Consider the following 112,564-nt stretch of genomic DNA (forward strand, 5'->3'; position numbering starts at 1 on the left):
GTATGTATTGCCACGCTCCACCGATCTTCCCAACTTCCGCATCGGGCATCGTTGTACGCCGAGTCCATTCAATCCCCTCGGTGTCAAGGGCGCCGGCGAATCCGGCTTTGGCGGCGCGATGGCGGCGATCGCGAATGCCATCGCCGACGCGCTGGGCGAACAGGGCCGCAAGCTCGCTCGCATCCCATGCAAACCGGAGGTGATCCTGGATCTGCTCGAAGGGGGACAGCCGTGATCCGGCACAATTTCGAGTACCGCGCGCCGCGCGAGATCGAAGAAGCGCTGCAGATCCTCGCAGGCGCCGGGGACGACTGCGCCGTCCTCGGTGGAGGAACCTGGCTTATTCCCAACATGACCTTCGCCGCTCATCAGCCCGGGATCGTGCTCGACCCGAAACACCTCGGCTTTGCGTCGATCTCGGAATGCGGCGGCGAGGTGGTGGTGGGAGCCCGCGCGACGTACGTGGACGCGATGCGCTCTCCGATCGCCGTCGCTCACCTTCCTCTGCTCGTATCGATGGCCCGAGGCATTACGGGCGGCATCTCGATCACCGGGCAGGGCACGATCGGCGGCTCCGCTTGCTATGGCAACCCTTCGTCGGACGTGCCTGCTTGCCTTGTCGCAATGCGCGCGCGACTTCGGCTGCGATCCATCGGCGGAACGAGAGATCTCGGGGCTTCGGACTACTTTCTCGGTAAGTTCGCCACGGCTCGCCGGTCGGACGAAATGCTGGTCGGCATCGTCTTCCCAAAGATGACCAGCGATGTGCGCTGGGGCTACTACAAACTCAAGTTCAGCACGGGGTCCTGGCCGATCGTAACCGCCGCGGCCATGGTCGTGAACGACTGCGTCCGCGTCGCGCTGGGCGCTGCGACGGCGGTCCCAATCCTGACGGAAATGGTGCTGCCGGCAGACGGTGGCGGCGAGCCCTTGGCGGAATTGGCCAAGTCGTGCGCCTCGATATCTGCCGACGAGGAGTTGGTCGACGAACTCGCGGGGCCCGGCTATCGGCGGCGGGTTGCGCATTCCATCGTGCTGCGTGCGCTCGAGCAATGCAGGGGCAGGGAATGACAGAGCATTTCCAAATCACTCTGAACGGGAAGCTTGTCGAGACGGACATCGATTCCCGCGCGCTGCTGATCGAGGTGGTGCGAGACTGCGGAGCAAAGGGTGCGCATATCGGCTGTCTCACGGGAGATTGCGGGGCCTGCAGCCTCGAAGTCGACGGTCGTCTTGCGAAGTCCTGTCTCGTGTTGGCGGTCTCTGCCGCAGGCAGAGAGGTCGTAACGATCGAGGGCAGTAGGGATGCAATTGCCCGCGAGCTTCAGTCGGCTTTCGTCGCATGCAACGGCTTCCAATGTGGCTACTGCACCTCCGGCATGATCATGGTCGCGATCGCTCTCCTCCGAGCGAATCCGTCCCCGACCGAAGCCGAGATCCGGAATGCCATCAGCGGCAATCTCTGCCGCTGCACGGGCTACGAAGACATCGTCAGAGCCATCGCCTCGGCCGCCGATGCGTTACGAGGCCGGACCTTCGAGAGAAACACATAAGAGGAGTAACGGGATGGAAACGAGTAGAGCTCAACATACGCCGGCGACGGCCGCGTTCTCCAGCCTGCTTGGCAGCTGCATCGAGTGGTATGATTTCTACATCTACGGCACGGCGACGGCGCTGGTCTTCAATACGATATTCTTCCCGAGCTTTGATCCGCTGGTTGGTACCTTGCTCGCATTCGGCACCTTCAGCGCGGGCGCCATCATGCGCCCGCTCGGCGGTATCATCTGCGGTCACTTCGGTGACAGGATCGGACGAAAGTCGATGCTGGTCTGGACCCTCATCCTCATGGGGGGTGCGACCGTTCTCATCGGCTTGGTTCCGAGCTACGCGCAGATCGGCATTCTCGCTCCAATCTGTCTCATGGTGCTGCGCTGCGTCCAGGGCCTCGCGTTCGGAGGCGAGTGGGCGGGCGCTGCGCTGATCGCCGTCGAGCACGCGCCGGAAAAGCGCGAGGGGATCTTCGGGTGCTTTCCGCAGATGGGCTCGCCGATCGCGTTGTTTCTGTCCACCGGGACATTCTCGCTATTGGCATTGATGCCGAAGGACGGGTTCATGTCCTGGGGCTGGCGCATTCCGTTCGTCGGCAGCGCCGTGCTGATCGTGATCGGGCTGATCTTCCGCCTCAAGCTCCTGGAGAGCCCCTCGTTCGTCGAGGCAGCCGCACGCGGACAGATCGTCACCGCACCGATCAAGGCCGTTCTCAGGAACGATTTGAAGCGTGTCCTGATCGGCGGCGGCGTCGTGCTGTGCACGACGGTCGCATTCTATGTGCAGGCGATCTTCGTCGTTTCCTACGCGACCCAGACCGTTGGCGCTCCACGGCAGGTCGTACTCAACGCTGTCTTGATAGGCTCGTTCTTCGAACTCCTGATGCTGCCGGCATTCGCCGTTCTTGCCGACCGCATAGGCCTCAAGCCGGTCGCCTTCTTCGGGGCGGCCTGGACAGCCCTGTTCAGCTTTCCGTTCTTCAAGTTCATCGACGCTGGCACGCCATTCAGCATCGGGCTCGGCATCACGCTTGCAATGGTCGGCATCAGTGCACTATTCGCGGTGCTCCCGGCCTATACGTCGCGACTGTTCGACACCCAGGTTCGCTTCACTGGAATCTCGCTGTCCTACGGCGTCGCTTCCGGACTGATCGGCGGCTTGACGCCATTATTGGCGTCCAGTTTGTTCATCTGGTCTCAATCATCGTGGCCGATCGCTCTCTATCTGGTTGGAATTGGCATCATCAGCATGGTCGCGATTCTCGCCAGTCCTGCACTCGGCAAGGAGGCGCCGGCCGTGGCGACCGTGGAGGCCGGGAGCTTGTCGAGCCAGGCTTCTCGAATCTAGCGGGAGGGTCGTCATGACGATCGAGCTTGATATCACTCACGATCCGGCGCGCAAGAGCTGGGTCGCGAGTGCGAATGACGGGAACACCGACTTCCCTCTGCAAAATCTTCCGTTCTGCGTGTTCGCGCGGGCAGGCGAGCCGCGACGGCCGGGGGTGGCGATTGGCGACCAATTGCTGGACCTCGACGTTTTGCTGAAATTCAAGGTCCTCGACGAGGCGCAAGCGGCGGCTATTGGCGCCTGCAAAGGAGCTCATCTTGGTCCGATCATGGCTTTGGCGGGTGCTTCGGCGACCGCGTTACGTCATCGCCTGTCCGAGATACTCGCTTCGGACCATGCGGCGGCGGTCCATGCCTCCGAGCTTCTCATCCCGCAGGTTGATGCGCGATACTATCTGCCGGCCGAGATCGGTGGCTTCACCGATTTTTTCACATCTCTCTTTCACACCGAGCGGGGAGGACGAGCGTCGCGTCCCGACAATCCGGTGCCGCTGAACTTCCGCTATATGCCGATTGCGTATAACAGCCGCGCCAGTTCGGTCCGGATCAGCGGCGAGAGTATCAGGCGCCCCCTGGGCCAGCGCAGGGGCCCCACCGGCGAGGTGCACTTCGGCCCCTGCGAGAACCTGGACTTCGAGCTCGAACTCGGCGCCTTTGTCGGAAAGGCAAATCAGCTCGGCGAGCCCGTGTCTATCGATGAGGCTGGCGGGCGAGTGTTCGGATATTGCCTGCTCAACGACTGGTCGGCTCGCGATATTCAACGCTGGGAGAGTGTTCCTCTTGGGCCCTTTCTTGCTAAGACGCTTTCGACATCGATCTCTCCGTTCGTCGTGACGTCAGATGCGCTGCGTCCATTTCGCGCCCCGGCCGCCAAGCGTCCGGACGGCGACCCCGCTCCACTGGACTATCTCTATTCCGAGTTCGACCAGCGCCATGGCGGCATCGATCTGAAGATGGAGGCCCTCATTCAGACCGAGGCCATGCGTGATGGGGGTTTCGAACCGCACCGCATATCGAGCGCCAACTTCAAGGATATGTACTGGACCGTCGCGCAGATGGTTGCCCACCATACCATCAACGGATGCAATCTACGGATCGGCGATTTGATCGGAAGCGGTACGGTTTCGGGGCCGACCGACGACAGCCGCGCCTGCCTTGCTGAAATCGTTGCGTCCGGAGATCGTGTCTCGCTGCCCAACGGCGAACACCGAACCTGGCTCGAGGACGGTGACACGATCGCATTTCGAGCGAAGGCCGAGAGAAAGGGATTCGTCTCGATCGGCTTTGGCGAATGTACCGGCCGGATCGTTCCGGCGATAAGGAAGTGAAATGGCACGTAAGTTGATCGATATCTCCGTCTCTCTGCAAGCCGGCATCGCAAGCGATCCACCGCGCGCCTTGCCGAAGATCACCTATCTCGACCATCACGCCACGGCGCCCGGTATCGCCGAATATTTTGGCATCGGCGTCGATCAGCTTCCGCAGGGCGAATACGCCGCGGTCGAACGTTGTGACATCAGCACGCATAATGGTACGCACCTCGATGCTCCCTATCATTATTTTTCGTCGATGAATCATGCTCTGAAGGAAGGCGGCGAGCCCAGCATGCGAATCGACGACGTGCCGCTGGATTGGTGCTTCCAGCCGGCCGTGAAGCTCGACTTCCGGAGATTCGAGGACGGTTACGTCGTGACGCCTGGTGACGTCGAGACAGAGCTGAAGCGGATCGGCCATCAGGTGCGCCCGCTGGAGATCGTGGTCATCAATACCCGGGCCGGCACCCGATACGGCGAAGACGACTATGTCGATGCCGGTTGCGGAATGGGAAAGGCGGCCACGATGTGGCTTTTGGAGCGCGGCGTACGTCTGGTCGGTACGGACGGTTGGAGCTGGGACGCACCCTTCTCGCACACCAAGCGCAAACTCGAACAAGGCGGCGGTGCCGAACTTATTTGGGAAGGGCACCGCGCCGGCCGCGAGATCGGATATTCGCACCTCGAGAAATTGCACAACCTTGAACTTCTGCCGTCGCACGGATTTCAAATCGTGTGCTTCCCAGTCAAGATCCATCGGGCTTCGGCCGGATGGACACGAGCAGTCGCTATCGTCGAGGACTGACAGAAGACTTGGCGCGGGAGCGCGCGACCTCGTGCGCGACCAGGTCAGCGAAAATCGGACGATCTCGAAAAAATCGCGGACGCTTTGTTGTAGAGCGCCTCGAAGCATATGGCTAATCTCCACTCAAATAAAAAGGTGAGGGAGGAGTGGGTCATGAGTGGCGGTGACCACGTCACGGGATTGTTTCGCCGCGAGTTTTTGTTCTCCGGCCTTGCTGCACTAACGATGGCGCCCGCCGGTCATGTATCGGCAGAGGTAGCGTGGCCGAAACGCGTGCTGCGATTCTTCGTCCCCTTTGCGGCGGGCGGCGGGATCGACACGGTCACAAGGGTCCTCGCTGACACGATCAGCAAGAGCATGGGCGCAAGAACTGTCGTCGAAAACAAGCCCGGCGCGATGGGCGGGCTTGCGGCGAGGGAGGTCATACGCTCGGCGGACGACCATACATTTCTGGTCGGCACAAGTGCGATCGCCGGCGCGGCTGCTCTCGAGGGGCAGACCGGGTACGATCCCGTCAATGATCTGATGCCGGTCACATTGATTGGCTCGACACCGCTGGTCATGGCGTTCGCGCCGGACATGGCTCCCACCAATGTCGCTGAGCTTGTGGAGCAGTCGCAACGCGAGCCGATACCCTATGCGTCGCCAGGGATCGGGACCGTATCTCATCTAAGCGCTGAACTTTTCCGACAGACAACAGGCGCAAAGCTTTCGCACGTTCCCTATCGGGGTTCGTCGCTTGCATTGCAGGATTTGCTGACGGGGCGCGTGCCTATGACGGTGGATCTGCCGAGCTTATTGCTGGAGCCGATCCGCAGCGGACAGCTGCGCGGCTTTGCGACGACCGGAAAAAATCGGCATCCGGCTCTGCCGGAGGTCCCGACGATGATCGAGCGAGGAATTACAAACGTCGTGTCCGAAAGCTGGATCGGCATCCTTGCGCCAAAGAACACACCCTCACAGTTCGTCGAGCAACTCAATGGACTGCTGTCGATATCCGTTCAGGACTCGCTGGTTTCATCACGAATGAAGGATCTTGGCTACGTGCCGAATGGAAGCGACGGCCGTGTTCTTGGTGAAACGCTTGCACAAGATATCCAGAAGTGGACGCAAGTGGTTCGAATTGGCGGCATTAAGCTGGACCTCTGATTGGGAGTGCGTGTTGATGGCAGCCGACAGCCAAGGAAAACAGACCGTGAGTCGCCACATTGGGTCCAGCAGCGACGGAGCGCTTATCGGGATAGACCGCCTCAACGACGAGCTGGATGTTATCGTGATCGGTTCGGGGGCTGCCGGGCTGACAGCGGCTGTTCGGGCAGCCTTCCTCGGATTAAAGGTCATCGTTCTGGAGAAAGCCGATGTCCTGGGAGGAACGACTGCCTGGTCTGCCGGCGCAGCTTGGCTTCCGGGAAGCCGTCATCTTGCGGACGAAGCCAACCCGGACGCCGCTTCGACATATCTCCGCAATCTATTAGGCAACGGATTTGACCCTCCGTTGATCGAGGCCATGCTTTCGACGGGACCGGAGGTGGTTGAATTTTTGGAGGCTCACACCGATGTTCGCTTCCGAGCATTTGGAGGGACTGACTATCGAACAGACGTCGATGGGGCATCCCTGACTGGACGGACTCTCGAGCCGGCTCCTTTCGACGACCGCGCCATGGGTGGGGCGCATCGCCTCGTTAGGGGGCCATTCCAGGGCTTTACGCTGTTCAACGGGATGCAGGTCGATCGTGCCGACATCAGCAACTTATCCCGTGCCATGACTTCATCTTGGGCTCTGCTCTTTTCGGCCTTGCGGCTGGCTCGTCATGCCTCTGACCTCGTTCGCTTTGGCCGATCTTCGCGTCGGGTGCGAGGAAATGCGCTAGTTGCGATGCTGATCAAGAGCGCTCTTGCCCTAGGGGTCGGACTGCACACAGGGGCCGCTTGCGCTGGTCTCATTCGTGAAAATGGAAAGGTCAGCGGCGTCAAAGTTCTCCAAGAAGGTGAGCAGATCCAACTTCGAGCCCGGCAAGCGGTCGTGCTTGCGACAGGAGGATTTTCGGCCAATTCGGATTGGAAGACACGGCATGCGCCTTACGCCGAACACCATCGAGGCATGCCTCCGACAACCAATTCCGCCGACGGCCTCCGAATGGCTTTGGAGATCGGTGCAAGAATGGCAAGCGGCAACAGCTCCGACTACTGCTTTGCCCCGGTATCCTCGACGAAGCTTTCTTCGGGCGGGGACGCCCTCTTTCCGCATTTCGCGCGAGATCGATGCCTGCCGGGCTGTATTGCAGTCGGGAAGTCGGGACGGCGGTTCGTCAATGAGGGATGCTCGTACCACGATTTCGTCTTGGCAATGCACAGTAGCGGTGCCGTTCCTGCCTACCTCATTTGCGATCACCAATTTCTTCGACGGTACGGTTTGGGAATGGTGCGACCGTTTCCTTTTCCGTACGGCCGTTACGTCAGAAATGGCTATCTCAAGCGTGCTAAAGGTATCCGGCAACTGGCATCGGCGCTGGAGATTGATCCCGAAGAGACGGAAAGGACGGTTCACCGAATGAACGAATATGCAGTCAGCGGGATCGACGTCGATTTCCGAAAGGGTGACGACGCGCACAGTCGCTCTCAAGGAGATGCCTTGCATCGGCCAAATCCAACGCTCGGGCCGATAGAGAAACCGCCATATTATGCCATCGAGATTGTCCCCGGCGACACCGGCACAACATGCGGTCTCGTCACGAATGCCGATGCCCAGGTTCTCGACAGCGATAACTTGCCCATCGACGGCCTGTATGCGTGCGGCATGGACATGAACAATCCGACGCTGGGTGTGCACCCGAGTAGCGGGTGCAATATCGGACCAGCACTCGTATTCGGATTCCGTGCCGCGAACAACATCAAAAAGAAGGCGCTGACTGCAGTCCGATGAGCTGCAGCTCAATTTTGGGTTGGACGCAGATGCGAAGGCGGGCAACCGACATGACGTGTGAAAGCGACGCTAAAACCGCTTGCCGACTGATAGCCGCAGGCGAACGCTGCCTCCGAAATCGATACCCCCTGGCTGATCATTTCTTTGGCCAGCGCCATCCGCCATTTGAGAAGGTATTGCATTGGCGGTAGGCCGACGACCTCGCAGAAGCGCTGCGCGAACACCGATCGGGATGCGCCGGCGGCCTTCGCCAACGTAGCGACCGACCAGTCCCGAGACGGATCCTGGTGTAGGGCTTCCAGGCATGCAGCGATCTGGGGATCGGCAAGCCCGGCCAGCAGACCGGGGTTCACGTTCGCCTGCTCCTCGCCCTGATAGCGCATGACCTCGATCAAAAGGATTTCCAGCAGACGTTCGATCACCAGGGCGGAGCCCGGTCGCCCCTCCCACGCCTCCGTGCCGATCATCTTCAGGAGCGACGCCACGCGTGTTGCGCCCGATGTGGCAAATCCGATCTCGACCACGGAGGGGAGTATGTCCTTCAACAGTCCCAAATGCGTGCGGTCGAACGAGAAGCGGCCGCCCAGCAGCTTGAATGTAGGAGCCGTGCTCGAAGGATCGGTGACGATCGACCGCGCCGACGGATAGGTCTGAGGGGGCTGAAACCTGATCGGTTTGGTCTCCTCGCTGTCCCCCATCATCCATTCTTCGGGTGCCGTCATCATCAGGAAGTCGCCGGTGACCATGGTGCGCGTCGGTCGGCCAGGAAGTTGAAGCCTGGCGCGTCCCTCGGTGACCAGAACGAAAATCGTGTCCTGGAGCGAGGGATAGTGAATGGCCCATGGGCCTCGCGTGTCGAGCTGCTTCCAGAGCAGCGCGCGGGGTTTGAGGAGCCGGACGACCTGGGTCAGGGGATCGGAAATAGGACGATCTCGAAAGAATTGCGGACGCCTCAATATAGAGCATCCTGAACGCCGTCGCTAGGGTCTCGCACCAGGATGACCCTAGAAGAGCAGGTCGATGAAAAGCGTTGCTGGCGACTTCGAGGCGCAATGGATCGACGTCCATGCGCATTTCATGATCCCGCAGACAGAAGAGGAGCTTAAGCGAAGTGCCATCGCGCGCTGCGAGCGATGCTTCCTGGCCCCCGAGCTTTACCAGTGGACGCCGGAGGCCGCGATCGCACACATGGACAGCAACGGCATCGCGATGCAGATGCTGAGCAACATCCCGAAGTCTCTCAAGGCCCTTCAACGGTCGAACGAGCACGGCGCGTCGATCGTGGCTCGCTATCCGTCCCGCTTCGGCCTTCTGCTTGCTCTTCCGACCGACAATCCGGATGCGTGCCTTGCGGAGATCGATCGCATGGAGAAGCTGAAGGCGGACGGTTTCGCCGTAACTTGCCGTTACAATGACGTGTACCTGAGCGACATCAGGCTCGAACCGCTTTGGGAGGAACTGGAGCGGCGGCAGGCGACGGTCTTCGTGCACCCCGACGCCTACGGCGAGCCGTCAATGGGGCGTCCGACGGCTCTGCTGGAAGTGGCGTTCGAAACCACGCGAACGGTGATCGACATGCTGTATGCCGGCATCTTCCGTCGTTATCCGAAAATCAAGTTCGTCATCGCGCATTGCGGCGCCGCCCTGCCGGCGCTGGCGGGACGTCTCTTGCTGCTTGGGACGGAAAGCTGGGTACCCAACCCGCAAGGCATCACCAAGGCCGAGATGAAGGCGCAATTGGCGTCGCTCTATCTCGACACCGCAGCGACGGGATCGGCTAACAGCCTGGCGCCCGCCCTTGCGATGACGACGGCCGACCACCTCGCCTACGGCTCTGACTGCGGCGTGCTGTGTTCGAGCGAGGCCACCATGCAGGAAAATATCCGGTCTCTGAGAGCCTTCCCGGGCTTGACGAAGCTGGAGATCGAAGAGATCGGCCGCGCCGGGCTGAAACTGTTTCCGTCGATTGCAGCGCGGCTTCAGCCGATCTGTGAGGCGGTGGAATAAGCCGAGCCTGCCGAAATTGATCCAATCCCCTTCTGATCCGGAACATGACCGACATGAGCCTGAAAGCTCCCAGCCACGAGGAATTCGAGCGCCTGGCAACCGAACTCGGCTTCTCGCTGCCCGCGGCGGAGCGCGACACGTTTCACAGCATGCTCTCCGGCAATCTCGAACTCATGAAGTTGTTCGATGACGAAGCCACGGACATCGTGCAGCCCTCGCGATACCCCCGATCGGCAGGCTACAGACCAGATCACGGCGAAGACCCGCACCATGCCTGGTACGTCAAATCGGAGATAAGGGGCGCAGCCGAAGGGCCGCTCTCTGGCCGTACCGTTGCGTTGAAGGACAATATCTGCCTGGCCGGCGTTCCCATGATGAATGGCTCGTCGACCCTCGAAGGCTATGTGCCCGATTGCGACGCCACGGTGGTGACCCGTGTCCTCGACGCTGGCGGCACCATTCTCGGAAAGGCCAATTGTGAATTCTTCTGTTTTTCGGCAGGCAGTCACACCAATGCGACCGGTCCGACCCATAACCCGCACCGGCGCGGCTATAGCGCCGGAGGCTCGTCATCGGGATGCGCTGCCGCGGTAGCTGCAGGCGAAGCCGACCTCGCAATCGGCTGCGACCAGGGTGGCTCGATCCGCGCACCCGCATCGTTCTGCGGCATCGTCGGCATGAAGCCGACGCACGGATTGGTGCCCTATACGGGCATCATGCCGATCGAGCCGACGCTCGATCACGCCGGCCCGATGACGCGGACCGTTGCCGACAATGCGCTGCTGCTGCAGACGCTTGCAGGTCCGGACGGTCTCGATCCGAGACAAGGTGCGGGCGAGCCGGGCGACTACCTTGGCGCCCTGTCTGCCGGCGTTGCCGGAATGAAGATTGCTCTCGTTCGGGAGGGGTTCGGCCTGCCTGTCTCGGAAGGCGACGTCGATGGCACCGTCCTTGTCGCGAGCGACACTTTCCGGCGGCTCGGCGCGATCGTCGAGGAGATCTCGATCCCGATGCATGGGGCCGGTCGGACGATCTGGCGGGCGATCGCCGGCGAGGGCGGCACGAATACCCTGATGAAGGGAAACGCGTTCGGCACCGGCTGGCGCGGGCTGTACGTGACGAGCCTGCTCCAGGCCCACTCGCATTGGCGCGAACGCGCCGACGAGCTGCCGCCGTCGCTGAAGTTGTCGATGCTGACGGGGCATTATCTTTCGAAACGCTACGGCGGACTCTACTACGCGCGAGCGCAAAATCTGAATCGTAGCTTGCGTGCAGCCTATGACGAGGTGCTCTCGATCTACGACATCCTGTTGATGCCGACGACACCGATGAAGGCTGGCCCGATGCCTGCGGCTGATGCGCCTCTTTCGGAATTGATCCGCCTGTCGGGGGTGCCGCTCGCCAACACCATGCAATTCAATTGCTCCGGCCATCCCGCCATGTCGATTCCGTGCGGCGAAAGCGATGGCTTGCCGATCGGCATGATGCTGGTCGGAAAGCACTTTGCAGAAGCATCGATTTATCGCGCAGCCGCGGCCTTCGAGGCCCGTCGCTAAGCGCTCCGGGCAAACAGTTCGAGGCATTTTGGAAGAGGGGGTTTTCACCATGGCGTCAACCAACATCGCGCGGCGGTCCGCCTTTGCCAGCCTGATCGGGACATGCATCGAGCTCTACGATTTTTACATCTATGCGACTGCGGCGGCGATCGCATTCAACACGCTGTTCTTTCCGACTTACGATCCGGTGGTGGGTACGCTGCTGTCGTTCGCGACCTTCGCCATCGGCGCCATCATGCGCCCCTTGGGCGGAATGGTCTGCGGCCATTTCGGCGATCGCATCGGGCGGAAGTCGATGCTCGTCTTCACGCTGATGACGATGGGCGTCTCGACCTTCTTGATCGGATTGCTGCCGACCTACGGCCAGGTCGGAATTATGGCCCCCATCATGCTGGTGATCCTTCGTACCGTTCAGGGATTTGCCTTTGGCGGGGAGTGGGGTGGCGCGGTGCTGATGTCCGTGGAGCATGCACCTGCTGCCCGAAAAGGTTTCTACGGCTCGTTCACGCAGATGGGCTCGCCCATCGCCTTGTTCCTGTCCACCGGGACCTTTTCGCTCCTGTCGACACTTCCTCAGGAAAGCTTCCTGAGCTGGGGTTGGCGGATCCCGTTTCTCGCCAGCGCGCTTCTCGTGATCGTCGGCATGATCATGCGAATCGGATTGGTCGAGTCGCCCGAATTCGCCGCTCTTGCCAAAAACAACGAGCTCGCGAAACAGCCGGTCACCGAGGTTTTCCGCCAAAATTGGCGGGCCATCCTGATCGGTACCGGGGTTGTCCTGAGCACTGTCGTGGCATTCTACGTGCAGACGCTGTTCGTCGTATCCTATGCGGTGCAATCGGTCGGAATTCCCAGGCAGACGGTGCTCAATGCAGTGCTGGTCGGATCGGCCTTTACGCTGGTCATCATTCCGATTTTTGCCCTGCTGTCGGATCGCTTCGGACGCAAGCCGATCGCTCTTTTCGGCGCCCTGATGACTGTCGGCGGCGCTTTTCCGTTCTTTGCCTTGGTCCGGCTCGGCACTTTCGAGGGCGTTACGGCGGCAGTTTGCATTGCCTTATTCGGGACGAGTGCGCTTTATGCCGTGCTGCCGGCCTACGTCTCGGAATTGTTCAAGCCGCGGGTGAGATATAGTGGAATATCGATCAGCTATAATTTCGCTTCCGGATTGATCGGAGGGTTCAGCCCGGCAATCAGCGCTGCCCTGTTCGCATGGGCCGGCGCAACGTGGCCGATCGCACTGTATTTAATGGGAATCGGCTGCATCAGCGCATTGTCGCTCTGGGGCGGTCGACGTTTCGTCGCACAAGCCACCGAAGACGAGCCCGATTTGGCGCTGGCGAGTCAGGTGCACCCATGAACCGGCGTGAGTTGTTGGCTGCGGCTGCTGGAAGTTGCCTTCTTCCTTTGTCCACCCGAGCTGACGCGACGGTGATGCGTCACGTGCCCGCTAGCCCGCCGAACTGGAGAACGATCGCGATGGAAGCCGATGCCCCTCAGCCTGAAGTGAACCTGTCGAACTGGAGGCAATCGCCTCAAAATCATCGCGCGTTCCATCATCTCCCGTCCGAAATCGCAACAGCACGCGTCCGGTCCGGGAGCAAAGGAGCCTCGTTTCCCAGCTCCTCCGAGTCCATCGCGGCGTTCTCGCTGCGGTTACCCAATGGCTCGTCCATGGGCCTGGAGCCGTTTCTGGCGGCGACGTCGACCGACGCCATGATCGTGCTGCACGACGGGCGGCTTGTTTACGAGGCCTATCGCAACGGCATGGAGCCCAACTCGCGCCACATCGCGATGTCCGCGACTAAGGCCGTCATCGGGCTGTTGACGGAGATCCTGGCCGCGGACGGAGCGATCAAGCTCGATAGGCCCATCACTGCCTATGTGCCTGAGGTCGCCAACTCGCCCTACGCAGCCGCGTGCGCGAGGGACTTGCTCGACATGCGCGTCGCCGTCCTTTTCGACGCGGCGCAGGAGAGGATATATGCCCAATCGGTCGGATGGGAGCCGCCCAGCGATCCCAAGACAGACATCAAGACAGATATTCGGAGCTTTCTCTCCCGGCTCAGTGGCCCGGCTTGGGCATGCGGGGGCGGCTTTACCTATCATTCCGCAAACACCGATCTGCTCGGATGGGTCATCGAGAGAGCAACCTCCGCGAAGGTGCAAGACCTGCTGTCCGAGAAATTATGGACTCTGATAGCCAGCGATGATGCCGAGTTCACCCTGGATTGGGACGGCTTTGTCCGCAGCGCAGGTGGCGTCTGTGCAACGGCCCGCGACCTGGCGCGCCTAGGGCAGGTGGTTTGCCTCGACGGTTCCTCCGGCAGCACGCAGATCTTCCCGAACCACATTGTGCAAGGTCTTGCGGCCGGCGGTGATCGCAAGGCGTGGAGCTCCGGTCAGTGGGGTGAATCGTTCGCTCCCATCAGCCGAAGCATGAGCTATCGCAGCGGATGGTATACGGTCGACACCGATCCGGAGATATTGTTCGCGATGGGCATCCACGGCCAAAATCTATTTGTTGATCGCAAGAACAAGATCGTCATGGCCAAATTCTCATCCTGGCCGCAGCCCGTCGACGGTCGAACGATGTGGCTGACGCATGCCGGGTTTGATGAGGTGCGCAGGTGCCTGCAAACGAGCTGATTGCGCTTAGGGAATAGCAGTTCCTGACGTTTCACAGTCCATATTAATCCAGTTTTGTCGCAGATGGAGTCATTCGGTCAACTGGTAAGCCTTCCAACTTATCAGTCTCATGATGAGCTTACCGCTTAACGGGTGGCTGTGCGATCCATGTAATATTGAGGTCCGCTCCTCGTTGAAAAGCAGACGAAAGAATGGGAATGCCGCTGGTCGCCTTTTGGCCCTTCAGCGACTTCGGGAGACGTCCGCTTTCCCGCCGCTCTTAGGGATTGAGCAGACATCAGGCGGCCAGCCACCTAATGAGTACACAGCCGTGCAGCGACTACTTGCTCTTTGGGCTGGGACGAATCCGTTTGCGGCCCTTGGCTAATGGCTTTGGCGTGGCGGCTCCCTTGGGCGGTTCAAGAAAGAATTCTGAGAGCCGAACACCTAGCGTTTCGGCCAGTCGCTCGAGCAGATCAATGGTTGGATTCTCGGTTTGTCGCTCCAAGCCGCTCATATATGAACGATCAATCCCAGCATCATATGCCAATTGCTCTTGCGGAATACCGCGAGCGACGCGGATTCGGCGGACGTTCCAAGCCACAAGCGCACGAGCTTTCATGCGCAAAAGCAGCCATCGTGTAGACCATCAAACCACTGGCTATAACCGATCTATTCAGATACTTTGATCCTGGGTTTCCATCGAATAACACGCATAGATATGAATGGGCCGCCATTAGATCCTGACGTCGCGGATGTCGCGCCGAACGAGCCGGCGCTGACGGCCTACGACGAAGAGCATGTCGTCACGTACATGCGCCTTCTGCAGGCCGAAGGTGAGGGGGCGGACTGGCACGAAGTGGCTCGCGTAGTCTTGCATTTGGACCCCGAGCGAGAGCCGGACCGTGCGCGGAGCGCATATCAGAGTCACTTTGCGCGGGCTAAATGGTTGACCGAGCAGGGCCGTCTATTACGTGGCACTGGCTCTAAATAGAAGAAACTCGTCGAGAGGCGGCTCGCAGACAGAACTATCTTCTTCTGCTGATCGGCGGTCATTCCGGTGCACCACGTGGTGCCAAACTAGGGTCTTCCTACAACCGCTTCGTTCATACCTATTGCGGCGCAATCGTTGTTAGCTGTATGCAATGGGGCGGAAGCAATGCCTGAATTCGACTGGCGGTCGCCGGATTCCTATAAGAGCCTACAAGACGCGGAAGTCACCGACATCGCCTGGGAATGTCTCCGCCGCAACGCCGACTATCGGCGCGAGTATGAGGCGATGATTGCCAACAGTCCGAACGGCGAAGTGACTGACGAATTCAGGAGGAAATGGGGTATCTGCTTTCGCCCATGACCCGCAGAGGTCATTCGACGAGCAGACGATCTTTTGGGCGCCGGAGGTTCTAGCGACGGTCATTCCGGTGACGGTTGCCTCGACGACCGACCTCGTATCGGCGTCTCAGCCACTGCTTGACCTTACAGTTGGCCAGATGCGCCGCGCTGTCGACGGCTGGCATGCCGTTCTGCGCATCGGTGCGATAGATCATCGTGTCTGGTCCAACGAGCCGCCGGTGCTCGGCGCATCATATGCGGCCGAACTGCCGTTCGATGGCGATTTCGAGGAGCGTGCGTATGCAGCCCGGCGGCTGTGGCGCTCGATCAATGGACGCGCGCCAGGTCCTGCCTTTCATCAACTGTCGAAACAGCGGCGCGACCGCTTGAGGGCTGCGATCCGTGCGCTCGACGCGCACGGCGCGGGCGCAAGCTATCGCGTTATCGCCGAAGCGCTGTTCGGCAAAAAGCGCATCCCCGATCGCGCCTGGAAAACCCATGATCTGCGTAATCGAACGATCCGCCTGGTGCAAGGCGGCCTCGCGTTGATGCGCGGTGGTTACCGCAAACTTCTGCGGCCCGGGCGCAAGGACGAGTAGCGCCGCCCCGGAGGGGTGCCGAAAATCGTACCCCCAACATTCGGCATCCCCCTCCGAGATCCTGCTCCTCCATGATGACCGCACACACGCCGGCCTAGCCATGCGTGGTGCGATGTTCTCCTGGAGTCCTCAAATGCCCGATCCGATGGCCGGTCTACCCCCGCGCTTCCTGCGTACACCTGAGGCCGCGCGCTATCTCGGCCTGTCCGGCCGCACGCTCGAGAAGCACCGCACGTACGGCACCGGACCGACGTATCGGAAGATCGGCGGACGAGTCGTCTACGCGGTCGATGACCTGAAAGCGTGGGCCGACCGCGGCGCCAAGACGTCGACATCCGATCCCGGCAAGGGGACCGTGCTGCCGGCCAAGAAGCATCCGACCCTGCGTCCCTATGCAGGCCAGGAACGTCGCTGATGTCAGCGCGAGAGCAGTGACTATGCGGCGCAAACACCATTCCGAGCGCGACCAGCTTGAGCTCTTTCGAGCGCTACCCGGCGATCTCGCGCCGCGCGATGCGCAGGACCTGATGGCTTATCCGTTCTTCTCGCTCGCAAAAAGAAAGCGAACTGTGCCGATCGATTTTCGTGCCGGCGCGGTTGCAATTCGGGTCGAAGCTGTACCGGAACACGGCATGGCGACCATTTGGGATGCAGACGTTCTGATCTGGGCCGCGTCCCAGATCGTCGAAGCCCGCGATGCCGGCTTGAAGACCTCGCGCCTGATGGCTGCAACCCCTTACGAAATTCTGACGTTCGTCGGCCGCGGCACCAGCGCGCGTGACTACGACCGGCTGAAGGCGGGTCTCGACAGACTTCAGTCAACAACGGTGCTGACATCGATCCGCCAGCCGGCAGAACGGCGACGGCACCGCTTCTCCTGGATCAACGAGTGGAAGGAGACATCCGATGCAAACGGACGTCCGTTCGGACTAGAGCTGATCCTGCCGGATTGGTTCTACGCGGGCGTCATCGACGACGCGCTCGTGCTGACGATCGACCGCGCCTATTTCGAGCTCACAGGCGGACTTGAGCGCTGGCTTTACCGCCTCGTGCGCAAGCACGGCGGTCGGCAGGATGGCGGCTGGAGCTTTGACCTTGTGCACCTCCATGCCAAGTCAGGCATCCTCTCGCCGCTCAAGCACTTTGCTTACGACGTACGTCAGATCGTCCAGCGCCAGACATTGCCCGGCTATCAACTCGTGCTCACGCGCGATCCGAACGGCATCGACCGGCTGAACTTCACGCCAACGCCTGTTGCTCCCTTAACGGCACGCTTGCGCCGGCGCGGTCTCATCCAAATTCGAAAGGACAACCTGTGAATCAGCTCGTGCTATCGGGGGCCGCAACCCTCGTGCTATCGGGGACCCGATCCTCGTGCTATCGGGGACCGGAATCGAGCTTAAGAGCTTGTTTCTTCGCGCTTTCCGGCCGCTCTAACTTTACTAACCAGAAATCCTTCGGATTTCTTCTAACGGAGCAGGCCGAAAGCCGCGTTTATGACGCTCGGCAACGGCAGTTCGACAGTCCAGCCTGCCTTTGCAGGCCGTACACACTCTCCACTGAGCCCCAAGCTCCCGGCTGCCAGCTCCAGCGTCAGGGAGTCGCCGCATGAGCGATCTCACCGAAGTGGAAGTGTTGTGGCTCGAGAAGCGCATCGAAAACCGCGTTCGTTTCGGTCGCGTTGTCGAGGAACGGAAGATCGATCGCCATCGGCGTGTCCTGTCTTTTGCTCCCGGCAGCATCTTTGCCTTCGTCCGTTGGACCTCCAACGACTTTGGGACAATCATTTCGCGGATCGACATCTTGCGCGCAGTCGCACCGGGACAGCGCTGCTCGACCGTTCCTTATGTGACACCCGGCGGTGAGATTCTGTTGCGGCTGTCCGGGTGGCCGAAGGTCGAACGGGTGTTGCAGATGATCGATGCCATTGAGGCGCTCGGCATCGATCCAGCTGATGTCGCGCCTGATCATTGGCATCACGTTCATAACCGCCTGTCCGTCAACGAGAAGCCACGCCCGTATACGAAAGCGCGCCATCAGGCCTGGCTTCATCGCCAAAAGGTGATGCGATGACGCGCCGCCTCATGATGCTGGCCGTGACGATTGGGGTCGCTGCTGCGCTCATCGCGACGACCGTCCTGGAGCCGCTTCCGCTTTACATCTGGAATGCATCCGCGAGCGTGCCGATCGGTCTCTACCGCCTCCGACCGGCGGACCAATTCCAAGTCACTGAGTTGGTCGCTGTGCAACCGCCGGAACCGCTCGCGACCTTCCTCGACCTTAACGGCTATCTGCCCATTGGCGTCCCCATGCTGAAGCGCGTGCTTGCTCTTCCCGGGCAGACCGTTTGCAGAACGGACCTCACGATTTCGGTCGACGACGTCGCGGTGGGCGAAGCGAGGGATCGCGACGGACGCGGACGGCCATTGCCGAAATGGCAGGGCTGCCGCGTCGTCGGCGACGGCGAGCTGTTTCTAATGAACTGGCAGTCCGACGACTCCCTGGATGGCCGATATTTTGGATTCTTGCCGGCATCGGCGGTGATCGGCCGAGCTCTGCCCGTGTGGACGTGGGAGGAATGATCGTGCGTATTCCACGCTCTTACCCCGCCATTCCTCTGTTCGATCGATCGCGGGACTATTCCTCCGTCCCGACCAATGCTTGCAGGCCCGACGCGCGCCGCGGCAGTCCAGGGCGGCCGCATGGCCGGCGCGAAGCGGCTTTACCCTGGACGGGCGCGAGCACGACGGCATGCTCGGCTCGGTCGGGCGGGCGTGTTTGGGCTGTCGTGTCGCTGCTGCTTATTTTCGCTACTTCGGACGGTGCTGCTCTAGCCGAAAATAGACCGGCATTAGCTCAAGCGGCCGCTCAGGCAGGCAACCCGTTTGCAGCTTTCGTCGACGAAGCCTCCCAGCGTTTTGCAATTCCGATGGACTGGATCGGTTCGGTCATCAACATCGAAAGTGCCGGCGACGTCCACGCCAAGTCGCCTAGAGGCGCAATGGGCTTGATGCAAATCATGCCGGCGACCTGGGCGGAACTTCGCGAGCGCTACAAACTCGGGAACGACCCCTACGACCCGCATGACAACATTCTGGCCGGCACGGCGTACTTGCGCGAATTGCTCGATCGGTATGGTTCGCCTGGCGTGTTTGCCGCGTACAACGCGGGACCAGCTCGGTATGAAGAGCATCTCGCTGGTAGCTCCTTGCCAGAAGAGACGCGAGCATACGTAGCAAAGTTTGCAAACCTGCTTGCCACCGAACTGCCGCCGAGATGGACGTCCAGCGGACAGTCATCAGCAGCTGCGACGCTATTCGTCACACGATCCGATCTCATGAAGTCGCGCTATCGGTTGCCGGCGCTCATGCCGTCCAGCGGTGTCACGACCGCAATTTCGGCGCCCGATGTTTCGCCCATGGTCCCTCGGCCTGTTGGCGTGTTCGTGCCTCGATCGGATTCGGGAGCATCGCAATGACCAGGTGTGCGGGTTCGCAATCTGGTGGCGTATGGGCGATGCCTTCGGCCCGCGCTCTACTCGTCGCTTCGCTCCTCACCGAGCCACCCTTCGGGTGTCTCGGCCCTTCGGGTAACGATCGCTATCGCAAGCGCTCGGAAGCAGCGGAGGCTTCGCAAGTCGGCTGCCAGGTCGCGGCGGCTCTTTCGGGATCCGGCGACTGGGAGACCACGACGGCAGGACGGCTCTTCAAATCGGGCTTCGAGAAACCGGTGCACGAAGATAGTCGCCCTGTGGTCGAATCCGGAGTCTGGTGCAACGACTTAGGCGGTCGTTGCCACACAGGAGAGCTCCGATGAAACTTTACGTTGGGTTGGACGTCGGTCTTGAAGAAACCAGTCTCTGCATCGTCGATGGCGAGGGTCTCACGGTCCGTGAGCTCAAGGTCAGCACCGAGCCAGCGGCGATCCGCTCCGCAGTAGAGGGCTACGCGGATCGCCTCGAGAGAGTGGGAGTCGAGGCGTCATCGCTTGGCATCTGGCTGTATCGCGAACTGCAACCAGCGGGGCTCCCGATCATTGTCGTCGAAGCGCGCCACATGCGCGTTTTGCTGTCGACAATGCGGAATAAGACCGACCGGAATGACGCGCGCGGCATCGCGCGGATGATGCGACTGGGTTGGTACCGCGCCGTCCATGTCAAGAACATCGACATGCAGAAGATGCGTACGTTGCTGACCAGTCGGAAGCTGCTCAAGCGCAAGCTGATCAACCTCGAAAACCACATTCGTGGTGCGCTGCGGGCCTATGGTTTGCTCGTCGGAGCGGTCGCCCGCGGCGCCTACGAGGCCCGCGTCCGCGTGCTGATTGAGCGCAGCGATCCGATCTTCGTAATGACCATCGAGGCCATACTCGACGTGCGCCGTGCCATCCTCAAAGGCTACGATCGGCTCCATCGTGTGCTCCTACAGGTGGTCCAGCATGATGCTGTCTGCCGGCGCCTGATGACGGTTCCGGGCGTCGGTCCCGTTGCGGCCCTGTCGTTCAAAGTCGGCGTCGACGACCCTCATCGCTTTGCCCGATCGCGAACGGTGGGTGCGCATTTTGGCTTGGCGCCGAGGCGGCACCAGTCCGGCACGTCGATCGATTACGAGGGGCGCATCAGCAAACAGGGCGACATAGCCGTACGCGAGGCGCTTTGCGAGGCGGCCGCAAGCCTGATGCTACGAGTCAGGAAATGGTCGGCACTGCGGGCGTGGGGCCTGCGGATCGCCAAACGGTCGAGCATGCTGTGCGCGATCACCGCGGTCGCGCGCAAGCTCGCAAGCATTCTGCACCGGATGTGGGTCAGCGAGACCGATTTCCACGTCGGTTTTGGCGCCAAAATCACGCAGCGCATGCGGTTGAAACCTGCACGGTAGCTGCGGTGCAAATGACGATGGATTAGCGCTGGGTTTAACGCCCGGCTTGTTGAGAAGGAGCAAAATAAGAGATCCGCGCGCGCGGTGAGCGTCCCCTGGCGGGGCCGCGAAACGGGGAATGTCCGCTATCTCTTGCCTGCTGCCGCCCTTCGGGGACGAGAGCGCCGGACTGCTTGGACAGCCCTGTTTACCAACCTGATGAAGAGCATGCGACGGCCGATGTGCTGAACGCGAAGGAACGCATGGACCCCGCCTGGTGAATGCCGATCGCAAACGCGGTTGTGGTGACGTTTGTGCGTTGTTGATGCAGGGAGTCGGTAATGGCTGAAGTGCGAAGAGTCGAAGAAAAGCGTAGAAATGAGTTGACTTTACCCGCCCGATTAGGAAGGCGAGATAAAAGGGGCTCGCCGGTCGAACCGCAAGCCATTGGCATGGCTTGGGTTCTGGCGTGCCGGTCGGTCGGGGCGCGTGCCGCGCAGCGCATTTTGGCGAATGCAATCAAAGGTCTTTTCGGCACCGTGTGCGCTTTTGATCGTTGGGAGGCCCTGCAGTGAGCGTGGGCGACAGTGATCTGCGTGTTCGGCCTGGGCGTATCCGCAGTACCCGCGCGCCGAAGCCGAAGAGCTTTATCAACCAGGTGCTGCGCGCCGCGAAGAAGGCAGGACATACCTCGGGGCAGGCCGCTGCTGGCAGGCGTGCTGCGGCCTATGGGCGCTCGACGTTTGGCCGCGGGCGCCTTGCTTTTAGCCGTGCCAGATTGTTCAGCCCGACGCGGCGCGTTGTGGTGAAGGCGCGTGTTGTCCGACACAAAGGACGAGCCTTCCGTTCAGCGCCACTGAGCGCCCACCTCTCATATCTGAAGCGCGACGGCGTGACCCGGAGTGGTGAACGGGCCGAGATGTTCGACGCCGGCAGCGACCGTGCCGATAGCGCGGCTTTTGCATTACGCTGCAAGGACGACCGGCATCATTTCAGATTCATTGTCTCGCCGGAGGATGCCGGGGAGATGACCGACCTGAAGGCCTTTACTCGCGACCTCGCTAGGCAGATGGAGACCGATCTCGGCACGCGGCTCGATTGGGTGGCCGTCGATCACTGGAACACGGACAATCCCCACGTCCATCTTCTCGTTCGGGGATTGGATGAAGAGGGGGCGGATCTCGTGATCTCCCGCGACTACATCAGCCGGGGCCTGCGCTCACGCGCCGAGGAACTGGTCGTCATCGAACTGGGTCCAAAGCCGGAGCACGAGATCCGCAATTCGCTGGAGAGGGAAGTCACGGCGGAACGATGGACGCGGCTCGATCGGGAGATCCGGCTGGCAGCCGATGAGACCGGCACTATCGATCTTCGCCCAGAGAATTCCGGCAAGTCCGATCCCGAGATCCGGCGCCTGATGGTCGGTCGCCTTCAACACCTCGAGAAGATGGGTCTTGCTGCAACCGCCTCGCCGGGGGAGTGGATGGTCGGGCTCGAGGCCGAACGTAGCTTGCGCGATCTCAGTATGCGCGGCGACATCATCAAGACCATGCACCGCGCTTTTACCGAGCGTGGGGAAGCGCGCGGCGTTGCCGACTTCGTCATCGAAGGTGGGCAACCGACATCCCAGATTATCGGACGACTGATCGACCGAGGATTGCATGACGAACTGACCGGCGAGGCCTATGCCCTGATCGACGGAACAGACGGACGGGCGCACCACGTCCGTTTCCGCGGGATCGAGGCCTTCGACGAGGCACCGGCGATCGGCGGAATCGTCGAAGTCCGACGCTTCGGTCAAGCCGGCGATCCGCGGCCGACCTTGGTTCTCGCGACACGCTCCGATCTCGATCTTGGCAGCCAGATCACGGCACGAGGGGCAACCTGGCTCGACCACAGACTGGTTGAACGCGACCCCATGCCGCTCGCCATGGGCGGATTCGGCCGCGAGACCCGCGAAGCCATGGAAGCCCGTACCGAGCATCTGATCCAGGAGGGCCTGGCGCGGCGGCAGGGCCAGCGCATCATCCTGCAGCGCGACCTCCTGAACACGTTGCGCCGACGTGAGTTGGACGAGGTGGCCGCAAAAGTCTCGGCCGATACCGGCCTGCCTCACGTGAAGCCTGACTCCGGGGAGCATGTGGCGGGCACATATCGTCAGCGGCTGACGCTTACCTCGGGACGCTTTGCCTTGATCGACAATGGGCTCGGCTTCCAGCTCGTGCCCTGGTCCCGCGAACTCGAAAAGAAACTCGGCCAACACGTCACGGGCGTCGTGAAGGACGGCGGTGGCATCGAATGGGGCTTTGGTCGCAAGCGCGGCCTCGGCCTCTAGCTATCTCGCCAATTCAGTTGCGGAAAGGCGTTTGAGATGTCCGGAACCAAAATCCTCTGGGGACAGGTGATCTCCGTCGGCCTGATCGTTTTGCTCGCTATCTGGGGAGCAACCGAGTGGACGGCTTGGCGGCTCGCGTACCAGCCGGAGCTTGGCCGCCCCTGGTTCGAGCTTTGGGGTTGGAAAGTCTATTACCCGCCAGTCTTCTTCTGGTGGTGGTTCGTCTACGACGCGTATGCGCCTCAAATCTTTGTCGAGGGGGCCTTCATTGCGGCGTCGGGGACCTTCGTTTCGATCGGGGTGGCGATCGGCATGTCGGTGTGGCGGGCGCGTGAAGCCAAGAATGTCGAGACCTATGGTTCGGCGCGCTGGGCCGGTCTGGAGGAGGTGAGAGCGGCCGGGCTTCTCGGTCCAGACGGTGTGGTGCTGGGCAAGCTCGATCGCGACTACCTTCGTCATGACGGACCGGAACATGTTTTGTGTTTTGCACCCACGCGATCGGGCAAAGGTGTGGGCCTCGTTGTTCCATCGTTGCTCGCTTGGCCCGGCTCGGCCATCGTCCACGACATCAAGGGTGAGAACTGGCAGCTGACCGCCGGCTTCCGCTCGCGGCATGGTCGCGTCCTGTTGTTCGACCCGACCAACCCAAAATCCTCAGCTTACAATCCGCTGCTCGAAGTCCGGCGCGGGGAATGGGAGGTTCGCGACGTCCAGAACGTCGCCGACGTTCTGGTCGACCCCGAAGGCTCGCTCGACAAGCGAAACCATTGGGAGAAGACCAGTCATTCGCTCCTGGTCGGCGCCATTCTCCACGTCCTCTATGCCGAGTCTGATAAGACCCTGGCCGGTGTCGCCGCCTTCCTGTCCGACCCAAAGCGGCCGATCGAGGCGACGTTGAAGGCGATGATGACCACGCCGCACCTCGGCGAGAACGGCTCTCATCCCGTTGTCGCCTCGACGGCGCGCGAACTCCTCAACAAATCCGAGAATGAACGGTCCGGCGTCCTGTCCACTGCAATGTCGTTCCTCGGGCTCTACCGCGATCCCGTTGTCGCCCAGGTGACCCGCCGCTGCGACTGGCGGATCGCCGACCTGATCGCAGATAGCCGCCCGACGACGCTTTACCTCGTGGTGCCGCCGTCGGATATTTCTCGGACCAAGCCGCTGATCCGTCTGGTGCTGAATCAGATTGGTCGGCGCCTCACCGAGGATTTGCACGCTCGTGACCGCAGGCATCGAGTCCTGATGATGCTCGACGAGTTCCCGGCGTTGGGGCGGCTTGATTTCTTCGAGTCCGCGCTCGCCTTCATGGCGGGGTACGGCATCAAGAGCTTCTTGATCGCGCAGTCGCTCAATCAGATCGAGAAGGCCTACGGGCCCAACAACGCCATCCTCGATAACTGCCACGTCCGCGTCAGCTTCGCGACCAACGACGAGCGGACCGCCAAGCGGGTCTCTGACGCGCTGGGCACGGCGACCGAGATGCGCGCGATGAAGAACTATGCCGGTCACAGGTTGAACCCCTGGCTCGGGCACCTGATGGTGTCCCGCCAGGAGACGGCAAGGCCGCTGCTGACGCCCGGCGAAGTCATGCAGCTTCCGCCGATGGACGAGATCGTCATGGTGGCGGGGACGGCGCCGATCCGGGCGAAGAAGGCCCGCTACTATGACGATCGGCGATTCACCGAGCGGGTCTTGTCACCGCCCGATCCGGCGAGCGCCGGCCGATCGCCGCGAACGGACGGATGGTCAGCGCTCGGACCGTTGAAGCCGACGGCAGGTCCAACTGACGGAGCCACGGAGGCCGAGGAAGACACGGCGAATAGCGGGCTCCGTCGTGAGCCCGAACTTGCCGACCACGTCGCGATCGCCAAGGAGACGACCGAACCGACCCCGGCAGAGGAATTCGCTGGCGTTCTTGACGATGACGAGGACGCGGTCCGCCAGTCCCGGCTCATACGCCAACAGATGCGCGGTGTTGCCCGTCAAGTCGCCTTGGACCCGAATGACGGTATGGAGCTCTGAGGCAATATGCGCGACCGGATGAACGTCTATTTTCCGCCGGAGTTGCTGAAACAGATCTCGGATCTCGCCGATCGCAAGAAGCTTTCCCGGTCCGCAATCGTGGAGGCAGCTGTCGCTTCGTTTCTGTCACCGGATGGCGCGGACAGACGGGAGGCAGCGTTTACCCGTCGGCTGGATCGGTTGTCGCGTCAGATGCAGAGACTGGAGCGCGACGTTGGTTTGACAGCCGAGACTTTGGCCCTCTTCATTCGTTTCTGGCTGACGATCACGCCGCCGCTACCCAACGACGCACAGGCGGCCGCGCAGGCAAAGGGTCGCGAGCGCTTTGAAGGATTTGTCGAGGCGCTCGGGCGCCGTTTGCAGAAGGGGCAAAGCTTTCTCCGCGAGATTCCAGAAGATATCCGCCGTCAGGAACCGGTCGAAGAAACCTGATTGAACCATGTAGGCAGACCATTTCGCCGGTCCTTCTTTTTCTACGCCAGCCTACGATCGCAGCAATTTGGCCAAGCCCACAAAAAGCTGGACGCGCTATCGGCTCCAATGAGTTGAGGAGCAAGAAGGGCCAGCATGCAAGTTTCAGGGGCATGGCGTCTCACCGCGCGCGTATTTCTCCCGTTTGCTGCTGCTTACTATCTTTCGTATCTGTTTCGAACGATCAACGCCTTGATCGCCAGTCATCTCAGCTCGGATGCTGGGCTTGGGGCCGCCGACCTCGGGTTGCTTACCTCGGTCTATTTCCTCGTTTTTGCGGCGGCGCAGATCCCAGTCGGTATATTGTTGGACCGCTTTGGTCCGCGCCGCATCCAGAGTGTTCTGTTCCTGCTCGCAGCAGTAGGCGCCGGTCTGTTCGCAGTATCGAGCGGCTTCCTGTCACTTTTGATCGCGCGTGCAATGATCGGGCTTGGTGTTGCTGCAGCGCTGACTGCTGGACTGAAGTCCATCATCATCTGGTTCCCCAGGGAGCGAGTTGCCTTGCTGAACGGCTGCATGGTCATGCTGGGATCGCTGGGAGCGGTGACAGCTACGGCTCCCGTCGAACACCTGCTCGCCTGGATGGGGTGGCGGACGCTCTTTGAGATCCTGGCCGCCGCCACCGGTGCGACGGCCATTCTCATCTACATCGTAGTGCCTGAACGAAGCATCGCGCTGTCAACAGCGTCCACCAGCCTGAGCTCTGTTTTCAGCGATCGAAGGTTCTGGCGAATGGCTCCGTTATCGGCGACTTGCATTGGATCAGCCTGGTCTCTGCAAGGACTCTGGGCATCACCGTGGCTGACCGACGTGGAGGGGCTTGATCGCGCAAGTCTCGTAAGACAGCTGTTCAAAATGTCGATCATCTTGAGCTGCGGCGCCTTGTTGTTCGGGATGACCGTCCACTACGTCAAACGAAGAGGAATCAGGACGGAGACGGTGTTAGCGACGGTTGCGGTGCTGTTTGTCGCAGCCGAGCTTGCTTTGATCCTGCGAGTGCCTCTGCCGTCCATCTTGCCCTGGTCCTTTGTCGCAATTGCCGGAACGGCAACCGTGGTCAGCTTCGCAGTAATAGCAGATTACTTTCCTCCGGAACTCGCTGGTCGTGCCAATGGTGCCTTGAACGTCTTCCACTTTGGTTGGGCGTTTCTGGCGCAATACGCGACGGGCCTGATCCTGGAGCAATGGTCTGCCAATAATGGCCATCGGCCGCTCCAGGCCTATCAAGTCGCTTTCGGTCTCAACGTAGCACTGCAGATCGCGGCGTTGGCCTGGTTCGTGCTGCCTCGGCGCCGATCCGTCGACTCATGGATGAGTTCAATTTCTTTCTTCATGCCTGCTAATATCTCCGACGCTGTTGAGTCAGTTGGCCTGTATGAGAATTCGGTCGTCCTCCTGCCTGCTGATGACGATGCGGAGTGGTGAACAGCAGCTCGTGCTGAGCCAATGCGAATGAGTAGCCGTCAAATACCAGTTTTCTTTCTTTCTTTTTCTACGCCAGTCTACGATCACCGAACCCGCTTGTTGCGCCAAGTCCGTCGATGCCTTTTCTAATCAGCCCATCTGAGGACGCACTTTGGGCGTCCTCATTCGTGGGGCGAGCGGTGGCAATCCATTCCATTCAATCGGAAGCGAATTCGCGCGGGGCGCGAATGCTGCGTAGCGCGCTTGGCTCTGCGATTGCCGGCTACCTCGAAGACGAAGCGATCATTGAGGTGATGCTCAATCCGGATGGACGGCTGTGGATCGACCGTTTGTCGAACGGCCTGATCGACACAGGCAAAACTCTCTCCGCAGCCGATGGCGAGCGCATTGTTCGCCTGGTTGCGCATCACGTGGGTGCGGAGGTGCATGCCGGCTCGCCGCGTGTCTCGGCCGAACTGCCCGGGACCGGCGAGCGCTTCGAAGGTCTCTTGCCTCCGGTCGTTGCAGCACCGGCCTTTGCAATCCGCAAGCCCGCCGTCGCCGTGTTTACGCTCGACGACTACGTCGCCAGGCGCATCATGACCTCGGAGCAGGCCAGGACCCTGCAGGACGCGGTCGCCGCACGGAAGAACATCCTTGTCGCTGGCGGGACATCGACGGGCAAGACCACGTTGACGAATGCGCTTCTGGCCGAGGTGGCGAAGACCTCCGATCGCGTCGTGCTGATCGAGGACACCCGCGAGTTGCAGTGCAGGGCGCCAAATCTCGTTGCGCTTCGGACCAAGGACGGTGTGGCCACGCTGTCGGATCTTGTCCGCTCGTCACTTCGACTGCGTCCTGACCGCATCCCGATAGGCGAAGTGCGAGGTGCCGAAGCACTCGATCTCCTCAAGGCCTGGGGCACCGGCCATCCCGGCGGCATCGGTACCATCCATGCTGGCACTGCGCTCGGCGCGCTGCGCCGGCTCGAGCAGCTCATCCAGGAAGCCGTCATCACGGTTCCGCGCGCCCTGATCGCCGAGACCATCAACCTCGTCGCCGTGCTGGTGGGACGCGGCGCTGACCGCCGCCTCGCTGAACTCGCGACCGTCTCAGGGCTGGGTGCCACCGGTGACTACAGCCTTTCAACAGCAGGAGACTGACATGCGTCAGCAATTTCGCTTTCTTCGCGGTGCATCGTTGGCCGCCTTCGGCATGATGTTCTTGGCAGTTCAGCCCGCATGGGCGGCTGGTTCGAACATGCCGTGGGAGCAGCCGCTCAATCAGATCCTGCAGTCAGTGGAGGGGCCGGTCGCAAAGATCATCGCGGTCATCATCATCGTGGTGACCGGCCTCACGCTCGCATTCGGGGATTCCTCGGGCGGCTTCCGCAGACTGATCCAGATCGTGTTCGGTCTGTCGATCGCGTTTGCCGCCTCGAGCTTCTTCCTGTCGTTCTTCTCTTTCGGCGGCGGCGTGGTGATCTGATGGATGATCAGGTGGCAGGTTTTGTCGTGCCCGTTCACCGCGCACTCACTGAGCCGATTCTGATGGGCGGCGCGCCGCGGTCGGTCGCGATCGTCAACGGCACGCTCGCGGCAGCCCTAGGGCTGGGACTTCGGCTCTGGATTGCGGGGCTTGTCCTCTGGTTCATCGGCCACATGGCCGCTGTCTGGGCCGCCAAGCGCGATCCCGCCTTTGTCGATGTGGTGCGCCGACATCTGCGAATTCCCGCACATCTCAACACCTGAGTCCTCTGTCATGATGAATCTTGCCGAATATCGCCATTCCAACGCGCGCCTTGCCGACTTCCTGCCCTGGGCGGCCCTCGTCGACGAGGGAATTATCCTCAACAAGGACGGCTCGTTCCAACGGACGGCGAAGTTCCGGGGGCCTGACCTCGACAGCGCGGTATCGGCAGAGCTTGTCGGCGCCGCCGGTCGCCTGAACAACGCCCTGCGCCGTCTGGGATCTGGTTGGGCCGTATTTGTTGAGGCGCAGCGTCATTTTGCTGGGGGCTATCCTCCGAACACCTTTCCGGATGTCGCGTCCGCACTGGTCGACGCCGAGCGCAGAGCTCAATTCGAAGAGGCTGGCGCCCATTATGAGTCCAGCTACTTCTTGACCTTCCTCTATCTGCCTCCCGAGGAGGGAGCGGCTAAGGCGGAGCGATTGCTTTATGAAGGTCGCGACCGAACCGTTGGAGCAGATGCCCGGGAGGTACTGCGCGGGTTTATCGATCAAACCAACCGCATGCTGCAACTCGTCGAAGGGTTCATGCCAGAATGCGCCTGGCTCGATGATCAGGCCACGCTGACCTATCTGCACTCGACGATCTCGACCAAGCGTCACCGCGTTCGCGTGCCGGAAATTCCCATGTACATCGATGCGCTGTTGGCGGATCAGCCGCTGACCGGCGGGCTTGAGCCGATGCTGGGGGCAGCCAATCTGCGGGTTCTGACGATCGTCGGCTTTCCGGGCGCGACGACCCCGGGAATTCTGGATGATCTGAATCGCCTGCCATTCTCTTATCGTTGGTCGACCCGGGCGATCATGCTCGACAAGACCGATGCCACCAAGCTGCTGACCAAGATTCGGCGGCAGTGGTTCGCCAAGCGAAAGTCCATCGGCGCCATTCTCAAGGAGGTTATGACCAACGAGGCATCGACACTGCTCGATACCGACGCTCACAACAAGGCGATAGATGCCGACGCGGCTTTGCAGGAACTTGGGTCGGATCAGATCGGACAAGCCTTTGTCACGGCAACCATCACGGTATGGGACGGCGTTTCCGGTGCCGCCGATGAAAAGCTGAGGCTGGTCGAGAAGGTCATTCAGGGCCGCGATTTCACCTGCATGATCGAGACGGTGAACGCCGTTGAAGCCTGGCTCGGCAGTCTGCCGGGGCACGTCTACGCCAACGTGCGGCAGCCTCCGATTTCGACCCTCAACCTCGCCCATATGATTCCGATGTCGGCCGTTTGGGCTGGCGAGGCGAGGGATCTGCACTTCAAGGGTCCCCCGCTGCTGTTCGGCAAGACGGAGGGATCGACGCCCTTCCGATTCTCGCTCCACGTCGGTGACGTCGGCCATACGCTAGTTGTGGGACCGACAGGAGCAGGCAAGTCAGTCCTGCTTGCCCTAATAGCGCTGCAGTTCAGGCGCTATCCGAACTCACAAGTCTTTGCGTTTGACTTCGGTGGTTCGATCCGGGCGGCCGCGCTCGCCATGGGTGGCGACTGGCATGATCTCGGCGGTGCGTTGTCTGACGGGGACCAAAACACCGTCGCCTTGCAACCGTTGGCCTGGATCGACGATCCTTCCGAGCGTGGATGGGCGACGGAATGGATCGGTGCGATCCTGGCACGGGAAAGGGTCGAGATCACTCCGGAGGTCAAGGATCATCTGTGGTCGGCGCTGACGTCTCTCGCCTCGGCGCCGAGGGAGGAACGTACCCTCACGGGCCTGTCGGTCCTGCTGCAATCGAATGCCCTAAAGCGCGCACTGCAACCCTATTGCCTCGGCGGTCCATCCGGGCGCCTGCTCGATGCCGAATTCGAGCGCCTGGGCGAAGCGTCGGTTCAGGCGTTTGAGACCGAAGGCTTGATCGGCACAAGTGCTGCGCCAGCCGTGCTGGCGTACCTGTTCCATCGTATTGAGGATCGCCTCGATGGCCGGCCGACCCTCCTCATTGTCGACGAGGGTTGGCTTGCCCTCGATGATGACGATTTTGCGGGTCAACTCCGGGAATGGCTGAAGACGCTTCGCAAGAAGAATGCGTCCGTCATCTTCGCCACCCAGTCGCTTTCGGACATCGACGGCTCTGCGATTGCGCCGGCGATCATCGAAAGCTGTCCAACCCGCTTGTTGCTGCCGAACGAACGAGCGATCGAACCGCAGATCACCGCCATCTACCGCCGCTTCGGACTGAACGACCGCCAAATCGAGCTTCTGAGCCGGGCAACGCCAAAGCGCGACTACTATTGCCAGTCGCGTCGGGGCAACCGGATGTTCGAGCTAGGTCTGGGAGAAGTTGCGCTCGCCTTCACCGCGGCCTCTTCCAAGACAGACCAGGCTGTCATCGCGCAACTGCTCGCCGAGCATGGACCCGACGGCTTTGTGCCGGCCTGGCTCCAGCATCGTGACGTCGCCTGGGCCGTCGACCTGATCCCCAATCTCGTCAATCTGGAGAAATCGTTATGAAGCGTCTTGGCCTGTTGGCGGCCGCTGGCACGGTCGGGCTGGTGCTCGGCATCACTGTCCCCGCGCGGGCGCAGTGGATCGTTTTTGATCCCAACAATTATGTTCAGAACGTTCTGACGGCTGCGCGGGAGCTCCAGCAAATCAACAACCAGATCACCTCGTTGCAGAACGAGGCACAAATGCTGATCAATCAGGCCAGGAATCTGGCAAACCTGCCGTATTCATCGCTGCAGCAACTGCAGTCATCGATTCAGCGGACCCAGCAATTGCTGGCCCAGGCCCAGCGCATCGCTTACGATGTCCAGCAGATCGACCGCGCCTTCTCAACCAGCTACGCGCCCGCGACCGGTAGCCAATCGAGCCAATTGCTGATCTCTAATGCTCAGTCGCGGTGGCAGAACTCCTATGCGGCAACGCAAGATGCGCTGCGCGTTCAGGCGGGCATCGTTGGCAACCTCGACACAAATCGCATCCAGACGTCCGCGCTTGTAACATCAAGTCAAGGCGCCAGCGGCGCTCTGCAAGCAACCCAAGCAGGCAATCAGATTCTCGCACTGAACGCGCAGCAGCTTGCCGACCTGACGGCTGTCGTCACGGCGCAAGGTCGGGCGCAGAGTCTTGAAGCAGCTCAGCGTGCCTCGGCCCAGGATCAGGGACGAGAACAGCTTCGGCGCTTCCTGACACCGGGGCAGGGTTATCAATCATCCAGCGTGCAGATGTTCCACTGATGACCGACGTCAAGGCATTCAGGGCGTTGTCGGTGCTTACGACAATCAGCGTGTTGGTCGTCACTGCCTGCACGATTCAGCTTCGTGGCAGAGATGGTCCTTCTCCGCCGCCGAAGGTGGAGCAGAAGACAGATGTGTCCAAGTCCGGCCTCGTACGCTGCCGCAGCGTCACTGCGGTGGAAAAGGCAGATTATCAGCATTGCCAGCAGGTCTGGGCCGAGAACCCGAGTCGCTTCTTCGGCAAGAGCACCCATGCCGCGGATCCTGGCCAAGAAAATCCCGCCACAGGGTTGGCGCCCGCTCCTAAGGACCAGAGCCGGATCCCTCAAGGATATCCGCAACCTGCAACTCCCGAGGCGAGCAAGCCATGACGGGTACGGGGATCATCGACCAGTTTCTGGAAACGTTCACGCGATATATCGACAACGGTTTTGGGCTTCTCGGCAGCGATGTCGGATATCTCGCAACGACCCTTGCCGCGATCGACGTCACGCTCGCCGCGCTGTTCTGGAGTTGGGGGCCGGACGAGGACATCATCGCGCGCCTCGTCAAGAAGACGCTTTTCGTGGGGGTCTTCGCCTGGCTCATCGGTAATTGGAACAGTCTGGTACGCATTGTTTTCGAGAGCTTTGCGGGTCTTGGGTTGAAAGCAACGGGCGCAAGCCTGTCCGCATCCGACTTCCTCAGACCGGGTAAGATCGCCCAAGTCGGACTCGATGCCGGCCGACCGCTACTCGATTCGATCTCGAACCTGATGGGCTACATCAGCTTCTTCGAGAATTTCGTCCAGATCGTCGTTCTGCTGTTCGCCTGGGTCGTTGTGCTGCTTGCCTTCTTCATTCTGGCGATCCAGCTCTTTGTCACCCTGATCGAATTCAAGCTCACGACGCTCGCCGGCTTCGTGCTCGTTCCCTTCGGCTTGTTCGGCAAGACTGCTTTCGCCGCCGAGCGGGTCCTGGGCAACGTCATATCATCCGGCATCAAGGTCTTGGTCCTGGCCGTCATCGTTGGAATTGGCTCGACCCTGTTCTCGCAGTTCACGACTGGCTTCGGCGGCGCACAGCCGACCATTGAAGACGCAATGACTCTGGTGCTTGCGGCACTCTCCTTGCTGGGCCTCGGTATCTTCGGTCCGGGTATCGCAAACGGCCTGGTTTCGGGCGGACCCCAGCTTGGCGCGGGTGCCGCGATTGGAACAGGCCTTGCTGCCGGCGGGATTGTTGCGGCAGGCGCAGGCCTCGCCGCCGGCGGCGCCGGTCTCGCTGGTGGTGCGATTGCAGGTGCCGCGCGCGGTGGGGGAGCCGTCTTGAGCGGTGCGTCCGCCGCCTATCGAAGCGGAGGCATGGCTGGCGTTGCGGAGGCTGGCGCCTCCGCTGCCATGAGCCCGTTGCGTCGTGCAGCGGCTGCGCTCGGCGGAGGTGGAGAAGCCGGTGCGCAGACCGCGAGCACTTCGGCCGAAGGGCAGCCCGATTGGGCGCGACGGATGAAGCGCGCCGAAACCATTCGGCATGGTGCCTCGGCCGCTAGCCAGGCCGTCCGCTCGGGCGATCATGGTGGCAGCGGCTCCTCCGTCGATTTGTCCGAGGGAGAGCGCTGAGACGCAGCCACTGCACCACCGCACCGCCGCAGAGCAGTGCCTCGATCCCTTCACACCGCACTGCTTGCAACGATCACTCGATACCAGGGGCAATCCTCAATGTTTAAAAGACCTTCCGTTCATTACGGGCGCATGCCCGAGCCGGTTACGCCGTATCAGAAAGCAGCGCAGGTGTGGGACGAACGCATTGGATCGGCGCGCGTCCAAGCCAAAAATTGGCGCCTGATGGCCTTTGGCTGCCTCATGCTATCGGCCGGTCTCGCTGGAGGCCTTACCTGGCAATCGAGCCAGGGATCGATCACGCCGTGGGTGGTCGAGGTTGATCAACTCGGAAAGGCCCAAAGGGTCGCGCCTGCCAACATCGACTATCAACCCACTGATGCGCAGATCGCCTACCATCTGGCCCGCTTTATCGAGGATGTCAGAGGTCTACCGGCCGACGGCATCGTTCTGCGCCAAAACTGGCTCAGGGCCTATGATTTTACGACTGATCGCGGTGCCGCGGCGCTCAACGACTATGCGCGCAACAATGACCCCTTTGGCAGGCTGGGCAAGGCGCAGATCTCCGTCGACGTCTCGAGCGTCATTCGCGCGTCGTCGGAAAGCTTTCGGGTCGCGTGGACCGAGCGTGTCTACGACAACGGTTCATTGAGTTCGACCGAGCGCTGGACGGCCATTCTAACCATCGTGATCGAAACGCCGCGCGATGCCGAACGCCTGCGCAAGAATCCTCTTGGCGTCTACGTTCGCGCCATCAACTGGTCGAAGGAGTTGAGTCAGTGACTAAGACGCCGTTTTACGTTCATTCGAAGCACGCCGTCTCTTACAGCAGGATCAGTCCGACTCCGCCCGAATTCTTGACCACGAAGCGAGCAGCTATGTTTGCTCTCCTGCTTGCTTCCTCGGCGATCGGTGGGTGCGCGACTTACATTCCGCCGGAGATCAGCTATGACGCTGAGGTGCCTCCGTTACCGGCGACGCCGGCGGCTCTCGACGAGAAATCGCGACCGCTTCACGTTCCACCTCTCTGGAAGCCGGCTCTCGGCGGCAAGTCGGGAGGGAAGGAAGACGTTGAACCCGTGAGCCGGGTTGAGACCGCAAACAGCGCAGCCCGGGTCGAACCGCGCCGGCGGGGGTATTTCAACGCGGCGCAGATCTACGCCTACAGTCCCGGGGCGCTCTATCAGATTTACGCCGCGCCGGGGCAGATCACGGATATCGCGCTCGAGGACGGAGAACAGTTGACGGGATCGGGGCCGATCGCGGCCGGCGATACCGTGCGCTGGGTCGTGGGCGATACCGAGAGCGGGAGCGGCGACACACGACGCGTCCATATCCTGGTCAAGCCGACCCGCGCATCGATTGAGACCAACCTCGTCGTCAACACAGACCGGCGCACTTACCTGATAGAGCTCCGCTCCCGCGAGCGGCCATACATGCCATCCGTTGCCTGGTACTATCCTGAAACTGTACAGGAACGATCGCGCGCGGTCGCTCTGAAGCCCGTTATTCCGGAGCCGGCGCAGCGCATCTCCCGCTATGCTATCGAAGGGGACAGTCCTCCCTGGCGGCCGCTCGCCGCATATGACGATAGCCGAAAGGTCTACATCGAATTCCCGGCGGGGATCGTGCAAGGCGAGATGCCTCCGCTCTTCGTCATTGGTCCAGACGGCAGGACCGAACTCGTCAACTATCGCGCCTACGGCAACGTGTTGATCGTCGATCGGCTGTTTGCGGCCGCCGAACTGCGGCTTGGCGGTGAACACCAGCAGAAGGTCAGGATTGTCAGGACCGACGGGAGGCCGTCGTCATGAATACCCGGAATGAAGCCGATCACCAGCAAGGTGCTCCGCCGGCTACACCGGAGGAACAGTCCAGGAGCTTCCGCTTGAGAGCAGAGCATCCGCGCGTGACACGGCTGTCGCGGAAGGTCTTGGCCGGGGGGAGCGCGGTTGCCCTGCTTGTCATCGGCGGAGCGGTCCTGTGGTCGCTACAGAGCACTCGCTCCCGTAATCAAGCGGCCGATGAGCTTTACAGCACTGACCACCATAATGTTGCCGACGGCATTACGATGCTGCCGAAGGACTATGCTGGCGTTCCGCGCCAGCCAATCCCGCAGCTTGGTCCGCCACTCCCCGGGGACCTCGGTCGACCGATACTTGCCGCTCAAGGCCAGTCGCCGATGATCGGTACTGATCCGGACCAGCAGCGGCGGGATCAGGAGACCGAAGCAGCTCGCATCAGTCACCTGTTCGCTTCGACCAATGGTCGAGAAGTGCGTCCGTCCGCTGCTGCGACTCCTGGAAGCGAGCGCGTGACGTCGCCGAACGCGTCGAGCACTGGCGATGATGGATATGCGCAGAACGGCCAGGACCGGAAGCTAGCCTTCGTCAACGCCTCAGTGGACCGTCGCACGATCAGCCCTGACCGCGTCACCAGGCCTGCTTCACCATATATCGTGCAGGCAGGGACCGTCATACCGGGAGCCTTGATCACTGGAATCCGATCGGACCTGCCAGGTCAAATTACGGCGCAGGTCACCGAGAATGTCTATGACACGCCGACTGGCCGCTTTCTGCTTGTGCCTCAGGGAGCGCGTCTGATCGGGATCTACGATAGCCAGGTCACTTTCGGCCAGTCCCGCGTCCTGCTCGTCTGGACCCGGTTGATCATGCCAAATGGACGTTCCATCGTTCTCGAGCGGCAGCCTGGCGCCGACGCCGCAGGATATGCAGGCCTTGACGACCAGGTCGACAATCACTGGGGTGAGCTCTTCAAGGCTGCAGCGTTATCGACGTTCTTGGCTGTCGGGACCGAACTGGGCGCCGGTTCAGATACGAATAGCAACGACAGCGCCATCATCCAGGCATTGCGACACGGCGCCTCGGACTCACTGAACCAGACCGGACAGCAGATCGTTCGGCGCAGCCTCAACATCCAGCCCACTCTGACCGTGCGACCGGGTTTTCCGGTTCGTGTTCTCGTCAATCGTGACCTCGTACTTGCGCCATACGGAGGGTAAGCGCATGCCTAAGCTTAGAATAGGAGCACTGCCCGACGATAAGCCGGTCAAAATCACCGCTGAGCTTCCAGCATCAGTGCATCGGGATCTAATTGCCTATGCAGAGGCCCTGGCACGTGAAAACGGGCAGCGTATCGATCCGGCAAAGCTGATCGCGCCCATGTTGGCGCGCTTTATGGCCACCGACCGCGGCTTTGCAAAGGCGAGACGAGCCAATCATCCCCCGAGAGCCGGCGGAGGCGAAGGATAGCGCTCTGCGAGTAGATCGAGGAAACGCTTCAGAGCTGGGTTTTTATTGTCGCCGCGCCAATGCGCGTAGAATTCCACGCGGCTTGGCCCCATTCTATCGTGCAAGTCCCGGTAAACCAGGCCAGCGAAACTTGCGCCGATATCAGATTCCATCATCAGACTGAGCCCCATACCCATACTCGTCAGATTTTTGATAATGCCCCGACTTACGTCATGGCGTTCTACGGTGGGCCGGTCGTCAGGTAACACGAACTTCGAAATCAGGAGATCGTCGATCTCTCGTCCAGGATCTATCCTACTTAGAAGTATCTTTTCGTTACGCAAATCGGCCCAATAGATCATCTCGCGTGCCGCGAGACAGTGATCCTGCGGCAACGAGATCAAGATGCGTTCGCTCCACAGCAGTAGCGATTTGACGTCCTTTGAAACCAGAGGCCCAGGGCTGACGACGACGTCGACGGTCCCGTTACGGAGCGCGGTCAACAGATGAAAGCGAGAGTGTTCCATCGTTACTAATTCGATCTGCGGGTGCAGCTTCTTAAATTCACCTATGCTCGCTCGCAAATTTCCGGCGGATACGGACGTGTAGAAGCCAATAACGAGATGGCCAGTATCGCCGCGACCACCGGACTTTCCAGTGTCAACGAGTATGTCGACCTGTTCCAGGATCAGCCGCGCAATTCGCAAAACCGCTTGGCCAGTGACAGTGGGCTTGATCCCCCCGCTGGAGCGCTCGAACAGTGAAGTGCCAACCAGATATTCAAGCTGACCGATAGAACGGCTCAGGACGGTGTGCTTGACCGAAAGCACTTCAGCGGCTCGTCGAAAGCTCCCGTAGTCGCAGGCAACTACAGCGAATCGGAGCTGTTGCAGCTCAATGGCGCTCGCTGCGTTACGTCGATTCTTTCTAGTCTCAATTTCCATCATGGTCATAGCCGGTCGGCAAACCGCTAAGCACGGCGTCCCCGCTTAAGGCGGGGACTGCATATTGCTTGTTGGCATAGATCGAGCTAGGCGGCCGCGGAGATTACTGGCGTCCAAAGGACCGGTCCCGAGAGACAGCCGGCCTTGCGAAGGCTGGCCAGACTATCGCGAGAAATCTCGAGGTAACCCGCCACGGCTAGAGTGTTGCCAATTGTGGAAGGATTGCCGATGCGTCGCAGGGGCCAGCCAGCTCGTCGGAGGATTCTCTCCATTCGCACGTCGGTGACGGTAACGATATCAGTGAGCTGCCGTGAAAGCCCGAACTCGATCATTCCCGAAAATAGCTCGTAGGCAGCACGAGTGATGCCGTGCCCCCCTCTTTTGGGGGCGTCCCCAGCAACATCGATTGCGAATCTGCTACTTTCCCAAACGAATGGCGTTGACGGCGCGGATCGGCCTTCAAGGAGCGCTGGAAAGGTGTCGCGAAGCATGGTCGGGCCTAGAGTTGGGAGCAGGCGAACGGAACCTTGCACTTGGCCGTTTTCATCCACCTGGATTAGATAGTCAGGATGCAGCGCATCGAATTCGTCGATCTCCATGTCGCCGCTGGTCTGGACTTCCCACGCCATGCGCAGCTTGAAGACGCGATGCCGCAGCCGATGCATCTCAACGAGGGTGTCGGAAAGCTCTCCATACGAAGGTGGTGTGATCAACTGAATCATAATCCCTCCAAAAGTGTTCACTCCCTCTTTTGAAGCGCGATTATCGACTCAAATCATCACCTGTAGTTGTAGGGGAAGGTCACCCTAATTTTGCTTTTTTCTATTTGCAGCCGCCAAGTGCGTCACCGCCTGCGCGATCGTGCGAACGCCGAGCTTTTCCTTCGCATTCTCCAGGTAATAGGCAACAGTGTTGCGCGAGATACCGAGAATGCGGCCGATTTCCCAAGAGCTCTTACCTTGAGCCGCCCACTCTAAACATTCCACTTCGCGGCGCGACAGTCGAATTCCGTCGATAGCATGTTCGTTCCCGAGTTTGCGCCGGACGTGAGCATGAAAATACATTGCCATGAGTTGAAGAACGCGGGCGTAGGAATCAATGCACTTCTCGAACTGTGGCCGGCGCTCGTCCGTGGCAAAGGTCAATGCAGAGATTGGGCCATGCCCATCGTGAATGGGCACCGTGAAGCCAAACCGGATTCCGAATTGCGCGGCTTCGTCGAATAGTTGCCGCTGCGCCTTCGAACTGGTTTGGCATCGAAAATCGATTCCCCATCGAAAGGGCTCCGGGTTCTGAAGCGCTTCTCCAATGACGGGATCGATGACTTGATATTTCTTATTTAGATAATGGGCCGTCCACCGCGATGGATAGGTGGAAATGAGTAGCGGCTTCCTGTTTTCTTCTCTCTTGAGAGCGAGATAAGCGAAACATGATAGGTCCAAAGCGGATGCTGTTTTCGCCAGCGCGTTGGAGAGGCCTTCGGCATCTTCAGCGCCGAATATTGCATCAATGAATTCTTGGAAAACCCGGTGCATATGCTTTCCCCCAGACCAGTATGCGCGGTAGCCTTGTGGGCGGCCTACCGCGGCGCCGTCGCGTGCTGAGCTTGAAGATCCCCCTTGCCCGTCGGAAAGCTTTGCTAAGGTCAAGCACCATCCGCCTCCGCAGCTAGGACCGAAGGACTTAATCAAAACCTGGCTCGCACGGCGCCAAGCACATCTCGATCTCTCATGTACGCCCATGCCGTTCGCGAGATTTTACGGCCGCGAGGACCGTCTGGTTGATAGGGTTTGCGCCGGCAGGGCAGGTGTCGGTCAGGGGTCGCCGCGGCCGAGCAGCGCGTGCAGCGCGGCCTGCCGCATGATGGAGGAGATCGACTCCTCGTCCAGGCCCTTCTTGAGCGTCGCAGCCGTGTTGAGCATGGAGAACACGGCCTGAGTCAGCAGTCGTGCCTCGGGTTCGGACAGGTCGGGCCGCAGCGGGATCAGGACGGAGACCCACTCCTCTGCGTACAGCGCCATTTCGCGCCGAATCCGTCTGCGGTCGTGTTCGGGAAGGGCGTGCTCGTTCTTTGTAAAGATCAGCGTGCTCGGCGGTCCTTTCAAAATCAAGCGGATGTGAGACTCGACCATCGCCATGATGGCTGCCTTGGGTTCGGTCGTCGTCTCCGCAATTCGTTTTGCGAACTCGTGCACGATCTGCGTCGGTTCCTCCAAAACCGCAATCAGGAGTGCCTGCTTGTTCTGGAAGTGGCGATAAAGTCCGGGGCCCGTGATGCCGGCGCGCGCAGCGATCATCTCAATGGTGACCGCGTCGTACGAGTGCTGCAGGAAGAGCTCAGCGGCGACCGCGATCAATTCCCTGCGCCGGCCGCTGCTGTATGGCCGTTTAATCGGTAGTGGCTGGATGTTCATCGGGACGAACCGTACCCCGCGGCGTGCGCAAGGCAACCCGCTATCCCTCGCCTAAGGGTGAGCCGTCCGGGCCTCAGCGAACGATTCATGTAACGGTTTCTTTCCACCATGATGTAAATCATAATTAACATTTCGCGCCCTCGTCGGATCGCGAGCCCGACGTCCTAGCATCTTTTAAGACGCAAGTGTTCTCCCCACCAGCAGTATTTTCGACCGGCATACCCCGCAACGATCGCCTCCTGGGGTCGGCTGGCTAATGGCCGTTGACAAAGCCAGGAAGGAGGTTCAATGTAAATCCAGATTAACATTGGAAGTTGCGGGAGGCGGTGTGCATGCGGTTTATTTTTTTCAGCGAGGGAGAGACCCAGCCGGGACATACTCACGCGCATCGCTACCGCGAGCTCATCGACGAGGTGATTCTTGCAGAAAAAGTCGGCTTCGATGCGTTCGGGTGCTCCGAGCAACATTTCGCGATCGGCACGGCCTCGACCTCTGCTCCCGAGGTGATCTACCCGTACATGATGGCGCTAACCAGCAGGATCCAGTTCATCCACCTGATCACGCCGTTGCCCAAGAAGATCAACCACGCGCTGCGCGTCGCGGAACGGCTGGCGACCGAGGACATCCTGTCGAACGGCCGCGTCGGGCTCGCAGTCGGCCGCGGCAACACCACCCTCGCGCTGCGCGCCTTCGAGGTCGACCCCGAGGAAACCAAGGCGCAGCAGATGGAGGGCATCGAGGTCATCCGTCGGGCCCTATCAAATGACATCTTCTCTTTCGTCGGCGAGCATTACAAGATTCCACCGCGCAGCCTGACGCCCAAGCACGTGACGCTGCCCTATCCGCCAATCATGATGGCGACCTCGAGCCCGCAATCGATCACCGCCGCCGCGCACATGGGCATCGGCGCCATGATGGGCGGCGGCTATGGCGGGTTCGCCTCCGTGCAGAGGTCGGCCGAGCTCTATGACAAGGAGCTGGCGAGCGCCGAGCACGTATACCCCGTGCAGGCGCAGAAGGTGGCGGTGATATCCGGCGGAATGCATTGCGCCGATACAAACGAGGAGGCGGAGAGGTGGGCGGCCACGCTGGCCCATAGCGTCGCCTTGTCCATCGACGCCTATGAGCGGCTGTCGAAGCTGTCCGCTGACTACGGATCGCTCGGCAAGATCAAGAACGTCGACTTCAAGAACGAGCGCTATTTGTTCGACGAGTCTGGCAGTTTCATCGTCGGCGACGTTGAGACCTGCGCCAAGCAGGTCCAGCGGTTCGTCGACATGGGCATCGACGCGCTCGCGCTGCGCATCGACGGCATGCCGCACAAAGAATTGATGAAGTCGATCGAGCTGTTCGGGAAGTACGTCATCCCGAGGTTCAAAAACCCCCGGTCGGTTGTACGCACGTCTGACGCGATCCTTGCCGACATCCGCGCCGCCCGCCTCGCCCACTATGCCGAGCGAGAGGCCTTCGAGAACGCCAAGGCGGCCGCCGCTACGGCCACCAACACGGTCGATGGCGTCGTTCGTAATCCTGCGGCTTCGACCTGACGCGATGGCGGCTCCGCCACCCGCCTGACGATCACCTGCGAGGGACATCTGATGACGGCTTCATCCACGCGGCACGACAGCGGGGCCGCTTCCGGTCTGAGGACCGTCGACCACGACGGTGTCATGGTCGCAACGCTCGACAGGCCGCCGGCCAACGCCTTGAATCGTCCGCTGCTACTCGCGATGACGGCGCTGTTCCGAGATCGTGGCGAGAGCGAACCGCCACCGGTGGTGATCACTGGCGCCGGGGAACGGTTCTTCTGCGTCGGCGGCGACATCAAGGAGGCGGACGGGCCCGCCGCCGACCCGATTGCAGACCGGATGCGAGGGTTCCACAACCTGCTCGTTGCAATGGAGCGATACCCTGCTCCGGTGATCGCCGCCGTCAACGGCGACTGCGTCGGTGGCGGCGTAGAGTACGCGCTCTTCGCAGATGCGGTGCTCGCGGCGCCTCATGCCCGGTTCGGATTTCCGGAGATCAGGCATGGCCTTTTGCCTGCGGATAAGGGCATCCAGCGTCTCGTCCGGCTGATCGGGACGCGGGCCGCGCGTGACCTGCTGCTGAGCGGTGAGCTCATCGGTGCTGATCAGGCGGCGCGATTGGGTCTCGTCGACGCCATCGTCCAGCCGGACCGATTGGAGGCGGAGGCGCTCGACCGGGCCCGCGAGGCCGGTCGACGACCGCCTGTCCTCTATGCGGCGCTCAAGCATGCCGTCAACGACTACGACGACATCGAGGACCAACAGCGGGCCGAAATGACGCTCGCCAAGGCTGCTTCCTGGTTCACTGATCCCGTGGCCCGGAGCCTCCGTGAAGGATGGAGGCAGGGCCGGACGTTGTCGCGGCCCTCCGACGGAAGGCGTCAGCACTGAACACCACACGCAGGCCCAATAGGCCTGCTTCACGAACCGGAGCGATGACCATGGTTACAAATCCCGCCCCCGCAGCCACTGCCCGCACACAACGGGTGCCAGTGCTGAGCGACGTCATCGACAGCGGCGTCGCCAACTTCGAGGCCGTCGAGCGAACCTTCGCCCAGATGGTGCAGGACCGAGCCGAGGTCGAACCCGAGGAGGTCGCGTTCTGTCAATGGGACGGTACGCACGCGATCCCGACCACGTGGGCGCAGTACGCCTCCGCCGTGCGCGAGGTCGCGCTCGGCCTGGTGGCCCTCGGCGTCGGGCGCGGAGACAGGGTCGCTATTATGGCGCCGGGCCGGGGTGAGTGGGTCATAACCGCGCTTGGCATCCTCTCGGCTGGGGCGATCCCGGTTGGCGTCTACCCCACGAGCGCTGCCGCGGAGGTAAGGCAGCTCGTCGGGCACAGCGAAGCCGTCGCCATGGTCGTCGGGGACGACGCGGACGTCGCAAAGGTCGCTGCGGTCGCTCCAGAGCTTCCCGCGCTGCGGGCCGTGATCAGCTTCGACAGCACTCCGTCGGGGCTGCCCGAGACGGTCGTCAGCAAGACTTGGGCCGACCTGCGCGAGGCTGGCCGAGCCCTCGACGACACCAATCCGGCTCTGTTCAACTTCCTCCTCGATGGAGGGAGCATCGATCAAACGGCCGCCCTGTTCTACACCTCCGGCTCCACCGGAGCTCCCAAAGGGGTCATCCACACCCACCGCACCCTACAATACTCGATACTCGGCTCCGCCGTTCTCAATCCCGAGCTGACCAGGACCCGCCGAGACTCGGTCAGCTTTCTGGGCCTATCACACGTCTCTCCGGCCTTGTCCGGCGTCTTCGCGCCGATCATGACCCGGGCGGTGGTGACATTCTGCCGCCTGGACCAGAGCTCCGAGGCGCTCCGCGGCGTACGTCCTACCGGGATCGTTTGGCCGCCACGGCTCCATGAGAAGCTGCTCAGCGGGGCATTGGCCGCGATTAAGGAGTCGCCGGCATCGTTCCAGAAGTCCTACGAGGACGCGATGGAGGTGGCCCGAGAGGTCGCGGCCGCGCGCCGGCGCGGCGACACCGTGTCTGCCGAGCTGCAAGCACAGTACGACCAAGCCCTCGAGCAGGTGTTTCTGCCCCTGCGCGCGAAGTTGGGCATGGATCGGGTCAACGTTGCTTGGACAGCGTCGGGAGCGATGACCCCCGAGGTGCATGCCCTTTGGCAGATGTGGGGCCTGGATTTGCGCGAGCTCTACGGCACTACCGAGACCTGCGGCTGGGTCCTCGCCCAGTGGGACCGCTCCTTCCCGCCCCCTGGGACCGTGGGCAAGGCGATGCCCCACCCGCGATTCGCGATCAAGACCAATAGCAAGGGCGAGCTGCTGGTGAAGGGGCCCCTGCTATTTCGCGGCTACTGGAACAACCCGGAGGCGACCGCGGAAGTGATGGACGGCGAGTGGTACCGCACCGGCGACCTCGTCGAGATCGACGCCTCCGGCGAGGTCAAGCTCATCGGTCGGGCCAAGGACATCATCGTCACCAGCGGCGGCAAGACCATCAGCCCGCAGCCCATTGAGGTGCGCCTCAAGGCCAGTCCCCTCATCGAGGAGGCCATGGTCGTCGGCGACGGCCGCAAGTACCTCACCGTCCTCGTCTGGCCCACTGAAAAGGGCGGCAGGCTCGACAGGCATGCGCTGCAGGAGGGTCTGCGAGCCTGGATCGAGGACCTCAACACCGGGCTCGCGCGCCCCCTTCAGCTCAAGGACTTCCGTATCGCGCCACGTGCGCTCGCCGCGAGTGAGCTCACTTCCAAGGGCACGATCCGTCGGGCTGCGGTGCTCACCTCGTTCAGCGCACTCGTGGATGAGATGTACAGCGCCGCGGAGCACAACGAGTTCGCTGGCCAGGCACGGCTCCGGGGGTGAGGAGAAACGTGAGATGAAGCATTCCGAGAGGCCGCGGGAAGTGCGGATCGATCACTTGACCAGCGCTGAGATTGCAGAGGCGATCGCTGGCGGCGCCCGCACGGCGATCCTTCCGCTGGGCGCGATAGAGCAGCACGGACCTCATCTCCCGCTGTCAGTGGACAGCGATCACGCCGACGCGCTTGCGCTACGCATCGCCGAGCGGCTTGGCGCTGCACTGGTCCTACCCACGGTTAGGGTCGGGTACTCGCCCCACCATCTTGGCTTCTCCGGCACCCTCTCGGTGCGTGCCTCCACCTTGGAGGCGATCTGTATGGATTACTGCAGCAGCGTGGCTGCGCACGGGTTCACCCGCGTCGTTCTTTTCTCCGGCCATATCGGCAATTATCCGATCATGCGCGACTTCGAGCCGCGGCTGGCTGCAGCGCTCGCCCCGGCACTTCAGGTCATCGTCTACAGAGACAGTGCCGCGGTTCTGGACGCGTGGCGGAAGTCCGCGCAGTCGGTCGCTGGTCTGGGAAGCCACGTCGGTGGTCACGCAGACGTGGCGGAGACCTCGGTGATGCTGGTCCTGCACCCAGAGCGCGTTCGGTCAGACCAGGCGGCGGTGGGATACCTGGGCACGGTCGACGAGGAATTCCTGCATCGCGCGTTCGTGGACGGCATCGACGCGGTCTCGCCCAACGGTGTCCTCGGCGATCCCACCGGCAGTTCGAAGGCGATCGGCAACGCCGCGTTGGACGCCGTGACCGACCTCATCGTCGAGTACGCTACCGCCCAGGGAGCGTGAGCCTCATGCCCTCCACGAGCGATCAGATGGATAGAAGGGTGCTGCGTGATGCTTTCGGCGCGTTCCCGACGGGCGTGGTGGCTGTGGCGGCGCAAGTCGACGGAAGGCTGATCGGTCTCGCAGCCTCCTCGTTCACCTCGGTTTCTCTCCAACCCCCCTTGGTATCCTTCTGTGTTGCAAAAGGCTCGACCACCTGGCCCGAGCTGCGCAGAGCCGAGCACCTCGGTGTCACCGTGCTCGCGGAAGATCATGGTGCATTGTGCCGTCAGCTCGCCGGCCCGGCTCAGGAGCGGTTCAGCGGCGCTGCCATCGAGATCACCGACACCGGTGCCGTGATGCTCACAGAAGGCATCGCCCAGTATGACTGCACGATTCGCGAGGAGTTGGAGGCTGGCGATCACCTGATCGTGCTGCTCCAGCTCCATGCCGTCGTCGTCCACAACGGCGGGCAGCCGCTCATCTTCCACCGCAGCGACTTCGGAAGGCTCGCGTAGCTTACGGAGTCAGAGCACATATGGCGGCTTCGATGCCGCCGATCTCTAGCGCCACCCAAATTCGAGTTACGCGGCCGCAGAAGTAAATCGACCAGGAAACAAAAGGAAAAGATCAATGACACAGCGTAGCTACAAATATCTGATCATCGAGAAGCGGGCCAGCGGCGTCGCCGTTGTGACGATGAACCGGCCGGAAATTCTGAACGCGATAAACTGGGAAATGCACGAGGAGCTGGAACAGGTCTTTGTGGATCTCGACAACGATGAGTCCGTCCGTGCGATCGTTCTGACCGGTGCGGGACGCGGTTTCTGCTCGGGCGGAGATCAGAAGTCGCTCGACAAGGGCAAGGGCCCGTCGCCAACGAGGGGCGGGCGCCACCTCATCCGCAATATGCTTGAGGTCGAGGTGCCGATTATCGGCGCCGTCAACGGCGTTGCTGTCGGTCTCGGTGCAACGCTTGCATTGTTCTGCGACGTCATCTTCGCAAGCCCCACCGCGCGATTTGCCGATACTCATGTTACGGCCGGCGTGGTGGCCGGAGATGGCGGCGCGGTGATCTGGCCGCTGCTGATCGGACCGGTGCGAGCGAAACACTATCTCATGACGGGCGAGTTCCTTTCGGCGGAAAAGGCGGCGTCTATGGGGATGATCAACGAAGTCATTTCTGACCGGGACGTCAAGGATGCGGCGATCGAGTACGCCGAGATGCTTGCCGGCGGTCCGCAGAAGTCAATCGTTTGGACGAAATACAGCGTCAACAAGATTATCAAGCAGTATGCGCACCTGCTGCTCGATACTTCGCTTGCACTGGAGGCACTAACGTTCACGTCGCCAGAGCGACGGGAAGCCGCAGCCGCATTTGCAGAGAAGCGGAAACGCTTCGCAGAGCGATAAGTGAGTGTCGAATGCTTTGATGCAGTAGAGGAGACATCACGTGAAGAATTGGGTCGGAAAGGAACTCGGAATGAGCGACGGTCTTATTCATCTCGCCATCGCAGCCGTCCTGACGATTGCGCTATCGGTCTTGCCGGCCAAAGCCCAGAAAAAATATGACCCCGGCGCCAGCGAAACGGAGATCAAGGTCGGTCAGACCATGCCATTCTCCGGACCGGCATCGGCTTATGCCTCGATCGGCAAGACAGAGGCCGCCTATTTCAGGATGATCAACGATCGGGGCGGCATCAACGGCCGCAAGATCAACTTGATCCAGTATGACGACGCCTATTCGCCGCCGAAGGCGGTGGAGCAGGTGCGCAAGCTCGTCGAGAGCGACGAGGTGCTCCTGACTTTCCAGATTGTCGGTACGCCTTCAAACGCAGCAGTGCAGAAATACCTCAATTCCAAAAAAGTGCCACAGCTGTTCGCGGCCGCCAGCGGCTCGAGGTTCTCCGATTCGAAGAACTTTCCGTGGACGATGGGCTATGATCCAAACAACTTTGTCGAGGGGCGCATCTACGGCCAGTATATCCTGAAGGAGCATCCGAACGCCAAGATCGGTGTACTTTATCAGAATGACGATTTCGGCAAGGACTGTCTGAACGGCATCAAGGCGGGGCTCGGAGACAAGGCCACCAAGATGGTGGTCGCGGAAGCTGCCTACGAAGTGACCGATCCGATCGTCGATTCGCAGGTCCTCAGGATCAAGGATGCCGGCGCCGACCTGTTCTTCATCGCCGCCACCCCGAAGCAGGCAGCGCAGGCGATCAAGAAGACGGCCGAGATCGGGTGGCGTCCGGTGCAGATCGTCGACATGAAGGCTAGCTCGGTCGGTAGCGTCTTGAAACCGGCCGGGCTTGAAAACGCCAACGGTCTCATCAGTACCAGTTACGGCAAGGAGCCGCTCGATCCGCAATGGAAGGACGATTCGGGCGTAAAGCGCTATCTTGCCTTCATGGAGAAGTACTATCCGGAGGGGGACAAAGGCTCGAACTTCAACACTTATGCCTACGGCGCGGCACAGCTTCTGGTCCACGTGCTGGAGCAATGCGGCGATGACCTGACGCGCGAGAACGTCATGAATCAGGCGGCCTCGCTTAAGAATGTCACGAGCGACCTCTCGCTGCCCGGGATCATAATTAATACCTCGCCGACCGACTACCTCCTTCACAAACGGTTGCAGATGATGCGGTTCAACGGCGAACGCTGGGAGCCGTTCGGCCCAATCCTGGAGGTTGCGGGGTCTGCGGGCTAGTTGCTAAGTTATGGTGTTAAATCGGCGGTCTGTGGGCCGCCGATTTTTTCGGGGACGTCTACGTTGGGATCTTCCCGGAATTCTCGCCGATCGACAGCACCGCGTGCCGGATCAGGCGCGAATCCTCGACCTCGGCTTTGACGATGCTTCGTTTCCCGATACACAGGATCGCGGATCATCTCGACGAAGACGGAGACGATTGGAAATTCGGCGATGAAGCAGCGCCGAGAGCTCCGAAGTGATCGGGCTCACTTTCCGCCGCTGGCGACGGCACGCCCAGCAGATTATCTAATCGACGCCGACGCCATCGCGACATCAGGGAAATCTCACGGGAAACGTTCCCGCGCTTTAAGATTTCCTCGAACAGAAACAGCAGCCCAACTCCTTGACGTCAGGCAGATCGAGATGTCTCTGGATAAACTCGAGGCGCGACTTTCTCGCATTCACATGGCTGCCTCTCTTAGTTGTGTACGCGGCTCCATGGCGCGTGGAATTCATTTCGAATCCGGGACATCGCATCGCTCGCGACGCTGTTGGTTAACAGGGGGTACGGCCTGGCGACTTTGCTGGGGCGGCCAGCTCAGACGGTCGACATGCGCGTGGATTTCTGCGGCGAGCGTTTGAAGCCGCACTGATTATCGAAGCCAAAGTTCGTCACCACAGAGGTAACTTGGCGACCGTCGATGCGTCCGTGCGTGCACAGCGCGCACCGCAGCCGGATGGTTTTTCTCACTGCGGATCACCGCTCAACTCAGACATAGTACTTGCGGAAACCTAGAAGCGCGGTTTCAACGGGGCGTTGATGATCCACGGGAAGCCAGGCTCTGTCGGGGGTCATTTGATATGATTGACTACGAATTCGGGACATCGACAATCATAAATGTGAACCGGAGCCGGCTCAGCGGCGTATGATTTTCTTGAGGATTTCGGTAAGTGTCCGAAATTCATCTCGGGTCAAGGGGGCGAAGGTCTCGCCAGAAATCTCGCCAACAGTTTGAATCGCGGCGTCCGCTACCCGTCGGCCCTTTTCAGTTAGATCGATCTGGCGTCGACGGGGATCCAAAGGATCCTTGGAGCTCTTGATCAGGCCACGTGACTTTAGGCGATTGATAACGCCGGTGATAGTAGCTGAATCGTAGTGAATGAGCCGCCCTAAGTGGTTTTGAGAGCAAGGTCCGACCTCCTTCAACTTCGCTAGAGTTGAAAATTGGGGCGCCGTCAATTCTTCAATCATCCGGGCCGCGAAGATTGACGTGTGAGTACGAAGCGCAACGCGCAATAAAAAACCCGGTGCGTCATCCAGCCTGTATGAATCTATAGCGTCTTTCACTTTCTCCGCCGACGGCGACTTCGTTTTTGTTTGCACCACTTTTGCGTCCTTGCGGTAGGTTGCCTTCTCTCATTTCGAGAAGGGATCGACATTCAGCTCCGAACGCCTCCGGCGCCGGTCGCTTGTCTACATTCCTTGAGCACTGGAATCCATCTTTGTTCGACTTCGGCTGGCCTTATCGCTTTGCTGTGCCTCGATGCCGGCCGGTGGACGCCCTTTTGGCGCGTCGGTCCCTCCTGCCCTGGAAACTGCCGTTTACTCGACCAGGGGCTGAAGCCGCTCAGCCGAGTCTGGCTTGCCTTTGATCACGGTCGCGTTTACTCGTATACGAGCGTAGCACTTGCATACGAGTGATAGGTGCATTAATGTCCCGGGATTGCTCTCGGGATGAGCTCCCCACCTTTGCGGGCAAGCGGCGAGTACCCGAACAAGACTGGATGTGCGGATGTCGGCGACTGACAACATGAGTTCCGTTCGGCCTGACCTGATTGAAAAGGTCACGGGACGCGCCGAGTACGTCACTGACCTGACGATTCCAGGAATGCTGCACGGATTCGTGGTTCGCTCGCCTGCCATCCACGCCCGTATCGTCACGATCGACACGAGCGCCGCCCGATCGATGGATGGCGTTTTGGACGTACTTATAGGCGAGGATGTCGCGTCCTTCGGCTGCTGGGGGGTTGTACTCAAAGACCGACCGATCCTCGCCACCGACCGGGTGCGGTATGTGGGCGAACCGGTCGCGGTAGTGATCGCCGAAACGATAGAAATCGCCCAAAACGCCGCTGAATTGGTTGATGTCGAATACGACGAGCTTCCTCGCGCCACGACCATTCACGAGGCCATTGCGGAAGATGCGCCGCTGATCCATGAGCGTCACGAAAACCTCGAAGACTTCTATTTCAAGGGTGGAGCCCGGCCGACTCAGAACAGCAACATATTCCACACCTACCGGAACAACGTCGGAGACGTTGACGCTGCGGAGGCGGCCGCGGCCTACATCCACGAAGACCGTTTCACCTTCCCGGCCATTTCTCACTTTGCAATGGAGCCGCATGCGGTCATTGCGGATTTCCAGGGTGACTCCCTGACGGTCTGGGCAGGTGCACAGACGCCGACCGCCGTTCAGAAGGTGCTGTCGCGGCTCTACGGACTGCAGTTGGCCAAGATCCGCGTGATCGTTCCGTTTGTCGGCGGCGGGTTTGGCGGCAAGGCCTCGGTGAAGATCGAGCCTTTGGTGGCCGCTGCATCGTGGAAGGTGCAGCGCCCGGTTCGCATTGCGCAATCCATGGCTGAATCAATGCTCACCTGCCGAAGGCTGGGCGCCGACATCACGATCCGAACGGCGGTGGACGCCAAGGGACGGATCCTCGCCAAGAGCGCCAAACTGCTCCTCGATGGCGGGGCATATTCCGACACAGGCTCAGCCGTCGCCACGAAATCGGCAAATCGCATCATGGGCCCTTACGTGGTGCCCAATCTGCGTCTCGAGGCGTGCGCGGTCTACACGAACACCGTGCCAGGTGCAGCATTCCGCTCGATCGGGGGACCGCAAGCTGTTTGGGCCAAAGAATCGCACATGGATAATGTCGCGGCGGCAATCGGCATGGATCCGGCCGAGTTTCGGTTGCTGAACCTGGTGTCCCGCGGTGAACGCATCCGACCCGATTTGCGGCCGCTAGACATGGATATGAGCGATCTGATGGGCCGGGTGACCCGGTCGTTTGCATCGGAGGTGCAGGCGTCCAACCGGCAGGCGCGCGGACTGGCGGTCGCCGCAACCGATCCGGCCAATACGCCGATCAGTAACGCGATCATACGTCTCAAGATCGACGGGTCGATCCTCGTTTCGGTCTCCAGCATCGAAGTCGGTCAGGGGGCGCACGCGACCATGGGGCGGATCGCGGCGCAGACCTTGAAGCAGCCGACCTCGGCGGTAACCGTCTTGCGCACCGATACCGCCGTCGCCCCTTACGATTGGGGCACAGGCGCAAGCCGATCGACCGTTGTCGTCGGCCTTTCCGTCGAGAGTGCCGCGCTCGACGCAGCCGATCAGATCCTCGAAATGGTCGCTGACGTCTGGGAGCTTCCCCGGGAGAACCTGTCGCTCGTTGAGGGGGGCGTCTCTACCGGATCAGAGGTTCTCACTTTCCATCAGATTTTTCACCGCGCGTTGGGTGTCGATTCGGGAGAGGTCATCGGTCGCGGCGCGATTACGCCGCGCTCGAAGAAGGGCGCCCTGGTCGAGTCCCCTCTGTTTTGGGAGACTTCCGCGGGCCTCGCTGAAATCGTTGTCGATGAAGACACCGGCGAGATCCATGTCCCCCGATATGCCAGCGCCGCTGACGTCGGCCGCGTCATCAATCGCATCGCGGCGGAAGGGCAGGACGAGGGGGCTGCCATCATGGGCCTCGGACACGCGCTCTATGAAGTGCTGGAATTCGAGGATGGCCAGCCGATCAATGCGACGCCGATCGATTATTCGATACCGCGCATCTCCGACGTTCCCCCCGTGCTTGACACCATCCTTGTCGAAAACGGCGACGGTCCTGGTCCAGGCGGCGCCAAGGGAATGGGCGAGGGTGCGATCCTTCCGGTCGCGCCAGCTATCGCCAACGCGCTGTTCTCGACCTACGGCATTCGGATCACCGACCTACCAATGACGCCCGAAAAGGTATGGCGCGCCCTGCAGAAGAGGAACTGAATTCATGGAATTCAATATGTCGATGGTGGTGCCAGCGACACCGGCGGAGCTTTGGAGCACGCTGCTCGACGTCCCTCGCATATCGGGTTGCATCCCCGGCTGCGAAAGCGTCGAAGAAATCGAGCGGCTCGCAACTTACAAAGCGACCGTCAAGCAGAAGATCGGCCCCTTCAAGGTCGAGGTCCCGGCCGACATCATCGTTGAATCGATAACGGAGCCGTCTCACGTCCGCACGCGCGCCACGGGTCGCGACAAGATCACCGGGACGAGGCTGGCGGTTGTTCTCGACGTGACCGTGACGCCGGAAGGGGCGGGGTCCACATTCGCAGTGGACGCGAAGGTCGACGTGCAAGGTCGCCTCGCGACTATGGGGTTCGGAGTCATCAAGCGTCGCGTCGATCAGAACTTCGAGGAGTTCGAGAAGCGGCTCAAAGAAATGTTGGGCGCAGCCTGATCATGCTGCCTTCACCCTTCGCATTCGAGAGGCCTTCGACGATCGCCGACGCCGTGAGTGCGGTCGGAGAGTCCGGCGACGGCATGTTCTACTCCGGCGGAACCGAACTGCTGCTGGCGATGAAGCTGCGCGTCATCCATACGGACCGGCTTATCGACATCAAGGGAATCCCTGGACTTGATCGCATTGTTCTCAACGATGCGAATGACATCGAAATCGGTGCGCGCTGTACGCACAACAAGATCGCCAGTGATCCTGTTATTCGCGAGCATGTGTTGGCGCTGTCCTCGCTCTGTGCCAACGTCGCGAACGTCAGGGTCCGCAGCGTCGGAACGATCGGAGGCAATCTGTGCTTCGGAGAGCCCCACGCCGATCCGCCGACGATGCTCGCGGCTCTGGACGCACGGCTGGTGCTTAATGGCCCCGGCGGCACGCGTGTCGTTCACGCTGACGATTTCATTCGGAGTGAGCTGGAAACGGTGCGGGAGCCGGATGAATTACTGACGGTCATTGTGTTTCCGCGCCCGACTGGACCTGTGACATATCGGCGCTTCAAGCATGGTGAGAGGCCTTCGGTAAATGTCGCGATGGCCTGGTCGTTGGCCGCCGGCGGAAGGACGATCAGAAGCGCCCGCGTGCGGGTCGGAGCGCTCGGTTCTCGCCCTCAGCCTTTGAAGGCCATCGAAGATGTCATCCAGGGCATATCCGTCTCCGAAGTCCGTCCGGCTATCGAAGCGGTGCTCCCGACGGCGCTGGGTGAGCTGGAAGTCAACGAGGATCGGCATGGTGGCGCCGACTATAAGCGGCATCTTGCGGGTGTCTTGCTTCTGCGAAACGCGGAAGAAGCGATCGCCGCAGCCGGGAACGCGTGAAATGACAGATGTGTTGCCAATCTCATTCTCGTTGAACGGTCAGGCGATCGCGATCGACGTTCAAAGCCATATGCTATTGATCGACCTAATCCGGGATCGCCTTGGCTTGAAGGGAACCAAGCGTTCCTGTGACATGGAGGTGTGCGGCGCGTGCACCGTTCTGCTCGACGGTGAGCCGATTTCGAGTTGCACCACACTCGCCGTCGATGTCGATCAGCGCGAGGTCACGACCATCGAAGGCGTGACGCCCCCCAATGGCCTGTCACGGATTCAGAAGGCGTTCGTGCTTCACGGGAGCCTTCAGTGCGGCTTCTGCACACCAGGCTTCATCATGGCGGTCACAGCGTTGCTAAAGGCGACGCCGCACCCGACCGACGAACAAATCCGTCACTACCTGCACGGCAACCTCTGCCGTTGCACCGGCTACACCAAGATTTTCGAGGCCGTAAGGAGCCTTGCCGCCGAGCAAGTCTCCGAAGATGCCGCCTAACCCGTTGCGAGACAGCGCAATTATCGTTTGGAGATGTCATGAGCATTGAACAGGTCAATAAATCAAGCGTGCTCATTGCCGGCGCCGGCATTGGCGGCTTGGCGATGGCGCTATCGCTGCTTCGTCGCGGCATCGATTGTGATGTATTTGAGCAAGCGTCCGAGTTGCGCGAGGTGGGAGCGGGTCTTTGGATCTCCATGAACGGCGTGCGCGTTCTTCGGGATCTCGGCCTCACCGAACAGGTCGAGCAGAACTGCATCGCGGCCGAGCGACGCTCGATCCGGCTCTGGAACACCGGTGATAGGTGGCCCCTCTACAACCGCAGCTCCGACGCGGCGCGCAACCAGCCCTATTTGCTGCTGCGTGCTCACCTGCTCAAGATCCTCGTTGACGGCGTGCGCCAGTTGAAGCCGGGCGCCATTCATCTGAACGCCCACGTTGTCGGGTTCAGTCAAAACGACGAAGGGGTTCGGGCCAAGCTTGCTGACGGCTCCGAAGTCGAAGGGCGCGCGCTGATCGGCGCTGACGGTGCTCATTCGAAGGTCCGTCTTGGCCTGATCGGCAACATCGAGAGCCAGTACACGAAGGCCATCGCTTGGCGTGGCCTCGTGCCGGTCGACCGGCTTGCGCCGCATCAGCGCGAACCCGAGGTGGCAACCTGGATCGGGCCCACCGCTCACGTCACCGCCTACCCGGTGCGCTGGCAGAACACGGTCATGATGACCTTTTCGGGCCAGGTCGACCATAACGACTGGCTGCTCGAATCCTGGTCGGAGAAGGGCTCGGTCGAGGAATGCCTAAAGGACTTCGAGGGCTGGCATCCGGACATCGTCGAGCTAGTCAAGAACGTCGATACCCTGAACAAGTGGGGCCTGTTCGTGCGGCCGTCGCTGGGTACGTGGTCGAAGGGACGCATCACCCTGCTCGGCGACGCCTGCCATTCGATGCTGCCGTACCTCGGGCAGGGTGTGAACATGGCCCTGGAGGATGCATCCGTCCTCGCCCGCTGCTTCGAGGAGAATCCCGATGACATCGCGGTGGCATTCAAGACGTATCAAGGCCTGCGGCTCGATCGCACCACCAAGGTCGTGAAGTCCGCGGCCGGCATGCTGCCGATCTTCCACAATCAGGCGCTGTGCAAGCCGGAAACGGCAGGTGCCTACATCAAGACCCAGTGGGCGCCGGAAGCGACGGCTGCGCGGTACGATTGGATCTACCAGTATGATGCGACCACCGTACCGCTTCACTGACATGCTCACGATTGTGACCGCTGGAGCGCAACGGTGACTGGCACCAAGCAACCCTGGGACGATGTGATACCGCTGGACGAGCGCGAGACCTATGCCCTCGCCGGGCTGGGTGGCGCGGCGGGATTCGGCAAACGACCGGCATTGCTGGTCATCGACGTTCAGTATCGCTCGGTCGGCAATCGGCCGATGCCAATCCGCGAAGCGATCAAGCAATACCCGACTAGCTGCGGCGAAGCCGGTTGGCACGCCATCGCACACATCGCCGAATTAGTGCGGTTGTTTCGCGAGAAGAAGTGGCCGGTGATTTTCGCGCATGTCGCACGGAAGGTGGGCCAGGACCAAGGCGCGTTCTCCTCGAAGATTCCGGGTATCATGCGGATCCCGCCTGAGGGCTATGACTTTGTCCGCGAGGTGGCTCCGGAGCCCGGCGAGTTGCTCCTGCCGAAGACTCAGGCAAGCGCGTTCTTTGGCACTCCGCTTGCGACGTATCTGATCGGTGCCGGCGTCGACTCGCTGGTGGTGACCGGCTGCACGACCAGCGGCTGCGTGCGGGCCTCGGTCGTGGATGCGTGCGCGCTGAACTTCAAATCAATTGTGCCGAGCGACGCCGTCTACGACCGCTCGCCCACGTCCCACGCCGTCAACCTGTTCGATATCGCCAGCAAATACGCGGACGTCATGCCGACGCAGGCCGCTATCGAGCGGCTTCACGCGCTGTCGGATAACCACACAGAGGATCAGAGAACGTGAGCGGCGCCGCGACATTCGGATTGCTTTACGGCGCGCATGTGCGTGCCAACGGCATTCGGCAGCATTATCTGCGGTTCGGCGGGTCCGGGCCGGCGGTCATCATTGTCCCCGGCATCTCGACGACTGCGGCGCAATGGGCGTTCATCGCAGAACGCTTGTGCTCCGGACACGACGTTTTCGTGCTCGATGTCCGCGGTCGCGGCCTTTCCGAAAGCGGCCCGCATCTCGACTATTCGCTCGACGCATGCGCATCCGACCTCATCGGGTTCGCTGAAGCGCTCGGAATAGGCCCTTACACGCTGCTGGGCCACTCGATGGGTGGCCGCATCGGAATCCGCGCCGGGCGTTGGCGGCCATCGTCCATGGAGCAACTAATACTTGTCGACCCGCCGGTCTCCGGTCCTGGACGTCGCACCTATCCGATTCCGATCGAACCACTTCTCAAATTGCTTGAAAGCGCGAAGCGCGGAGAAGCCGACGCGGCGCTGCGAAGCCTCTCTGCTCCGCGGTGGCCCGAGCAACTCGTCCGCACCCGGGCCGAGTGGATGCATACCTGCGACGAGCGTGCGCTCATCGAGAGCCACAAGGGCTTTCATCACGATGACATTCATCGCGACCTCGCCCATCTCAGCGTTCCGACCGCATTGATCGTCGCTGGGCGGGGAGGGGTCATTCTGCCCGAAGATGAAGAAGAAATTCGCGGATTGCTGCCGTCAATCGCGATCAGGACGCTGCAAAGCGCCGGTCACCAAATGCAGATCGACGATACCGAGGGCTTCCTTTCGATCGTTGAAGAGCTTCTAGCGCGACCGCGCGATCGGTTCGACGGCCGCGTGTCTAGGTTCGGAAAAGAGGAGATCAGTGAAGATGTCCCGACAAATCGTTGATGTTGAAATGCTCGAGCTCTTCAAGGCTGAGCTGGCACTCTGCAAGGTGAAGAAGGGCGAAGTCGTTGCGGTCCTGAGCGGCGGCGAGGATCAGCGGGAATACGCCCAGGCCTTCATGCTGGCCGCGCAGAGCCTGGGCGCAACGACGTTTCATCTCAACGTGCCCAAATACGGCCAGGGCAAGGTCGCGGGCTTGCAGGGCCGGCATGCGCTCACGGGCAACCAGCCGGCGGTCGATACGCTCAAGCGCGTGGATATGGTGATCGATCTCCTGGGGTTGCTGTTCTCTCGTGAGCAGCTCGAAATTCAGGACGCGGGCACGCGCATCTTGCGCGTGATGGAGCCATTCCACATCCTCAAGAAGATGTTCCCGACTGAAGATCTGCGTCGGCGAACGGAGCTCTCTCGAACCCTCCTGCAGTCGGCCCGCAAAATGCGGATCACGTCGCCGGGCGGAACGGACGTAACTTATGGCCTGAAGCAATACCCTGTCATTTCCGAATACGGATACACGGATGAGCCCGGTCGCTGGGACCACTTCCCGTCAGGTTTCGCTTTTACTCAGGCGACCGACGGCGAGGTCAACGGCACGGTGGTGCTGATGCCCGGTGACATCCTCTGCGCGTTCAAGCGTTACATCCAGTCGCCGGTCACGCTGACCATCAAGGACGGCTATATCGTCGACCTCAAGGGCGAAGGCACCGACGCGCTGCTCATCAAGAATTATATCGACAGCTTCGGCGATCCGCGCGGCTGGGCGATCTCGCATATCGGCTGGGGGTCGAACGAGCGTGCCGCCTGGCACCACATCGCGGCTTCCCAGGAGCTGTCGTCGGAGCACATCATGAATGCGCTCTCCTTCTACGGAAACGTCCTGTTCTCGACGGGGCCGAACACGGAGCTCGGCGGCTCGAATGACACGCCGTGTCATTTGGATATCCCGCTTCGCGGCTGCAGCCTGTGGCTCGACGATATCCACATACTCGACAAGGGCGAGTTTGCTTATCCGGAACTGAGGGCGTCAGGCCGCTAGGCTCTACGCATCAAGCACGCAACCCGGAGTCGCGATGCGACTCCGATTGATACCGGGGCCGCATTCACGACTCCCAACGACCGAAGTCGCATTCGGCTCTCAAAGGCGCGGCAAGCGTCGCGGCACTCTATCGATCTCAATCCTCCAACAGGAAACGCGTCACATGTCGGCAGCCATATCGAGTTCGGAAGACTACACGGCGGGGCAACGCTATTCGATTATGATCTCGGCGATGCTGGGCTACATACTCGATTTCTACGACGTTCTGATATTCCCGTTCCTCTTGCCTGCGATCCAGCGATCGATGTCGCTATCGCTGACCGAGGTCGGCTCCCTGCAAGCTCTCACTTTGTTCGGATCGGCCATTGGCGGAGCGCTGTTCGGCGTCATCGGTGATCGACTTGGCCGAAAGACCTCGCTTCAACTCACAATCGCATTGTTTTCCATCGCCGCGATCATTTCGGCGTTCGCATGGAATTACTGGTCGCTTGCCGTGCTGCGGTTGATCACGGGCATCGGTCTTGGCGGCGAATATGGCGTTGGCATGGTGCTCTTCAACGAGGCCTGGAAAAAGGGCAGCCGAGGTTTGGGCGCGGCCGCGCTTCAAGGCTGTGCCGTGATCGCGTCGTCCACGGCTTCAATCGTTGGAATCTGGCTGATTGCGACGTTCAGCGACGAGTGGAGCTGGCGCATCGGCCTGCTGAGTGGCGGCGTGCCCATTCTGCTGATTATCTTCATTCGTTTCTTCATGCCTGAATCCAAGATCTGGCTGGAGTATGAGGCGCAACGCAGGGCCGGTAAGGTCACGGCAGAAGCCCGCACACTTCCCCTGGCGGAAATTTTCCGCAACGGGCTGGCACGGCAGACCGTCACCGCCTTCGTATGGCTGATGAGCTACATGCTCTGCTACTACAGCGTCGTCTCCTTTATTCCGACGCTGCTGCTGCGGGACATGCATACGCCGGGCGATGTTGTTCGCACGACGGCCGTTCTGCTCTCCGTGGTCAGCGGCGTTTGCTACCTCGCGAACGGCTTTTTCAACGACAGGGCTGGCCGCCGCTTCGGAGCTCTCGTGCCCGCGCTGTTTTGGGTTGGGTCTCTGGTCGGTATGGCCGTCTGGGGCAGCCAGCTCTACGCCGGATCGAAGGCTGAATGGCCGATGTTCTGGCTCTACATCGGTTTCGGTATTGGCAACGTGGCCCTGGGTGTGACCGGCGTCTGGATCTCAGAGCTCTATCCGGTCAACCTGCGTGCGACGGCGGTGTCGACGTTCTATATGGGAGGTCGCGGGCTCGGCAGCATAGCTCCTGTGATTGTTCCGCTTGCGGCTGCCCATTTCGGCGGAAGCTTGCTGAACGGAATGGTTGCGGTGGCCCTTCCGGCTGCAGCTATCTTCATTGTCGCGTCTCTTCTGCTTCCTGAGACACTCGGTCGAGACTTGTCCGCGAAGGGGTTTAAAGTTGGCACGGAAGCGGAGGCAACGGTGAAGGCTGCTTCAGTGTCGAGCGTCGGGACGCTTAACCGGTGAGATGAGGGCTGTCGACGAGCTCGTCTCGTCGATGCTTGCGCAGGAAATGGCCGGCAGCGGTCCCCTATCTTGGTTAAACGTGCCTACCAGACTCCCTGAAATCGACGTGAATGCAGTGTTGACCTAGTTGGCATCGTGGTAAGCCGGCACAAACAGGGTGGTCGGATCAACTGTTAGACGAATGGCCGCACCCTTGCCGGGCCGAAATGACAGGTAGCTGCGTACGTTAACGTGTTTGCGTTCAACCATGGCACCGTCTTGATCATTCGCAACTGCTTCATCGGTGATTTGGAAGGTCGAAATCTTCATCGACACGCTGCGCTTTTTCGCGTCCATTCACCGTAATCAGTTGCATAACTCGCGATTTTTGGTCCCGTAACGTGCGGGCGAATCTCATGCGCTCAAGAATGCCGCAAGTTCGTTTGGTGTTCCTTTCGGGAAAGACTGCTTCAGATAATCGAGAAATGCGGATACGCGTGCGCTAAGCAGCCGTCGTGATGGGTAGAGCGTCCACAGGTTGATGTCAGGTGCATCTACGTCACCCCAATGCTTTAGCTTTCCCGTCGAGAGATCATGGCTGACGAGGGAAATGGGAAGACGTGCGGCGCCTACTCCAGCGCGCACCGCGTCACGGACCATGATCAACGACGATAAACTGAGCACTGGCTCGATGGCGATCGACGATGAACCTTTTGATGTCTTGATCTTCCAAGTGGACCGATCACTCGTGGACCGAACGATAGCCCGAACCGTCGCGCCGTCTCGAGGTCTTGCCATCTTAGGACTGGCCACGACCACCAGCCGGTCCTGCAAGAAAGCGCGACCGACAAGGCTTTCGTCCGGGTCAGGGTTCACGCGGATCACGAGGTCGTAGCCTTCCTCGATCATGTCGACGGAGCGGTCCTCCGTCGTCACCTCCAGTCGAACGTCGGGATATTTTAGAGCAAAGCCGGCGGCGAGCTTGCCCATGGCCGTCTGCGAGAACAGCAGCGGAGCGCTGATCCTTAACCTGCCCCGCGGACGCTCTCCACCCGAAGCTATGGCCGCTGCCGTCTCTTCCAACTCGGCCAACAAGACACCGGCGCGCTCATACAACGCCTTGCCTTCTTCGGTGAGCTTGAGCGTTCGCGCTCCTCTTTCGAAAAGACGCAGCTCGAGGCTCGCTTCGAGTTCGGCCACTCGCCGCGACAGCGTGGCCTTCGGGCGACCTGCGGCGCGGGAGGCCCGGCCGAAGCCGCCATGCCGCGCGACCAGGTTGAAGTCGGCCAAAGCCAGCAAATCCATGCGTTCCACCTTTGAGACACTCTGTCCAATTATAGCACCTATCAGTCGGAATGTGGATCACTAATATTGAACGCGAACGGAGCCAACACCGGCTCGATCCCGGCGTCACGGAGCAAATCGTATCGCCGGCCCGAACGATTTTTGCTTTTCAGGGAGATACAAATGACCGAAGTCTGGACCCCAGTGACGGTAGGCAACATGCACCTGCCGCACCGCCTAGCAATGGCGCCGATGACCCGCAGCCGGGCGAAGCCCGACGGAACGCCGGGAGAATTGGCGCCCGAATACTACGCCCAGCGTGCGACAATGGGCCTTCTGATCTCGGAAGGCACCCAGCCCTCCGAGGACGGGCAGGGCTATTTGGCCACTCCGGGCTCCTACACCGACGCCCACGTCGCTGGATGGCGCAAGGTTGCGGATGCAGTTCACGCAGCGGGAGGACGCTTGTTCGTCCAACTGATGCACGTCGGCCGCATGTCGCATCCTGAGAACACGCCACATCACCGCCAGCCCGTCGCTCCTTCGGCGATCGCGCCCGGAGTCGACATGTTCACGTTGAAGGGCATGCAGCCGATCCCTCAGCCGCGCGAACTATCGACTGCCGAGGTGAAGAAGACCATCGCCGACTTCGCCCTTGCCGCCAAACGTGCAGTCGAAGCGGGAGCCGACGGCGTCGAAGTACACGGCGCCAACGGATATCTGGTGCACCAATTCCTCGCGCCAAATTCCAATCATCGCCCCGACGAGTACGGCGGCTCGATGCAAAATCGAGCACGGTTCGCGATCGAGGTGGTTCGTGCCATCGCCGATGCGATCGGACCCGAGAAGACGGCGATCCGCTTGTCGCCTGGCATTCCCGCCGGCGGCATCGCCGAAGGGACCGACAACGACGATCTGTATCGGTATCTGGCGGCGGAGTTCGACAAACTCGGGATTGCCTATCTGCATGTGCTCTACGTCCGTAGCGACTCTCTGATCAACGACATTCGCAAAGCATTCCGGAAGACGCTCATCATCAATCGCCCGGGACGTCAGCGTGAACAGGTCGGTTCGGACGTCGCCGCAGGCCTTGCCGACATCGAGTCGCTCGGCGTCATGGCGCTGGCCAACCCGGATCTCGTGCATCGGCTCAAGACCGGCGCACCCTTCAACGAAGTGCGGCAAGCCCTGTTCTATGCCGGCGGCGGCGCCGAAGGATACACGGACTATCCCGTTCTAAATCCGACGTGACGGCACGGGAGAGGAGGGACGGCGACGTTCCTCCTCTCCGCCGAACACCTCTTTACAGCGCAAATGCGGAAAGGACCTCGACATGTCGGGCACAGTATTGATCACCGGTACCTCCAGCGGGCTCGGACTCGCGACTGCCAAGGTATTTCATGCGCGCGGTTGGAACGTCATCGCCACGATGCGCGCGCCTGAAGACGGGAAGGAATTGGCGTCGCTTGAGCGCACGCTGGTGGCACGTCTTGACGTGCAGGATCCATCGTCTATCGCGGGAGCGGTCCGACAAGGTATCGATGAATTCGGAAAGATCGACGTCCTCGTAAACAACGCCGGATATGGCGCCTACGGCCCCTTAGAAGCGACTCCGGCCGAGGAAATCCGGCGGCAGTTCGATGTGAACGTATTCGGTCCGCTTTCGACGATCAAAGCTCTCTTGCCGCATTTTCGGGCGAACAGATCCGGCGTGATCGTGAACATATCGTCCATCGGAGGGCTGGTGGCATTTCCGCTCGGCTCGCTCTATCACGGAAGCAAATTCGCCATCGAGGGTCTCTCGGAAGCTCTTGCCTACGAACTGACGCCGATCGGAGTGCGAGTCAAACTCGTCGAGCCGGGCATGATCGCGACTGATTTCGGAGGCCGCTCGCTCGCCTTCAGCAACGATCGCTCCTTGGCGGAATATCAGCCGACCGTGCAGGCCGTCATGCAGGCTTTTGCGGCCGCGATCATCCAAGCGTCGAAGCCAGAAGCCATCGCCGAAGTTGTTTATGTAGCGGCGACTGATGATGGTCCAAAGGTCCGATTTGTGGCCGGCGAAGATGCGCAACGTTTAAGCGAAGGTCGCAGGACCACGGACGAGGCTGCGTTCATGGGGCAAATCAGGACGGCCTTCGGGCTCACGTCTGACCTAACTTGAATTCAAGCACCTTGAACTAAAGACGAGGAACAGGAGATGACAAAGGAAGTTCGTACCGCCCTGGTCACCGGGGCTAACAAGGGCATCGGATTGGAGATCGCACGCCAATTGGCGCAGGCCGGCGTTCTGGTTCTCATCGGGGCTCGCGATCGGGACCGCGGCGCCGCAGCTGCGGCCAAGCTCGCATTGGCCGGCCTCAACGCGCGGTTCATTGCGCTCGACCTCGGAGACCATGCCAGTATTGCGGCAGCCGCCGAGACGATACGGGCCGAATGCGGCAAGCTCGATATCCTGGTCAACAATGCCGGGATCGTCGACGCAGCCGACGGTCCACCTACTTCAGGCTCTCCCGATGCAGCGCGCCGCATCCTGGAGACAAACTTCATCGGGACCCTGGCCGTGACGCAAGCGATGCTGCCTTTGCTTCGTCTGGCCCCCGCCGCTCGGATCGTCAATCTGTCGAGTTCTCTAGGATCGCTCACGCTCAACGGCGACCCGACATCGCCTTACTATTCTGCGCGTTTGATCGGATATAACGCGTCCAAAGCCGCATTGAACATGCTAACGGTGCAACTGGCAGAAGAACTGCGCGACACACCTATCGTCGTCAACTCCGTCAGTCCCGGCTATGTGAAGACCGACCTGACGGGTCACACCGGCTTTATGACCCCCGAGGAAGGAGCACGGCTTCCTGTGGAGTATGCTTTGCTCGGGGAAAAAGCCGTTTCCGGCCAATTCGTCGAACCCAGCGGCAGAACACCTTGGTGACCGCTCAACGAGGGTGGGAGCTAAACTCCCACCTCTCGGATGCCGAGGTGCAGTGGTGTTCTCCGAGCCGCAAAGCCAGCTACGGCTCGTAGCGAGCCAGAAACATGGTCACCGCTTCCTTGACGACTAGCCTGTTCGAGGGAAGATCACGAAGCCCCTCGCCGATCGCCATAACCTTAGGCCAGATGACGAACTCTTGGATCAACCCCATGAACTGGTGGGCGGCCAACTCCGGGTTCCTGCAGGACAATCGTCCCTTCTTGGTCAACGTGGCGAGCGCATGCGCGAACGTCTTCAATACAGGCTCCTTCCCCGCGCGGTAAAATTCGGCGGCGATCCATGGAAGTCGTCGTGATTCGGCTACAACCAGGCGGGTGAACGCGATCTGATCAGTCTCCTCGACGAACCGCAGCAGCGCATCCGCAAAGTCGGCGAGCATGTCCGCGGGCTCCCCGTCAAGATCGCCGGTAGCCTGAAACATCATCTCCGTTTCGGCTCTTATCGTGGCCCAATGGCCGCGCACGACCTCTCTAAAAACAGCATCCTTGCTTCCGAACTGGTTGTAGACGGTCTGACGCGACGTCCCTGCCGCTTTCGCGACCTGGTCAAGGTTTACGTTGTCGAAGCCTCGTTCCAGGAACAATGAACGCGCAGCATCCAATATCGCGATTGAACTTGCCGACGAACGGGATTCTCCGCTCCCCGGAGCGGCCGAGGTGGTCTCAATGCCTCTTCCCCGCCTTGAACCCACAACTTTGTTTGCCACCGCGTTTGCTCTCAACTTCGCTCGAATGCCCAGTTCGTTCACCCATGCCTGAGCCGATTCACGGCCAGGCGAGCCGTCGGGCGCGCGCGGCGAAAGAAATACACCATTCGCGGGGTAGCGTCCGTCCGCTGTGACGCTTTCGCACACAAATCATGGGATGCTTCCAATGTCGGCCAAATTTTCCCGAGCGCATCAATTTTAGCGCCGACTGACCTATACGAAGGTCCAACGAAAGTTCTCATTCGATCGTGTCACCTCGCCGACCGATGTTTCTGCAAAATGCGAGCTAAAATACAGGGAACGGGTGTCTGCCGCAAAGGCAAGCATTTTGTGCCTCGAGAGTTGGGCCATCTCCGGACTAGCACAAAAGACCGAGTTCAATTCGGGGTGCTGCACCTGCACGGGATGATGCATTATATCGCCGGCAAAAAGGCAGGTCCGGTCGGGCGTCCGGAGGATGATGGAGCAGTGATCGCGTGAGTGGCCAGGCGTCGAGACGTATTGAAACCCTTCCAGCGGTTCTTCTCCTGGTTGAATAAGCACCGCCTGTCCCGAGGAAATCACGGGCTCAATACTGTCGAGGTAGAGCGGCATCAGCGGATCGTCGCTATTTCCGCGGAGATGATCGATGCTGGCGCGCGGCATGACATAGGTCGCTTTTGGAAAGGTCGGAACCCAGCGGCCTCGCTCCAACAAGGTATTCCAACCGACGTGATCGCCGTGCAGGTGCGTGAGCAGCACGTGCGTGACCTGGTTTCTGCCGAAGCCGGCAGATTCAAGCCGTTCGAGGAAATCTGAATTCTGGTCGTTGAAAACAGCTTGGGCCCGCTGTTTGTGGTTGCCGATACCGGTGTCGACGATAATCTTTTTTCCCTTGCTTTCAATAAGCCAGGAATGGACGCTCACGACAAGTTCGTCCGCGCCAGCTTCGGTTGCCTTCGCACCCGGGAGAAGTTTCGTAGTTGGAAAGGCGATCGTCTTTTCGGTGAGCTTCATCACTCGAAAGTCGTCTATTGTTCTGCCAGAATGTTCGTTCATCAGTTACTCCGTTGCCGAGGTGCGCCAAGGCTCACCCGAAACAAGCTTGCGCGCGAGAGTTGACGCGGCGGCGCCGAGAATAGCTAATCCTTTTGCTCCGGATGCCCTCCTTGCGACACCAGCGACGCCGGAAGATGTGACGTCATGGAAACTGCGGGATCTTTTCAGGGACGGTCTGAGCGACCCAACAATGTCGAAGTGAGGTCCGGTCGCCTCGTCGAGGCGGGTACGGTCCACGAACTCGCTCGCGATCGCCATCATCATCGATGTTTCACCTTCGCAGGCGTGCATAATGCAATTCTGGTCATCGAGGACCGCCGCAATCTCAGGAAGGCATTCCATGAAATAGGTCGTGGTTGCGACCGGTATGCCGAGTTCGCGTGTGAGCTCCTGTTGTAGAGCGCTCAGGCCCGCCATGTTGCCGCCATGACCGTTGACCAGGACGATCCGGCGGAATCCGGCCGTCAGAATCGACCTGCACAGGTCATGCAACAACGCATGGAAGGTGGAAAGCCTGAGGGAAAAGGTTCCGCCGAACGACACATGGTGATCGGCTAGGCCGCACCAGACCGTTGGCGCAACTACGATCGGCTGCTGCTTAGCAACCAGCTCCGCCGTCCGCCGGCAGACCTCTGTGCTCAGGATGCTGTCGACGCCGGTGGGGAGGTGAGGGCCATGCTGCTCGGTCGAACCGATCGGGACGAGCACGATCGCATCGCGCTCCGCCAGGTACCGCAATCGTTCGGCGCTCAGCCGCTCCCAGAAGACCTCGTTCGCGTTTGCCCGTAAGGTGTCTTCCAATACTGTCATATCCGCTCAGCCGATGGTTTGTCGCAAGACACGGAGCCAGTTTGAAATGGCGATTTTTTCGATCAGCGGCTCGTCGAAACCCTTGGCGCGTAAAGCCGAGAAAATGGCCTGGGCGCCGGCGACGGATCCGATCGCCTTCGGTACCACGGCTCCGTCGAAGTCCGACCCGATCGCCACGCGCGTCTCGCCCAGATGTTCGATCAGCGCTTCAACATGTTGAACTACGACGCCGATGGGAGTGTCCTCGTCCATCTGCCCATCGGACCTCAGAAAACACGTTGCCAGGTTTAAGCCGACGATCCCATCGCTGTCCCTGATCGCGTCTAGCTGACGGCGCGTGAGGTTACGTGACGACGGCGACAGGTCGTGGACATTCGAGTGTGTGGCGACGAGCGGCGCGTTCGTCAGGCGTGCGACGTCCCAGAATCCTCGCTCCGTTAGATGAGACAGATCGATCATGATCCGAAGGTCATTGCAGGCCCGGACCAGTCGCTTTCCGGCATCTGTAAGCCCTGGCCCGGCATCGGGCGAGCTTGGAAAGCGCATGGGAACGCCATGGCCGAAGACGTTATTTCGGCTCCAAACTGGCCCGATCGACCTCAACCCGACGGCGTGGAGGACGTCGAGCATGTCGAGGTCCGCATCGATCGCCTCTGCGCCTTCCATATGCAAGACGGCTGCGAAAGAGGAGCGTTGACGTGCATCGCGAATGTCAGCCACCGTCCTGCAGAGCGAGACGGATCCGTTCGAAGCCGCAATCGCACGCAAGAGTATCGCTATCTGTCGCATCATGATCCGACTGGCATCGGGGAGCGGCACTTCCGGAGGTAATGGGCAATCGTAGTTCTTGCCCTTGAATATGTTGAGATCGAGTCCGCTCTTCGAAGGTGCGTAGAGTGCAAAGAGCCCTCCGACCATTTCGCCCTCTCGGGCGCGAGGCAGGTCGATATGTCCGTCTGCGCGTCCGTTAAGAAAAAGCAAGTGGGGATCGGCGCCCCGACTTTCCGAGAGCCGAAACAGAGCATCATTGTGCCCGTCAAAAAATGGAACTGGTGGCATTGAACCCTCGTCTCGTTATGTTGGGGCGCGTCTAATCAGTCTTGGAGGTGGCAGGCGGCCAACTGGCCCCCTTTCCGAGGAGTCAGTTCGGGTTTTTCGACCCGGCACCGGTCGAATGCGAATGGGCAACGGGAATGAAAGGCGCAGCCCGTCGGCGGATTGTCGTGCGAAGGGATGTCTCCCTCGAGCAGGACACGTTCGCGACGTAGCGCGGGATTGATGACGGGAGCAGCCGCGATCAGCGATCGCGTGTAGGGATGGGCCGGTTGATCGAAGATCGCGGTCTTTTGACCGATCTCGATAATCCGGCCGAAGTACATCACAGCGACCCTGTGGGCGATGTGTTCGACGACGCCGAGATCGTGTGAAATGAAGAGGTAGGCCACGCCCAGCTCCTGCTGCAGATCCATCAGCAGGTTGATCACCTGTGCCTGGACAGATACGTCGAGGGCCGACACCGGCTCGTCCGCGACGATCAGCTCCGGTGAAAGCACAAGCGCACGCGCAAGTCCCAGGCGCTGCCGCTGCCCGCCCGAGAATTCGAATGGGAACTTCTGCATTGCTTCGCGCTGAAGCCCTACCTTACCGAAGAGGTCCGCGATGACAGCATCGAGCTCCCTGGGTGACCGCCGTTCGAAGTTCTCAAGCGGTTCACGGACGATTTTACCGGCCCGCATGCGGCCGTTGAGCGAGGCGTAGGGGTCTTGGAAGACCATTTGGACTCTGCGGCGCAACTGTCGCAACGGCTCGCCACGCGCCTGGGTAATGTCCAATCCGTCGATGCGGATGATGCCTCCGGTGGGGTCGGAAAGACGCATGATCAGTTTTCCGACGGTCGACTTGCCGCATCCGGATTCGCCGACCAGTCCGAGCGTCTCGCCGGGATAAACGCTGAAGCTCACGCCATCGACGGCCTTCACGCTGGCGCCTTGGCGACCGAGAGCGCCCTTGCGGGCGCTGTAGTGCTTCTTAAGATTGCGTACTTCAAGTAGGGCGGTGCTCATGCGCGTTCACCTTGCGGCAGTCGCCAATTCGACATGGTGGCAAGCGACAAGATGCCGCTCGCATGCAGGCCTCAATTCGGGCCGCTCGATGCGGCATCGCTCGGTAGCAAGCCCGCAGCGGGGGGCAAACGCGCATCCATCAATCACTTCGCGAGGTGAAGGCACGGTTCCGGGAATTTCGACCAACCTCTGCCCTTGCCGCCGGGCGCCGACCTGAGGTTTGGATGCAAGCAGGCCCTGGGTGTAAGGGTGCGCTGGCCGTTGAAAGAGCTCGCTCACGCGCGCTTCCTCCACTTTCCGTCCGGCGTACATGACGATCACGCGATCGCAGGTTTCCGCGACCACGCCGAGATCGTGCGTGATGAGGATGATGGCGGTGCCGGTGCTACGTCTCAAATCCAACATGAGCTTGAGTATCTGCGCCTGGATCGTCACATCGAGCGCCGTGGTCGGCTCGTCAGCGATGAGCAATTTGGGCCGACAAGCCAAAGCCATAGCGATCATCACCCGCTGGCGCATGCCGCCGGAAAACTGATGCGGATAGTCGTCCAGACGGCGTTCGGGATCGGAGACGCGTACGAGGCGCAGCATCTCGATAGCCCTCTCTCGCGCAGCCTTCCTCGGAAGGTTCTCGTGCAGGAGCAAGGCTTCCATGATCTGATTGCCGACCGTCAATGCCGGATTGAGCGAGGTCATCGGCTCCTGAAAGATCATGGAGATCTGTCCGCCGCGCAGTTTGCGCAACTGTCGATCGTTGAGACCGAAGAGGTCGAGGCCGGCGTATCGGGCGGTCCCTCCGACTACGCGCGCGCTCTTGGCGGGCAAGAGGCCCAGTATCGAGAAGGAGGTCATGCTTTTTCCGCAGCCCGACTCGCCGACGATACCGAGCATTTCGCCGGGCATCACGTCGAACGATACGCCGTTGACCACGCGAGCTTCGCCGTCCTCATTGAAAACCGACGTCCGCAGGTCTCGGACGGAGAGGATCGGTTCTTGAACCTCGGAATAAGTGTCCATAGGTCTCACATCCGACGGGAAAGGCGAGGGTCGAGGTGATCCCTCAATCCGTCGCCGATCAAGTTGATGGCTAAAACGGTAAGCGCCAGTTCGAGACCGGGGCCGAAGATGGTCCAAGGCGCCTTCGCAAGGTACAGGCGGTTCGAAGCGATCATATTGCCCCATGTCGGAACGGACGGCGGCGTGCCAGCTCCCAGAAAGGACAACGCCGCCTCGATCAGGATGGCAGATGCGCAGATGTAGCTTGCTTGAACGATCAGCGGAGCGAGCGTCGACGGCATGATATGCCTGATGATCACCCTCGGCGTCTTGGCGCCGCCAGCAATCGCAGCTTGCACGAAAGGTTGCTCTCGCACCGAGAAGACGACCGCGCGCACCAGACGTACGACGCGTGGGATTTCCGGAATGGCAATCGCGGCGATCACGGTGACCACGCTCGCTTGGGTCAGTGCGACCAGGGCGATCGCCAGCATTATCGCCGGGATCGACATCAGTGCATCCATGATCCGCATCAACGGCGCATCGGCCCGCCGAAGGTAACCCGCAATCAAACCGAGCGCGAGCCCGATCAGAACCGAGATCGTGGCAACACAGATCCCTACGGTCAGCGAAACGCGGGCGCCGTAGATGGTTCGTGCGAACACATCTCTGCCGAGTGGATCGGTGCCCAGAGGGTAACCTAGTCCGGCCGGAAGTAGACGTCGGTTTGGCATCATCGCAGAGGGATCTCCGACCAGCCAAGGCGCGAAGATCGCCGACATAAGGATGATCGCCAACAGGAGAATGCCGAGGACCAGCATCGGGTTGCGCTTGATGAAGCGCCCGGTGCTGGAACGGCGAACGGATGTCGCAGCACCTGCATCAAGCGCGCTCATCGGCGTCCAATCCTAGGATCGATGAGACCGTAGCTGAGATCCACCATCAGGTTGATGAGAACGTAAACGCCCGAGAAAACGAGCGTGACGCCCTGAATGATCGGATAGTCCCTCTTCGAGATGGCATCGACGACGAGGCGTCCGACTCCCGGAATGTTGAACACCGATTCGGTGATCACGACGCCGCCGATGAGCAAGGCGACCCCGATGCCGACGACGGTCACGATCGGAATGCCGGCATTGCGGAGCGCGTGCTTGATCAGGATCCCATCCGGAGACACCCCCTTGGCTTTTGCGGTTCGGATGTAGTCTTCGGCGAGCACGTCCAGCATGGCTGTCCGCGTGATCCGGGCGATGAGCGCCACGTAGGCGAGGCCGAGCGAGAGCGCAGGTAGGACCAGATGCCGTAGCCAATCGAGAATGCCGGCTGATAGGGATGCGTAGCCCTGGACCGGAAGCCATTTGAGCTGGATTGCGAAGACGTAGATCAGTACATAGCCGACCACGAAGATCGGGGCGGAGAAGCCGAGGATGGAGAGCGCCATGACAGCGCGGTCGATCCAGGAGCCGGCATTGGCCGCTGCGAGCACGCCGGCCGTCACCGCGATCATAAGTGCGATGACGATCGTGATGAGCGTCAATGATAGGGTCGGTTCGAGACGTTCACAAATGAGCCCGAATACGGGCACGCCAGAGAAAATCGAAACGCCCAAGTCGCCCCGGCTTGCGGCGAAGATCCAGTTCAAGAATTGTAGGGGTAGCGGGTTGCCGAGGCCTAGCCGATCGCGAATGGACGCGATCTGCTCACTGGTCGCATTGTCGCCAGCGATGATCGCCGCGGGATCTCCCGGAGCCATATGGATCAGGGAGAACACCATCAAAGCAACGAGCAACATGACGACGGCAATCGACCCGATACGGTTTACGATGACGCGCAGCATCGTTTGGCTCCCTTTTTGCGCTCCGGGGTCAGGTCTTCTCGACGTTCCAGAACGGAATGAGATCGGAGATACTCAGAAAGCCTCTGACGTTGGCTCGATACGCGACCGGTGCCACGAATTGCCCGGTCAATATCTCAGGCACAAAATTCCAGCCGTTCGCCTGCATCTTCTTTGCGATCTCCTGACGTTCGGAGAGTGTCTCGGCCCGGGTCCACTCGCGACGCGCGGCCTCCCATTCCGCGTTTTCCGGCCAGCCGATAAATCCCTTCGTGCCGTTGGCTGCGTGTCCCGGAAATGATACGGGACTGGCGAAGGTCGAGGTCGGATTCCAGGTTGCGAAGATATTCCAACCGCCCTGTTCCGGGGGCGCCTGCACGGCACGTCTCGCCACGACGCCGCCCCAATCGGACGCGGCAAGCTGAGCATTGACTCCTGCCTGCTTCAGCCATTCGGCCAGCAACTGAGCCGTGGTGTTCAACAGCGCTAGGTTCGTCGGCTGCAGGATCACGACGGGACGCCCGTCATACCCCGCCTCTTTGAACAATGCTGCTGCTTTCTTTAGATCCTGCCCGTGATCGAACCAGCCGACATTCTCGTGATTTTCCATGTTCGTCCCGCAGCCGAACAGCGAGTTGCAGGTCCGGAAGTATTTCTCGTTGCCGAAAGCCGCCTTCATGATGTCGGTCTGATTGATGACGTACAGCATCGCCTCCCTGGCCTTCTGATTGTTGAAGGGAGGGTGTAGCCAGTTCAGGCGAATGAAGCCGACGTTGCCGAGCTTGTTCAGGACCTCGGTCTTGACGCCGTGATCGGATTCGAGCTGGTCGATGAATTCGATCGGCGGAGTTTCGTAGAAATCGATCTCGCCCGCTTGTAGCGCGGCAATCGCCGTCTGCTCGTCCGGCATGTTTTCCCAGACGATCCGATCCAGCTTGGCGACTTTTGCGCCCGTCGTTCCGGAGGGCGCCCCCTCGCGCGGCCTATAGCTGTCGTTCCTGTCGTACACGTAGATTGCGCCCATCTTCGTGGCGTTACGATTGAAGACGTAGGGTCCCGAGCCCACGATTTCGGAGATTTGCTGGGTCGGGTCGGTTTCGGCTTCCTTCCTGCGCATGATCCAGAGGGAGTTGCTGGTCTTGCCAAGGGTATCGAGTACCAGTCCGTAGCGCTCCCTCAAGACAATCTGGAAGGTTCTGTCGTCCTTCACCGGGGTGTCCGCGACGCTTTGGAACAGGAGCTGCCCGGCCAAGTCGCGCGCCGCCCAGCGCCGCATCGAAGCAACGCAGTCCGCGGAAGTCACCGGCGAGCCGTCGGAAAACCTCAGACCATCGCGAAGTTCGAAGGTGTAGGTCAGCTTGTCGTCCGACAAACCATACCGGCTCACCATTTGCGGCTGAGGAGCGAGCTGCTCATCGAGTCCGAAAAGCGTGTCGTAGACGAGAGCGGCATGGCTTCCGGTGATCGTTGCGGTCGTCCAGACCGGATCGAAGGAGCGCAGATCCGCTTGCATGACCGCTTTTAGCGTTCCCCTGTTCCGTCCCAAGGATTGAGCGCCGACGCTCACCGGCCGTGAACTCAGAAGGACGCCGGCGGCCGCCGCACACTGAAGGAAACGTCGCCGTGAAGCACTCATGGCTCTCTCCTCGGAAGAAACATTCGATCAAAAACCGGCCCGATGAGCGTAAGTTATCTCAGTTAGACTGTACTGTAAAGTACAATCAGGGCGTCTCATTGAGTTTCGGATGCTGCCTTCCGGGAACTGTGTCTGACAGGCAGCTTCCGCGGTGACCGGCCAAGGCCTCGTGTTAAATCGTCGTTGAGAATGGCGCGTGGTTGCACCGGCTAGTTGCCGCGATCTTCCGGCTACAGCGAGCGAAGCGCTAGATCGCGTACTCAGGCGGTGCAACCGTATGAGTTCACGCGTGCATTATGCGCCGAATGACCGTCTTGCTCTCTTCTCGGCGGCTTCTGCAGCTTCATATCTTGCGGTCGAGCGAACGCATCAGCGAAGCTTCGAACCGCTTGAAGAACTGCGACCTTACGATGTCTTTGCTCCAGCTCAGATGTAAGCTGAGCGGGGGGCTGTTCTTCACGCGGACGATCGAAATCGGTAGGCGCCAAGGCTCAGCGGCAGAGAATTCGTCCACCAAGGCTATTCCCACTCCATTCGCGACGAGGCCAATCGCGGTCTCGATATGGCGGACGAGAAAGTCGACGCGGGCGGTAAGCCTTTCCTTCTCGAACAATCGCGACACCATCGCGCCATGCGGGGTATTTGGTTCGAAGGATATCAGCGGCTCTCGGGCAAGTTCACGGACCGTGACTTCCTTCTTCTTTGCCAAGCCGTGTTTCTCCGGCACCAGCGCGACTATGCTACCCTTAATGATTGGTTTGCAGGTGACCAGCGGATGTCGGACCGGAAAGACGGAAACGACGCATTCCCCTCGCTGGAACAGCAGATAATCGATGATCTGGTCTATGAGCAAAACGTCGACCTGAAAATTCAATTGAGGAAGAGCGGTTCGCATCTGGGCGACGGCGCGCGGCACAAGACATCTTCCGGGACTGCCCGTACACCCCAGCCGAAATAGGCCACCATCACCTTTGGTAAGACGGTCCACCGCTTCTCCGAGTTCGTCCAGCTGACGATAGACACGCCCCACCAGGGTTAGCAGCACGCCGGCCTCGTTCGTCGGGACAAGCCTTCCGCCCGTACGTTCGAACAGTTTGAAGCCCAGCACGTCCTCGGTCCTCCTCACGACGCGCGACAAGCTGGGTTGCGATACATGGAGCATTTTCGAAGCGCCGTTGATGGATCCCGACAGCATGACTGCCCGGAAGACTTCGATCTGGCGCAGGCTCAATTTGCGCCGCTCGCCTGCGCCATCCCGGACCTCCAGATCTCGGGACGAAAGAATCGTTTCCGGGTGGATTTGCATTTGGGGGCCCTATGCCCTGATGGCATCACCTACGCATATTCAGGCATTTGCCAACAATCGTCCAGCGCCTACTTTGATCTGGAAAATCAAAAATCCAGCCCCGGAGGAAACATGTCGCTATCCAATGCATCCCCTTTGAACCCCTCGGTTGCATTGACGGCCCGGGTCACGGCCCTGTCCTTTCTTTTGATGGTCGCGGATTCCTATGACGTTGCCGCGCTTTCGTTTGCCGTGCCGGAGTTGATCCGGACTTGGTACGTCGACAAGGTTGCCATCGGCGGCGTGTTCAGCGCGGGGCTTTTCGGGCTGCTGGTCGGGTCAATTCTCTTCGGATACGTGGGAGATCGGTGGGGGCGTAAGACAGCAATCGTCGTCGGTTCGCTCCTGTTCGGACTTGTTACTTACGCCACCGGTTGGGCGACGAACTTGAATGAGTTGCTGGTCTACCGGTTCGTCGCGTGTGTGGGTTTGGGCGGCGCCGTCCCCAACGCGGTGGCTTTGACCAACGAGTTCGCTCCCAAGCATCTCAGGGTCACGGCAATCACCGTCATCTTCGCGGGTTATGCGATCGGCGGCACGTTCGGTGGGGTCGTATCAGCCCAGCTGGTGTCGGCCTATGGTTGGCCGATCATCTTCCAGGTCGGCGGTGCCGCTTCGTTGCTGCTGGCGGTCGCGCTGATCGTGGTGTTGCCGGAATCGCAGAGTTTCCTGGCCGCGACCGCGGCACGCGCCCGCGATGCCACGTCGGCGGTAGTTCGGGCCGCCTCCGAAGAAGGATCAAACTCGCCGTTCATGCAGCTCTTTGCGGGCCGCCGATCGTTCATGACCACGCTTCTTTGGATCGTGTACGTCGCGAATTCGATCACCCTGTTTGCGTTGGTCAGCTGGCTACCCGTTCTGATCGAAGCGGCCGGGTTGCCGAGGAGCGCTGCCGCTCTGGCGTTATCGTGTTTCTTCCTCGGCGGCGCCGTCGGCGGCTTGATCGTGGGGTACATCATCGACCGCTCCGGACTGCGCGCTTTGGTTGGCTCGGCGCTCCTCGCTTGTCCCGTAGTCGCCTCGCTCGGCGTGCTCAGTTCGTCCGAAGCGCTCCTGCTCAGCGCGGCGACGGTGGCTGGTTTCTTCACTATCGGCGTTCAGAACTCCCTGCATGGCGTCGCAGGAAGCATCTATCCGACGCCCATCCGCGCCAACGGGTTGGGGTGGGCCCTCGGCATCGGCAAGGTCGGTTCGATCGTCGGGCCCTTCATCGGCGGAATTCTACTCTCGATGTCTCTGCCCGTGGCCCAGCTTTTCTGTGCGGCGGCCGTTCCGATCGGCGTCGTGGCCATTGCAGCCTTCTTCCTGATGAGGATCTACGACCGGTCGATCCATGCCGAAGCATTGTCTCCGGCAGCCGATCCTCGTCCAAGTGCCGCCTCGGCCTGATCACGAAAGATGGAGCGATAAGATGATCGACAAGAAGACAAGAGTCGTTCGCAAGAAGGCCGAAACGCAGACGATCGATGCCGACGTGTGCGTCGTGGGGGCAGGGGCAGCCGGCCTCATGGCCGCGCTGACCTCGGCCCGGCTCGGGCGACGGACGGTTCTCCTGGAAGCCATGCCCACTCTCGGAGGCCAACTCGTAGGGACGCTGCTCGGCACCATTTGCGGGCTATATTCCAACGGGCCAAAGCCGCGGCGAGTGACGTTCGGGGCCGTGGATGAAATGCTCCGCTACCTCAACGAAGCGAATGCCCTTCATTCGCGAAGGGCGTTGAATTCGGTCGTCTTGCAGTACGACGAAACCCTCTGTGGCCGCTGGGCGGAGGAAGCCCTTTCGAACTCGACAGTGGAAGTGGTGCTGGGAGCGACCTTGCGCGAGGTCAGGATGGAAGGGCGGCAAGTTAAGTCCCTTCTAGTTGCTACGCGCTGGGGAGACCTCGAGGTCCGATGCAAGGGGGTGGTCGATGCCTCGGGCGACGCGACCGTCGCCTGGCACGCCGGTCTGCAGGTCAGAGAACCCACGACACCCCATTGGGGCACGCAGATGGTCACGATCGAGAACTTCGATCAGCATGCGGTCTCCGAGTTCGACGGGTTTCATGTGGCACGGCTTCTCAGGGAGAAGAGAAACCAATACGGGCTCGCTCGCGAGGACGGTTTCATCTTCGCATTTCCCGGGCGCAACGTGGCGTCCGTCAACCTGACCCATATGCCGAATCCGACGGATCCGATCGGAGCCAGCCGGGCCACTCTCGAAGGCCGCGACCAGGCCGACAGGATTCTCGCATTCCTCCGGGCCGAGCTCCCCTCGATGAAAGACGCCAGGATTCGCGCATACGGTCTGCCGGGGATCCGGCAGACGCGATGGTTCGTCTCCGCCCACCAACTTTCGATCGAGGAGGTCCGTAGCGGGACGCGACCGGTCGACGCGGTGGCGCGTTGTTCTTGGCCCGTGGAAGCCCACGACACCGCCGAAGGCGTGAGCTGGGAAAAGTTCGATGACGACGATCACATGCACTACGTACCTCTCCGGAGCATGGTCCATCGAGACGCCGACAATCTGATCGCGGCGGGCCGTTGCATCGACGGCGATACTGCAGCGCTCGCATCCGTCCGAGTCATGGGTCCCTGCTTTGCCATGGGTCAGGCTGCGGCTCACGCTCTGGATATTCAGGGAAAGAACAGCCTGCACGACATCGACCTGCGCACCCTTTCGGCAAGGCTGAAGCCGAACCTGGAAGAATTCCGCAAGGATCCCTGGACTGACGACCTTCACGAGGACGAAATTGCACGGGAGCGCGCCGATGCTCACGTATGAGGTCGATCTCTACGCGGACGATGCGATTCTCGAACCTTACGGTCACTACAAGGCGATCCGGGATCTCGGTCCCGCCGTGTTTCTCCCGAAGCATGATATGTGGTGCCTTGGACGTTACGACGAAGTCCGGGCCGCGCTTCGGGACTACAGTACCTTCTCGTCGGCCCAGGGCGTAGCCGCGAACGACGTCATCAACACGCGGTCATTGGGCAATACGATCACGACCGATCCACCCGAACATAACAAGATGCGGCGCATCATCAAAGGCCCACTCGCCGCGCCGGCGCTCACGCACATCGCGACGGCGATCGACGAAGAAGCGGAGCGTCTGGTCGATCGCCTCGTCCGGCAGAAGAGCTTCGACGGCATCACCGAATGCGCCCAGCACCTGCCCGTGACCATCGTGTCGAAGATGGTGGGCCTGCCCGAAGGCGGGCGCGCGAACATGCTTCGGTGGGCCAGCGCGACCTTCGACGCGCTGGGCACCATGAACGAGCGCGGCAAGGAGGCTCTCCCTCATATCGAGGAGCTGCATCGGTATTGTACGGATGAAAGGACGCTGGGCGCGCTATCACCCGAGGGATGGGCCGCCGCTATCTGGCGCGCCGCAGAAGACGGTCATGTGCCTCGTTCGAAGTGTCCCGCGATGATGCGCGACTACATAAGCCCGAGCCTCGATACGACAATCCTGGCGACCGGAAGCTTGCTTTGGCTTTTCGGACAATTTCCGGAGCAATGGGAAAAGGTCCGTTCAGATGCGTCGTTGATCCCAGGCGCCATCAACGAGGCAATCCGCCTGGAGTCGCCGATACGGGGATTTACCAGGGTGACGACCCGCGAACTGGACTATGGAGGTCAGACGATCCCGGCATGGTCCAGAATTCTGCTCTTGTACGCCTCCGCGAACCGCGACGAGCGGAAGTGGAGTGATCCTGAGACGTTCGACGTCACGCGCGATGCGCGCGATCACCTGGGCTTCGGCTTTGGCCCGCATGTTTGCGTCGGAATGCATCTGGCTAAACTGGAAATGACCGCACTGGTCAAGGCATTCGCGCGACACGTCGCGTCGTTCGAACTTGGCGAGGCCAAGCGAGCCACGAACAATACGCTAAGAGGCTTCGCGCGACTGCCTATCACCGTGCACTGAGCAATCGATCGACAACCCGAAAGCCTACGTCTGCCCTTTGGCGGCGGTGCCGAGATGTTGCGCCAGGAAGCTGCTGATGTCCTTGAGTGCGGCTTCGGAGGCCTGCAGCATCGCGAAATTTGACGGGAAGACGTGAATCATGCCTTCCCAAACGTGAACCTCGATACCAAGTCCGGCTGCGTCCGCTTTCTTGGCGAACCGGATGGAATCATCGCGCAACACCTCGGCGTCACCAACGTGGATGCGCAGGGGCGGCATCGCGGCCAGGTTAGAGCCCAACACGTTCAGACGCGGGTCCCGAGTGCTCTGGCCATTGAGATAGCGTTCGGTTGCGGTCGCGAGCATTTCCTTTGAAAGAAGAGGATCTTGATCGGCCTTGGTGGTCATTGAGCTGCCGGACAGGGTCAAATCGAGCCACGGTGACATTGCCACCGCGGCGACGATCTTCCCGGCTTTCGCATCGTTTTGCGTCAGGAACGAGATCACAAGTCCTCCACCGGCGGAGTCTCCGCAAAGCGCGATGCGGTCGTACCCGGCATCGAACAGGCCGCGGTGCAGCGCTTGAACATCGTCCGAGGCTGCTGGAAACGGCCGCTCAGGCGCGAGAGCGTAGTCCGCAATGAAAGATGCCGATCCGGACCGCTTGGAGATTTCGCCGACGAAGTTTCGGTAGGCTTTCGCCGACCCGAGCACGTAGCCGCCGCCGTGAAGATATAGAATTGCGGTACCGGCTTTCGCATCGGAGGGGCGGGCCCACCAGCCCGGGACGCCGCCCACCTCTCCCGCTTCGAATCGCACGCCCGAGGGTAGGGGTACCTGTCCGATGATCTGGTCGTAAGCCTCACGCGATTCCGGCGCAAACGTCAGCTTCGGCGCGCTTGCAAATGATGCGCGTAGTTCCTGCATGGCCTGGGCGTCCGGCGGGGCGAGGTCATGGGTGATGAGCGGCATACAAGTCTCCGATTTGAAGGGATTTCGCGTCGGATAACTTCCTTGTTCCGGAAAACGGCGTGTCCCGGATCTGCGACGGTCAGTTTCTGGAGTGAGACAGAAGGCGGCCCGCTGGTTTTCTCCAGCGGATTTCGGTCGCGAATCGTGCCCCCACCATGGCTGATTGACTCTCTGTGACAAACAGTGTCCCACATTTGGGACAATTGGGTGCGAAATGATCGATCTGGATGACGTCCGCGCGTTTCAAAAGGTTGGCGAATTGCTGAGCTTTTCGGAGGCCGCACGGGTGCTTGGAATACGCAAGTCCGCCGTCAGCCGGTCGGTCCAACGTTTGGAGACGGCGCTCCGCCTGCGGCTCTTCGAAAGAACCACCCGCGAAGTGGTTTTGACCGATGCCGGTCGGACGATCCTGAACCACATGAGCGAAGTGCTCGTCCGATTGGACGCGTTGTTGGACGTGGCAGCAGGCCTCAGCTCGCATCCTCAGGGAAAGTTGAAGCTTACGGCAGGGATTGGTTTCGGGACCGAGGTGCTCACCGAATTGATCCCCGAGTTCGCGCTTGCGTATCCGGACATCGCAGTTTCTCTCGATCTGACCAGTCGAACGGTGGATCTGGTTGGAGAGCAATACGACATAGCCTTTCGGATGGGCCCCCTGGCCGATTCGAACCTGGTCGCCACGCGGCTGGGCGCGATCGGATGCACGCTCTGCGCGGCTCCTTCCTATCTGCAGCGGAAGGGTGAACCGCGCTCGATCGCAGAATTGGCAACTCACGATCTGCTGGCGATACCGCGTCCGGACGGTCTTCCCCGTCGCTGGTCCTTCCGCGACCAAAACGGCAATACACACTACCTCGACAACTCACCGCAGCTATCCGCAAACGACCCTCACGCGATTTCCCGCATGGTCCTGAACGGGGCGGGGATCGCTGCGATCGCCAACTATTCGGCAAAACCCGAGATCGAACGAGGGGACTTGGTCCAGGTATTGCCGGAATGGACCGTCCCCGCCGTCGATGTGAGCCTCGTCACGCCCAGCGGTCGCGAACGCAGTCCGGCGATGCGCGCGTTCGTCGAATTCATTCGGGATAGAGCAGTTGCGAACCGTCGATGGTTCGACGCCTAGCCTGGGCTCGACTGCCGCGCCCTTGCGCAGATGCAAGGGCGCGGAAGGGGCCCTCTCAGAGGCGCATGCCGCCCGAAACTTCGATGCGCTGGGCATTGATCCAATGGTTGTCGTCCGAAAGGAGCGATGCAATCATGCGCCCGATATCATCGGCCTCGCCAGGACGGCCCAATGCGGTCATGCCCGCGACGAGCTTATTGACCGCCGGATTGTCGCGAACGACGCCTCCGCTGAAATCGGTCATGATGGCGCCCGGCGCGACGGTGTTGACCGAAATGCCACGAGAGCCAAGGTCGTGAGCTAGGTAGCGCGTGAAGACTTCGATGGCACCCTTGAACACAGCATAGGCCACACTGTCGGGATTGACGAACCGCGTGACGCCGGTGGAGATGTTGACGATCTGGCCGCCATCCTTGATCAAGGGCAGCAGCTTCTGTGTCAGCATGAAGGGACCCTTGAAATTGACGGCGTAAAGCTTGTCTAACTCCTCGGCGGTGACCTCGGTGAATTTGGTATGGTTGGAGATGCCTGCATTGTTCACCAGATAATCGAATTTGTCGGCGCCGAGATCGCGCAGCGCCGCCTTCAGGTTGCCTACGAAAGCGTCAAACCCTTCGGCTGCCCCGACATCCAATTTAAGCGCCACGGCCTTGATGCCGCTGCTTCCGGCCTCCCGCGCGACCGCCTTAGCTTCATCCGGGCTCGAATTGTAGGTGAAGATGGACGCTACGCCTCGCTTCGCGAGGTTGAGGACCATGCTCCGCCCGAGGCCACGGCTGCCCCCGGTAATAACGGCGATTTTTGTGTTGCTCATATGGATCTCCTGTTCTTGCTTCTTTCTGCGGCCACGCTCGCCCGCGGATCGTTTCGCATCGACTAAATTTCCGTCGCGGCGCTTCAGTTCTCGGGATGACCAGCATGGACGAGACTCCGCACCTTTTTCGTCATCGGCATATGGGACGCAGCGGCGTCGCGGCTAGAACGCTATTTTGAGACATCGTGTCTCGGCAGCGGAACGGTCGTCGGTCATTAGACTGCAGCCGTATCGGTCGATTTCCGATCGATCACATCAGGGGCGATGCGGTCGAGGGGAGCAGCATCGTCGTTTCGACCCTGACGATATTGCCGACGTCGAAGCCTTCGACGTCTTCCGCAAGTTCTGGACTCCGGAGATATCGCTTCTCGATTTCGACGGGGTCATCGCCTTCGGCGTACGACACGAGCACGAATAACCTGGGCACTTCGTCGTTCTTCGCGGTCCAGAATCCGTGCGCTTGCACGCCGAATTTTGGGAAGCTTCGCAGATGGCGGGGGTAAATGGCGCCTGAATAGAATTTCAGCGCCTCGTGATTTGCAGAGTATAGACGCGAAGCTCGAAGGTGCGCATGACGAATTCCTTTTGTAAGTCATTGGCTTTGAATTTTCGAGAATGGCTAGCCTTTGCTAGCGAGCCGAAGTTCTAAGCTTCATGGCTAAGAGCCGGTTGGAGCTCAGAGCGGACACTTGGACCCCGCAGATCAGCCAACCGACCAGGTCAGCGCAAGTAGAGCGAAGAAGGCTCCTAGAGGGGCTAGATGAGACCACTCGCGAAAACGGATTACGGTGAAGACCGCGGCCGCGATAACGATTGCGCCCAATAGGAGACCGGAAAAGCGAGTCGTGGGGAAAGCGATCAAGGCCCCTACGATGACTTCCAGCGCACCGGTCACACGGTGCCACCACGCCGGGTAGCCCCAACGGACGAAGCTGTCCCGTGTCGCAGGTGTGCTGATCACGTTGAACACGCCTGCGCCGGCGAATGCGGCGGCGCTGAGTGAGGTAAAAATTACAGGCAGCATGTCACACACCCCCGATGATCAATGGAATGGACGCCGCGATCATCAGCGCCGCCGTCAGCCCGTGCATACCAAGCGCGGCCTTGGTCGAGCCCTTCGCTGCCAGGATCAGCGACATGTCGCCCATCGCGATGAAGGAATCGATGAACAAAACGATCCCGAGGACGCGTGGCTCGGCCCAGACCATCAGCGCCAACACGCCTAGTCCCGCCACGACATCGCGTACGCCCTTAAGACGGAGCCACCATGCGATATTGGGGTCTTTTTCGGGGAGCGGCAGACCGAAACTCTGCGCCGCCCCTTGCGGATTGAACACGTAAACCACGCCAATGGCGATTATTCCGACGGAAGCCAGGAGCGCCACTCCTAAGCAGAACCACATGTCGCTCTCCTATTTCTGATACAAAATCTAGCGATGCTAGATAAATACCCTAGCGTTGCTATTTGTTCAAGTGTCGGTAGAATAGCCTCGATCACGAAAAGGCTACCAGATTGAGCGTTGAGGAACGGAAGAGGCGGGAACGGGCCGAGCGCGAGAGCGCCATCGTCGCGGCGGCACGCGCCCTTGCGGAAGCGGACGGATGGAACGCCGTCACGATCCGCCGCTTGGCGGAGAAGATCGAGTACAGCCAACCAGTGCTTTATTCCCACTTCGAAAACCGGGACGCGATCGTAGCGGCAGTGGCGCTCGAGGGTTTCGGTGAACTGGCGCTCGCCCTGAGGAAAGCGGTGAAGCGGGCGAGGGATCATCAGGATGCGCTCACTTGCCTCGCCGGGGCATATTTGGCTTTCGCGCGCAAGCGTCCGGCCGTTTACGAAGCGATGTTCGCCATGCCTACCGACCTGCGGTTTGCACAAGCGGAAAGCAAACCAGAGTTGAAGGAGGCGTTCGCGGCCCTGAAGGATGTTGTCGCTCAATCAACGGCCGATGCAGAAGCGGCCACCGAAACATTCTGGGCTTCCCTTCATGGCCTGGCCGATTTGGAGCGGACGGGGCGAATTCGGCAGGGCGCGCGCGAGAAGCGCGTGGCGCTCGTTGTGAACGGTATGCTCGCTTAGCGGGCCGAAATCCCCTTCGCCAGACAAAACAACTCGCGGATCTGAGACAGACTGTCTCCTTTCCGAACGGAAAAGCACGTTGTTCCGCCTTGAGCGGAACGGCGCAAGCCGCAACACTTCAAAGCACGTCGAAGCTGCTGCGCCGGAAAGAGCGAGCGCGCAGCGGTCGCCCATTCAGGCCCGAGAACCGTGGCTCGCCGGCCTGACCCAACCTCAGGCGGGCCAATTCCAAGGAGAGTTTTGCTTTGCCCGCCAGTCACCCCGGGACAAGGGATTGATCGTTCCGTGTATGAGACGGCATGTCCAAAAAGCGCGGCTATCGGCATTAATTTGGATCGCTATTTTCTCATCGTCGAAACGCAAACCGGAGTGATCCAAATGACCATCCTCGTTACCGGAGCTACCGGCCGCATCGGCCGCCATGTCGTCGAACAACTCGCCAAGCGCGGCGCAAAGGTTCGTGTGCTGACCCGTGACCCCGCGAAGGCCAAGGTGCCGGCGGGCGTCGAAATCGCGAAGGGCGACCTCCTCGACATCGACGCGCTGCGCGCGGCATTCAAGGGCGTCCGCACGCTGTTTTTGCTCAATGCCGTCACGGGCGACGAATTCACGCAAGCGATCATCACGCTCAATGTCGCCCGCGAGGCCGGCATTGAGCGCGTCGTCTACCAATCTGTTTTCGATGCCGACGGGGCCGTGAACGTTCCGCACTTCGCCGTCAAGTCCGGGGCCGAGCGCATGCTCGAAAAGATGAGCTTCAGCGCCACGATCCTGCGCCCGAGCTACTTCATCGACAACGAACTCATGATCAAGGATGTGATCCTCCAGCACGGCGTCTATCCAATGCCGATCGGCAGCAAGGGCGTCGCCATGGTCGATGGGCGCGATATCGCCGAGGTTGCCGCGATCGAACTCCTCCGTCGCGACCAGGCTTCCGGCAAACTTCCTGTCGAGACCATCAACCTAGTTGGCCCCGATACACTGACCGGTCCCCAGCTCGCGCAGATCTGGTCGGAGATTCTCGGTCGCCCGATCGCCTACGGCGGTGACGACCCGAGCGGTTTCGAGAAAAATATGGCCACCTTCATGCCGAAGTGGACGGCCTATGAAATGCGCCTGATGGCCGAGCGTTACGTCACCGACGGCATGATCCCGGAAGCCGGCGACGTCGAGCGGTTGACCAAGATCCTCGGCCGGCCGCTGCACACCTATCGTGACTTCGCGGCCGAGATCGTGCGCGGCGTGAAGTCCGCAGCTTGATAACAAACTCAGAGAAGGAAAACGAACATGATCTATTCGACAGCTACGGTGCCGGTCAATCCGGAAGGCCAAAAGCCGCTGACCCGCGAGCAAGTCTGGAAGGGCCTCGAGCTGAAGGCCCGTGATGCCCGCCAGTTTCTTCCGCCCGGCTTGTGCACGCGATGTGATGTCGTCGAGGAGAGCGCGACCCACATCGTGCGTGAGGCCACAATCGCGGGCAGCGACCTCCGCGAGATCATCACGTTCGAACCGGGGAAGAAGGTGACCTTCTTCCAAGCCACCGGCCCGCGCGAAGGTGCAATCATCAACGAGCTTTTTGAGGATGAGAAGGGCGCCCTGCAATTGAAGTTCTATTGCTATACCGGCCTGCGCGGCAAAAAGCCGAACGGCCCGGAAGAGCAGGCCGAGCAGAAGCAATTCGACAGCGAGGACAAGGGCTACAAGGCCGCCTTGCTGTCGACCCTGAAGCGCACCCGCGAACTGCTCGCGGAGGGCAAGCTCTGACCTTCAAGAAGAACCAGAACGACGGGACGGTCTCCTGAGGAGACCGCCCGCCTCACTCAAGGAGATATCCAATGACCAACAACCAGACCAATGCCGCCCGGCCGGCTCCAGCGAAGATTTTGGTCCTAGGCGCGACCGGCGGCACGGGCCGGGCGATCGTCGCCCAGGCTCTTGCTCGGGGAAATGAAGTGACCGTGCTGGTCCGCTCGCGGGAGAAAGCCGCGGAACTCAAAGGTGCGAAGGCAGTCGTCGGCGACGCCCGGGACGAGCGGGTGCTGCGCCAGGCTCTCAAAGGCCAGGACGCAGTCATCAGCGCACTCGGCACGCCAGCGAGCCCGTTTCGCGAGGTCACGCTGCTCTCGACTGCGACGCTCGCGCTTGTCGCAGCAATGAAGACGGAGAACGTCGCTCGTCTCGTCGCGATCACCGGGATCGGCGCCGGCGACAGTAGAGGGCATGGGGGCTTCATGTTCGACAACGTCATCTATCCGCTGCTCCTGCGGAAGGTGTATGCCGACAAGGACAGGCAGGAGGCGATCGTTAGAGACAGCGGCCTGGACTGGACGCTCGTGCGTCCTTCCATCCTTAGCAACAAGCCGGGCGGACACGCCGTGCGTGCGCTCACGGATCTGTCCGGCTTCCACGGTGGAACGATCGCGCGATCCGACGTCGCAAACTTTGTGCTCGACCAGGTCGGTAACGATGCTTGGTTACATCGTGCTCCACTGATCACTTGGTAAGTGGGCGGTCGGCTTGCTGGTGGCTCGGGCTTCAAAGCCCGGGCAGGAAAGCGATCCCGGTTGACAGGATGCCAACAATGTTTTCAGCCTTTAAGAGCAGGCTTGTCGAAGTCTTTCGCACGTGGAGACGGTCCATCGCGACAGCGGTCGTCCGTGACGACGATTGCCCCGGTGATTATGGCGATATTGCCACTCCGTCTAGTTGCATTCATGAAGAATGAATGCGCTTCAGGATCGGAGAGACCAGATCAGCGGCCATTTCGCAAACCAGCATTCTGAAGCCTTCGGCGGAAGAGCGTATGTCCCGAAAAAGAGTGACAGGGGATGGTGTTCATGCAGTTTTCGACCGGAATAAAGTATTCAGAGTCTGACCTGGAGAAGGCGAAGACGTACAGGGCGAAAGACTATCCCGAGTACGTGGACCCCGCCATCGAGGCGCTCGTTCGGGAAATGATGTCCGGATTTGCCGATAAGTGGACAGTTGAGATCTTGGACGCTCTCTGGGATGCAGGAACTTTGCGTTTTTCCAAGCTCGCTCGCCGAGTTTCCGGCATCAGCCAGAAGATGCTGACGCAGACGCTGAGGCGAATGGAGAGAGACGGGCTCGTTGTTCGTGACCTTTACCCGGAAGTTCCGCCGAAGGTGGAATACTCGCTCTCTCCGCTCGGCCTGACTCGCGGAGCTGCATTCTGCAACGTCTGGGTATGGGCGCTAGAGAACCACGAAGCTGTCGCTGTTGCTCGCAGTCATTTCGACGCCAATCGGCGGTGAACGAAGCGCGCCGGGAGGTGTGTCTCAAGCGTGCTCGCCAGACGCCCGCCCGGATCAAGCCGGGTTGATCATTTGGAACACCTTCCCGAAATTCCCCGTCTGCTCGGCCGTGCGCTGAGGCATGACGCGCTGAACAAGGACTTCCCGCGGCGTTTCTGCTCCGCAAAGAAGGCCGATGGCCTCGGACACGAAAGCATCCAGAGGCATTGCATGCGGATTGGCCGACTGACCGGGCGTCAGCTCGGTTGCGACCAGTGGCGGCGCGATCTCCACAACGGATATGCCGGTGTTTCGCAGCTGATGACGGAGACTTAGCGTCCATGAGTGAATCGATGCCTTGCTTGCGCTGTAGGTCAGCGCGTCCGCACGCGGCACGAAGGCGAGCCCGGAAGACACGGTCACTATGGCCGCCTGTTGCTTGTGCCTGAGGTGGGGCAGCAGTGCTGCCGTCAAGCGGATGGGGCCAAGGACGTTCGTCGCAATTGTGCGCTCGACGACCTCAAGATCGTACGGTTGGGCGAGAACATCCTCGAAAGTCATGATACCGGCGTTATGGATGACAGCGTTCAGATCCGGGTGATCGACCGTTACGCGGGCCGTAAAGGCCCTGACTGCAGCCGGGTCGGTCACGTCGAGCGCGTAGCCGCGCATTGTTGGATTGGCGGCAAGCGTTGCTGCCAGCGTCGCCGCATTCCGTCCGGTGATAATGACGTTAGCTCCTCGCGACGCAAGAGCTTCCGCGAGCCCGCGACCAATACCGGAATTTCCGCCCGTTATGAGGATGGTGGCCTTCGAGAATTCCATGGCTGTCCTTGCTAGTCGATGTGCAAGGCAGGACTAGACACTGCGCTCTCACCTGGGAAGTAGGCACCTTTTGGTAAGTGCCATTTTTAGACGAACTGCATTTGGTGACGAGCACCGCCGGCGCGTGTGTGAGCTTTCATCAAGGCGGGCGTCGTGTCCAATCGTGAGACTGGCGGGTCGCGAAAGTCCTCTTCGCCGAGACTCGAGGGGTCTATGTCGAGGTGGCCTAAACGCTTTATAACGACAATTTATGTGGATGCGGATAGCGTTCGGCCTCTTCGCTCTTTCTGCCGGAAAAGATCGTTAAAACGCTCATTCGGCTTGCGAGCGAACTAGGTCACGGGGCAACCTCCCAGATGGCCGATTTGCGAGCCAGGAAGCCGATAACCTCCTTGACAGCCCGACTGTGAAGTCGGCCGCTTCGCACCAAGACATGGACTCTCATTCCGTTAAGGACGCGACTTGTCGTCGGTAACACCACAAGGCGGCCCGCACTCACTTCGGCGGCCGCCGATTGGGCCGACATGAAGCTCACCCCGAGCCCCAGAGCCGCGAACTCGCGCAGGGACGTCAGGGAGTTGGTGACCAGTCGGTCGGTGATGTGAACTTTAGCGGCGTCGGCCGCTCGACTGACCGCCTGCTGAAGGCCGAAGCCGGTGGCCATCTGGGCGATCGGGTAGCGGGCGGCCTCGCGAAGGCTTACCGGGCGATTGGCTTTCGCCAAGGGATGGCCGGGAGCAACGATCATGCAGACAGGCTTTCTGCGGCTTACAACGGCTTCGACGGGTGGAGAAGGCTCGATACAGTACGCGATACCTATATGAGCCTTGTCCTGTGCAACCATTCGAACCACTTCACCAACTCCGGCCTGCTCGAGGGTGATGTCGACCGAAGGATGTTGCCTGCCGAATTCGCAAAGTGACCAAGCCATCAGATCGGGCAGAAAACCTTCGCCGGCGACGATGTGGACCCGGCCGCGCAACGTCTTCCCCATATCGCCGAGACGCATCATCAGTTGCTCCTCTTGGGCCCGGCGCAGCTCGCAGAATTCAACGAGCACCGATGCGGCTTCCGTCGGCTTCACTCCCCTTCCGCGGCGTTCCAGAAGACGGACGCCGAGCTGCGACTGCAGACGTTGTAGATGCCTACTGATGACGGAGGGCTCCACATTCAGGCGATCTGCGGCACCTCGTACCGACCCCACGGTCACCGTCATCCAGAAGCTTTGGAGATGGCGTTCGCTCAACCGACCCCAGTCCATGACACTCCCGCAATTGTTGCCTTTTCGACAACGATTATACGCACATCCGGTCATTGTTCGCCATCACCCGGCTTCTAATTTCGGAGGTCGGTGATGCTGAGGTGTGCAAGTGAAAGTCCTTGTTGCGGGTTTCAAGCACGAGACCAACACGTTTGCTCCCAATCTCGCAGATTGGAGGGCGTTCGATAGCGGAGAGATGTTCCCGCGTCCGGCCCGCGGCCAGGCGATGCTGGACTCAATGGCCAGCGTGAACGTTCCGGCTACGGGATTCATCAGGTCGGCTCTATCGCGAGGCTGGCAGCTTCTTCCGAGCCTTTGGTGCGGAGCCGTACCGTCTTCCTACATTACCGACCAGGCGTTCGATAAAATCAGCGACACGATCGTCGACGACGCGAGAAGAGGCGACTTCGATGCCGTCTATCTCGATCTTCATGGCGCAGCCATGTCTCAAAGCCACGACGATGCCGAAGGCGAGCTGATCGCAAGGATACGATCCGTCGTGGGGGACGAGGTTCCGATCGTCGGAAGTCTGGACCTGCACGCCAACGTGACGTCTAGGATGTTGAGCCTAGCCGACGGGCTGGTGTCGTACAGGACCTACCCCCACATCGACTATGTGGAGACGGGCGAGTTGGCCGCCGAGCTGTTGGCCCGGCGGATTCAACGCAGGAGCCGGGAAGAGTTGAAGTTTGTCCGCTTGCCCTTCCTAATTCCCCTGAATGCGCAGAGCACGACCATGGATCCCGCCAAGTCGGTCTACGACGAGCTGCTTCGCCTCGAACAGCAGCACGGTGCGATGATGAGCTTCTGCATGGGATTCCCGGCGTCGGATTTCGAGGAGTGCTCACCAGTAATTTGGGGACATGGAGAACGGTCAGCGCTCGCAGTCGAACGATTGGTTGCTTGCGCCGGGAAGGCCAACATATGGAGGCAGCAAGTCTACGGTGCCCGCGAAGGGGTCGCAGCCGCTCTTGCGCGCACGGCGCAATCCGGCAAGCCGGTGGTGATCGCCGATACGCAGGACAATCCCGGCGTGGGAGGCACGGGCAGCACGACAGGCATGCTTCACGCACTTCTCGCCGAAGGCGCGGGCCGGGCGTATCCCGGACGCGTCTGCTTCGGCATGCTATTCGATGAGAAAGCCGCAGCGGCAGCCACCGCGGCAGGCGTCGGCGCCCAACTTACTCTGGATGTCGGCGCGATGATTCCGACCTGGAGCGGCTTGAGCGATCCGCCGGTTTCCGGAACGTTTCGGGTTCGTGCCGTAGGAGACGGCAGAGTAACGTTCAAGGGTCCTAAGATGACGGGGTTCGTCGCCGAATTGGGACCGTCGGCTTGCCTTGAGATCGATGGTGTGCTCGTCGCGGTCATCAGCGCAAAGGTTGGGACGCAAGATCGCGAGCTGTTCCGCACGTTGGGAATCGTACCCGAAGAAATGCGCCTGATAGTGGTCAAGAGCTCGAACCACTTCCGAGCCGACTTCGAGCCGCTCGTTGCCGACAAGGCGCGGGACGTCATTATCGCCAAGGCGGCTGGCGCAATGGCGACCGATCCAGGTGATCTGCCATGGAAAAAGCTGCCAGCGTCGGTTCGTAGACGCCCGTGAGACGGCCGAGCGGTCCCGCCCGCAAACATCAGTGTCGTTGGTCGGGAGTGTTGGTCAAACCGCATTGGATCTAAACGCCGACGGGGCAACAACGCAATCCCGCCCGGCCAATTTGGAGATCGACCATGTCGCAAACCCCGCAACAGGAACCTTGGCAGTGGGAGGAAGCTCATTGGCGCCGGCTTGTGAACCAAGTGCGCGCCGGGCGATCATATCGCCCGAAGTTCTGGAAGAATGGCGCGCGCTGCGCGGTCGCCCTGTCCTTCGACTCTGACCACGAGACCAACGAGTTGCGCGACGGGGGCAAGTCGATCGGCCGCTTGTCGTGGGGGCAGTACGGCAACCGGGTCGGCGTTCCGCGCATCCGACAGTTGCTGGATCGTCACGGGGTGAAGGCGACCTTCTTCGTGCCGGCGGTCACCGCCCTTTTGTATCCCGACGAGCAGCGAAGTCTCGTCGAGGAGGGCCACGAGATCGGCGTTCATGGTTGGATTCACGAGCTCAACTCGGTGCTGCCATACGAGGCGGAGCGGGACCTGATGTTCCGCTCGATAGACACCCTTGAGGCGCTTACTGGCGTGCGGCCAGTCGGCCTGCGGACGCCCTCTTGGGATTTCAGCCCAAACACGCTGCGTATCGAGCAGGAGCTAGGTCTCCTCTACGATTCCTCCCTGATGGCGGACGAGGACTGCTACGAGCTTGAACTCGACGGGGAGCCGTCCGGCATCACGGAGCTCCCGGTGGAATGGGTGCGCGACGACGCCGTCTATTTCATGATGAATCGCTTCTCGGCGCTCCGGCCCTACACGCCGCCGGAAGGCGTCCTTGACGTCTTCCGCCGTGAATTCGAGGCGGCCTACGCGGAGGGCGGCCTATTTCAGCTCACGATGCACCCGCACATCATCACGCAACGCTCACGTATATGGATTTTGGAGGAGATCGTCCGTCTGGCCAAAGCAAAGGGTGACGTCTGGTTCGCAACGCATGCCGAAGTCGCGGCATACGCAAAGGCGAACGCCGCGTCGGACGATCCCGCTTAGGCCAGAACCTGGCTAGGTCAGCCATGGCGATGATGCCGTGATCGTAGACGGACAAGCCTGGTAGCGCCGAACGCTTTCGCCGGCCGGCGCAGGGATCCGGCATATCGCAAACGATGTGCGCCGCCATTCAAGAGGACGTCGAAATGGACTCATCGACCGACTTTGTTGCTCCATCCAAGGATGAACGCGCGACCAGCCCTGTCCGTCCGGTCTCAGAGGGACGAAGGCCCGATCGGGTCGCCATTCGGCGGGCCATCGTCTCCTGTGGACTCGGGCAAATGTTCGAGATCTACGATTTTTTGATCTACGCCTTCATGGCTGCCCCCTTGGCGCGCGCCTTCTTTCCATCGAGCGACCCGATGGTGGGGTTGTTGTCGACATTCGCCACTTTTGCGGTCGGGTTCTTCATGCGGCCGGTGGGGGCTATCGTCATCGGTTCGTACGGAGACAGGCATGGACGGCGGGCTGCGCTGGTGATGACAATCGGCCTCATGGCGGCGGGAACGGGAGCAATCGGGCTGCTGCCGACCTATGCGACCTTAGGGGTCGCTGCGCCCATCATGCTCGTGCTCTGCCGGATGGCCCAGGGCTTCTCAACGGGCGGCGAATGGGGCGGCGCCGCGGCGTTCCTGGTCGAGTATGCTCCGTCAGGAAAACGAGGTTGGATCAGCAGCTTTCAGCAGGCCGCGACCGCACTCGGCCTCCTGTTCGCGACGCTCGTGTCCTATTTGTTGACCACCGTCTTAGAGCCGGAAGCGTTCAGCGCATGGGGCTGGCGTCTCGCCTTTCTGCTCGGATTCGTGCTCGGCCCGGTCGGTCATTACCTGCGCACCCATGCCCATGAAACGCCTTCCTTCGAGCGTGCTGCCGGCAAACGGGAGGTCGTCGACTCGCCCCTCCGCGTGGCATTCGGCGCCTACCGCCGGCCTTTGCTGGTCGGCTTTGGCATCAGCATTTGTGCTTGCGCCATCAACTACATCTTCTTGGTATTCTTTCCGAGCTTTGCGCAACAGCAACTCAAGATACCGGCTTCCACAACGTTTCTGTCGACCGCTATCTCAGGCATCGTCTATCTGGTTCTCTCGCCTTTGATGGGCGCTTTGTCGGACCGGGTCGGACGTCGACCGGTTTTCCTGGCGGCATCGGTTCTATCGGGAATAGGGGCCTATCCGCTGTTCCTCCTGGTGGTGTCGATCCCCAGTGCTGCAGGCCTCATCCTGACGCAAGCGCTCGCAAGTGTGCTGCTCTCGATGTTTTGCGGGCCGTTATGTGCGATCCTTTCGGAACAGTTCCCGACACGCATTCGCTATAGCGCACTTTCGATTTCCTATGGCCTGGCGGTCACGATTTTCGGCGGTCTTGCGCCGTACTTCAGCGCGCACCTGGTGCAATTGACAGCCAATCCCCTTGCGCCTGCACTTTACGTAACACTTACAGCGGTGCTCACCTTTGCAGCGACGTTGTTCGCTCAGGATCGCGCGAATTTACCCCTTCCGGAGGAAGGCGATCGCTCAGCCGATCCGTTTATTACTGAGGCGCGATGAGCGATCGCATTCATACTAACCAAGCGCAGTGCGAGGTTAAGGCTGAACAGACGTCGACGCCGCCCGCCAACCGAAAAGAAACCGAGCAATGAACGATTCCAGTGAATTTGGGAGAGGCCAGCTTGGCTTTGGTGCGGCAGCAGCTGCTCCATCTGGTGCGCCGACAGCCGGGCTTCTGACCGGCTCGTATCCCCTTAGATTGTTCGCAACCGACGCTGGCACCGGTCGCAATGTCATGCTGCTGCATGGATGGACGGCGGAGTCGAACGATTGGTGTTGGCAGTTGCCTTTGCTGGAAAGCCGCTATCGGACAGTGGCCGTGGACCTTCGCGGGCATGGACGGTCGGAGATCGCAGCATCGGGAGGCTACAATCCCGCCGACTATGTGGCCGATATCGAGAGGTTGATAAAGGACAACTTCGGAGGCGAAAGGTTCGTTTTGATCGGACATTCCATGGGTGCGCAGATCGCGGCGCAGCTTGCAGTAAAAAGACCCGAGTTCGTCGACGCAGTGGTTTCAATAGACGGGGCGCTGGGCTTTTCGGCCGAATTGGAGCCCGTCTTTCAGAAGGCGGCGGCAGATCTTCGAGAGGGGGATCCCGCGACGGTCGCGTCTGCCTTGTTCGAGGCATTCTACGACAACTCGACGTCATCCGCGCTTAGGCGATGGCATGCCCGCCGAGCGCAAGGAATGCCCGCTCATGTCATTCGCGAATCCTTCGGCCCGTTGTTCACGGGGGATGGTCAACTCGATGTTGGAAAGAACAGCGAGCTTTTCCTCGGCAGGATTCGCGTGCCTTTCTATCATATGTGCCGGGATGCGGAGCAGGCCGATCGGATGCGCCGATGGCTTACCGACCCGCGATCAAAAGTCGACGTGTGGAGAAACGCAGGCCACTGGATCATGCAGGATCGACCTGATGATGTGAATGTCGCGCTGCTCGACTGGATCGATAGGCTCTGATTGCGCAGTCGGGATCAAAAGTCTCTACGATGTCCTAGTCCCGACTGCCTCCCCTGTGTCGGCTCAGGCCAGTAGCCCTCCGTCGACGTTCACGATTGTCCCGGTGATCTGTCGGGCGGCGGGACTAGCTAGGAAAGCGACGGTGGCCGCGATGTCCCTCGGTGCGCCAAAGCGGCCCAACGGGATGAGGGCGCGCTGAAATTCAGAAAATTCGCCGTTGGCAGGGTTCATGTCGGTATCGGTGGAGCCCGGCTGGACGAGATTGGCCGTGATGTCGCGCGGTCCCAGCTCATGCGCCAGCCCTCGGGTAAAGGCCTGCAGTGCAGCCTTGGTCATGTAGTAGACCGTGCCGGTTGATCCCACAATGCGGTCCGCCCCGGCAGAACCGATCGTGATGACACGGCTGCCGCCCTTGAGGTGTGGGAGAGCGGCCTGCGTGGTCAGCACGGGGGCACGAACGTTTACGGCAAGAAGCGCGTCGATGTCCTTGACTTTGAAGTCGGCGACCGACTCGTAGAGCGCGATGGCGGCGTTGTTGACGAGAATGTCCAGACCTCCCAATGCCCCGGCCGCCTCATCCACGGAGCGTTTGATGGCGAAGGGATCGCCACTGTCGGCCTGGATGGAGAAGGCTTGGCGACCCAATTGCTGAATCGACGAGGCAACCCTTTGAGCGCTTTCGCTGGAATGCTGGAACGTGAGCGCGACGTCCGCTCCGTTCTCAGCGAGGGTCAGTGCGATAGCGGCGCCGATACCTCGCGAGCCGCCGGTTACGAGAGCCCGCCTACCGGTCAAGTTGATCATAGACTTCCAATCTATTTATGCAGTGATCGATACATAATTCGTAAGAACGTTGCGAAGCACTGTCAATCAATTTATGTAGTAATCGATGCAGAAAGGCGCGCCCTCGTCACGAGATCCCTCCCACCGTGGACGCGGACGGCCTCGCGCATTCGATCGCGAGGCCGCGCTGGCGCGGGCTATGAGGTTGTTTTGGGTCAAGGGCTATGAAGCCACTTCCATCGCCGATCTGACGGAGGTGATGGGCGTTGGTTCGACGAGCCTCTACGCGGCCTTCGGCTCGAAAGACGAACTGTACGCCGAGGCGCTGAAGCTCTATTCCACGACCTATGAGGACCTGGTGCTGGGGCGTTTTCGCCAAGCGGCAACGGCCCGCGAGGCGGCGCTGGCCTATCTTAAGGACTCCGCTGCTGCTATGACCGGATCGGACTGCAATCTGCCTCACGGATGCATGGTCACGCTCGGAACGGTCGGAAGTGACGGTCACACGGAAGTCGGCGATCTCATGCGTGCCGCACGCGATAGCGCCTTTGTCCTGCTGAGAGCTCGTTTGGAGAAGGCCGTATCGCAGAGCGAGCTGCCGAAATCCGTCGACGTGATCGAACTCGCGCGGTTTCTGCAGACCGTTCAGAGTGGGATGGCGATCCGGGCTCGCGACGGCGCCGAAAGGGCGGAGCTCGAGGCTGTGGCCGAAATCGCGATGGCCGGTTGGGATGGCATCATCTCAAGATCTCGATGATGAATTAACGTGCTCTGGCGTCGACGCGCGCAGCGCGCATCACGTCCGATCAATTAGAGAAAGAATACTGTACCGCCGCGATGACGATGACGCGTGAGGTTCAGTTTCTCCATGGGAATGAGCGAAAACCAAGGCCGGTTCCGGCACACCCCCGTGAAGCGGCCGAAGCCGAAGAACGTCTTAGCTATCGCACTCTTGCATGCCGAACGTCACAGCAGCTTGTCCAAGGTTATCGGCAAGTCCCGAACGCGCTTGCCGGTGGCGTTGAAAACGGCGTTCGCGACGGCTGCCCCTACGCCGGTGATCCCGATCTCGCCGACGCCACGAGCACCCATAGGGGTCCTGGGGTCGGCCTCATCCGTCCAAATCACGTCAATGGCAGGTACGTCTAGGTGTACCGGCACATGATATTCGGCGAGAGATGGGTTCATGATCCGGCCCGTGCGCTCGTCCAGCTGCGTTTCCTCCATTAGTGCGAGGCCCAAGCCCATGATGATGCCCCCGCGGAACTGGCTGGCTGCCGTCTTCGGGTTCAAGATGCGGCCGCAATCGAATGATCCGAGAAAGCGGGAAATCCTGACTTCGCCCGTGACCTCATTTACCCGAGCCTCGCAGAACATCGCAGCGTGGCTATGCATCGACCAATGCTGCATCTCAAGCGGCATCGAGGCTTCGGCTTCCACGGAAATCTCGGTGCGTTGCGCTCTCGCAAGGATCGAAGCATAGGACTCTCGTCGGTCGTGATCGTCCAGTGCGCAGAGACCTCCGTCGAAACCTCCGACTTCGCTGGGATGAAGACCGGCCAATGGCGAGTCGTTACCGGCGAGCTTGAGCATCTCGGCGACGAGCGCTCGATGGGCAGCCACGACACCCGCGCCAACCGAAGCAGTCTGTTGCGACCCTCCCGCTAGGACGATTCCGGGAAGGCTGGTGTCACCATAGTGGAACTTCACTTGGTCCATCGAAAGTCCGAGCCGGTCAGCGATCACCTGCGTCTGCGCCGTAGCGGTGCCCATTCCCATCTCGTGGGCTGCGACCGCGACGATTGCCCGCCCATCGCGGGTCACGGTGATGCGCGCCGCGCCGCCTGGCATCCTATAGTAGGGATACGTCGCAGTCGCGCAGCCCAAGCCCACGAGCCAGTCGCCGTCTCGCACGGAGCGCGGTCTCTGTTGCCGTTTGTACCATTCGAACCGTTCGGCGCCTGCGCGCCAAGCTGCCACGATCCCCCTCTGCGAGAACGGCAAGCCCTGGGTCGGATCTCTCTCGGGTTCATTTCTGATCCGCAGTTCGATCGGATCCATGCCGATTTCCGCAGCAAGCTCGTCGATGGCGCTTTCGAGCGCGAACGTCCCGACGGCTTCACCCGGTGCCCGCATGAAGGTATTCGCGACCGTGTTGAGTTTCACCGTGTCCACTTCCAGCCTGAAACTTTTGGCCGCGTAGAGGCTCCTAGTCGCGATGATGAACGGTTCTGTCATTGCGTTGTGCGGCGTCATCGCCGTGACGCCGGTATGGATGATCGCGTCGAAGGTACCATCGCGCCGCGCGCCGAGAGCCACACGCTGTTCGGTCGGAGCTCTGCCGCCGACAGTCCTGAAAACGCCTTCGCGCGAAAGCACGATCCGCACCGGCCGCTTGGCGAGTCTCGCCGCTGCCGCGCCGAGTATCTGGTGATGCCAAAGCGTCTTGCTGCCGAAACCGCCGCCGACGAACGGAGAGGTGACGTGAACCTGCTCCTCTTTGATGCCGAAGATCTGCGAGAGCGTCCAGGCGGCATGGGTCACCGCTTGCGAAGCATCGTGTACCCTGAGTTCGTCGCCAGACCACGCGAGCGTGGCCGCGTGCAACTCGATCGGATTGTGGTTGTGGCCTGGCGTCCGATAGGTGGCATCGACCTTTGCGGGAGCGGTTGCGAAGAGTGCGTCGGCGTCGCCGATCCGAAGCTTCAGAGGCTCGCCCATGAACTGACCGGGCTCCGTGCCGTCCGCGATGGCCTGTTCGAAGGACGTCGAAGCGGCATCGACCTCATAATCGACGCGGATCAGCGACTGAGCGTGGTCGGCCTGTTCCTGCGTTTCCGCAAGGACCAAGGCGACGGCCTGGCCGTTCCAGTGAATGCGATCATCCTGCATGATCGCTAGATCGTCGCCCCCGGCGGCTTTGGGATTCGTTCCGAAGGCAGGAGCCTTGGCAAGGGAGGGGGCATTGCGATGGGTCATGACCAGAACGACGCCCGGAGCCTGTTCAGCCTCGCTTGTCCGGATTTCCACGATGCGCCCCTTGGCGACCGAAGAGTAGTGTAGGGCCGCGTATGTCAGCCCCTCGATAGGAAACTCCGCCGCGAACCTCGCCTTGCCCGCGACCTTCAACGGGCCGTCGATCCTCGAGACGGGCTGGCCGACATGACCGTGCCTCTCTCGGATGAGTGGATCGGGAGACCCGCCGGGTATCCAGCTGTCCGGCGCGAGCGCTATCGCCTTCTTCAAAGCCGCCTGAACGATGCTCATCGGGGCGCGTCCTTCGCATTCGAGAGTTTGACGAGGCTGTCGACGATGACCCGCTTTGCGAGCTTGATCTTGAACGTATTGTCCCGAAGACCTTTGGCGTCCCTTAGCTCTGCCTCCGCGGCCTCCGCGAAGAAGGCCTCCGTCGCGGGCCGTCCGGCGAGAGCCGCCTCCGCAACGTGCGCCCGCCAAGGTTTATGCGCAACGCCGCCAAGAGCAAGCCTGACGTTCTTGATACGACCGCCGTCAAGCTCCAACGCAGCGGCGACAGACACGAGCGCGAACGCGTAGCTCGAACGGTCGCGCACCTTACGATAGCTCGAACGCTTCGAGAATCCGTTCGACGGCAGCACAATCGACGTGATCAGTTCGCCCGAGCGGAGTTCGGTGTCGATTTCGGGGGCGTCGCCAGGGAGACGGTGAAAATCTGTGAGAGGGAGATCGCGCGAGCCTCGGGGGCCGTCGATGCTGACTGTCGCATCCAAAGCGGCCAAGGCGACGCACATGTCGGAAGGATGAGTCGCCGCACAAGCGGGCGAGGCGCCGAGTATCGCGTGATTGCGATTGAAGCCGCCGATGGCGTCGCAGCCGGATCCCGGGCTGCGCTTATTGCAGTGCGCCTCGTCGTCATAGAAGTACGCGCATCGGGTACGCTGGAGTACGTTTCCTCCGACGGTCGCCATGTTTCGTATCTGTGCCGAAGCGCCGGCCAAGATGGCCTGAGCCAGAAGCGGAAAGCGCGCCCGCACCCGCCGGTCGGTCGCAACCGCCGTGTTTTTGACGCCCGCCCCGATCCTAAGTCCTCCTTTTTCGTCTTCCTCGATCTTGCACGAAAGGCCAGTCACATCGACGAGCAACGTCGGCCTGGCGATCGCTTCTCTCATGAGGTCCACGAGATTGGTGCCTCCGCCGAGATAGGCGGCACCGGGATGCGTACCCAGGGAAAGCGCGTCTCCACGCTCGGATACTTTTTCGTAAAGGAAAGGCGTCATGGCGCGTCCTTCGCCTCCGGAAGCGGAATCGTGCCGAGCGTTTCGGAGATCGCTTCGATGATGCCGTTGTAGGCTCCGCAGCGGCAGATATTCCCGCTCATCCTTTCCCGAATCTCGTCGAAGTCGACCGTGATGGCCTCCGCGGCCACGTCGGCAGTCACGTAGCTCGGTACGCCGGTCCTGAGCTCGTTTGCCATTCCGATCGCCGAGCAAATTTGCCCGGGGGTGCAGTACCCGCATTGAAAACCGTCGTGCGCCACGAACGCCTCCTGCAAGGGGTGCAAGGCGCCGTTCGAAGTCAATCCTTCGACGGTAGTTATTTTTCGCCCTTGGTACTGCACTGCCAGAGCCAGACAACTGTTGATCCGATTGCCGTCGACCAAGACGGTGCACGCTCCGCAGGCGCCTTGGTTGCAACCCTTCTTGGTCCCGGAGAGGCCGAAATGATCTCGAAGGAGATCCAACAGGGAGGTACGCAGGTCCACGTCGGCATCAAGGCTTCGGCCGTTTATGACAAATTGCATGCCACCTCCCATCCGAAAAAGGGGCGGCACCGTTGCCGCCCCGATATGACGTACATGTTGAAAGAGAGTTCCCGACGCAGATCGATTCGAGAGTTGAGACGAACCGTCTCGAATTTCGACAGCAAGCTCTAGCCTGCTCTGGTTTGCTTGCCGCCTTCGAGGGCGAACGTCAAATTCTCTGGGCTGTCCAAGAGCCGAAGCAGGTGGCGGGCCCAGAGCGGCCGCTCCAAGTACCACGTCCGCTTCCGCCGGATAGTCGTCCTGATCCGGAAGCGTACTTGTCCTGCACCGCCACCGAAGCTTGGACGTGCCCGCCCCGTGCCACCGTTCCGCGGAATTTCAATAGGTTTGGGTGGGTTATGAGACCGTTGAAAATGTTCACCTCGAAGTCGTAGGAGGGGTCGCAAGCGCCGGACCGGGTCGCGAACGTCAGATGCCAAGAGCCGTCGTACTCGGTGGTACGCGACTGTCGTGCCTGCGACTGTCCGCAAGCGAGGGCGCATACCGCGATTGCGACGATCGATCGAATAGTGAGGTGCATCGCAATTCCTTGTCTCTGAGACCGAATGAAAACGTCAATCGAAGCCTTTTTCTCGAAGCTGGCGTTTCGCGTCGTCATTCTTGGCAGCATCCACGCTTAGAGCTTTGAGTACCGCATCGGACTTGATGAATTGAATGCTGCAGTATTCCACGACTTCGATGCGATTGCCCCACGGATCGAGGAAGTTGAAGTCGCGGCCATCCACCGGATGGGCCCCTGCCGAAATGGCGTTGGCCATCACCGACGTTCGATCGTCGACGACCAATCCGAAATGACGTTCGCGATCGGGAGCCCGGCTGCTCCCCCGGCTCAGCGCGAGAAACTGATCCCCCATGTCGATGAACGCCAGGTCGATCGAGCCATCCACGTCTTTATGGCTTCCGCGCAACTGAAACAGAAAGACCGAACCGTAAAATTCGAGTGCCGCTTGAACGTCCTCCACCTCAAGCGCGACGTGATTAAGTGCGACGAGCCTAGCCTTTTCGGTCAAGCAAACCTCCGTATGGCTGGGTGCGCCGCGCAAGTCGCGCCCGCTTTTGTCCGCCGGTAGTCGTAACCACCCTAGGACAACGCAGTTCCGACGGTCACGGAGGCGTTCCGAGACTCACTGATCCGCTTCTAGAGACAATGCAGATCGACGCTGAAGGCAAACCGAAGTTTAGTCACCCGACGGATTTCGTCGCGATCTAATGGGCTTTCGAAGGCCAGACAGTGTGGTTCGCGTGGTTTTCGGCCTGGCCGCATCGGCGGGCTTTGCGGCCCTCGCCCTCGATTTCGCGTAGTCGACGGACATCGCCAGGGCAGGATCCCGGTCGCGCAACTCCTCGGCGACGATCGACTGAAGCCAGCGGACGGCTGGCTCGTTGTGCATCCGACGGTGCCAGTGCTGTTTGAGCTCGATGAGAGGAATGGAGACCGGCGGCGGCAGCAGCTTCAATCCGGATTCGGCATACCAGGCTCCGAGCGAAAACGGGACGGTGGCGATCATGTCGCTGGCTGCCACCATGTGCGGGACGCTCATGAAGTGCGGCAGGTGCAGCACGACGCGCCGCTGAAGCTTCAATTCACGAACGCGTCGCTCGAAGATCTCCTGGCTCCTTCCCTGCTGATTCACGACGATATGCTCCGCCGCGAGAAATTGTTCGAGGGAAAGAGTGTTGCCGATGACCGGATGATCTCGGCGAACAATGCAGGTGAAAGGATGGTCGAAGAGATCTTGGGTGACGATATTCGGACCGACCAAATCCGGAAAATATCCGATCGCGAGATCGATCTCCCCGCTCTCGAGCGCGTCCTCCAGGTGTTCGTGAGACGTGGGCACGCAGCGGAGTTGGGCCAAAGGCGCCATCGCGCGGATACGCTGCAGCACAGGCGGGATAAAAATCAGGACACCAATGTCCGAAGTCGTGACCGTGAAGATCCGCTCGCTCGTTTCCGGTACGAATTGCGGCTTTCGGAGGATCTGCTGGTCGACTGTCGAAAGAACGGTCCGCACTGCATCGGCGATCGATTCAGCGAATGGCGTCGGTCGCATTCCGCGCCCGGTCGACAAGAATAGCGGATCGCCGAAGAAGTCCCTTAGCTTGCGCAGCCCGGCGCTCGCCATCGGCTGGCTCATACCCAACTGGCGGGCAACCGACGACAGATTCTGAGCTCGCGACAGTCCGTCGAGCAGCAGCAGCAGGTTCAAGTCCAGCCGTCTGATATCCATAATACTGATATCTCATATCGAATAATACCGGATTTTCAATGTCTGTCGTTTCGGTGATGCTGCCCACAAAGCCCTGCAGAGGCGGACTTCGGGAGCAAACTTAGCGGGATATCAGCTCCGGCCATCGTATAGGCCGTCCCGTTTTCCGTCTCTCGCTTCCGTCTGTTCGTTCACCACGGGGTCGCCGGACCCCGCGACTCGGCCGAAAGCTATTGCCCGAAGATGCATCCCGAATCCGACGCAACCAACCGATACATCCTGACCCTGTCTTGCAGCGACGTTCCCGGAATTGTCGCTGACGTTTCGCGGTGTCTCTTCGAGAACGGCGGCAACATCGTCGAAGCGGCCCAAGCCAACGAGTCCGTGAGCGGTCGGTTCTTCATGCGGGTTGACGTTACGCTCCCCGAGCAGCGGGCCTCGCGTGCCAGGACCGAACTCGAGCAGATCGCTCGCAAGTTTGGAATGGAGTGGAAGTTGCGGTCTCATGCCGAGCGCAAGCGGGTTCTGCTGCTTGTATCCAAGTTCGACCACTGCCTCGGAGACCTACTTTATCGCCATCGCCTGGGCGAGCTTCGGATGGATGTCGTCGGGATCGTGTCCAACCATCCGCGTTCCGCCCTCGCGGTCAGTCTGGTCGGCGACATTCCTTTCCACCACCTGCCGGTCACCAAGGAAACGAAAGCTCATCAGGAAGCGCAGATAAAAACCCTCGTCGACGAGACAAAGGCCGACCTGGTCGTGCTCGCGCGATACATGCAGATTCTCTCCGATGACCTCTCCCGGCATCTGCAAGGACGCTGCATCAACATCCACCACAGCTTTCTGCCGGGCTTCAAGGGAGCGAGGCCCTATCACCAGGCGCATGCGCGGGGCGTCAAGCTCATCGGAGCGACCGCGCACTACGCGACCAGTGATCTCGATGAAGGCCCCATTATCGAGCAGGACGTCGAGCGCGTCAGCCATCGCGACACCCCGGAAGACTTGGTCCGCAAGGGTCGGGATATCGAGCGCCGCGTTCTGTCGCGCGCCGTCCATCTATTTCTCGAAGACCGAGTGATCATCAACGGCGATAGAACCATCGTATTCGCCGACTAATCAATGGAGAAGCAGGAAAATGTTGACGCCCAAGGGGATGCGCCGAACGCCGGAAGGCTACTTCACGTCGCGTTGGGGCTTGCCCGAATACACGGATTGGATCGACGAGAGCATGTCATGGAAGGAGACGTGTGCCATCGGCGACTGGTCTTTCCTCTGGGAACGTCGGTTCAAGGGACCGGACACGTTGAAGCTCTTCTCGGACGTCTCGGTCAATAGCTTCCAAAAGTTCGATATCAAGCAATCGAAGCACGTGGTCCATACGAGCAAGGCGGGCAAAGTCATCGCCGAAGGCATCCTGACGCGCTTGTCCGAAGACGAATTCATGCTGTTCGGCCGCGGCACCTTCTGGGTGGACTACGTCCGTCGTCATGGCGACTACAAGGTGACCTCGGAGGCGGATGATTGGTTCAACTTCCAGGTCCAGGGTCCGACCTCGCTGGCGCTGCTCGAGAAAGTTTCGAAGCAGTCGTTGCGAGACGTGAAGTTCATGCATTCCGGCGAGATCGAGATTGCCGGCTGCAAAATGCTGGCATTGCGGCAGGGCATGTCCGGCGAAGTGGGCTTCGAACTTCAAGGTCCCATGAAGGATGCGGCTGTCGTGTACGATGCGATCGTCGCAGCCGGGCAAGAGTTCGGTCTCCGGCGCATCGGTGGGCGAGCGATCTTCATCAACCATCTCGAAGCTTGTTTCCCGACGATCGTGACGGACTACATGCCCGCGATCTTCGACGAGGACATGAAGGACTACCAGGATGAGTTTCGGGCGGCGATGCCGGGCTTCGCATCGACCTTCAACATAGCCGGCAGCTTCCAGTCGGACGACGTGCGCGACTGGTACCGCAGTCCTGTCGAACTTGGTTGGGCCAAGAACATCAAATTCGATCATGACTTCCTCGGGCGCGAGGCTTTAGAAAAAGAGGTCGCCAACCCGCGGCGCGTGATCAGGACCCTGGTCTGGAACGGCGCCGACGTCACCGACGTGCACGCATCGTTGTTCCAGAAGGAGCAGGAGCCTTATCAGTACATGGAAATGCCGCGAGATCAGCGTGGCTTCATGTATGCCGATCGCGTGCTGGCCGGCGGAAAGGACGTCGGCGTGACCACCTCGCGCGGGTACAGTTATTTCTTCCGCGAGATGCTCTCGCTCTGCACGATCGACGTCGAGCATGCAGAGATCGGTTCGGATGTGATCGTCGTATGGGGAGAGCCCGGCCGGCGGCAGAAGCACATCCGCGCGAAGGTGGCGCCGGCACCCTACAAGAAAGACAACCGCCGCGCCGACTTGACCAAGATCTGAGACATCCGATGGCTGCCCGCATAATCGATGGAAAAGCACTCGCTGCCACCGTGCGTCGCGAGGTGGCCGAGGGTGTTGCCGCGCTCGTCGCCGGCGGCGCGCCAAAGCCCGAACTGGCCGTCGTGCTGTTGGGTGACGATCCCGCCAGCCACGTCTATGTGTCGAACAAGGTGCGGCAGACCGAAGCCGTGGGCATGCACTCGCGCCGATACCTGCTCGAAGCGAGTACGACCGAGTCCCAGCTTCTGAATCTGATCGAGGATCTGAACCGCGATTCTTCCGTCAGCGGCATCCTGGTGCAGTTTCCTTTACCGTCGCATATCGATACGGCACGTGTCGTCACGGCCATCCGCCCCGAGAAGGATGTCGACGGGTTCAACCCCTTGAACGTGGGACGAACGGCCGCCGGCATGGAAGGCGGCTTGGTACCGTGCACGCCGCTCGGCGTCATGCGTCTCATCAAGTCGGTTCACAAAGACATCGCAGGCCTCGACGCGCTGGTCGTCGGCGCCTCGAACGTCGTCGGGCGGCCGATGGCAAGGCTGCTTTTGCGAGAGCTCTGCACGGTATCCATTGCGCACATCAAGACGACGGATCTGGAGCGCCGATGCCGCGAGGCGGACATCCTGGTGGTCGCAACCGGCGTGCCGGCTCTCGTCCGTGGCCGATTTATCAAGCCCGGCGCAACCGTGATCGACGTTGGAATCACTCGCATCAGATCGGAGGGCTTTGAAAAGCTCGTAGGTGACGTCGCATTCGACGAGGCGGTCCAGGTTGCCGGCGCGATTACGCCCGTCCCGGGCGGCGTGGGGCCGATGACCATCGCGTGCCTGCTGGCAAACACGTTGAGCGCCGCAAGGACTCAAGCAACTCGTCGCAAAGCGGCGGCCGAACCTGGGACCGTCGCGTTCGGCTGAGACAAGCCGATGCCCGCAATGCGGGCCCTGCGAAACGAAAGAGCATCGGAACGTCATAAAAAGGGGGAAGCTGAAATGGCGATACAGATTGCGGAAGACATGCGGAAGCCAGTGGTCGATATCGGGGTCCTGGCCGAGGAAGGGGCGTGGAGCGCCTCGCGCAAGGGTGTGCTGTTCCTGTGCGCGCTTGCCATCATCCTCGATGGCTTGGACAACCAGATTCTCGGATTCGCCATCCCGTCCATGATCAAGGAATGGAACGTCGCACGCGCCGACTTCGCCCCGGCGCTTGCGTTGGGATTCGTCGGAATGACCATCGGCACGCCGATCGGGGGCATTGTGGGCGATTGGCTCGGGCGGAAGTTTGCACTGATCGCATCGGTCTTCCTGTTCGGCGCGGCTACGCTGGTCATCTCGACCGCGCATGGCGCCGGCGAGGTCGGCCTGTACCGCCTCCTCGCGGGTCTTGGTCTGGGCGGCGCGTTGCCGGCGGCGACCGCGCTCATCGCGGAATTCACGCCACGGCGGAACCGGAGTCTCTCGGTGATGCTCGGTATCGTCTGTATCCCGGTCGGGGGCATGATCGGCGGCGTTTTGGCGGCTCAATTGCTGCCTGAGTATGGTTGGCGGATGCTCTTCGTCGTCAGCGGGATCTTGCCGATGATCGTCGCGGCTATCCTTGCGGCGGTACTGCCGGAGTCTCCGCGATATCTTCTCGCTCGAGGAGCGGACCCAAAACGCGTTGCAAAGTCGGTGCAAATCCTCGATCGGACTGCCGCGGCAGCGAACCACTTCGTCGACCGACGCGATGCCGGAGCAGAACAAGCCTCGCTGACCGCGCTCTTCTCTGCTGCGTTGCGACGTTCCACCGCGGCGCTCTGGGTCGGCTTCTTCTTCTGCCTCTTGCCCGTCTACGTTCTCTACGCATGGGCCCCGACGTTGCTGACCGGAAAAGGGTTCGACGTGCCGGGCGCAAGCTTCGCTCTGGCCTTGTTCAACTTCGGCGGCGTGGCGGGCTGCATCGCGACCGGGTGGGCACTCGGGCGGTTCGGCACGCGAGCCACCATCCTGACGGTTTCCGGTGCGGCGGCGGCCGGAGCCGCAGCGCTGGCGTTGATGCCGATTTCGTCCGAGAGCAAGCCCCTCGTCATGGCCTTGCTGTGTGCCGAAGGCTTCTGCCTGCTCGGTGCCCAGGGCTCGCTCTATGCGCTCGCCGCCTACGTCTACCCGACGAGCGTACGTTCCAGCGGGGTGGGAGCGGCGGCAGGCTTCGGTCGCGCCGGGGCGATCGTAAGCGCCTATGTCGGTACGTTGGCACTCAATTACGGTGCACCGGCGTTCTTCGGCATCATCGCGGCCTGCGTCGGAGTCACCTTCGTGGCGGTGGCCATAGTCGATAAGCATGAGACGGCATTCCGCGATGGAGTGCCGGCTCCTTAGCTCGATGCTCAAGGAACCTTAGCTACCGGGCCTCGATGAACAGTCCAGGAGAGCGCAACGACGCACCGTTCGGCGTCTCGACAACGCAACGGTGTGTCTCGTCCTATTGTCTTTGAAGCCTTGGTGGGATTGACTATATCTTGCCGACGACCAGCAAACTGCATCGGGAGGTTTGATGGGGCGGAAGTACGTTCGTCGATCGGCTTTTTGCGCACTCTCAGGATTGCGTGAGTTCTATGGAGCATCCAATGTTCGCCGCGACTGATCTCGCAGCTGCGTTTGAGCGGGTCAATGAGTATTGGTCGCCGAAGGTAATAGGCCGCGTCAACGATCAGCTTCTCAAGGTCGCCAAGCTAAAGGGTGAGCTTGTCTGGCATGCTCACGATGGCGAGGACGAATTGTTCTTCATCGTAAAGGGACAGCTTCGCATCGAGTTCGAGGATGGAACGACGTTGCTGCGGCAAGGCGACTTCCTGACCGTACCCAAAGGCGTGCGGCACAACCCGGTTGCGGACGAGGAATGCTGGGTGCTTCTGATCGAGCCGGCCTCGACCCTGCATACGGGAGCCGAGATCACCGATCGGACGCGCAGTCTGGACGAGCAGCTTAGTTGACGTTTCCGATCCCGCTCATGGTCGACTTCCCTGCGGTTTCCGAGCTGAAATAGCCTTCGCTCGCGCCGATCCGGGCGTCGATGGCGCGCCCGCCATTGTTCGGTCGGCATTGCTGCGCAGATGATCAAGGAAGGCACGCACAGCCGGATTTGCGCGCCGGCTCGACGGCCAGAGCGCGGTGATCGTATCACGTTCGACGGCGAAATCAGCGAGCACTGGTACCAGTTCGCCACGCGCAACATAGGGGGCGGCAATAAAGGAGGCGCTGATGCCGATGCCACCGCCTGCTGCCAGAATTGCCACGACAGCTTCGCTGGCATCGACGAGGATTCCCGACGGCGGTAAGATATCGATCTCGCGACCCCCCGCCAGGAATGGCCAGCGGAACGTCTGCCCACTGCTTTGATACCTGAGATTGACCGTATCGTGCGCCGCGAGGTCGTCGGGATGCGCAGGCGTTCCGCGAGCGGCGAGATAGGCGGGGGAAGCAAAGGCGCATAGCCGTAAAGGAGAGAGCCGCCGGGACAGCAGGCGCGAGTCGGTCAGATCGCCGATGCGCACGGCAACATCTATCCCCTGATCGACGATGTCTACCAGGCGGTCGTCGAGGCGGAGGTCGATCGTCACCTTGGGATGGCGTTCGCGAAAGGCGGGCAGCAACGGAGCTATAAGGTGGAGCCCGAGTGGCAGCGGCGCGGCGATCCGTAACGAGCCCGCGGGCTCAGCGCGAACGGCTCTTGCAGCCTGCTCGATCTCTTCCGCGTCCCGAAGCAGCCTCACTGCGCGTTCGTGTAGCTCGCGGCCCTCGGGCGTGAGCTTGAGGGAGCGCGTGGTTCGGGTGAACAACGTCACCCCGAGATGGCGTTCGAGACGCTGCACACTCTTGCTGACGGCCGACGGCGAGATCGCCAGCGATTTCGCCGCTGCGATATAGCTGCCCAGCGATCCCGCCCGTGCGAAGGCGATGAGCCCCGAGAGGCGCTCGATGCCGATTGGTTCCATCGTGGCACTAGTAAAGCGACTTGTTGGGCCGTTATCAACCGTGGATCCATCCACTAAATCGCGAACATACAGCTTGGAGGATCCCGTGAGCGGTGAAATGAAAGCAGTCCGAATGCACGCCTTCGGCGGCCCTAACGTCCTGATCTACGAAAATGCGCCCAAGCCTGAGCTCAAAGACGGCGAGGTGCTTGTCCGCGTTCACGCCGTCGGGATCAACCCGCCCGACTGGTACTTGCGTGAGGGCTACAGGATGTTGCCTCCCGAATGGCAGCCCAAAGTCGCCTTTCCGATCATTCCGGGGACGGACATCTCTGGCACTGTCGAAGCGGTTGGAGATCAGGTGCAAGGGTTCGCCGCAGGGGACGAGGTCTATGCCATGGTTCGCTTTCCGGAGGGGCTCGCCGGGCAAAGCAGCGCTTACGCCGAATACGTCAGTGTGCCCGCAGCGCAACTCGCTCTGAAGCCGGGCGCGATCAGCCATGTCTCAGCGGCTGCCGCACCGATGTCGCTGCTGACCGCTTGGCAGTTTCTGATCGACCTGGGCCACGAAGAGCCAAATCCGCTGCAGTCGCATCAGCATGAGCCGGTGCCCCTCGAGGGCAGGTCCGTCGTCATCAACGGCGCGGCTGGTGGCGTGGGGCATCTCCTCGTACAGCTGGCGAAGTGGCGGGGCGCTCGAGTGACAGCGATCGCATCCGGACGAAACGAGGCAGTTCTTCGTGACCTCGGCGCCGACGCGTTCATCGACTATGGCCAGACGGCGCCTGAAGATGTCTTGCGGGACGTCGATCTCGTTGTCGATGCTGTGGGCGGTCCGACGTCAAGTCGTTTCCTGCGCACGATCAGGCCGGGCGGGGCGCTATTTCCAATCTTCCCGTTGGGATTTGCCGGCGCTGAGGAAGCGAGGCAGCTTGGTGTCACCGTTTCAGCCACACAAGTCCGCTCGAACGGGCGTCAGTTGGCGGAGATCGCGCCCCTCCTCGACAATGGCGCAATTCGGATCCTGATCGATAGCGTCCTGCCGCTCGCGGAGGCCCGGAAAGCGCACGAGCGCGCTGCACTTGGACATCTTCAGGGCAAGCTCGCGCTCGCCGTCATCTAAATCCGAACGGTAATTTGCCAACGCATTCTGAGTTTGGTCAGATTGCACGCGAGCCGTGGGGGCGCATCAAGATCTCGGCGACGTGGATCTGGTCCGCACCCATTTCACAAGTCCACCTGCCGCCAATATCTCTTTTGGAACGCTCTGCATCGGAGCGGATTCGAAATCTCTCTCGCCGATGCGGACCACTCCAGTTCGGAGATCGACGTCCACCTCTGCGCCGTCCAGAACTGCATCTACGGCCGTCGGGTTCACAAAGGCCGGAAGTCCGCAATTAACGGCATTGCGGCCGAATATTCGCGCGAAACTGCGACCGATCAGACACCGCACGCCAGACGCTACCATGGCGCTGGCAGGTTGCTCTCGCGACGAACCCGACCCGAAGTTCTCGCCGACAAACAGCGCAGTCGATCCTCTCAGCTTGTCGCGCAAGGAGGGGTCCAGGCCTTCGAACAGGTGAAGTCGGGCCTGCATCGGGTCGAGGATGTTGATGTATTTTCCCGGATAAAGAACGTCGGTATCGACGTTGTCTCCGGGAACTACGACGGCTGTCACGATCATGCAGCGCTCTCCAGTTCTCGAGGGTCGATGATCCGGCCTGCGACCGCCGCCGCGGCAGCCACTGAGGCATTCGCAAGGAACACCTCGGCCTCCGGTGATCCCATGCGCCCTCGAAAGTTGCGGTTCGTAGTGGCGACGACACGCTCGCCGGCCGCCATCACTCCGTTGTGCCCGCCGAAGCATGCGCCGCAGGTGGGTGCCGACACCACCGCACCAGCCTCAACGAAAACTTGCAGTAGCCCCTCTTCGAGAGCTTGCTTATAGACACGCCGACTGGCCGGAACGACAATCATGCGCGTGCCATTCGCGACTTGCCGCCCTCGCATCATAGCGGCTGCGTCACGCAGGTCGGTGATGGTGCCGTTTGCGCAGTTGCCGATGTAGACCTGATCGACCTTTTTCGTATCCGCTTCACTCGCGGCGGTTACGTTTCCCGGCAGGTGCGGCCAGGCGAGCTGAGGCGAAAGCGTGTTCAAGTCGATGTGCAGTTCGCGCGCGAATGTAGCATCGCTATCGGATGCTTCCGCGCTCCAGGCGCGATTGGCCCGACTCTGGAGATATTCGGCGGTGACGCCATCAGCCGGGAAGAAGCCGGTTTCGGCTCCGGCCTCGACCGCCATGTTGCTCACCGCCATTCTATCGTCGATCGACAAGTCGACCACGGCCGATCCGGTGAATTCCAGCACGCTGCCAGTCGCGCCGGCGACGCCGGTCTGAGCAAGGACGGCTAGAATGAGGTCTTTGCCCCTCACGAATGGCCGCCGTGTGCCGGAAAAGACGACCCGGATCGTGTCAGGTACGGTTTGCCAGAACATGCCCGTCGCCATGCAGCAGGCAAGATCCGTCAGGCCCACTCCAGTGCCGAAGGCACCGAGCGCGCCGTAAGTACAAGTATGCGAATCGCCGCCTGCGATAACCGAACCCGGCACGACCCAGCCCTCTTCGATAAGGACCGTATGCTCGATGCCGCCGCGCCCTTGTCCGTAGAAGGCGACGCCTTGCTCCTGCGCCCAATCCTGCATCTGCTTCAGGAGGGTCGCTGAGATCACATCCTTGGCCGGCGCGAAGTGATCGGCGACTGTGACGACCTTGGAGGGGTCGGGCAGACGGTCAACGCCCATTTCGTGGAGTACTCGGATGGCGCCGTTGGTGGACGCATCGTTGCCCAGAACCACGTCGCAAGGGAGCATCACGACATCGCCCGGCTTTACTGCCTTTCCCCCGAGGTGGCGGGAGATGATTTTCTGTACGAGTGTCTCGGACATTCGTCCTCCTGGCCCCCCGCGCCTGTCTCACATCGAACGTTGCGAAGTGGGTTGTTATGTGTATATAACAAGCATAATAGATCGATGGAAGTCAACCAAAAAGGAGTGGAACATGAGAATGTCATCCCGGCTGCGGCAGCGCTTGGCCGATGGCGAGATGGTGGTCGCACCGGGCGCCTATGACGCCATCGGCGCGCGTGCCATCGAGCATTCCGGATTTCCGGCCGTTTACATGACGGGCGGTGGTACCTCCATCGCGCGCGGCTACCCCGATTACGGATTGCTGAGCATGTCCGAAATGATCGAGAATGCGGCCGTATTAGCCCGGTCGGTTTCAGTTCCGCTCATCGCAGACGCCGATACGGGCTACGGCAACGAGCTCAACGTCGCCCGAACAGTGCGTGAATTCGAGAACCGCGACGTGGCGGCCATCCATCTGGAAGATCAGGTTTCTCCGAAGCGTTGTGGCCATCTCGAGGGCAAAGAGCTTGTCCCATTGGAGGAGTTCCTGGTGAAAGTTCGCGCCGCCGTATCGGCGCGCCGCTCCCCCGATTTCCTCATCATTGCCCGAACCGACGCTAGGACAGTCGTTGGCTTCGACGAAGCAATACGCAGGGCGAACGCGGCATTGAAGAGTGGTGCGGATATGGCTTTTGTCGAAGCCGCGCTTTCCGTCGGGGAACTCGCGGAGATCCCGAAGCGCGTAGCCGGCCCGTGCCTTCTCAACTTGGTCGCGGGCGGCAAGACGCCGCTCGTCAGCATGGCGGATGCGCAAGCGATGGGTTATCGCTTGACCATACTGCCGGCCATGCTCCCGATGGCTGCCGTTCATGCTTTCGACGCCGCGTTGTCCGAGTTGGCCAATACCGGCATGTCGCCGTCCCCACCGTCTGGAGTGACGGTTGCGGAGACGTTCGCGCGATTTGGATCAGAGGAGTGGGATTCGATGCGCGTCGATCTCGACAAACAGCCTATGCAGCAGAGATGAACATAATCCCATCTCGGATAGCTTCGCGGCGGCCGTCAGCCGCGAGGCCCGCCTTTTGCGAGAAATCACGACTTCTGTTTACGACCGTCACCGTTGGTGGCCGACCTCTCCAGTCAAGACCTCACCGGTGCGCACCCACGTCGAGCCATCGAATGTCTTGAGCTGCATTTGCTGGATGGGAAAGTAGTCGTCGGGCGCCGTATTGATCTTGATCCCGGGCAACAGCATGTCCGGAGCGAACTCCTTCAGCTTTGCGGCTTGCGCCATCACGTTCTCTCGCGTGAGGTCGTCGCCGCATTGTTCGAGAACCTTTACGACCGTTTGCGCGAGAGAATAGGCGTAGACGACGTTGCGGTCCGTCCCGTCAGTGCCCGGCAAATACTCGGCGACGAAGGCGTTGTATGCTTTAGCGCCTCCATCATCTTTCCATGCGGGATCTGCCGGGTCCTTCAGAAAGTCGGTTGATATGATATTTCTGGAGTTCTCCAAGCCGGCCGGCTTGAGGACGTTCGCGATCGAGCTGGACGTGTTGACCAGATAGAAAGTGGGCTTCCAGGCCAGTTCGGCGACCTTCCTGATCGCTTGCGCCGATGCCTTCGGTCCGCTCAGCGCGACGAGCACATCGGCCTTCGAATTGAACAGCGAAACGACCTGCGAATCGATCGTCGGATCGCCGGCCTCGTAAGACCGATCCGCCACGATCATATCGACCTTCTCGCCCAATCCATCCCGGAAGCCCTTCAACCAGTCTCTCCCGGAGTCGTCGTTCTGCCAGAGAACGGCGACTTTTCCCGTTGGTTGGTTCGCTAGAATGGACTTTGCATAAATGCGGCCTTCACTTTGGTAGTTTGGCTGCCAACCCATTGTCCATGGGAAAGCCTTCGAGTCGCCAAAACGAGTTCCTCCGGATGCGACGAACAGATGGGGGACTTTGCGTTGATTCAGATATTTTTGAATGGCTACGTTGCCGGGGGTTCCCAG

General features: G+C 60.7%; 112 protein-coding genes and 2 pseudogenes (2 of these 114 cut by a window edge). 76 read left to right on the plus strand and 38 right to left on the minus strand.

Translation table 11 applies throughout. The features are described 5' to 3' along the window. The 8 genes from HYH08_RS11855 to HYH08_RS11890 all read left to right on the plus strand — a co-directional run. Window positions 1–235 carry the 3' portion of a xanthine dehydrogenase family protein molybdopterin-binding subunit gene (locus tag HYH08_RS11855; RefSeq protein WP_228747755.1) on the plus strand. 2,171 nt of this gene lie to the left of the window's left edge, so only the last 235 of its 2,406 coding nucleotides appear in the window; the start codon falls outside the window, past its left edge; its stop codon occupies window positions 233–235. Continuing rightward, a complete protein-coding gene (locus HYH08_RS11860; RefSeq protein WP_220009964.1) occupies window positions 232–1,071 on the plus strand; it encodes an FAD binding domain-containing protein in 840 nt (279 codons plus the stop codon). Before HYH08_RS11855 ends, HYH08_RS11860 begins: the two co-directional genes overlap by 4 nt. Continuing rightward, window positions 1,068–1,553: a (2Fe-2S)-binding protein gene (locus tag HYH08_RS11865; RefSeq protein ID WP_220009965.1), complete on the plus strand. Its 486-nt coding sequence runs from the start codon at window positions 1,068–1,070 to the stop codon at window positions 1,551–1,553. Before HYH08_RS11860 ends, HYH08_RS11865 begins: the two co-directional genes overlap by 4 nt. Window positions 1,554–1,566: 13 nt before the next feature. After that, on the plus strand, window positions 1,567–2,895 hold the full coding sequence (locus HYH08_RS11870) for an MFS transporter (protein ID WP_220009966.1): 1,329 nt from the start codon (window positions 1,567–1,569) through the stop codon (window positions 2,893–2,895). A gap of 13 nt (window positions 2,896–2,908) precedes the next feature. Next, window positions 2,909–4,222, plus strand: a complete 1,314-nt coding sequence (gene fahA / locus HYH08_RS11875; protein WP_220009967.1) for a fumarylacetoacetase — start codon at window positions 2,909–2,911, stop codon at window positions 4,220–4,222. A 1-nt stretch (window position 4,223) separates the two neighbouring features. Beyond that, window positions 4,224–5,012: a cyclase family protein gene (locus HYH08_RS11880; protein ID WP_220009968.1), complete on the plus strand. Its 789-nt coding sequence runs from the start codon at window positions 4,224–4,226 to the stop codon at window positions 5,010–5,012. Between the two features lie 153 nt (window positions 5,013–5,165). Beyond that, on the plus strand, window positions 5,166–6,161 hold the full coding sequence (locus tag HYH08_RS11885; protein ID WP_220009969.1) for a Bug family tripartite tricarboxylate transporter substrate binding protein: 996 nt from the start codon (window positions 5,166–5,168) through the stop codon (window positions 6,159–6,161). Between the two features lie 16 nt (window positions 6,162–6,177). Further along, window positions 6,178–7,935 (plus strand): FAD-dependent oxidoreductase, encoded by a 1,758-nt coding sequence (locus HYH08_RS11890; protein ID WP_220009970.1) that lies wholly within the window; start codon window positions 6,178–6,180, stop codon window positions 7,933–7,935. Window positions 7,936–7,943: 8 nt separating this feature from the next. Here HYH08_RS11890 and HYH08_RS11895 read toward each other — a convergent pair whose 3' ends face one another. Next, on the minus strand, window positions 7,944–8,891 hold the full coding sequence (locus HYH08_RS11895; protein ID WP_228747757.1) for an AraC family transcriptional regulator: 948 nt from the start codon (window positions 8,889–8,891) through the stop codon (window positions 7,944–7,946). 64 nt (window positions 8,892–8,955) lie between these two features. Between HYH08_RS11895 and HYH08_RS11900 the strand changes: the two genes are divergently transcribed. From HYH08_RS11900 to HYH08_RS11915, 4 genes are all read left to right on the plus strand, one after another. Further along, the gene (locus tag HYH08_RS11900) at window positions 8,956–9,942 is read left to right on the plus strand and encodes an amidohydrolase family protein (RefSeq protein WP_220009971.1); all 987 of its coding nucleotides are present in this window, start codon (window positions 8,956–8,958) and stop codon (window positions 9,940–9,942) included. 53 nt (window positions 9,943–9,995) lie between these two features. Next, window positions 9,996–11,498 (plus strand): amidase, encoded by a 1,503-nt coding sequence (locus HYH08_RS11905; protein ID WP_220010136.1) that lies wholly within the window; start codon window positions 9,996–9,998, stop codon window positions 11,496–11,498. After that, window positions 11,446–12,858 (plus strand): MFS transporter, encoded by a 1,413-nt coding sequence (locus HYH08_RS11910; protein ID WP_220009972.1) that lies wholly within the window; start codon window positions 11,446–11,448, stop codon window positions 12,856–12,858. Before HYH08_RS11905 ends, HYH08_RS11910 begins: the two co-directional genes overlap by 53 nt. 119 nt (window positions 12,859–12,977) lie before the next feature. After that, the gene (locus HYH08_RS11915; RefSeq protein WP_228747759.1) at window positions 12,978–14,147 is read left to right on the plus strand and encodes a serine hydrolase domain-containing protein; all 1,170 of its coding nucleotides are present in this window, start codon (window positions 12,978–12,980) and stop codon (window positions 14,145–14,147) included. 319 nt (window positions 14,148–14,466) lie between these two features. On the opposite strand, the gene HYH08_RS11920 is transcribed toward HYH08_RS11915, so the two are convergent. Further along, window positions 14,467–14,748, minus strand: a complete 282-nt coding sequence (locus HYH08_RS11920; RefSeq protein WP_220009973.1) for a helix-turn-helix domain-containing protein — start codon at window positions 14,746–14,748, stop codon at window positions 14,467–14,469. 99 nt (window positions 14,749–14,847) lie between these two features. Between HYH08_RS11920 and HYH08_RS37405 the strand changes: the two genes are divergently transcribed. The 24 genes from HYH08_RS37405 to HYH08_RS12035 all read left to right on the plus strand — a co-directional run bounded on the left by HYH08_RS37405 (window position 14,848) and on the right by HYH08_RS12035 (window position 36,948). Next, window positions 14,848–15,120 (plus strand): DUF2285 domain-containing protein, encoded by a 273-nt coding sequence (locus HYH08_RS37405; RefSeq protein WP_228747760.1) that lies wholly within the window; start codon window positions 14,848–14,850, stop codon window positions 15,118–15,120. A 165-nt stretch (window positions 15,121–15,285) separates the two neighbouring features. After that, window positions 15,286–15,480: a transcriptional regulator domain-containing protein gene (locus tag HYH08_RS11925; RefSeq protein ID WP_220009974.1), complete on the plus strand. Its 195-nt coding sequence runs from the start codon at window positions 15,286–15,288 to the stop codon at window positions 15,478–15,480. A 136-nt stretch (window positions 15,481–15,616) separates the two neighbouring features. Beyond that, the gene (locus HYH08_RS11930; protein ID WP_220009975.1) at window positions 15,617–16,057 is read left to right on the plus strand and encodes a DUF2285 domain-containing protein; all 441 of its coding nucleotides are present in this window, start codon (window positions 15,617–15,619) and stop codon (window positions 16,055–16,057) included. Between the two features lie 133 nt (window positions 16,058–16,190). After that, window positions 16,191–16,472, plus strand: coding sequence for a helix-turn-helix transcriptional regulator (locus HYH08_RS11935; protein WP_027531635.1), 282 nt, complete (start codon window positions 16,191–16,193; stop codon window positions 16,470–16,472). Window positions 16,473–16,494: 22 nt separating this feature from the next. Continuing rightward, complete coding sequence (locus HYH08_RS11940) at window positions 16,495–17,376, plus strand: replication initiator protein A (protein ID WP_220009976.1); 882 nt, start codon at window positions 16,495–16,497, stop codon at window positions 17,374–17,376. A 289-nt stretch (window positions 17,377–17,665) separates the two neighbouring features. Further along, a complete protein-coding gene (locus HYH08_RS11945; protein WP_220009977.1) occupies window positions 17,666–18,130 on the plus strand; it encodes a DUF2840 domain-containing protein in 465 nt (154 codons plus the stop codon). Further along, window positions 18,127–18,639 (plus strand): S26 family signal peptidase, encoded by a 513-nt coding sequence (locus HYH08_RS11950; protein WP_220009978.1) that lies wholly within the window; start codon window positions 18,127–18,129, stop codon window positions 18,637–18,639. The genes HYH08_RS11945 and HYH08_RS11950 overlap by 4 nt, the downstream gene beginning before the upstream one ends. Before the next feature lie 206 nt (window positions 18,640–18,845). Further along, on the plus strand, window positions 18,846–19,535 hold the full coding sequence (locus tag HYH08_RS11955) for a lytic transglycosylase domain-containing protein (protein ID WP_349631418.1): 690 nt from the start codon (window positions 18,846–18,848) through the stop codon (window positions 19,533–19,535). Between the two features lie 334 nt (window positions 19,536–19,869). Next, window positions 19,870–20,934, plus strand: coding sequence for an IS110 family RNA-guided transposase (locus HYH08_RS11960; protein ID WP_220009979.1), 1,065 nt, complete (start codon window positions 19,870–19,872; stop codon window positions 20,932–20,934). A gap of 550 nt (window positions 20,935–21,484) precedes the next feature. Continuing rightward, window positions 21,485–23,248 (plus strand): relaxase/mobilization nuclease domain-containing protein, encoded by a 1,764-nt coding sequence (locus HYH08_RS11965; protein ID WP_220009980.1) that lies wholly within the window; start codon window positions 21,485–21,487, stop codon window positions 23,246–23,248. 36 nt (window positions 23,249–23,284) lie between these two features. Further along, window positions 23,285–25,273, plus strand: coding sequence for a conjugal transfer protein TraG (locus HYH08_RS11970; RefSeq protein ID WP_220009981.1), 1,989 nt, complete (start codon window positions 23,285–23,287; stop codon window positions 25,271–25,273). A gap of 6 nt (window positions 25,274–25,279) precedes the next feature. Further along, window positions 25,280–25,705 carry a CopG family transcriptional regulator gene (locus tag HYH08_RS11975; protein ID WP_220009982.1) on the plus strand — a complete coding sequence of 142 codons (426 nt, stop codon included), beginning with the start codon at window positions 25,280–25,282 and terminating at the stop codon, window positions 25,703–25,705. A gap of 135 nt (window positions 25,706–25,840) precedes the next feature. Next, the gene (locus tag HYH08_RS11980) at window positions 25,841–27,169 is read left to right on the plus strand and encodes an MFS transporter (RefSeq protein ID WP_220009983.1); all 1,329 of its coding nucleotides are present in this window, start codon (window positions 25,841–25,843) and stop codon (window positions 27,167–27,169) included. Between the two features lie 227 nt (window positions 27,170–27,396). Continuing rightward, a complete protein-coding gene (gene trbB, locus HYH08_RS11985) occupies window positions 27,397–28,311 on the plus strand; it encodes a P-type conjugative transfer ATPase TrbB (RefSeq protein ID WP_220009984.1) in 915 nt (304 codons plus the stop codon). Between the two features lies 1 nt (window position 28,312). Next, entirely contained in the window at window positions 28,313–28,636 is a 324-nt protein-coding gene (locus HYH08_RS11990; protein WP_220009985.1) for a TrbC/VirB2 family type IV secretion system protein, read from the plus strand. Continuing rightward, entirely contained in the window at window positions 28,636–28,899 is a 264-nt protein-coding gene (locus HYH08_RS11995; protein WP_129145598.1) for a VirB3 family type IV secretion system protein, read from the plus strand. Before HYH08_RS11990 ends, HYH08_RS11995 begins: the two co-directional genes overlap by 1 nt. A gap of 10 nt (window positions 28,900–28,909) precedes the next feature. Beyond that, a complete protein-coding gene (gene trbE / locus HYH08_RS12000) occupies window positions 28,910–31,351 on the plus strand; it encodes a conjugal transfer protein TrbE (RefSeq protein ID WP_220009986.1) in 2,442 nt (813 codons plus the stop codon). Continuing rightward, entirely contained in the window at window positions 31,348–32,079 is a 732-nt protein-coding gene (gene trbJ / locus HYH08_RS12005) for a P-type conjugative transfer protein TrbJ (protein WP_220009987.1), read from the plus strand. Before trbE ends, trbJ begins: the two co-directional genes overlap by 4 nt. Next, window positions 32,079–32,450 carry a putative entry exclusion protein TrbK-alt gene (trbK-alt, locus tag HYH08_RS12010; RefSeq protein WP_220009988.1) on the plus strand — a complete coding sequence of 124 codons (372 nt, stop codon included), beginning with the start codon at window positions 32,079–32,081 and terminating at the stop codon, window positions 32,448–32,450. The genes trbJ and trbK-alt overlap by 1 nt, the downstream gene beginning before the upstream one ends. Beyond that, entirely contained in the window at window positions 32,447–33,676 is a 1,230-nt protein-coding gene (gene trbL / locus HYH08_RS12015; RefSeq protein ID WP_220009989.1) for a P-type conjugative transfer protein TrbL, read from the plus strand. Before trbK-alt ends, trbL begins: the two co-directional genes overlap by 4 nt. A 99-nt stretch (window positions 33,677–33,775) precedes the next feature. Further along, a complete protein-coding gene (gene trbF, locus HYH08_RS12020; RefSeq protein WP_220009990.1) occupies window positions 33,776–34,459 on the plus strand; it encodes a conjugal transfer protein TrbF in 684 nt (227 codons plus the stop codon). After that, window positions 34,456–35,490 carry a P-type conjugative transfer protein TrbG gene (trbG, locus tag HYH08_RS12025; RefSeq protein ID WP_220009991.1) on the plus strand — a complete coding sequence of 345 codons (1,035 nt, stop codon included), beginning with the start codon at window positions 34,456–34,458 and terminating at the stop codon, window positions 35,488–35,490. The genes trbF and trbG overlap by 4 nt, the downstream gene beginning before the upstream one ends. After that, complete coding sequence (locus HYH08_RS12030) at window positions 35,487–36,698, plus strand: TraB/TrbI/VirB10 family type IV secretion system protein (protein WP_220009992.1); 1,212 nt, start codon at window positions 35,487–35,489, stop codon at window positions 36,696–36,698. The genes trbG and HYH08_RS12030 overlap by 4 nt, the downstream gene beginning before the upstream one ends. Window positions 36,699–36,702: 4 nt before the next feature. Beyond that, window positions 36,703–36,948: a DUF2274 domain-containing protein gene (locus HYH08_RS12035; protein ID WP_220009993.1), complete on the plus strand. Its 246-nt coding sequence runs from the start codon at window positions 36,703–36,705 to the stop codon at window positions 36,946–36,948. On the opposite strand, the gene HYH08_RS12040 is transcribed toward HYH08_RS12035, so the two are convergent. From HYH08_RS12040 to HYH08_RS12055, 4 genes are all read right to left on the minus strand, one after another. Beyond that, window positions 36,915–37,880 (minus strand): LysR family transcriptional regulator, encoded by a 966-nt coding sequence (locus HYH08_RS12040; RefSeq protein WP_220009994.1) that lies wholly within the window; start codon window positions 37,878–37,880, stop codon window positions 36,915–36,917. The genes HYH08_RS12035 and HYH08_RS12040 overlap by 34 nt on opposite strands. 77 nt (window positions 37,881–37,957) lie before the next feature. Continuing rightward, complete coding sequence (locus HYH08_RS12045; protein WP_220009995.1) at window positions 37,958–38,593, minus strand: acyl-homoserine-lactone synthase; 636 nt, start codon at window positions 38,591–38,593, stop codon at window positions 37,958–37,960. Between the two features lie 84 nt (window positions 38,594–38,677). After that, window positions 38,678–39,406: a LuxR family transcriptional regulator gene (locus HYH08_RS12050; RefSeq protein WP_220009996.1), complete on the minus strand. Its 729-nt coding sequence runs from the start codon at window positions 39,404–39,406 to the stop codon at window positions 38,678–38,680. Between the two features lie 279 nt (window positions 39,407–39,685). Further along, a complete protein-coding gene (locus HYH08_RS12055) occupies window positions 39,686–40,285 on the minus strand; it encodes a TetR/AcrR family transcriptional regulator (protein WP_220009997.1) in 600 nt (199 codons plus the stop codon). Between the two features lie 332 nt (window positions 40,286–40,617). Between HYH08_RS12055 and HYH08_RS12060 the strand changes: the two genes are divergently transcribed. From HYH08_RS12060 to HYH08_RS12090, 7 genes are all read left to right on the plus strand, one after another. Beyond that, on the plus strand, window positions 40,618–41,832 hold the full coding sequence (locus HYH08_RS12060) for an LLM class flavin-dependent oxidoreductase (protein ID WP_220009998.1): 1,215 nt from the start codon (window positions 40,618–40,620) through the stop codon (window positions 41,830–41,832). Between the two features lie 51 nt (window positions 41,833–41,883). Continuing rightward, complete coding sequence (locus HYH08_RS12065; protein WP_220009999.1) at window positions 41,884–42,705, plus strand: enoyl-CoA hydratase/isomerase family protein; 822 nt, start codon at window positions 41,884–41,886, stop codon at window positions 42,703–42,705. A 101-nt stretch (window positions 42,706–42,806) separates the two neighbouring features. Beyond that, window positions 42,807–44,651 (plus strand): AMP-dependent synthetase/ligase, encoded by a 1,845-nt coding sequence (locus tag HYH08_RS12070; RefSeq protein WP_349631419.1) that lies wholly within the window; start codon window positions 42,807–42,809, stop codon window positions 44,649–44,651. Window positions 44,652–44,664: 13 nt separating this feature from the next. Further along, window positions 44,665–45,441 carry a creatininase family protein gene (locus HYH08_RS12075; RefSeq protein WP_228747763.1) on the plus strand — a complete coding sequence of 259 codons (777 nt, stop codon included), beginning with the start codon at window positions 44,665–44,667 and terminating at the stop codon, window positions 45,439–45,441. Between the two features lie 5 nt (window positions 45,442–45,446). Further along, on the plus strand, window positions 45,447–45,935 hold the full coding sequence (locus HYH08_RS12080) for a flavin reductase family protein (RefSeq protein WP_220010002.1): 489 nt from the start codon (window positions 45,447–45,449) through the stop codon (window positions 45,933–45,935). A 115-nt stretch (window positions 45,936–46,050) separates the two neighbouring features. Continuing rightward, window positions 46,051–46,830 (plus strand): enoyl-CoA hydratase/isomerase family protein, encoded by a 780-nt coding sequence (locus tag HYH08_RS12085; RefSeq protein ID WP_220010003.1) that lies wholly within the window; start codon window positions 46,051–46,053, stop codon window positions 46,828–46,830. Window positions 46,831–46,900: 70 nt separating this feature from the next. Beyond that, window positions 46,901–48,127, plus strand: coding sequence for an ABC transporter substrate-binding protein (locus HYH08_RS12090; protein ID WP_220010139.1), 1,227 nt, complete (start codon window positions 46,901–46,903; stop codon window positions 48,125–48,127). A 58-nt stretch (window positions 48,128–48,185) separates the two neighbouring features. On the opposite strand, the pseudogene HYH08_RS37410 reads toward HYH08_RS12090, so the two are convergent. Continuing rightward, window positions 48,186–48,348: pseudogene (locus HYH08_RS37410) on the minus strand (DUF1330 domain-containing protein); the annotation flags it as partial. 677 nt (window positions 48,349–49,025) lie between these two features. Further along, entirely contained in the window at window positions 49,026–49,496 is a 471-nt protein-coding gene (locus HYH08_RS12095) for a MarR family winged helix-turn-helix transcriptional regulator (protein ID WP_220010004.1), read from the minus strand. Between the two features lie 406 nt (window positions 49,497–49,902). On the opposite strand from HYH08_RS12095, the gene HYH08_RS12100 reads away from it, so the two are divergent. The 9 genes from HYH08_RS12100 (at window position 49,903) to HYH08_RS12140 (ending at window position 59,425) form a co-directional block, all read left to right on the plus strand. After that, window positions 49,903–52,161, plus strand: coding sequence for a xanthine dehydrogenase family protein molybdopterin-binding subunit (locus tag HYH08_RS12100; protein ID WP_220010005.1), 2,259 nt, complete (start codon window positions 49,903–49,905; stop codon window positions 52,159–52,161). 4 nt (window positions 52,162–52,165) lie between these two features. Then, complete coding sequence (locus HYH08_RS12105; RefSeq protein ID WP_220010006.1) at window positions 52,166–52,615, plus strand: SRPBCC family protein; 450 nt, start codon at window positions 52,166–52,168, stop codon at window positions 52,613–52,615. Window positions 52,616–52,617: 2 nt separating this feature from the next. Then, window positions 52,618–53,487, plus strand: a complete 870-nt coding sequence (locus HYH08_RS12110; protein WP_220010007.1) for an FAD binding domain-containing protein — start codon at window positions 52,618–52,620, stop codon at window positions 53,485–53,487. Window position 53,488: 1 nt separating this feature from the next. Next, window positions 53,489–53,977: a (2Fe-2S)-binding protein gene (locus tag HYH08_RS12115; protein WP_220010008.1), complete on the plus strand. Its 489-nt coding sequence runs from the start codon at window positions 53,489–53,491 to the stop codon at window positions 53,975–53,977. Window positions 53,978–54,015: 38 nt separating this feature from the next. Continuing rightward, window positions 54,016–55,227 carry an FAD-dependent monooxygenase gene (locus HYH08_RS12120; RefSeq protein ID WP_220010009.1) on the plus strand — a complete coding sequence of 404 codons (1,212 nt, stop codon included), beginning with the start codon at window positions 54,016–54,018 and terminating at the stop codon, window positions 55,225–55,227. A 33-nt stretch (window positions 55,228–55,260) separates the two neighbouring features. Continuing rightward, window positions 55,261–55,977, plus strand: a complete 717-nt coding sequence (locus HYH08_RS12125) for an isochorismatase family protein (protein ID WP_220010010.1) — start codon at window positions 55,261–55,263, stop codon at window positions 55,975–55,977. After that, the gene (locus HYH08_RS12130; RefSeq protein ID WP_220010011.1) at window positions 55,974–56,864 is read left to right on the plus strand and encodes an alpha/beta fold hydrolase; all 891 of its coding nucleotides are present in this window, start codon (window positions 55,974–55,976) and stop codon (window positions 56,862–56,864) included. Before HYH08_RS12125 ends, HYH08_RS12130 begins: the two co-directional genes overlap by 4 nt. After that, window positions 56,845–57,897 (plus strand): 2,5-dihydroxypyridine 5,6-dioxygenase NicX family protein, encoded by a 1,053-nt coding sequence (locus HYH08_RS12135; RefSeq protein WP_220010012.1) that lies wholly within the window; start codon window positions 56,845–56,847, stop codon window positions 57,895–57,897. The genes HYH08_RS12130 and HYH08_RS12135 overlap by 20 nt, the downstream gene beginning before the upstream one ends. A 163-nt stretch (window positions 57,898–58,060) precedes the next feature. After that, window positions 58,061–59,425 carry an MFS transporter gene (locus HYH08_RS12140; protein ID WP_220010013.1) on the plus strand — a complete coding sequence of 455 codons (1,365 nt, stop codon included), beginning with the start codon at window positions 58,061–58,063 and terminating at the stop codon, window positions 59,423–59,425. A 123-nt stretch (window positions 59,426–59,548) separates the two neighbouring features. On the opposite strand, the gene HYH08_RS12145 is transcribed toward HYH08_RS12140, so the two are convergent. Together HYH08_RS12145 and HYH08_RS12150 are read right to left on the minus strand one after the other, a co-directional pair. Next, on the minus strand, window positions 59,549–59,761 hold the full coding sequence (locus tag HYH08_RS12145; protein WP_220010014.1) for a hypothetical protein: 213 nt from the start codon (window positions 59,759–59,761) through the stop codon (window positions 59,549–59,551). A 57-nt stretch (window positions 59,762–59,818) separates the two neighbouring features. Continuing rightward, a complete protein-coding gene (locus HYH08_RS12150) occupies window positions 59,819–60,709 on the minus strand; it encodes a LysR family transcriptional regulator (protein ID WP_220010015.1) in 891 nt (296 codons plus the stop codon). 162 nt (window positions 60,710–60,871) lie between these two features. Between HYH08_RS12150 and HYH08_RS12155 the strand changes: the two genes are divergently transcribed. The 3 genes from HYH08_RS12155 to HYH08_RS12165 all read left to right on the plus strand — a co-directional run bounded on the left by HYH08_RS12155 (window position 60,872) and on the right by HYH08_RS12165 (window position 63,620). Then, entirely contained in the window at window positions 60,872–61,939 is a 1,068-nt protein-coding gene (locus tag HYH08_RS12155; RefSeq protein ID WP_220010016.1) for an alkene reductase, read from the plus strand. An 82-nt stretch (window positions 61,940–62,021) separates the two neighbouring features. After that, complete coding sequence (locus HYH08_RS12160) at window positions 62,022–62,852, plus strand: SDR family oxidoreductase (protein WP_220010017.1); 831 nt, start codon at window positions 62,022–62,024, stop codon at window positions 62,850–62,852. Window positions 62,853–62,888: 36 nt separating this feature from the next. Then, window positions 62,889–63,620 carry an SDR family NAD(P)-dependent oxidoreductase gene (locus HYH08_RS12165; RefSeq protein WP_220010018.1) on the plus strand — a complete coding sequence of 244 codons (732 nt, stop codon included), beginning with the start codon at window positions 62,889–62,891 and terminating at the stop codon, window positions 63,618–63,620. Window positions 63,621–63,699: 79 nt separating this feature from the next. Here HYH08_RS12165 and HYH08_RS12170 read toward each other — a convergent pair whose 3' ends face one another. The 11 genes and pseudogenes from HYH08_RS12170 to HYH08_RS37880 form a co-directional block, all read right to left on the minus strand. Beyond that, a complete protein-coding gene (locus HYH08_RS12170) occupies window positions 63,700–64,428 on the minus strand; it encodes a TetR/AcrR family transcriptional regulator (protein WP_349631420.1) in 729 nt (242 codons plus the stop codon). Between the two features lie 171 nt (window positions 64,429–64,599). Further along, window positions 64,600–65,424, minus strand: a complete 825-nt coding sequence (locus HYH08_RS12175; protein ID WP_220010019.1) for an MBL fold metallo-hydrolase — start codon at window positions 65,422–65,424, stop codon at window positions 64,600–64,602. Window positions 65,425–65,427: 3 nt separating this feature from the next. Next, complete coding sequence (locus tag HYH08_RS12180) at window positions 65,428–66,234, minus strand: creatininase family protein (protein ID WP_220010020.1); 807 nt, start codon at window positions 66,232–66,234, stop codon at window positions 65,428–65,430. Between the two features lie 6 nt (window positions 66,235–66,240). Beyond that, window positions 66,241–67,293, minus strand: a complete 1,053-nt coding sequence (locus HYH08_RS12185; protein WP_220010021.1) for a dipeptidase — start codon at window positions 67,291–67,293, stop codon at window positions 66,241–66,243. 35 nt (window positions 67,294–67,328) lie between these two features. After that, complete coding sequence (locus tag HYH08_RS12190) at window positions 67,329–68,297, minus strand: ABC transporter ATP-binding protein (RefSeq protein WP_220010022.1); 969 nt, start codon at window positions 68,295–68,297, stop codon at window positions 67,329–67,331. Between the two features lie 6 nt (window positions 68,298–68,303). Next, complete coding sequence (locus HYH08_RS12195) at window positions 68,304–69,314, minus strand: ABC transporter ATP-binding protein (RefSeq protein ID WP_220010023.1); 1,011 nt, start codon at window positions 69,312–69,314, stop codon at window positions 68,304–68,306. Window positions 69,315–69,319: 5 nt separating this feature from the next. Further along, a complete protein-coding gene (locus tag HYH08_RS12200; protein WP_220010024.1) occupies window positions 69,320–70,189 on the minus strand; it encodes an ABC transporter permease in 870 nt (289 codons plus the stop codon). Further along, window positions 70,186–71,130, minus strand: coding sequence for an ABC transporter permease (locus tag HYH08_RS12205; RefSeq protein WP_220010025.1), 945 nt, complete (start codon window positions 71,128–71,130; stop codon window positions 70,186–70,188). Before HYH08_RS12205 ends, HYH08_RS12200 begins: the two co-directional genes overlap by 4 nt. 28 nt (window positions 71,131–71,158) lie before the next feature. Then, window positions 71,159–72,763, minus strand: coding sequence for an ABC transporter substrate-binding protein (locus HYH08_RS12210; RefSeq protein WP_220010026.1), 1,605 nt, complete (start codon window positions 72,761–72,763; stop codon window positions 71,159–71,161). Window positions 72,764–73,106: 343 nt separating this feature from the next. Then, window positions 73,107–73,871, minus strand: a complete 765-nt coding sequence (locus HYH08_RS12215) for a LysR substrate-binding domain-containing protein (RefSeq protein WP_349631421.1) — start codon at window positions 73,869–73,871, stop codon at window positions 73,107–73,109. Then, window positions 73,872–73,958 (minus strand): annotated as a pseudogene (locus HYH08_RS37880) (helix-turn-helix domain-containing protein); the annotation flags it as partial. Between HYH08_RS37880 and HYH08_RS12220 the strand changes: the two are divergent. Genes HYH08_RS12220 through HYH08_RS12230 form a run of 3 tightly spaced genes read left to right on the plus strand, consistent with a single transcriptional unit; the run spans window position 73,917 to window position 78,019 of the window. Further along, window positions 73,917–75,497, plus strand: coding sequence for an MFS transporter (locus HYH08_RS12220; protein WP_228747765.1), 1,581 nt, complete (start codon window positions 73,917–73,919; stop codon window positions 75,495–75,497). The pseudogene HYH08_RS37880 and the gene HYH08_RS12220 overlap by 42 nt on opposite strands. Before the next feature lie 22 nt (window positions 75,498–75,519). Then, window positions 75,520–76,872, plus strand: coding sequence for an FAD-dependent oxidoreductase (locus HYH08_RS12225; protein ID WP_220010029.1), 1,353 nt, complete (start codon window positions 75,520–75,522; stop codon window positions 76,870–76,872). After that, window positions 76,859–78,019 (plus strand): cytochrome P450, encoded by a 1,161-nt coding sequence (locus HYH08_RS12230; RefSeq protein WP_220010030.1) that lies wholly within the window; start codon window positions 76,859–76,861, stop codon window positions 78,017–78,019. Before HYH08_RS12225 ends, HYH08_RS12230 begins: the two co-directional genes overlap by 14 nt. Before the next feature lie 24 nt (window positions 78,020–78,043). On the opposite strand, the gene HYH08_RS12235 is transcribed toward HYH08_RS12230, so the two are convergent. Next, window positions 78,044–78,970, minus strand: coding sequence for an alpha/beta hydrolase (locus HYH08_RS12235; protein WP_220010031.1), 927 nt, complete (start codon window positions 78,968–78,970; stop codon window positions 78,044–78,046). Between the two features lie 214 nt (window positions 78,971–79,184). Here HYH08_RS12235 and HYH08_RS12240 point away from each other — a divergent pair, with 214 nt between their 5' ends. Beyond that, window positions 79,185–80,096, plus strand: a complete 912-nt coding sequence (locus HYH08_RS12240) for a LysR family transcriptional regulator (protein ID WP_220010032.1) — start codon at window positions 79,185–79,187, stop codon at window positions 80,094–80,096. Between the two features lie 55 nt (window positions 80,097–80,151). On the opposite strand, the gene HYH08_RS12245 is transcribed toward HYH08_RS12240, so the two are convergent. The 4 genes from HYH08_RS12245 to HYH08_RS12260 form a co-directional block, all read right to left on the minus strand. Continuing rightward, window positions 80,152–80,910, minus strand: a complete 759-nt coding sequence (locus tag HYH08_RS12245; RefSeq protein ID WP_220010033.1) for an SDR family NAD(P)-dependent oxidoreductase — start codon at window positions 80,908–80,910, stop codon at window positions 80,152–80,154. A gap of 250 nt (window positions 80,911–81,160) precedes the next feature. Next, window positions 81,161–81,337 (minus strand): hypothetical protein, encoded by a 177-nt coding sequence (locus tag HYH08_RS37885; RefSeq protein ID WP_502787877.1) that lies wholly within the window; start codon window positions 81,335–81,337, stop codon window positions 81,161–81,163. Between the two features lie 276 nt (window positions 81,338–81,613). After that, a complete protein-coding gene (locus HYH08_RS12255) occupies window positions 81,614–81,934 on the minus strand; it encodes a DoxX family protein (protein ID WP_220010034.1) in 321 nt (106 codons plus the stop codon). Between the two features lies 1 nt (window position 81,935). Next, the gene (locus HYH08_RS12260; protein ID WP_220010035.1) at window positions 81,936–82,313 is read right to left on the minus strand and encodes a DUF4267 domain-containing protein; all 378 of its coding nucleotides are present in this window, start codon (window positions 82,311–82,313) and stop codon (window positions 81,936–81,938) included. Between the two features lie 110 nt (window positions 82,314–82,423). Between HYH08_RS12260 and HYH08_RS12265 the strand changes: the two genes are divergently transcribed. The 5 genes from HYH08_RS12265 to HYH08_RS12285 all read left to right on the plus strand — a co-directional run bounded on the left by HYH08_RS12265 (window position 82,424) and on the right by HYH08_RS12285 (window position 86,265). Beyond that, the gene (locus HYH08_RS12265; RefSeq protein WP_220010036.1) at window positions 82,424–82,990 is read left to right on the plus strand and encodes a TetR/AcrR family transcriptional regulator; all 567 of its coding nucleotides are present in this window, start codon (window positions 82,424–82,426) and stop codon (window positions 82,988–82,990) included. A gap of 378 nt (window positions 82,991–83,368) precedes the next feature. Beyond that, entirely contained in the window at window positions 83,369–84,250 is an 882-nt protein-coding gene (locus HYH08_RS12270; RefSeq protein WP_220010142.1) for an SDR family oxidoreductase, read from the plus strand. Window positions 84,251–84,277: 27 nt separating this feature from the next. Then, the gene (locus tag HYH08_RS12275) at window positions 84,278–84,754 is read left to right on the plus strand and encodes an SRPBCC family protein (RefSeq protein ID WP_220010037.1); all 477 of its coding nucleotides are present in this window, start codon (window positions 84,278–84,280) and stop codon (window positions 84,752–84,754) included. A gap of 71 nt (window positions 84,755–84,825) precedes the next feature. After that, complete coding sequence (locus HYH08_RS12280) at window positions 84,826–85,494, plus strand: NAD(P)-dependent oxidoreductase (protein ID WP_220010038.1); 669 nt, start codon at window positions 84,826–84,828, stop codon at window positions 85,492–85,494. A gap of 333 nt (window positions 85,495–85,827) precedes the next feature. Further along, a complete protein-coding gene (locus HYH08_RS12285) occupies window positions 85,828–86,265 on the plus strand; it encodes a winged helix-turn-helix transcriptional regulator (protein ID WP_220010039.1) in 438 nt (145 codons plus the stop codon). Window positions 86,266–86,319: 54 nt separating this feature from the next. Here HYH08_RS12285 and HYH08_RS12290 read toward each other — a convergent pair whose 3' ends face one another. Both HYH08_RS12290 and HYH08_RS12295 read right to left on the minus strand, forming a co-directional pair. Further along, window positions 86,320–87,069: an SDR family oxidoreductase gene (locus HYH08_RS12290; protein WP_220010040.1), complete on the minus strand. Its 750-nt coding sequence runs from the start codon at window positions 87,067–87,069 to the stop codon at window positions 86,320–86,322. Window positions 87,070–87,406: 337 nt separating this feature from the next. After that, window positions 87,407–88,330, minus strand: coding sequence for a LysR family transcriptional regulator (locus tag HYH08_RS12295; RefSeq protein ID WP_220010041.1), 924 nt, complete (start codon window positions 88,328–88,330; stop codon window positions 87,407–87,409). Between the two features lie 109 nt (window positions 88,331–88,439). Here HYH08_RS12295 and HYH08_RS37675 point away from each other — a divergent pair, with 109 nt between their 5' ends. From HYH08_RS37675 to HYH08_RS12315, 4 genes are all read left to right on the plus strand, one after another. Then, window positions 88,440–89,936 carry a M81 family metallopeptidase gene (locus tag HYH08_RS37675; RefSeq protein ID WP_220010042.1) on the plus strand — a complete coding sequence of 499 codons (1,497 nt, stop codon included), beginning with the start codon at window positions 88,440–88,442 and terminating at the stop codon, window positions 89,934–89,936. 125 nt (window positions 89,937–90,061) lie between these two features. After that, window positions 90,062–90,976, plus strand: a complete 915-nt coding sequence (locus tag HYH08_RS12305; protein ID WP_220010043.1) for a polysaccharide deacetylase family protein — start codon at window positions 90,062–90,064, stop codon at window positions 90,974–90,976. A gap of 278 nt (window positions 90,977–91,254) precedes the next feature. Next, the gene (locus tag HYH08_RS12310; RefSeq protein WP_220010044.1) at window positions 91,255–92,520 is read left to right on the plus strand and encodes an MFS transporter; all 1,266 of its coding nucleotides are present in this window, start codon (window positions 91,255–91,257) and stop codon (window positions 92,518–92,520) included. Window positions 92,521–92,608: 88 nt separating this feature from the next. Continuing rightward, window positions 92,609–93,484 carry an alpha/beta fold hydrolase gene (locus tag HYH08_RS12315; RefSeq protein WP_220010045.1) on the plus strand — a complete coding sequence of 292 codons (876 nt, stop codon included), beginning with the start codon at window positions 92,609–92,611 and terminating at the stop codon, window positions 93,482–93,484. Window positions 93,485–93,547: 63 nt separating this feature from the next. Here the strand turns inward: HYH08_RS12315 and HYH08_RS12320 are convergent, their stop codons facing one another. Continuing rightward, entirely contained in the window at window positions 93,548–94,288 is a 741-nt protein-coding gene (locus HYH08_RS12320) for an SDR family NAD(P)-dependent oxidoreductase (RefSeq protein ID WP_220010046.1), read from the minus strand. An 85-nt stretch (window positions 94,289–94,373) separates the two neighbouring features. On the opposite strand from HYH08_RS12320, the gene HYH08_RS12325 reads away from it, so the two are divergent. Then, complete coding sequence (locus HYH08_RS12325) at window positions 94,374–95,024, plus strand: TetR/AcrR family transcriptional regulator (protein WP_228747766.1); 651 nt, start codon at window positions 94,374–94,376, stop codon at window positions 95,022–95,024. Window positions 95,025–95,233: 209 nt separating this feature from the next. On the opposite strand, the gene HYH08_RS12330 is transcribed toward HYH08_RS12325, so the two are convergent. From HYH08_RS12330 to HYH08_RS12350, 5 genes are all read right to left on the minus strand, one after another. Continuing rightward, window positions 95,234–97,534, minus strand: a complete 2,301-nt coding sequence (locus HYH08_RS12330; protein WP_220010048.1) for a xanthine dehydrogenase family protein molybdopterin-binding subunit — start codon at window positions 97,532–97,534, stop codon at window positions 95,234–95,236. Continuing rightward, window positions 97,531–98,523, minus strand: coding sequence for an FAD binding domain-containing protein (locus tag HYH08_RS12335; protein WP_220010049.1), 993 nt, complete (start codon window positions 98,521–98,523; stop codon window positions 97,531–97,533). Before HYH08_RS12335 ends, HYH08_RS12330 begins: the two co-directional genes overlap by 4 nt. Then, window positions 98,520–99,047 carry a 2Fe-2S iron-sulfur cluster-binding protein gene (locus tag HYH08_RS12340; protein WP_220010050.1) on the minus strand — a complete coding sequence of 176 codons (528 nt, stop codon included), beginning with the start codon at window positions 99,045–99,047 and terminating at the stop codon, window positions 98,520–98,522. Before HYH08_RS12340 ends, HYH08_RS12335 begins: the two co-directional genes overlap by 4 nt. Window positions 99,048–99,622: 575 nt before the next feature. After that, window positions 99,623–100,078, minus strand: a complete 456-nt coding sequence (locus HYH08_RS12345) for a VOC family protein (RefSeq protein WP_220010051.1) — start codon at window positions 100,076–100,078, stop codon at window positions 99,623–99,625. 168 nt (window positions 100,079–100,246) lie between these two features. After that, a complete protein-coding gene (locus HYH08_RS12350; RefSeq protein WP_228747767.1) occupies window positions 100,247–101,278 on the minus strand; it encodes a LysR family transcriptional regulator in 1,032 nt (343 codons plus the stop codon). Window positions 101,279–101,521: 243 nt separating this feature from the next. Here HYH08_RS12350 and purU point away from each other — a divergent pair, with 243 nt between their 5' ends. From purU to HYH08_RS12375, 5 genes are all read left to right on the plus strand, one after another. After that, complete coding sequence (purU, locus tag HYH08_RS12355) at window positions 101,522–102,394, plus strand: formyltetrahydrofolate deformylase (protein WP_220010053.1); 873 nt, start codon at window positions 101,522–101,524, stop codon at window positions 102,392–102,394. A gap of 19 nt (window positions 102,395–102,413) precedes the next feature. Continuing rightward, window positions 102,414–103,694 (plus strand): aminomethyl transferase family protein, encoded by a 1,281-nt coding sequence (locus HYH08_RS12360; RefSeq protein WP_228747768.1) that lies wholly within the window; start codon window positions 102,414–102,416, stop codon window positions 103,692–103,694. Window positions 103,695–103,702: 8 nt separating this feature from the next. Then, entirely contained in the window at window positions 103,703–104,611 is a 909-nt protein-coding gene (gene folD / locus HYH08_RS12365; protein ID WP_220010054.1) for a bifunctional methylenetetrahydrofolate dehydrogenase/methenyltetrahydrofolate cyclohydrolase FolD, read from the plus strand. A gap of 75 nt (window positions 104,612–104,686) precedes the next feature. Then, on the plus strand, window positions 104,687–106,051 hold the full coding sequence (locus HYH08_RS12370; protein ID WP_220010055.1) for an MFS transporter: 1,365 nt from the start codon (window positions 104,687–104,689) through the stop codon (window positions 106,049–106,051). Between the two features lie 248 nt (window positions 106,052–106,299). Beyond that, the gene (locus HYH08_RS12375) at window positions 106,300–106,665 is read left to right on the plus strand and encodes a cupin domain-containing protein (RefSeq protein WP_220010056.1); all 366 of its coding nucleotides are present in this window, start codon (window positions 106,300–106,302) and stop codon (window positions 106,663–106,665) included. Window positions 106,666–106,680: 15 nt separating this feature from the next. Here HYH08_RS12375 and HYH08_RS12380 read toward each other — a convergent pair whose 3' ends face one another. After that, window positions 106,681–107,667 (minus strand): LysR family transcriptional regulator, encoded by a 987-nt coding sequence (locus HYH08_RS12380; RefSeq protein ID WP_220010057.1) that lies wholly within the window; start codon window positions 107,665–107,667, stop codon window positions 106,681–106,683. Window positions 107,668–107,752: 85 nt separating this feature from the next. On the opposite strand from HYH08_RS12380, the gene HYH08_RS12385 reads away from it, so the two are divergent. Beyond that, on the plus strand, window positions 107,753–108,769 hold the full coding sequence (locus tag HYH08_RS12385) for an NADP-dependent oxidoreductase (protein ID WP_220010058.1): 1,017 nt from the start codon (window positions 107,753–107,755) through the stop codon (window positions 108,767–108,769). 66 nt (window positions 108,770–108,835) lie between these two features. On the opposite strand, the gene HYH08_RS12390 is transcribed toward HYH08_RS12385, so the two are convergent. Together HYH08_RS12390 and HYH08_RS12395 are read right to left on the minus strand one after the other, a co-directional pair. Beyond that, window positions 108,836–109,330 (minus strand): LeuD/DmdB family oxidoreductase small subunit, encoded by a 495-nt coding sequence (locus tag HYH08_RS12390; protein ID WP_220010059.1) that lies wholly within the window; start codon window positions 109,328–109,330, stop codon window positions 108,836–108,838. Further along, window positions 109,327–110,595 carry a 3-isopropylmalate dehydratase large subunit gene (locus tag HYH08_RS12395; protein ID WP_220010060.1) on the minus strand — a complete coding sequence of 423 codons (1,269 nt, stop codon included), beginning with the start codon at window positions 110,593–110,595 and terminating at the stop codon, window positions 109,327–109,329. Before HYH08_RS12395 ends, HYH08_RS12390 begins: the two co-directional genes overlap by 4 nt. Window positions 110,596–110,707: 112 nt before the next feature. Between HYH08_RS12395 and HYH08_RS12400 the strand changes: the two genes are divergently transcribed. Then, complete coding sequence (locus tag HYH08_RS12400; RefSeq protein WP_220010061.1) at window positions 110,708–111,583, plus strand: isocitrate lyase/PEP mutase family protein; 876 nt, start codon at window positions 110,708–110,710, stop codon at window positions 111,581–111,583. 87 nt (window positions 111,584–111,670) lie between these two features. Here HYH08_RS12400 and HYH08_RS12405 read toward each other — a convergent pair whose 3' ends face one another. Beyond that, window positions 111,671–112,564 carry the 3' portion of an ABC transporter substrate-binding protein gene (locus tag HYH08_RS12405; RefSeq protein WP_220010062.1) on the minus strand. 336 nt of this gene lie beyond the right edge of the window, so 894 of the gene's 1,230 nt are visible here — the last part of the coding sequence; its start codon lies off the right edge, out of view; its stop codon occupies window positions 111,671–111,673.

It is taken from the genome of Bradyrhizobium sp. BR 10289 (assembly GCF_019455385.1).
Classification (GTDB): Bacteria; Pseudomonadota; Alphaproteobacteria; order Rhizobiales; family Xanthobacteraceae; genus Bradyrhizobium.

What these genes read in the sequence shown, in the direction of transcription:
- HYH08_RS11865 (WP_220009965.1), top strand. Translation starts at nt 1,068, where the DNA reads ATGACAGAGCATTTCCAAATCACTCTGAACGGGAAGCTTGTCGAGACG.
- HYH08_RS11870 (WP_220009966.1), top strand. Translation starts at nt 1,567, where the DNA reads ATGGAAACGAGTAGAGCTCAACATACGCCGGCGACGGCCGCGTTCTCC.
- fahA (WP_220009967.1), top strand. Translation starts at nt 2,909, where the DNA reads ATGACGATCGAGCTTGATATCACTCACGATCCGGCGCGCAAGAGCTGG.
- HYH08_RS11880 (WP_220009968.1), top strand. Translation starts at nt 4,224, where the DNA reads ATGGCACGTAAGTTGATCGATATCTCCGTCTCTCTGCAAGCCGGCATC.
- HYH08_RS11885 (WP_220009969.1), top strand. Translation starts at nt 5,166, where the DNA reads ATGAGTGGCGGTGACCACGTCACGGGATTGTTTCGCCGCGAGTTTTTG.
- HYH08_RS11890 (WP_220009970.1), top strand. Translation starts at nt 6,178, where the DNA reads ATGGCAGCCGACAGCCAAGGAAAACAGACCGTGAGTCGCCACATTGGG.
- HYH08_RS11900 (WP_220009971.1), top strand. Translation starts at nt 8,956, where the DNA reads ATGAAAAGCGTTGCTGGCGACTTCGAGGCGCAATGGATCGACGTCCAT.
- HYH08_RS11905 (WP_220010136.1), top strand. Translation starts at nt 9,996, where the DNA reads ATGAGCCTGAAAGCTCCCAGCCACGAGGAATTCGAGCGCCTGGCAACC.
- HYH08_RS11915 (WP_228747759.1), top strand. Translation starts at nt 12,978, where the DNA reads ATGGAAGCCGATGCCCCTCAGCCTGAAGTGAACCTGTCGAACTGGAGG.
- HYH08_RS11920 (WP_220009973.1), bottom strand. Translation starts at nt 14,748, where the DNA reads ATGAAAGCTCGTGCGCTTGTGGCTTGGAACGTCCGCCGAATCCGCGTC.
- HYH08_RS37405 (WP_228747760.1), top strand. Translation starts at nt 14,848, where the DNA reads ATGAATGGGCCGCCATTAGATCCTGACGTCGCGGATGTCGCGCCGAAC.
- HYH08_RS11925 (WP_220009974.1), top strand. Translation starts at nt 15,286, where the DNA reads ATGCCTGAATTCGACTGGCGGTCGCCGGATTCCTATAAGAGCCTACAA.
- HYH08_RS11930 (WP_220009975.1), top strand. Translation starts at nt 15,617, where the DNA reads ATGCGCCGCGCTGTCGACGGCTGGCATGCCGTTCTGCGCATCGGTGCG.
- HYH08_RS11935 (WP_027531635.1), top strand. Translation starts at nt 16,191, where the DNA reads ATGCCCGATCCGATGGCCGGTCTACCCCCGCGCTTCCTGCGTACACCT.
- HYH08_RS11940 (WP_220009976.1), top strand. Translation starts at nt 16,495, where the DNA reads ATGCGGCGCAAACACCATTCCGAGCGCGACCAGCTTGAGCTCTTTCGA.
- HYH08_RS11945 (WP_220009977.1), top strand. Translation starts at nt 17,666, where the DNA reads ATGAGCGATCTCACCGAAGTGGAAGTGTTGTGGCTCGAGAAGCGCATC.
- HYH08_RS11950 (WP_220009978.1), top strand. Translation starts at nt 18,127, where the DNA reads ATGACGCGCCGCCTCATGATGCTGGCCGTGACGATTGGGGTCGCTGCT.
- HYH08_RS11960 (WP_220009979.1), top strand. Translation starts at nt 19,870, where the DNA reads ATGAAACTTTACGTTGGGTTGGACGTCGGTCTTGAAGAAACCAGTCTC.
- HYH08_RS11970 (WP_220009981.1), top strand. Translation starts at nt 23,285, where the DNA reads ATGTCCGGAACCAAAATCCTCTGGGGACAGGTGATCTCCGTCGGCCTG.
- HYH08_RS11975 (WP_220009982.1), top strand. Translation starts at nt 25,280, where the DNA reads ATGCGCGACCGGATGAACGTCTATTTTCCGCCGGAGTTGCTGAAACAG.
- HYH08_RS11980 (WP_220009983.1), top strand. Translation starts at nt 25,841, where the DNA reads ATGCAAGTTTCAGGGGCATGGCGTCTCACCGCGCGCGTATTTCTCCCG.
- trbB (WP_220009984.1), top strand. Translation starts at nt 27,397, where the DNA reads ATGCTGCGTAGCGCGCTTGGCTCTGCGATTGCCGGCTACCTCGAAGAC.
- HYH08_RS11990 (WP_220009985.1), top strand. Translation starts at nt 28,313, where the DNA reads ATGCGTCAGCAATTTCGCTTTCTTCGCGGTGCATCGTTGGCCGCCTTC.
- HYH08_RS11995 (WP_129145598.1), top strand. Translation starts at nt 28,636, where the DNA reads ATGGATGATCAGGTGGCAGGTTTTGTCGTGCCCGTTCACCGCGCACTC.
- trbE (WP_220009986.1), top strand. Translation starts at nt 28,910, where the DNA reads ATGATGAATCTTGCCGAATATCGCCATTCCAACGCGCGCCTTGCCGAC.
- trbJ (WP_220009987.1), top strand. Translation starts at nt 31,348, where the DNA reads ATGAAGCGTCTTGGCCTGTTGGCGGCCGCTGGCACGGTCGGGCTGGTG.
- trbK-alt (WP_220009988.1), top strand. Translation starts at nt 32,079, where the DNA reads ATGACCGACGTCAAGGCATTCAGGGCGTTGTCGGTGCTTACGACAATC.
- trbL (WP_220009989.1), top strand. Translation starts at nt 32,447, where the DNA reads ATGACGGGTACGGGGATCATCGACCAGTTTCTGGAAACGTTCACGCGA.
- trbF (WP_220009990.1), top strand. Translation starts at nt 33,776, where the DNA reads ATGTTTAAAAGACCTTCCGTTCATTACGGGCGCATGCCCGAGCCGGTT.
- HYH08_RS12030 (WP_220009992.1), top strand. Translation starts at nt 35,487, where the DNA reads ATGAATACCCGGAATGAAGCCGATCACCAGCAAGGTGCTCCGCCGGCT.
- HYH08_RS12035 (WP_220009993.1), top strand. Translation starts at nt 36,703, where the DNA reads ATGCCTAAGCTTAGAATAGGAGCACTGCCCGACGATAAGCCGGTCAAA.
- HYH08_RS12040 (WP_220009994.1), bottom strand. Translation starts at nt 37,880, where the DNA reads ATGACCATGATGGAAATTGAGACTAGAAAGAATCGACGTAACGCAGCG.
- HYH08_RS12045 (WP_220009995.1), bottom strand. Translation starts at nt 38,593, where the DNA reads ATGATTCAGTTGATCACACCACCTTCGTATGGAGAGCTTTCCGACACC.
- HYH08_RS12050 (WP_220009996.1), bottom strand. Translation starts at nt 39,406, where the DNA reads ATGCACCGGGTTTTCCAAGAATTCATTGATGCAATATTCGGCGCTGAA.
- HYH08_RS12055 (WP_220009997.1), bottom strand. Translation starts at nt 40,285, where the DNA reads ATGAACATCCAGCCACTACCGATTAAACGGCCATACAGCAGCGGCCGG.
- HYH08_RS12060 (WP_220009998.1), top strand. Translation starts at nt 40,618, where the DNA reads ATGCGGTTTATTTTTTTCAGCGAGGGAGAGACCCAGCCGGGACATACT.
- HYH08_RS12065 (WP_220009999.1), top strand. Translation starts at nt 41,884, where the DNA reads ATGACGGCTTCATCCACGCGGCACGACAGCGGGGCCGCTTCCGGTCTG.
- HYH08_RS12075 (WP_228747763.1), top strand. Translation starts at nt 44,665, where the DNA reads ATGAAGCATTCCGAGAGGCCGCGGGAAGTGCGGATCGATCACTTGACC.
- HYH08_RS12080 (WP_220010002.1), top strand. Translation starts at nt 45,447, where the DNA reads ATGCCCTCCACGAGCGATCAGATGGATAGAAGGGTGCTGCGTGATGCT.
- HYH08_RS12085 (WP_220010003.1), top strand. Translation starts at nt 46,051, where the DNA reads ATGACACAGCGTAGCTACAAATATCTGATCATCGAGAAGCGGGCCAGC.
- HYH08_RS12090 (WP_220010139.1), top strand. Translation starts at nt 46,901, where the DNA reads ATGAGCGACGGTCTTATTCATCTCGCCATCGCAGCCGTCCTGACGATT.
- HYH08_RS12100 (WP_220010005.1), top strand. Translation starts at nt 49,903, where the DNA reads ATGTCGGCGACTGACAACATGAGTTCCGTTCGGCCTGACCTGATTGAA.
- HYH08_RS12105 (WP_220010006.1), top strand. Translation starts at nt 52,166, where the DNA reads ATGGAATTCAATATGTCGATGGTGGTGCCAGCGACACCGGCGGAGCTT.
- HYH08_RS12110 (WP_220010007.1), top strand. Translation starts at nt 52,618, where the DNA reads ATGCTGCCTTCACCCTTCGCATTCGAGAGGCCTTCGACGATCGCCGAC.
- HYH08_RS12115 (WP_220010008.1), top strand. Translation starts at nt 53,489, where the DNA reads ATGACAGATGTGTTGCCAATCTCATTCTCGTTGAACGGTCAGGCGATC.
- HYH08_RS12120 (WP_220010009.1), top strand. Translation starts at nt 54,016, where the DNA reads ATGAGCATTGAACAGGTCAATAAATCAAGCGTGCTCATTGCCGGCGCC.
- HYH08_RS12135 (WP_220010012.1), top strand. Translation starts at nt 56,845, where the DNA reads ATGTCCCGACAAATCGTTGATGTTGAAATGCTCGAGCTCTTCAAGGCT.
- HYH08_RS12140 (WP_220010013.1), top strand. Translation starts at nt 58,061, where the DNA reads ATGTCGGCAGCCATATCGAGTTCGGAAGACTACACGGCGGGGCAACGC.
- HYH08_RS12145 (WP_220010014.1), bottom strand. Translation starts at nt 59,761, where the DNA reads ATGGACGCGAAAAAGCGCAGCGTGTCGATGAAGATTTCGACCTTCCAA.
- HYH08_RS12150 (WP_220010015.1), bottom strand. Translation starts at nt 60,709, where the DNA reads ATGGATTTGCTGGCTTTGGCCGACTTCAACCTGGTCGCGCGGCATGGC.
- HYH08_RS12155 (WP_220010016.1), top strand. Translation starts at nt 60,872, where the DNA reads ATGACCGAAGTCTGGACCCCAGTGACGGTAGGCAACATGCACCTGCCG.
- HYH08_RS12160 (WP_220010017.1), top strand. Translation starts at nt 62,022, where the DNA reads ATGTCGGGCACAGTATTGATCACCGGTACCTCCAGCGGGCTCGGACTC.
- HYH08_RS12165 (WP_220010018.1), top strand. Translation starts at nt 62,889, where the DNA reads ATGACAAAGGAAGTTCGTACCGCCCTGGTCACCGGGGCTAACAAGGGC.
- HYH08_RS12175 (WP_220010019.1), bottom strand. Translation starts at nt 65,424, where the DNA reads ATGAACGAACATTCTGGCAGAACAATAGACGACTTTCGAGTGATGAAG.
- HYH08_RS12180 (WP_220010020.1), bottom strand. Translation starts at nt 66,234, where the DNA reads ATGACAGTATTGGAAGACACCTTACGGGCAAACGCGAACGAGGTCTTC.
- HYH08_RS12185 (WP_220010021.1), bottom strand. Translation starts at nt 67,293, where the DNA reads ATGCCACCAGTTCCATTTTTTGACGGGCACAATGATGCTCTGTTTCGG.
- HYH08_RS12190 (WP_220010022.1), bottom strand. Translation starts at nt 68,297, where the DNA reads ATGAGCACCGCCCTACTTGAAGTACGCAATCTTAAGAAGCACTACAGC.
- HYH08_RS12195 (WP_220010023.1), bottom strand. Translation starts at nt 69,314, where the DNA reads ATGGACACTTATTCCGAGGTTCAAGAACCGATCCTCTCCGTCCGAGAC.
- HYH08_RS12200 (WP_220010024.1), bottom strand. Translation starts at nt 70,189, where the DNA reads ATGAGCGCGCTTGATGCAGGTGCTGCGACATCCGTTCGCCGTTCCAGC.
- HYH08_RS12205 (WP_220010025.1), bottom strand. Translation starts at nt 71,130, where the DNA reads ATGCTGCGCGTCATCGTAAACCGTATCGGGTCGATTGCCGTCGTCATG.
- HYH08_RS12210 (WP_220010026.1), bottom strand. Translation starts at nt 72,763, where the DNA reads ATGAGTGCTTCACGGCGACGTTTCCTTCAGTGTGCGGCGGCCGCCGGC.
- HYH08_RS12220 (WP_228747765.1), top strand. Translation starts at nt 73,917, where the DNA reads ATGGAGCATTTTCGAAGCGCCGTTGATGGATCCCGACAGCATGACTGC.
- HYH08_RS12225 (WP_220010029.1), top strand. Translation starts at nt 75,520, where the DNA reads ATGATCGACAAGAAGACAAGAGTCGTTCGCAAGAAGGCCGAAACGCAG.
- HYH08_RS12230 (WP_220010030.1), top strand. Translation starts at nt 76,859, where the DNA reads ATGCTCACGTATGAGGTCGATCTCTACGCGGACGATGCGATTCTCGAA.
- HYH08_RS12235 (WP_220010031.1), bottom strand. Translation starts at nt 78,970, where the DNA reads ATGCCGCTCATCACCCATGACCTCGCCCCGCCGGACGCCCAGGCCATG.
- HYH08_RS12240 (WP_220010032.1), top strand. Translation starts at nt 79,185, where the DNA reads ATGATCGATCTGGATGACGTCCGCGCGTTTCAAAAGGTTGGCGAATTG.
- HYH08_RS12245 (WP_220010033.1), bottom strand. Translation starts at nt 80,910, where the DNA reads ATGAGCAACACAAAAATCGCCGTTATTACCGGGGGCAGCCGTGGCCTC.
- HYH08_RS12255 (WP_220010034.1), bottom strand. Translation starts at nt 81,934, where the DNA reads ATGCTGCCTGTAATTTTTACCTCACTCAGCGCCGCCGCATTCGCCGGC.
- HYH08_RS12260 (WP_220010035.1), bottom strand. Translation starts at nt 82,313, where the DNA reads ATGTGGTTCTGCTTAGGAGTGGCGCTCCTGGCTTCCGTCGGAATAATC.
- HYH08_RS12270 (WP_220010142.1), top strand. Translation starts at nt 83,369, where the DNA reads ATGACCATCCTCGTTACCGGAGCTACCGGCCGCATCGGCCGCCATGTC.
- HYH08_RS12275 (WP_220010037.1), top strand. Translation starts at nt 84,278, where the DNA reads ATGATCTATTCGACAGCTACGGTGCCGGTCAATCCGGAAGGCCAAAAG.
- HYH08_RS12280 (WP_220010038.1), top strand. Translation starts at nt 84,826, where the DNA reads ATGACCAACAACCAGACCAATGCCGCCCGGCCGGCTCCAGCGAAGATT.
- HYH08_RS12285 (WP_220010039.1), top strand. Translation starts at nt 85,828, where the DNA reads ATGCAGTTTTCGACCGGAATAAAGTATTCAGAGTCTGACCTGGAGAAG.
- HYH08_RS12290 (WP_220010040.1), bottom strand. Translation starts at nt 87,069, where the DNA reads ATGGAATTCTCGAAGGCCACCATCCTCATAACGGGCGGAAATTCCGGT.
- HYH08_RS12295 (WP_220010041.1), bottom strand. Translation starts at nt 88,330, where the DNA reads ATGGACTGGGGTCGGTTGAGCGAACGCCATCTCCAAAGCTTCTGGATG.
- HYH08_RS12305 (WP_220010043.1), top strand. Translation starts at nt 90,062, where the DNA reads ATGTCGCAAACCCCGCAACAGGAACCTTGGCAGTGGGAGGAAGCTCAT.
- HYH08_RS12310 (WP_220010044.1), top strand. Translation starts at nt 91,255, where the DNA reads ATGTTCGAGATCTACGATTTTTTGATCTACGCCTTCATGGCTGCCCCC.
- HYH08_RS12315 (WP_220010045.1), top strand. Translation starts at nt 92,609, where the DNA reads ATGAACGATTCCAGTGAATTTGGGAGAGGCCAGCTTGGCTTTGGTGCG.
- HYH08_RS12320 (WP_220010046.1), bottom strand. Translation starts at nt 94,288, where the DNA reads ATGATCAACTTGACCGGTAGGCGGGCTCTCGTAACCGGCGGCTCGCGA.
- HYH08_RS12325 (WP_228747766.1), top strand. Translation starts at nt 94,374, where the DNA reads ATGCAGAAAGGCGCGCCCTCGTCACGAGATCCCTCCCACCGTGGACGC.
- HYH08_RS12330 (WP_220010048.1), bottom strand. Translation starts at nt 97,534, where the DNA reads ATGAGCATCGTTCAGGCGGCTTTGAAGAAGGCGATAGCGCTCGCGCCG.
- HYH08_RS12335 (WP_220010049.1), bottom strand. Translation starts at nt 98,523, where the DNA reads ATGACGCCTTTCCTTTACGAAAAAGTATCCGAGCGTGGAGACGCGCTT.
- HYH08_RS12340 (WP_220010050.1), bottom strand. Translation starts at nt 99,047, where the DNA reads ATGCAATTTGTCATAAACGGCCGAAGCCTTGATGCCGACGTGGACCTG.
- purU (WP_220010053.1), top strand. Translation starts at nt 101,522, where the DNA reads ATGCATCCCGAATCCGACGCAACCAACCGATACATCCTGACCCTGTCT.
- HYH08_RS12360 (WP_228747768.1), top strand. Translation starts at nt 102,414, where the DNA reads ATGTTGACGCCCAAGGGGATGCGCCGAACGCCGGAAGGCTACTTCACG.
- folD (WP_220010054.1), top strand. Translation starts at nt 103,703, where the DNA reads ATGGCTGCCCGCATAATCGATGGAAAAGCACTCGCTGCCACCGTGCGT.
- HYH08_RS12370 (WP_220010055.1), top strand. Translation starts at nt 104,687, where the DNA reads ATGGCGATACAGATTGCGGAAGACATGCGGAAGCCAGTGGTCGATATC.
- HYH08_RS12375 (WP_220010056.1), top strand. Translation starts at nt 106,300, where the DNA reads ATGTTCGCCGCGACTGATCTCGCAGCTGCGTTTGAGCGGGTCAATGAG.
- HYH08_RS12380 (WP_220010057.1), bottom strand. Translation starts at nt 107,667, where the DNA reads ATGGAACCAATCGGCATCGAGCGCCTCTCGGGGCTCATCGCCTTCGCA.
- HYH08_RS12390 (WP_220010059.1), bottom strand. Translation starts at nt 109,330, where the DNA reads ATGATCGTGACAGCCGTCGTAGTTCCCGGAGACAACGTCGATACCGAC.
- HYH08_RS12395 (WP_220010060.1), bottom strand. Translation starts at nt 110,595, where the DNA reads ATGTCCGAGACACTCGTACAGAAAATCATCTCCCGCCACCTCGGGGGA.
- HYH08_RS12400 (WP_220010061.1), top strand. Translation starts at nt 110,708, where the DNA reads ATGAGAATGTCATCCCGGCTGCGGCAGCGCTTGGCCGATGGCGAGATG.